Genomic DNA, 115,343 nt, shown 5'->3' on the forward strand with positions numbered 1-115,343 from the left:
CTTTTTCTAAATTACGAGCTGTTTCGCTTAATTCAACGTCTTTTCCATCTTTAAGCGTTCCAAATATGAAATCGAATACTGGATTTGAAACACCAAACCAAAATTTTTCATTTTTATAATGGTGTAATATGTGCTGTTTTTTTAGCCACCTACCAAACTTGGTGACGGGACGAATTGGCTTATGTGCAATATAATGTTTCCATTCATAAACGAGAAGCATAATAATCATTCCGATTCCGAATGAAAGTGTAATGGTAACACTTTTTGTTATCACGTATGATATAAGTAAATATATAGTAAAGCTCGGTATACTAAACCATACAGGTAAAAATAACAGTTTTAAATCATCTGGATAGACGTGATGGTCATAATGTAATCTTCTTAGCATTTTTAATAAAAATACGTTTTTAGGTGGTTTTAAGTGAAATAAAAAACGGTGTGTCATATATTCGTTTAGCGTATAAAAAATAATATCAAACAAACAAGCTAACAAACCGATCCATGTGAAAAATTGCATTTTTAAAATAATGATAAAAACAAATAAAATACTATACATAATAACGATATCATGTTGTAAAAAGAACTCTTTCCCCACCCTCTTCATCTTCCTTCCCCCTTTTCAAAAAAAACAGTCGCAACATATCGTTACGACTATTTCTTTTCTATATCTTATTCTATACGCTTTACAAATTTGCCTGTTGCTCTATTGTCGAGAAAAAATTGTTCGGTCCAAATATATTTTGCTTTGGAATAATATGTTCCACCGCAAACACTGTTACTTCTCCTCTTTGTACCTCTCCAATGATAAGTCCAAATATTTCATGATTTACAGCAAACGTTGGTTGCTTTGTTTGTAGTAATCTTGCTGCATTATGAAATACCGCTTCATATAGTGGATTTCTATCAGTAATTTCTTTTCTGATTTTTGGTGCTAACGTAATAATGATTTCTTTTCCGTCAATAGTGGTTCGATACATAAAAATCTCCCCTTCAATCTTATGTGAACAACTGTAAAGCTTTGTATGCAAAATGGATAGAATATCCTACTAAAATAATACCTGCTCCGGCTGTTATATAGCCAAGTGCTTTTCGCTTTAATAAAGTTCTGCCAAAATGGACAGAAAAAGCAATATTTACATTCCATAAAATAATACCAACGATAATACAAAGACTGTACAAAAAGGCTTCTTGTTTCGTTACCTTCGTAAGCAATGAGCTAAGTGTACTTCCGTATATACCAAACCAAAAAACAAGATTTAATGGATTGGATATCGCAATTAAAAAACCTGCCATAAACGATTGTTTAAGGCCGCCTACCTCTTCTTTTTTATATTCCATATTCGATTGAGAAATTCCTTGTTTTACACTTTGAAATCCTAAATAAAATAATAAGAAAAACCCTGTGCAATACATAAAAGCTTGTACATATGTATACATAAACAGAGAAGATAAACCGAAATAGATGAGAAGCATAAACAAAATATCTGCTGTCATTCCACCAATTCCAACAACCCACGCATGCCAAAAACCTCGTTCAATTCCTCGTTTTAACATTTCAATATTAATCGGACCTACTGGCGCAGCTAATGAAATACCTAATACAATTTGTTGTATAATCGCTCCGAACATCACTCTATCCTTTCTACTTCCTTTACTATTAAGTAATGATGTAATAATTAAAAATAGACTAGCTTCCCTCAAAATATTTACTACTAAAATACCCTTTTTTATCCAAAATATGCAAAAGAGCCATCCAGATGATGACTCTTACTTTTCTATCTTATGAAGAAAAGGACATTTTCCTTTTAACGGTTCTACATCGTCTCCTATAAAGTATTGTTTCCATTCACGATGATCCGGATCACCATAATGACTAATGTTAGGATGTTTCGGCAGCTGATCCCACTTTTCAACTCGCTCACGGACCGTTTGCCTAGAATATGCTCCTTTAGGACGATCCCCTTCTAATCCATCAAATATAGTACGTGGCTGAAATCCAATAACGAGAGAATTTCCTAAATGCCTAGTTTTTCGTTGTTTATAGGCTGGTGCGTTTCCAAATGCGAATATCGGTTCCCCGCCAAATGAAAATTCCCATAAGTAATGGTCTGGGTCTTTAGGAATTTGCTTTGGCCATGTTTCCTTATCGTTTTCATGTAAATATTGTAGTACTTTCCAAAAGTAATCACGGTAATATTCCAGTGATTGCTCCTCACATTCCGGTTCTACAAAAAGAAAAAAGCCTCTTCTTACAATTGGACGCTCTTTCATTAGCTCTAAAAAAGATAACATTGTATGTGGCAAATGACTCCAATCATTATGAGAGAGAAATGAATAACGAAGTTCATTCTTTTTTAAAGCTGTTAAGCCGAAATAGCACGGAAAAGTTGGTTCTAGCACAACACTCGAAAAATTTTGAAATTCCTTTGCAACCCAATTCGGTATGTCGTTTCTCGTTCTCATTCCTTCATTATCTAATAAATAAGACTCATTCATTCTTTCACCTCATTATGTATAGCGTTCAATTAAGACTATTACATACTCGGCCTGTCCTATACCTATTAAAAAATTTGGCTAAAAAATTATTTAAAAATACAAAAAAATAAAATCGCTTACTTGACTAAATTCTCCCAATTCGTGTATATTTAAATTAATCATTTAGCAGAATATTCAAGATTATAGCATTTTTAGTTTATATTATCTTTTCAAATGAATTTCACTAAATGAAAAAACGTAAATGTTTTCTAGGAGGAATTGTAACATGCAAGGAAAAGTAAAATGGTTTAACAACGAAAAAGGTTTTGGATTTATCGAAATTGAAGGCGCTGACGATGTATTCGTACATTTCTCTGCTATTCAAGGCGAAGGCTACAAAGCTTTAGAAGAAGGTCAAGAAGTATCTTTCGATATCACTGAAGGAAACCGTGGACCTCAAGCTGCTAACGTAGTAAAACTTTAATCCAACATATGACAGGAGGTTACCTTACTTGGTAACCTCCTTTGTTATTCCTTTGTATATTTCCGTTTTCCAGAGCAAAAACTATGTGAAATGCGCACTATACAAAGGAGGAATTATTAATGGGATCAGAAGTAAATGATTTTGAAGAAGTGAAATTCCGTGTAGAAACAGCACAAAAAATGGTAGGATCAGCGACAATTTCAATGGATCCAGATACATTAGAGCATGCTACTACTGCTGTAGAAGCAGCTCGCTCTCAGCTTGAAATTATGAAATCTGTTGCAACAGATTTAGACGAGCCATTTTTAATAAATGAGGAAAAGAAATTAAGCGAGTGTGAGCATCAATTAAATGAAGCGAAGCACTAAAAAACATCCAGAGAGTTTTCTCTGGATGTTTTTTCATGACAACTGTTCCCCATATTTTTTCAATGTTTCTCCAACTGTACATTGTCTTATACAAAAGGAATGAGCATAATACTTACTATTTGTCTTTCGATTATGTTCTCGCAAAAAACATCCTTCACAATACGTTTCTAATAAGTCATTTACCTCTGTAATGAGTTGCTTTTTATCCACCTTTGCACCTCTCTATTCGGTTATTTCTTTATGACTATCAATCACTGTTCCTTCTAATGCTTGCGTAGCTAATTGATGTGCTTCTTTATTTTGTTTTCTTGATATAGGTTCACATACAAGTTTTAATTTCATTTGCTTCGCCTTTTGCTCAATTTGGTCTAAATAATGATTTAAATGTTCATCATAACAAGGCCATTCTCCAGCCAATTGCTGCAGTACAACTTGAGAATCTCCGCGAAGCGTGACCGCTTCATACTTAATCCCTAATTCCTCGAGTATATTCATGCTATATAATAGTGATGCATATTCCGCTTCATTATTATCATATATACCTTCTATATATGCATTACGGCGAATTCGGTATTTTGCATTTCCTTTTTTATAGTATACACATATGCCTATACCAGCTTCTTTCGTCTGTACATCATAGCCGCCATCAAAATAAACGAGTATTTCTTGGGGTTCTTCCTCCACTTGTTTGCTCAGCTTCTTCATTTCCTTTAATGACCATTCTGCATCCATTTCATCGTAAAATAATAATTCTTTCACTCTTCCTGTTTTCTCGAAATCCTCCGCAAATTGAAGTGCTTCTTCTATGTTCATATAATCTGTCGTTAATTCCGTCTGAAAACCGCGTTTTGTTTTATACAACCAATGAATTTTATATTTCATACTAGATTCCCCTTATGTAAGACTTCTTATATGTATCCAGCTAATGAAAGCCTCACTTTATTTTATTATATTTTATCAAGAGTCAAAGAATTATATTCAATATTATCACATGCAAAAAGAGCTATCCCTATAGGAATAGCTCTTTCATCTATTACATAAATCTTTCAAATTGTACTCGTTTATTAATCCAGTACATTACAGGCATACCAATCGCCATAACAACAAATTCACCGATTGCACATGTTAACCAAGTCAACATGAATGGTAAATCAAATGCAAGATGAAGTTCAATTGCAATCATAAACATTGTAATTGTAAAAATAACTGTATTAAAAATCATACGAGCCCAAACACCTTTAATAAATCGCATAGAAATAATCGTTGCAACTAATGCAAGAATAGATTGCCCTACTCCAAATACTAAATCGTAAGCGATCATAGGTGAGAAAAAGAGATTCGTTAAAAATACACCTAATACAATTCCGTAAATTGCTTTCTTATTAAATACAACGAGATGATTAAACATCTCTGAAATACGAAACTGTACATTCGTAAAGCCAAATGGCTGAATAAGCATAGAAACAGCAATATATAATGCCGCTAAAATACCATTACCGACTAAAGTTCTAATATTCATGACAAAATCTCCTTAGTTTTTTTACGTGGGATGGTTTCGAACCACGTTATTCGTTTTTTAAGCAACAAGACTATATTTTACGCGGTAGCCCCCCTTTCGTCAATAGATTCCTACCATGAACTACCCTTTTTCTTTTAGACAACGTATAATGAAATATATGAAAGATTTAGGAGGTTTTACTTCATGACTGCAACAATTCAAAATGAAAAAGTGATCGTTACCATCTCTGACAAAGGTGCAGAATTACAAAGCGTTCTCTTAAAAGAAGACAATACAGAATACTTATGGCAAGGTGATGCTACTTATTGGGGACGCCGTGCACCAATTTTATTCCCAATCGTCGGCCGATTAGTAGATAATACATACTACGTAGATGGTAAACCTTATTCTTTAACACAACACGGCTTTGCTCGTGATCTTACATTCTCTGTAGAAGAACAAAGTGAAACGAAAATCACCTACATTGTAACTAGTAATGAAGAAACATTAAAAAAATACCCATACGAATTCGAATTACTCGTTTCTTATGAACTAGACGGACAAACCGTTCATGTAACATACGAAGTGAATAACCCTGCTTCAAAAGAGATGTTCTTCTCAATCGGAGCACATCCTGGTTTCAATTTCCCGTTATTAGAGGGCGAGTCATTTACAGATTACCACCTATCTTTTAATGGTTCAGAGCGTTTAGAAACGAGCGTATTAGAAGGACCTCAGCTTTCAAATAAGAAGCAACTAATTGCTGAAAGTACGAATGAGTTGCCACTTACATACGACCTATTTAAAAACGATGCACTTATTTTTGAAAATATGAATACAGATGAAATCTCCATCCGTTCTCATAAACATAATAAATTCGTAAAAGTAGAATTTGACGGATTCCCATTTGTCGGCGTATGGACACCAGGCGAGAATGCACCTTTCTTATGTATTGAACCTTGGTACGGAATTGCTGATGAAGTAAATCCAGCAAAAGATTTCAAGGAAAAAAAAGGGATTCAATCTCTACAAGCGAATGAAACATTTACATGTCGTTATAGTATTACAATCGGCTAAGTTACTCTATCCCCTACTTCAAAGAAACATATAGGTAGGGGATCATCTTATCATTTGGAGGTTTCTCATTTTGATTGAAGTATATATTGATGGTGCATCAAAAGGAAATCCTGGTCCTTCTGGTGCAGGCGTATTTATTAAAGGGGTTCAACCCGCTGTACAATTATCATTGCCCCTTGGGACAATGTCCAATCATGAAGCAGAATACCACGCTTTACTTGCGGCATTAAAATATTGCACGGAGCATAATTATAACATTGTCTCTTTTCGTACAGATTCGCAACTTGTTGAGCGAGCTGTCGAAAAAGAATACGCAAAAAATAAAATGTTTGCACCACTATTAGAGGAAGCACTGCAGTACATAAAAAGTTTCGATCTCTTTTTTATTAAGTGGATTCCAAGTAGTCAAAATAAAGTTGCTGATGAATTAGCTAGAAAAGCTATCTTACAAAATTAACGGGGGGATGAGTGTGAAAAAAGATTGGATTGCTCCTCTTGCTTTATTATTTGTGTCTTTTATTTGGGGAGCTACATTTGTTGTCGTTCAAAATGCTATGTCTTTCGTTGGTCCATTTACATTTAATGGTATACGTTTTTTATTCGCTGGAATCATTTTATTATTCGTTCAACTGATTTTCTCAAAAAAAACTTCAAAACAACATATAAAACAGAGTAGCCTCGCTGGATTAACCGTTGGATTCTTTTTATGCGTCGGCTATGTATTACAAACATTCGGCTTACTTTATACAACTTCTTCAAAAGCTGGTTTCTTAACAGGGCTTAGTATCGTTATGGTACCAATCTTGTCTTTTATCTTTTTAAAACAAAAAGCTACTATTTTTATCGTAATTGGCATTGCTGTAGCAACAGCGGGTTTATATTTATTAACAGCAGGTGATTCTTTTCAATTAAACATTGGAGATATACTCGTTCTCGGTTGTGCAGTTGCTTTCGCTGCTCATATTCTCGTTAACGGCTTCTTCTCTAAAAAAATATCACCTTTATTGTTAAGCACATCGCAAGTATTAGCTGTCGGTATGTTTTCTTCTATTTGCGCCTTTTTGTTTGAAGATTGGGAAAATTTATTTTCAGTAGCACTATGGACGAATTCTTCCTTTTTATTTGCTCTATTTCTAACTTCCCTGTTCGCGACATCCATTGCTTTTTTCATTCAAACATCAGCACAAAAACATACGTCTCCAACGAGAGTAGCAATTATTTTCGCAATGGAGCCCGTTTTCGCTGCCTTAACAGGCGTTCTCGTTGCAAACGAACAACTTTCTATTTCCGCTATTATCGGATGCCTCTGTATTTTCCTAGGCATGGTTTTTGTTGAATTACCTTCTAAAACAAAAAAAGAAGCGCAGGCTGCGTGAAGTTACGCTTGTAACTTCCGCATAAAAGCCTTAGCGCTTTTTTTATCTGTAATCTCTTCTTCTTTCAATCGTTCTAATAACGCAACAAAATAACTGCCATCAAACTGCAATTGATGCTTAATTGTCGCTTCTATTGCTGCGTTTACAATGCCATCAGATGCACCCGTATATCCTTGTCCGAACATAATAAATCCTTGTGCTTCCTCTGATAATTTAAATCCTTTCGTATGTAAGAATGAAAGATAATCTTCTACTGTTTGCATGTTATTCCCACCTACTCAAAAATTCTCCACTTCCTATCATACATGTTTTTATACGCCATGAGAATGAAATTTCTTTGACAACTTTGTAAATCAATCGTCTACTTCGCTTATAAATAGAGGATTTCTTTACAATATGAAGGAATATGTACAGTGGAACTTATTCCTTATTAAAGGGGAGACATGATGAAACAAGCACTATTAATTATCGATGCGCAGCAAGAATTAATGGATGGAAATGAAAAAGAAAGTGAAGTTTTTCGTAAAACCGAATTATTATCTACACTCAATACAGCCGTGCAGAAAGCAATAGATTCCAATGCCCTTATTGTTTTCGTAAGAGATATCGATGTTGCTTCTGGTAGCGGCGTAGGCTTTGAAGTACATAATGAAATTCAAGTACCTCAGTCTGCAATCCTTATTAATAAAGCAGCCACAAACGCATTCTATGGCACTTCTTTACTTGAACTTTTAAAAGAAGAAAAGATTAACCATATTGTTATAGGTGGATGTAAAACAGAGCATTGTATTGATACCGCTGTGAGGACAGCAACTGTACAAGGCTTTGATGTTACATTAATTAAAAACGGTCATTCCACAACTGATTCTGACGTATTGACTGCAGAACAAATTATCTCTCACCATAATAAAATTCTCCATGGTCATTATAATGTTCATCATTTTTCTATGGTAAGGGATATCGAGGAAGACCTCTTTCAGCCGACTCATGATCAATATCGTGATTAACGAAAAAGAATCCTTCGTTCAGAAGGATTCTTTTTCACCCAAAAATTTGTGCTGCAATACTATATAACTCATTATTCCTTTTTAATAATTGACCGCTATTTTTCATCATAATTGGTGGTGTATTCACCTTTTTAAAACCAGTAATCTCTAATACTTTCATGAAATCTTTCTTTCCTTCTAGTACATCAATTCTTAATTTACCATTATGCCCTTTTGCTAAATCATGTACAATTCTCATTGCCATTTCATCATTTTTAGCAACAACCGGTCCTATTATTTTATTTTCTGGTGTTTGTATGCTTAAACCGTAACCTAATACATTTTGTTCCTTGTCCCTTACAACAGTGCACTGTTCACTTTGCATAATTCTTTTCTTTAAAAACTCTTTTCTATTTGTTCCAAACGCATATTCATCTATTTTTATTATTTTTTCTAACTCACCCTCTTCATAGTTCATCACATAATCTTCATTTCTTACACAATAATCATTCGCATTGTACGAGTTACATATGTATTTAGAAACATAACTTACTGCTCTAAATCCTAATTTTTCATATAAAGGTTTCCCTTCATCCGTAGCAATAAGCATAAATGGAGTTTGAGCTGATACGCTATTCATGCATGAATTTGTAATCATCTTTCCAATTCCTCTTCCCTTATAATCTGGATGTACAATTACCATTCCGATAGATGCCAACGCCTCCCCGTATAATATTATTGCTGCGCTAGCAATAAGTTCCTTTCTCTCATTCCATACGCCGTATACAATACCTGAGTTAAAAATTGTTTCAACTTCTTCCCTGTTATAATCCCAACCAATATAAGATGATAATGCTACAATATCGCCTATTTGTTCTTCCCTAAGACGCTCCACGCTAAATTCCAATTCAATCATACTCCACCCCCTTATCTAGCCATCTTCCCAATTCAACTTGTACATGTTACCCTTTATTTGTCACACACATATCCTATTTTGACCAAGACTATATTGTAAGTGAGGTGACAACATGCCCATTACAAATCGATTTTCTACCACCACTAACGGCGCACTTGCGATTACAGGAAACACACTCGGTTTAAGTAAAATCAGTAATCAAAACCGTGCTGGTACAATCGGGGCAATTGGCGCATTTATAACTACCAATACCGCTTTACAAGTAACTTCTTTTCCTGCTGGTACAACATTAAACTATACACAAAATAGTTCTACCGCTCTTTTAAATATACCTGCTGGTAGTACGATTCTTTACGCAGAACTCGTTTGGGGCGGAAACTATTTATCTCGTGATCAAAACATTACGAGCGTATTAGGCAACCCTGTTTCTTTTACAACACCTGTTTCAACATACTCGATTACTCCATCAGCTGTTACAGCTTCCAATCAAACATTCGTTTCGGGATCTATCACATTTGGATTCTATACACGTTCTGCAGATGTAACATCCCTCATTCAAGCGGGAGGATCTGGCTCTTATACAACCGGCTCTGTCCCTGGACTTGTAGATCCTATAGATGCTTCTAACGGAACAATTAATTCAGCTGGGTGGACGCTTATCGTCGCTTACCAAAATGGAACATTACCTGCAAGAAATTTAACCATTTATGTAGCAGGCAACCGGGTTTCTGCAGAAACTGGTAGTGCCGATGTATCTGTTTCAGGATTTTTAACACCTTCAGGAGGGCCTGTAAGCGGGAGATTGTTTTTAAGTTCTACCGAAGGAGATGCTGATTTAATTGGGGATCAGGCTCTATTCGGGCCAAATTTCAGTTCATTAAATGCCTTATCTGGACCTAACAATGCTGTAAATAATTTCTTCGGTTCTCAAATTAATAATGCCGCTGGAAACTTAGATACAACCGGGACATTTGGAACGCGAAATCAAAGTGCTTCTACAGGTACAAACATCTCCGCTGGAAGACAGGGCTGGGACATTACTTCCATTGATATTTCTCCTTATTTAACAAATTCTCAAGTGTCCGCCGCAATCCGTTTAACAACTAACGGAGACGCATATATGTTGAATACAGTCGGTTTACAAATCAACATAAATTCACCTAACATACAAGCAACAAAAAGCGTGAATAAAAGTGTTGCAGCAATTGGAGACGTTCTCACTTATACAGTTACTATCCCTAATACAGGGCTTCTCCCCGCCAATAACGTTATTTTTACAGACATTCTTCCTAACGGTACTTCCTTTATACCTGGAACTGTAACAGTAGATAATGTCCCGCAAACGAATGCAAATCCGGCCGCTGGTATATCTCTTGGAACCATTAATAACAGCGCTTCTCGTACAGTAACTTTCCAAGCTACTGTCGTTTCTTTTCCAAATCAAAATCCTATCTCCAACACTGCTAATATTACATTTCAATATACACCAATCGCTGGAGGAACGACTTTTAACGGTCTTGCAACAAGCAACTCTGCTGGAACACAAGTTAACCTCGCAGATATTAATGGCACAAAATCAGTTAACAAACTTTTTACCGATATTGGTGAAACGTTAACTTACAGTATCGCCTTAGCTAATATAGGGAATATTGCTGCAACGAACGTTATATATACGGATCCGATTCCTAGCGGGACTACTTTCGTTCCAGGAAGTGTAACTGTTAACGGAATTACGCAAGCTGGAGCGAATCCCGCAAATGGTATATCAATTGGGTCTATTGCTGCTAATTCTACGACTACTATTTCATTCCAAGTATCCGTTCCATCTATCCCCCAAACAAACCCCATATTAAATAGCGGGACTACAACTTATCAATACATTCCTGTACCAAATCAACCGGCATTAAGCGGGACTGATACGACGAATATTGTCTCCACTCAAGTGAATAATGCTATTGTAACAATGAAAAAAGCGGTAGATAAAAATTTTGCCGATATTGGTGATACACTAACGTACACCGTTTCCTTTACAGGTACAGGTAATACAAGTGCAAACAATGTTATTTTTACAGATGCCATTCCTACTGGAACAACTTTTGTTCTCAACAGTTTAACAATAGATGGCACGACACAAGTTGGAGCAACTCCCGCAAACGGTGTAAATATAGGATCCATTCCTACTGGTACGACAAAAAACATTGCATTTCAAGTAGTAGTAAATACAATTCCAGCGTCGAATGTCGTATCTAATAGTTCAAGTGCTTCTTATCAGTACACTATCAATCCTAGCCAATCACCCGTTACAAAAAACATTTCTTCTAATCTCGTTTCCACTCAAATTAATAATGCGAATGTAACAGTAACAAAATCAACAAATAAACAGTTTGCTACAATCGGCGATACAATCAGTTATACAATCCTTATCTCAAACAGTGGAAATACAGCTGCAACGAACGTACAACTAACAGATCCACTTCCAAATGGGACAATATTGACTCCAGGTACTGTAACACTAAACGGTGTTTTGCAAAATGTAAATTCTCTCGTTGCTTTGCCTATTGGCACAATTCCCGGCGGTGCTACTTTTACACTTTCTTTCCAAGTAACTGTCATCAATATTACCGCCCAAAATCCTATCATTAATAATGCTTTCGCTTCTTATTTATACACTGTAAATCCTAGTCTGCCACCAAATTCAAAAACAGCAAATTCTAATTCTGTTACATCAACAATTAGACTAGCAAACCTTCAAGCTACTAAATCTGTAGATAAAACGTTTGCAGAAGTTGGAGATATATTAACCTATACCTTTGCTCTTACAAACAACGGAAATGTTACGGCAAACAATGTATTACTATCCGATTCAATAGCGAACGGTACTTCCTTTGTACCGAACAGTGTTATCGTTAACGGCGTTAATCAGCCGGGCGCAACACCAGCTAGCATCAATATCGGTAACATCAATGCTAATACTACGATTACAGCTTCATTCCAAGTATTAATCGCTAGCATTCCAAACCCAAACCCGATTTCAAATAGCGCCTCCATTTCTTATAATTTTATTGTTGATCCAAATGCTTCACCTGTAAGTAAAAACACAACTTCAACTACTACATTTACGCAAGTAAACGATGCAAATGTCATTTCAGCTAAAACAGTGGATAAAGGTTTCGCTACTGTAGGGGATGTATTAACTTATACCGTCGTTTTAATGAATGCAGGAAGTGTTTCTGCTGATAGTCCTACTTTCGTAGATACAAATCCAGACGGTACTACCTTTATCCAAAACACGTTCCTTATTAATGGTGTACTCCAAAATAACGCCGATCCAAATGTCGGTGTTCCGTTACCTTCCATTCCTGCTAACGGCTCACTTACCGTCTCTTATCAAGTAACTGTCACCTCTTTACCAACACAAAACCCAACAATAAATTCATCTAGTACACAATATAGCTTTATTCTAAATCCGGGCGATCCACCAACTATAGAAACATCTTTAAGTAATACCGTAAGTACACAAATTAATGTAGCAAATGTAGTTATTGTCAAACAGGTAGATTTAACTATTGCTGATGTTGGGCAACCAATCACATATACCATTGCCCTAGCTAACCCAGGAAATACTCCAGCGAATAATGTAGTTGTTACCGATATACTCCCTTCCGGCACAACTCTCGTACCAAATAGTATTTTTATAGGCGGTGCTTTACAGCTAGGTGCAGACCCAAGTACCGGTCTTCAAGTCGGGACAATTCCTGCTGGCGGATTTACAACGATTGTTTTTCAAATAAGCGCAAGTAGTTTGCCTACACAAAATCCAATTCAAAACAGTGCTGCACTGCAATATAACTTTATTGCTGACCCAAATTTACCTGCTGTTGTGAGAATTGCTACTAGTAATATAGTAACGACTCAAATTAATACTGCTAATATTGTTTCTACAAAACTAACAAGTACATCTTTCGCTGATGTTGGCGATGTCATAACTTATGCAACGATTTTAACGAATAACGGCAATATCCCTGCCTCCAATGTAACGTTTACAGATATCATTCCAGCTGGTACCATCTTCCTTCCTAACACTGTAACGATTAACGGTGTCCCTATAGCTAATGCAAACCCTGCTAATGGCATTTTAATCGGTACAATAGGAGCGAATTCATCACGTACTGTCTCATTCCAAGTTTCTGTACCAACTATTCCTAGTCCAAATCCGATTACGAATCAATCGAGCACTACATTCCAATACATGTACGACGCATCCAAACCAATTGTAACGCAGATGGTGGCATCTAACACCGTACAGACGACTATTAATAATGCTACAATTGCCGCTGTAAAATCGGCAGATAAACAGTTTGCTAACGTAAATGATATGATTACGTACACGACTACTTTAACGAATAACGGGAACACACTTGCATCAAATGTAATTTTTACAGATGTAATTCCAAACGGAACATCATTTATCCCTAATAGTGTAACAGTAAATGGAAATACACTCCCTAATACTAATCCAGCAAGTGGGATTGCAATTGATCCAATAAACCCTAATACAAGTGCAACAATCTCATTTCAAGTAATAGTAAATTCCATTCCTAGTCCAAATCCAATCCCGAACCAAAGCAATACAGCGTACCAATATGTCATAGATCCTAACTTACCTCCAGCATCCGCTAATGCGTTAAGTAACGTAATAACAACTCAAATTAATAACGCTACAATCGTCGCTACTAAGTCAGTAAATACACCGACAGCTGCAATTGGGGATATCGTTACTTATACGATTGCCGTTACGAATACAGGAAATATTCCTGCTAGTGCTACAGTTTTAACAGATGGACTCGGCGCAGGCGCTTCATTTGTCCAAAACTCTGTAACTATCAATAATATTCCGCAGCCGGGTTTAGATCCATCACTTGGTATTCACTTAGCAGATATTCCCCCAGGAGATACTGTATTCATTACTTTTCAAGCACAAATTTTAGCGATACCACCTAGTGGCACATTAACAAATAATGCTCTTGTAAATTATGAGTATACCGTGAACCCAAACCAATCACCTGCTGTTGATAGCACAATTACGAATGTCACAGTATCTAATAACCAACTTTAAAACTATAAAGAAAATGTATATTCGATATCGATATACTTATCTTTACTAAGTGTGATTTTCTTTATTAGAGTTTTAAAAACCTCATGCATATCTTTTTCTTCATCGAGCATTGAAAAAGCTTCTTTAATTTTTTTCTCTTCTTTATTTCTCTTATTCTGATCTGTTAATTTAAGTAACGCTAACTCTTGCTCTTTAATTTCATTCTCGAAATTAAGATCCCGCTTCGAAAACATTTCTTTATCGATTAATCCTTCTACATATAAATCAATCAACTTCTCTTTTTTCACTTTTAACAACTTAATTTGCTTCTTAATTTCTGTAGATTTATCATTTCTTTTTTGATGCATTTTTGGATTGAAATGTATCTCTAGTTCTTTTTCTTGCTGCTTCAATCCATAGATAATCGCCTCTCTTATATCATCATAATGAACCGGGTCAAAGTTAACGCAGCGATTGAATCTAATATAATTACTGCATTTCATATATACCCACTCTTTTTTACTTCCTTTTGCGTATCTACCTGAATACTTAGCTGTAATTGGCTCACCACAATGTTTACAAAACATCATTCCTCTAAATTCATTTCTTGTATCTTGTTTTGTTTTCTTTTTACTTGCCCTATCGCTATTTACTACATTCCACAATTCTTTTGATATAATTGCTGGATAATGGTCTTCTATAATTGTTAATCTCTCTTTCGGAGTGTAAACTCTTTTCTTCTTTCCATCTACTTTTACTGTTTTATAACTATTTAAGACCAAATTCCCTTTATACGTTTGGTTCTTTAAAACCTTCCCTACAGTTGTATGCGACCATAACTGGCCAAATTTCGTATATGTGCCTTTATCGTTTAGGATATTTGCTATTTTTTTAAATCCATAGCCTTTATAGGATAAATCAAAAATTTCCCTTACAACTTCGGCTTCCTTTTCATTGATAACGAGTTTCTTGTCAATTACATCGTATCCTAATCCCGGTTTCCCAATAAACTCGCCTCTTCTTGCTTTAGCTTGCATTGCAGCAGAAACAGATACAGATATAGTTTTAGGTAATTGTGCAGCAAACATGGCAAACATTTCGAATTTAATATCATTGCCACCTTCATATAAACTATCGTAATTTTCTTCAATTGTAACCAAGCGTATCCCATGACCTATTAGAATTTCTTTAATTTCTAAGGCGTCCCTTAGATCCCTTGCTAAACGATGTATAGATTTAAATACAACTGTATCCAATTCGTTTCGTCTAGCCTTTTCTAATATCAGTTGCATCGCATGACGTTCTAGCCAAGCTGTACCAGAAATACCATCGTCAAAATATACTGCATTTGGATCCCACTCATATCCGTTTTTTTCTAACCAATAGCGACAAATATCAATCTGATTTTCAACAGATGAAACTTGCTCATCCCTATCCGTTGAAACTCGTACATAAACAGCGTACTTCAAAATTTTCACCCACTTATTTACTAAGAATATGATAATTAAATTATATATAAATTTTTCCCTGTGGGCAATTTTATGTTATTCATTTAACCAATCAAACAATAATCCTCGACATTCTTTCCTTCTCTCGACTACAAATTTACTTTCAATAATTCTATAAAAATAACCTTCAAAAGTATTTTTAACTTTATTTGCTTTTTCTGCGAAAATAGTTTCTTTAAATGCTTGAATCGCTTGGTTTATCACTTGTTCAATAGGCTTGTCTATTTTTGAACGTTTATATGCCATTAACACTCGATGATACAGCTTATAAATTTTATCTGCCGATTTGAAGAATGGAGCTACCACATCTCTGAATTGGCTTGGTACATTTTCTGGTGTAAAAGTTTCATCTAAATCTTCTAATTTAATTTCTTTAGATTCCCTTGCTGACGTTTCTTTTACGTTTAATTCGTTTTTTAATTCTTCTAGAGGGTGTGATTCAAAAAGTTTAGTTTCCTTGTCCGATTTTGCATCGGAAACCTTTGATTCTGTAAGTTTTTCTGCATCTTGCCGCTGTGACATTTTCGGTAGGACATTCGGTGTGACATTATATTTTTTTAAAAGGACATAGACGTTATGTCCATTTCCTCCACGCAATTTTCCTTCTGTTCGAATTGTTTTATGTCTAGATACTATTTCAAAATCCTCTAACACTTTTAATACCCTACGAACAGTTCGATCACTTATACTTAATGCCGTGGCAATAGTCCCTACCTTCAGAAAAGATACACCGGGAATCTTACAAGAATGTCTTGTTAAAAATTTCAATACTTTTATCGCTGACTCGGATAACTCATGTGTATGTTTGTATAAAAAAGAACATATCGCTTCATTCATCTCTTCTACTGATTGGAATGATTGTAATTCTTTGTATTGTGTATAATTTGCTGACCTAAGCATCTCCTTACCTCCCATTTATAAAAGTACAATAATCGTATTAATTACAATTAAAATCGTAGAAATTGTGTAGAAACCATAAAACCATACAAGATCCGATTTGCTTTCTAAACCGAAATAATCATTTAATCTTTGCATGTTCGTTCCTCCTTTTGAGTTCAACTATAAAAGTTCAACTATTTAAGTTGAATTATAACTCTCTAAATATTCAACGTCAATAGTTGAACGAAAAAAGTTTTACTATTTTCGTTTGTTGTTGTAAAATGGGTACAAGATAATCAGTGCTGCGGAGGAGAATAAAATGAAATTCACACTCGGAAATTCTTTAGATGAATTGGGGATCACGAAAAATAAGTTATCTACAGAATCCCAAGTAAGATACAATACAATTAGTGATCTGGTGAATGGTAACGCTAACGCTGTTCGTTTTGATTCGCTTGAAGCTATAATCGATGCTTTAAATTCCATCGCTTCAGAAAAAGGAATCGATAAAATTTACAAAATAGACGACGTAATACAATACATAAAAAAGAGCTAATCATTCGAAAATGATCAGCTCTTTTTTCATCATTAAGTAGTAGCGATTACATATACTTTTACAAACACATTATATTTATTTGCCAGTTCTTCTAATTTCTTTTCTCTATATTTTGTAATTGTAAAGAAATGAATAACTGGCACTTTTCCGTTATGCTTCTGTTTATAAATCTGCGTTAACTCTTCATATTTTTTTAATTTTTCATCGTTTACTATCATTTTCTGAGTACGATCTATTTCTACAGCGTGAAGTATTCTTTCCTCATCACGGAATTTCACATCTGGAATTATTTTTTTCTTTTTATTATCTTTTATATATTTAATTTCAGTTTCTACTTGCCAATCATCTGGACAATATAAATGTAACCAAGCCTCATTACGTAAAAGAGCGTGTGCAACTTTACCATGATGTACAACTTTCCCTTCACCGAACAATTTATGTCCTGACTGGTTTAAATAATATACATGCTCTTTATTGTAAACTACTTTACTTGTATAAATAGATAAATCTTTCAGAATTCGATTTGCATTTCTTATTCCACCCATTTCATGAATACTCATTAAATGTCTTCTCGTTGCAAACTGTAGCTTTCTAATCGTCGCAAGTATCGCCATTTGACGGTTGATTTGCATATGCGTTTGCATCCTCATGTTTCTCCACCTCATATCCTTTTAAATGCTCCCACATCATCTCATTACTAATGTAAGGCACTTGTATTTCTGTAAGTCTATCGGTTTTGAAAATCGCGCGTCCGGGAATGCTTTTTATCGTTTCTAATCCCGCTTCATCTATAACAACACTTGAGGCTGTTTGAGTCGGTAATCTAAAGCCTAATTTCGCATCACTATTTTGTTTTACTTGGCGCGGTAATGTATCCCCTGTCGGGTACTGTGTACAAAAAATCAATCTAAAACCTAAAGCACCACCTATGCGCGCTATATGAGAGAGCATTTGTTGACAAGCTCCTAATAACCTTTGCTGTTCTTTTTTCATACTTTTATCTGGACAAAGTTCTGCACCTTCATCCACAATGATAAAATAACGTTCTTTAATATTTGTTTCTACAACATTCGTATAATGTCTACATTTCATATATTCCATTTTCTCTTCCATCTTCTTGAGAATATTAGTTAATATCATAAAAGCTTCTGCGGGCTTTTCAGCAATAGAAACTACCTGTTTTAAATTCTTATACGGCCCAAACTCCAAGCCACTTTTTAAATCAATAATGTATAAATTAATATGTTCTGGTTGTGCTAAAGTAAGAGAAGTAACTACATTTTTTAAAAATACCGTTTTACCCATCCGTGTCAGACCACCTAGTGTCATATGTGGTGTTTTATCAAAATCATGATAGATAAGTTTTTCTAAACTTTGGCCCATTGGAACACACCAGCTTCCTTCTGCAACCAAACCTTTAGACCATGACCATTTTTTCGGTATATCCCTATGAAACACACGAATATTTAGCTTGTAATTATCATAATCAATTCGGACAGGTTTACCTAGCCCTTCAGAGACAACATCCTCTACCTTCTGAATAATTTTACTCGGCATTCCCACAGGCAACCGATATATATAAGTTGTACTTCGATCATCCTCTTTTTGTTCAAGAAAAACTGGATACTGTAATCTGTTCTCTCTGCGTATTGCAATTCCGCTTACTTCAAAAAAAACTTGTATTTTCTTTCGATCACTCTCTCTTTCTTTGAACCTTTCGCTAAATATAGCGAAAATTAAACCTGCGAATGGTACTGATAACAACTCCAGCATAAAATCACTCCTTATATCCCTCTTATAGAGGGTATATATCCCTGTTCCAAGGAATACGTGCATACAAGCTAAACTCCTTATGGCATAAGGGATAAAAAGTTTCCACATCGTATTCCTTCATAGAAATAAAACGAGAATATAACGTAGAAGGTATAGGAACGAGCCTGTAAGTGTTGTGTACAAGGTGACACGTGGAAGCCAATGTGGAACACTTTTCCCCATTTTTTCTGCTGTCTTCATTGCAACTACTGACAAGCCTGTTGCCGTCCAAATAATTAATGCTTCCCCTGCAAGAGTCATACTTGTTCCTCCTCTTCCTTTTCACGAAATGTAATACCTTTTCTTGTAAGTATGACATCATAACAATCCATTAGAATTTCCCAATTTAACACATCTTCTTCCTCACCAAATAAGTCTTCTTCCAATACCTGCGACAAACTGAAATAACCTTTATATTCTTTTCGATCATAAACTTTGTGATTAATCATGTGATTTCTAATTGATTCTGTTTCTTTTGTAGACCTTGATTCGTTATACATTTGACGTAATTCTTTTGAAGGATGTAAATATGGAGTTGTGTTTAAATGATTATACTGCCAACGCATATAGACCTCTCCCCTTTTGTTGTCTCTTCTTCCTTGTAGCCTTCCAAGTGGAAGTAATATAGGTATATGAACTAGAAAACAAAAACTTGTTTGTCCAACAACAAAAAAATCAAAAGGTTTTTCAAAAAATTGATTGAATGTTTTAAAGGGAGGGATTTTATGGAGTGTAAATTAAAAACGATTTTAGCAGATAGAATGATTAAACAATCTGCATTAGCAAAAAGAGCTGGCATAACAGATCAAACATTAAGTATGATAGTTAGAGGGAAAAGTGAACCAACACTACGAGTCGCTATGCGCATAGCAAAAGCTCTTGATATGAAAATTGAAGATATATGGATTGAAGTAGAGGAGTGATCCCCATGAATAAACCACCATTTAAGGCATTGAACACAATAATCGAAGGTTATTATCACCCCGAAGAGGGACTAGTTGAAGTTGAAGATTTCATCAAAAATTTTGAGGAAGAATCTTTATTTGTACTGGATTACAAGGGAATTATGTATCAAAAAACATCTGCTCAAAAATATAATCAAGACTATGAAATACTATTACTTCCCTATACAGACTTGCATTCAAATTCTAAACAAGATTTATTGCAACTATTAAAACGTAAAACTATTGTTTATTTCACGTATACAGACTATGATCAGCAGCAAGAAGACTTCATTCCAGATATGGGAAGTCAAATTTTTTCATTTATGAGTCATATGTTAAAAGGTGTACAGCAAAATAAAAAAGCAATTCCAGTACGCTTTATTTTGATGGATATTGAAGCAGTTGGCTTTATTCCTAAACTCCCGAAATTTATGGCTGGATGCAGAGGATTTAATGTAGGCACTTGTTTATTCATCGATGATAAAGAAACTCTCCTGTACGGATATAACAAAGAACAAGTAGATAAAATTTATTTAAACAGTACCGTTGTTTCAAAAGAGCTTACATAAGAAATGAAACCTCACTTCTCATATTATTTTAATTAACACAGCTTATTTAATATATGGAGGGGATTTTGTGGAATTAAGAAAGACTACAGATGGAGAAACTTTCATTATAGAATTACAAGAAAAGAAAAGTTCTACAGGTAATCAATTAAAAAGATTTATATACTTCTCAATTGGCATATTAGGTCTGCTTGTTTCAGTAGCATTATTCTTTACTATCATCGGAATTTTACCTGCTATCGGATTAGCGTTTTTCTCAGTTATTTTCATGTATAAAGCAATGGGGAAACAACTTGTGAAATGTCCTAACTGTAGTAAAAAACAACCAGTTGTACATAAAGCTGAAGCTTTTATTTGTCATAGATGTAATAAGCGTACCCTTGTTGAATGGAAAAAATAAAATTAACCACCTAATAAATGGTGGTTTTTTGCTGTAAATTCAAATATTACCGTATTACTGGTTTTATATGTTAGAATTTAATGTGTTTTCATTTTAATTTTATAAGAACTAAAGAGAGAGGGATATCAGGTGTCGTTAACTAGTAAATTAGATGCTAAAAATAAAAAAGATAAAGAGTTTAAAGACATACTTCTACATGTCGAGCCAAAGAAAGAAGCTTACTATACATTAAGTGGAAAGTTACCTTTCTCTGAAGAGTATAACATGCATGTACCATATAATTTATCTAAAATACATAATTCAAGTTTAGTCGGAACAGCTTTTGACTATTTAGCCCGATTTAGAATTGCTCAATTTTTAAAAGACGAAACTGCAATAAGAGATTTGGTGGCTTATAAAGGCTTTGAAAAATTAAACAAATATATTGATATTCCATATGAAATTTTAGAGTCATGGATAGAAAAAGTGTTAGTGTTTATTAATGATGGTTCAATGTTAATTTCCGATTTATACGAAATATCTGTAAAGCTAGCTAAATTAGATCAAGTATTTCGGGCTAGGATTAATAAAGAAAATATCGATCGTAACTATTTTATCATCGAAAATAGCCCAGACGAAGTAATTAACGAATTAGATAATTTGTTAAAATTGTTTGAAGAGAAATTCATGATTCCAGAGATTATTAACGAAAAGAGTAACGTAATATTTAATCCTAGTTTTGGGGTATCTTCACTTTTAGTTAGTGGTGCAGATGCAGACATATACATCGATGGTGTTCTTTATGACTTTAAAACAACAAAAGACAAATCCCTGAAACAAAAAGATAATTTACAAATGATTGGCTACTATTTATTAAATGATTTAGCAAAAGCGACAATATCAAATGATTTGGGTTTTAAATACACAGACATGGAAATAAAAAAATTATCATATTACAAAGCGCGTTTTGGTGAAATAGAGTTTTACGATGTTGAAAAACATTTACCATACGAAGATGTAAAATCCAAGTTAAAACAATTGGCAGGATATTTCACGAAAAATCCCGGAAGGTTAAATTTCGCGCCAATGTTTGCTGATGTTGAAACTGCTAAAGAGATATTGAAAGAAATAAGTACAGATGCACTTTGAATTTATTTACAATAAAAAAAGAGGGATTCCACAGATATAGGAATCCCTCTTTCATCTTACTTCACATACACGTAGGCTTCACTTGCTGTAATATAGTATGTTGTGCCTTTACTATTGTGTACTTTATATTGTGGAGAACCATTTACCATTATCGTCGCATCAATTGTAAAGCCTAATCCCACATCTACAGTACCTGCAACATACTTATCTTCCCACGATGGAGCGCTATAAAATCTGAGATTATTCACTTTCGACACTACACGTTTTCCAGCAACTGAACTTACAGCTTCTTTCTTTTCAAATCGGATATACGATGGATTATATTTTACCCACTGATCCCAACCTAAATTTAGCCATCCGTCCTTTTCTCCCCAAACCTTATAAGCCTCTGGTTTATTTAATTGACGAATAACAGAATAGCTTGCATCTGGGCCTTTGCGTAGATTTACATTATATCCTTCAATATAAGCTACACCTTCTACATTGGTTGTTGGTTTTTCCGCTGGTTTAGAAGGTTGTTCAGGAATAGAAATACCCGTGTTATTATAAGCACGTTTTACATCTGCTCGGAATTGAGCTTCAGATATACCATGTTTTTTTAGATAATCCAGTGGATCCGTGTGAGTTGTTCCACCAAGATATTTCCTTACGTCATCATGTGTCCATAATCCTTTTTCTACTGAAAGTCCACGATCACGTAAAATTTTTGCTAGTAATTTTACATACTTGTCATAGCTTCGCTTAAACTTGCTATAATCTGAAGTCTCACAAAGTTCAACGTGTACAAAACGTGCGTTAGCAGCTGGTCCAGCACCATACGCAATATAACGTGTATCTGCAATTTGAATAACTTCATCCCAGTCAACTGCATAATGTACAAATGCACTTCTCCAAGTACGCGTTTCATAACGTTGGATATTGATTGCTGGAGCTTCTGGAGTCGCTGTACTATGCGCCACTACACCTTCATAAGCTCCTACCCCATTTCTATATCCTTGCTTCGGCAAATCAGGAATAATCAATACTCTGTCAGCAACAGCACTTGTTGTAATGGATAACGCTAAAATAGCTGCAAAGACTACAGAAGAAATGTGTTTTAACGTTTTTTTCATTTTACATCAGCATCCTTTTTTATAATTTTTGTGTGGTCAAATAATCCACTTGCTGACAGTCCAATGATGATCCCTTGAAATACATTTGATTTGATGTTCCCACCCAAAAATAAAACGCCTAGCACAATGCCAAGCGTTAAATTCAATAACGGAACATATTTTGTTTGTAATCCCATTGTTTTTACAATCTGCGATAACCCAACAACAACACCAATTATTACAGCAAAACTAACCATTACATACCACCTCCTTTCAATAAGAGGGTGAGAACAGCTCCAATAATTCCCCCAACAATTAAACGTAAAATCCAAGTTGTATTGGCACTGATTTTGTCTAATTGTTTATTGATATTAATAATGTCTTTTTCGTTACCTGTCGTTCGAATTTCTAAGCTCTTGATTTCCAGACGAATATCCTTGATATCTTGCTTTATTTCTTGGACATCACTTCTTACTTCTTGTAACCCTTCCACCTTAACCACCCCTTTTTAGGCAATAAAAAAAGACCAGCTTATGGCTGCTCTGGTTTCTCATTTATTAATTTTTGTAGTAATAATTCTTCTAATCGGGCTATCCGATCTTCTTGACTAGCTATTTGTGATTTTAGATTTGCTATTTCTTCCTCCTGTTCCTGTACTGTTGCATCAACTTCTTGTAAACCTTTAATTCCAATGGATGCGTATGAGTACAAATGAATTCCTTTCCCACTTTCATCCACAAACATTTCATCACATTCATCTACGATTAAACCGTAGTATGTTTTAATATCTTCTGTTGTCAATGGTGGATCATTGGGACTTTTCTCTTCTCTCATCCGGTATAGTTCGTTTACAGCATTCTTATAATTAAATTGTCTAATTTTAAGACTTCTAATTTTTTCTAAGGCGGAAAAAGGAATATCACGGATATTAGATTTATACTCCCGTAATGAAGGAGTCATAAAATTCCCTTGAACAGCACCCCAGCCATTTTGAGTAACAGGGGATTTCAATTGAATAACTCCTGTATATCCTGCTGCACGGCTATTACGTATAGTTACATTAGGTAATCTTAAATCAGAATCTGTACTATTATCTTCAACGACTAACGAAGTTTGATACAACCCCGGTTTCCCTCTTCTGAAATACCAACTTCCATTTCCAGCATAAAAAACATGGTAATCATTAGCGTTTAGAACACTTAGTCCGTTTCTTTGCAACTCCCAATACACAGACTTTTGGACTGCACCATCAACTATGCCATTGCTAATACCAATGCTCGCATAAGCCCCTGACCATCCTGCACCTGCTTGAGACATAAACAAAGTACCTTCTGGAGCGTTAGTTTTTTCATCTGAACCTAAGATGAAAGTCGGTTGTACTGCACCATCTGATCTTCTGTAATGCCCCAGAAATGCTCTAGCAACTCCTCTTTCATAGAGACGTACAAATTGATCATCTAAACTAACATAGTTATCCGTATTTGATGTTCTAATTTGGCAACCGCTCAGCAATCCAGCTTTAATCCACTCCGCATTAACTTTACCAACTAAATCTATTCGTGCAGCATTTAACTTAATGTTTTCTTTACTCATGTTAATGGCTGCGATTACATCATTTTCTTTTACAGATATGCTAACGCCCTTTTCAGTTAACTGAAGACGGGTTTCCATATCTCTTACATAAGATGATGTGGCAAATTGCCCATTTGCTTGCTCTTTTGTATATACCTCTATCTTTTTAGCAGAAGCATTGATACCCTGTTCATTGATAGAAAAGCGATTATCAATCAAAGTCATTTTTTGATTAAATTGCTCAGTTGCAAGCTTGTTGGCTAATTCATCTAATAAATCTTGTTTATTCTGATTGACTGTTTGCTTCAACTCAGGGATCTTAAACCCAGCAACATAATCCTCTACTTGTTTAAGTTCAACTTTTGCATTGATTGCCGTTGCTTGCTGTTCAAGTTTTGTATTAGCTTCAGTAAGTTTCTTTCCTTGATCTGATACTACATTGTTTAAATCACTCACTGTGGAAGATAATCCATTTGCAGTTTGCTCCACAGTAGACATACGCTTTTCGAATCCAACTTGACTATCCTGCACCTTAGATACAGTAGTTTTTACACCGTCCACACTTTTTTCAATCTCGGTTGTTTTAGATTGAAAAGCCCCTTGCGTTACCCCATCTTCTGGAGCGAGATTCCAAGGTTCAAGTAAGTCACCGAATGTAACCATTATTCCTGTAAACGTTGCATCTACAGTTGTTGTATTAGCGGTTGCTATATTTACACGGACTTCTTTCAAAGTACCTGTATATTTAGTCGTATCAAATTTAACTGAAATCCGTTTCCAACCATTCGTTACCTCTTGTTGTGGAATAATAGCATAATAGTTCTGATCTTTTCCGTTTTGATCATAAGTAAACCGCATGTACAAACGTGGATACTCGGATGTAGAAGTTACCGTTTTTACATCCACATAGCAGGAAGCTACCCCTTTTTTATTTATAAAAGGTTCTGTTTGTAAAATCTGAGTGACAAAAGCGCCATTGCTTGTTAATTGCAGACCTTTCTTGATTTCTGGAACATTTGGTACTGTAACATCGACAATTTTAGTAGTAACCGCATTTGTGATTCCGTTCCATCCATTTTTATCATTCGAAAAATCCGAGTTAATTGCATAGTTTCGAACTTTAACTTCTCTTGTCTCTAAACTAGTAAGCTTTTCGGTGATTTTTCCAGCCTTCTCTTCTATTTCAGTAGTTGTTTTCTTTAGTTCACTTGTTGTTTGCTGCACATCAGAAATAGTCTTTTTTGTACCTTCTACAGTTTGTTCGACTGTATTTAATTTATTAGTAATCTCACCATTTTTTTTCGTTAACGTTTCGATAGAAGTTTTAAACCCACTTGAATCTTGTTCAAACTTAGTTACTTTCTTATCGATTTCACCTTGTTTATTTTCGATATTAGAAATTGTACGGCTGACACCTTGTAAACCTTCCTGTACTTCATTGAATTGTCCTGTAGCTTGATTTTGCGCGTCTTGAACCTTTTGATTTAACTCTGTTTTTGTAGACTCAATATCTTTATGAACCTGCTCAAGTGTTTCTTGTTTAACCGATTCAACATCGGGTACAACCGATTCCCACGCTGTACCTGTCCATATTTTTAAAATACCGGGCTTTCCATTACTAATATCACGCCAAAGCGTTTTAAAAGGTTTCAATCCTGTTGTCGGTGGATTCTTGGATTCTATAATTTCAACGGTATTATTTTTAATATTCTCTTGTACTTTTTCAGCTAGTGCTTTTGCTGCTTCTGACTCCTTCTTTGCATTACTAGCAGTTTCGTTAGCTTCGTTAACTAGTTTATCTAGCTGGTCTATCATTTCTTGTTTATTGCCAAGCGAACTAAGAATACGATTGTAAATTTTTCTTAATTCCTCATTTTGATTAACAATCTCACGATAATCTCCGAATTCATATTTATCTTGTGTTGGGTCTGTAAAAGATTCATCTCCAGCTATTACTCGCGCTTCAAGATATAATTCTGGTGTAAACCCTGTATCTTTAATTTTGATCGTGTCGCCTTCATTAATTAATTCGTGTTCTAGTCCGAAAATACGACCAATCGATTGTGCTTCCACTTCATAAGAGATTGAGGAATTGACACGCTTTTTCAATTCTATTTCCATAAGCGTCAGTAAACGTTTTGGGGTCATGTCTAATTCTTCTGTTTCTGGTGTATAAAAACCGAATTTATGTTGTCCGTGTTCGTTCCATCTTTGAAATGCATCTGCATCTACGATATAGGGTAGACCTTTATTAATGCTTTCAATAGTGATTACCTTGTCACCTTCACCTTTTACAAATCCAACTAAAGCAGTGCAAATATTACGTGTATGTTCAATACGCGTAACACCGACTAAATCTTTTCCTAATTCTATTTCTTTGCCTGTATCATGCCCACGTTTTTGAATCATATCTACATACCAACCGATGATTCTTGAACCTTTAATCTCAACACGATATCGAATTTCCAGTTTAAATAAAGATGCAATCTTCTTTAAAAAAGTGAGTGGGTCCATATATTCATCGATGGTCATTGTATGAAATCCAGCATATTCAGTAACTCCACGCTGCCACTTCATACCTAAGAGTGCTAAATCCATAAATTCGTTGACCGTCTTACTCTCTATCCGTTGTGGTTTTATAATCCCTGATTTAGCAATTTGAATCCAAGCTCCTGAAGCATATGTGGTAATAGATCGTTTATCCGAATTTTTTTCAGTCTCTGTAATAACATATGGTACGATTCTTCCATCGCGAACCTCTTTTAAAACAAGATTCTGTTGTTGTAACGTAACTGCATGGTCTGTTCCATCAAAAGCGGTGAAATCCAACATGTCAACATTATTTTTTAGTTCCCAATGCCGTTTGTCATCCCAATAGTCCTCTGGCTGGATAGCTGCGACGATTTGATCCGTTTTAAAATCCACAACATGTAAAATCCCGCTTGGTGTTCTCATCTATATCTCTCCCTATAACTGATTGTTGCATTTACATCAGGTGGCATTATATCGATACGATTTTCACCACGTATTACGACAGGGAAATTACTAAAGATTTCTTTTATATTGATTGCATTCTTTCCGTTGATTGTGACAAGACTTTTCTCAGTATCAATAACAATTTTATCTCCAGTATCAAAGATATATGGTTGTGCGTTAGATGGAACTTTGTTTACCTTCCAAATCTTTAAATCATCAATTTGTATTTCGTTAATAGGTTGATGATTATCCCACTTACAAATCGCAATCATAACTTGTGCAATTTTACGTTCTGTCATCGGATTTCCTGTTTCATCAATCCAACGTTCTACAAGTGAAGCACCATCTTTTTCTGTACCATCTATAAACTTAGCCACATATACAGACCACACTTTACCCCGCCTAGCAATACGTAAACGTCCTCGGAATTGGTTAAATGTAGTCGAATAGAATCCACTTGTATCAACTAATTTTCGAAAACTATTGGGTGTTCCGCTATTTCCAATTGTCATATGTGCCCTTGTAATTTCAGCAGTCGCATATAGATCATTCATATTGATGCGGGATACCACATTACTCGTCTCATCTAAAAGAAGAACTTCAACACGTCCCATTTCACCTATGTTTTTGGACTTTAAAGTCACCCATGCCTCCATTTCAAAGTCTTGTAATGGGCCGCCCGGAATATTCTTCTTGGCTATGGCACCGTAGAATCCTGTCTCTTTTCCGTAATCTTCACAATATAGCGCATGGCCATTTCTTGATTTAAAACTACCTGTCCCTTTCATTTCCTCGAATTGTCCAGTAACAGGTGTCCATCCTATAGGAGTAGCCATTTCATCCCACATGACTCTTTCTCGTTCTTGTACCGTGGTTTCTTCCACAGTCAGAGGGGAGCCTATTCTGAAATAATCACGATTATGCGGATACTCCCCAAACCATACATCTAAAAAGGTACTTGGTTTTTTCACTGTCATTTCAATTAATGCTGGAGCTTCTACACTTCCTTTATTAGTAAAATAAGAAGTTGTTTCCGTAGACCACTCTTGCGTAAATTTGTGGGTATTGATTTTCCCTAATTTATACGGCATTGGACAAACAAAAGTAATAACACCTCTACCTCTATTGACTATTTCGTCCAAATCGACAGAACCATCAATTAATGCTAAATAAGTCCTGTCTAACTCATCATCAAAAATAAGTTCAGCAGGTTGCTCTGTATATAACCAATCCGCTAAATCTTCTTTTAACTTTTGTAAATCTGCCATATCTTTTTTCGCTTTAATAACAAGAGGAACGTCAATACGACGTTCCTCCGTTTCTGTATTAAGTAAAAGAGCCCCTGCGCGATGAGGGACTCTCACTAATCTTCTTTTTACTGGAGCCCATGAAGGACGTTTTCTTCCAACTAGCATTTGAATATAATCTTTTCTAATATTATTAAAAGTAAAACTACGTTTCCCCAACGTGCTCACCATCCTTAAAATTCCGCTCTTCTTTTTTGTTCACGATCTTGAAGCTTTGTAGTATAGGTGTAACTTCCGTTTGCAAGCTCTTTTCCATCTAAAACATTAGTCATGTTTACGGTTAAATTCAGTTCTTGTTCTCCAGCTGGTCTATTGGGGAATATTGTTTTTGCCATAGATGGATTGTTGTAAGATAATTGCGGTTGCGTATATCTGCTGAAATCGCTAAATGTATTTTGTGGGATACTATATTGATTCGTTTGGAATCCAAAATCAAAAACAGATGGCATATTCCCCATCTGTTTCTTAACGGTTCCGACTACATTTTTTGCTGCATCCACAACAAACCGTTTCCCTTTATCTATACCAACTCCAACACCTTCTGGAACCGCGCTACCAACTGGAATCATCACTTTAGATGGACTGTTAATCTCTAGTGCTCCAGAAATAGTCTTCTTAATATCACTTGCAATTTCCGCAGCCTTACTAAACAGACCTCCTGAAGCGTCATCTATTCCCTTGCCAAGCCCTTCTATGATTGATTTACCGATAGAACGTAAATTTATAGAACTGAAAAACTTTTCGACTGTATTCCACTTATCTTCAATACTACTTTTTATTTCTGACATCTTATCAGTAACAGCTTTTTTCTGCTCTTCAAATTTTCTTGAAACTGTATTTTTTATCTCCTCTACTTTGTTGCTTGCAGAGTTTTTCATATCTTCATATTTGTTGGTAACATCCGACCACATTTCTTTCATTTTTCGAATAACATCATCTTTCATAACTTGATATTTCGATTTTACTTGGCCAGTTTCCCAATCTACCTGATTAGCATGTTCACCAGCTTGTGCTTTTGCCTCACTCACAATTTCTTTATGCTTATCTCTAGCCGTAGAAACTGTACTATCATACTGACGTTTTGCCTCTGCAATGATTGCATTCGCTTCATCAGCAGTAATTGTTTTATTTTCATCACGCTGACGAATTGCCTCTGCAATTTTTTCATCACGGGTCTTTTTCGCATCCTCAATAACTTTGTCTCTTGCTTTTGCGCTATTCTCTACAACTTCTGCTGCCTGTCTAGCTGAAATTTCACTAGCCTGCACACGCATATTTTCAAGAATAACCTTTTGCTCCATTTGATTTTTAGACATATGTTCGACAGCAACTCTATCCATTTCATCCTGTAATGCTTGTAACGAGATCCGCTCGGATGCTGTTAATTCTCTATTTTCCCTAGCGGCTGTCTGTAGAATTTCTTTAATTTTATTTTCTTTTTCTTGTGTTTTTAGCTTTTCTTGTTCATAGTGCTGATTTAACTGTTCGATTCGCTTATTCTCTTCTTCAGCGGTTAATACATATGAATCAGCAAAGAACTTTTTAAGTCCTTCAATTTCTTTTTGCTGTCTTGCGTTGGTTTTTTCAATGATTGTATTAGCTAATTTGTCATATTGACCAATCAACTTCTGCGACTGTTCTTCTGTTATTACTTCATGATTCAATCTAATCTCAGTTAACTTTTGTCTAATACCATCGGACAGCTTGAAATACTCACCAAGAACCTTCTTTGTTGAGGAGCTTACTTTCCCTTCTGTATTTGTAGCAAAACGATCTACTGAAGCGATACTGTCTTCTGTTGCTTTTTGATATGCTTTATATGCAACAACTCCAGTCCCGATAAGAGCGGCTGCTATTAAACCAACAGGCCCAAGAAGCACTCCTAATGCACTTCCTAAAAATCCAACCGCAGCACCAGCAAGACCCGCAGCGCCACCAGCAATTCCTAATGATGTTGCTAGCGCTCCAATCCCTGACATAACCATTCCAACTGCCGCTAAAACTACACCGATTGCAGCGGCTACCGCTGTTAAAGCAAGAACAATACCACCTGTAATTGCTATTGCTTTTTGTACAGGAGCAGGTAAAGAGTTGAATCCATCAACAAGTTTTTGTAAGCCGGCAACAAAAGCGCTTACTACAGGTGCAAGAGCATCACCAATGGTCTTTTTCATTGTAGAAAACGCCGAGTCTAATAATGTAAGTCGTCCCTTTAAAGTGTCAATTTTAGTTGCCGCAACATCAGCTGCCGTAACTTTAGACATGGAATCCCACATCTCATTAACACCTTTTGCTCCTTCTTTAAAGAGAATAGTCGCACCACGTACGGCATCCGAACCAAATAATGTTTCTAAAGCCATGCTTCGTTGCTGATCTGTCAAATCTTTCATTGATTCATGAAGTGTCCCTGAAATATTTTCTAGACTTTGAATATGCCCTTGTTGATCGTAGAATTTTGATGATAAGAAAGCTGAACTTGTTGCTAATTCACGAAATGTTGTATCACATTTATCATTCCATTTCGTTACACCTTCTGTTTTCATTACATATTGTTCTAAAGCTACTTCTATATCCCCTACATTTCTAGAAGCTGGTTGAATACCGTTTTTAACTAAGAAATCAAAACCAGCCTGTGCATTATAAGTAATAAGTCCTAAATCTCTCATTTTGTTATATGCTTCTTTTGTTGAAGGATTTAAACGCATTAGCATTGTTTTTAAAGACGTTCCTGCATCTGATCCCTTTAGACCATTTTGAGCAAACACTGCCAGAGTCGTAGCTGTATCTTTAAACGTCATCCCTGCTCCTGCCGCTACTGCTGAAGAAGCAGCAAGACCATATTTTAATTCACGTACATCTGTTGCCGATGCGTTTGCCGCCCCCGATAGAATATTGGCTGCATCCGCAACTGAAAGATGATCAGCTTTAAATGCATTTAGAGCAGTAGAAGCAATCTCTGCCGCTTCCCCTAACTCTAATTCACCGGCTGTCGCTAAATTAAGAGCTCCCTCTAATCCACCATTAATAATATCCGTTAAACTAACACCAGCTTTAATTAATTCTTCAATCCCTTGACCAGCTTGAACACTGGAGTATTTCGTTGTTTCTCCCATGTGGACAGCTAATTCACTTAATTTCTTCATCTCTTCCCCAGTAGAACCAGATACAGCCTTAACATTTGCCATTTGTTGTTCAAAGTTCATTGATTCTGTAATTGCCGCCTTTAAACCACGCCCTATTGCATACGTCATTCCACCAAAAACAATACCGATTTGACTTCCTGCGTTTTGCAAATGATTACCCAGCGTTTCCATACGATTCCCGAAATTTAGTAATCGATTCCCTTGTTGTTCGAGTGCATGGTTTGACTGACGTAATCCTTGTTCAAATCGATTTAATTCAGCAGTGGCTCTATGAATTTGTTCTGCGTAACGTTGCGCTGACTGACTCGCTTCTCCTTCTTCGGTTTTAGCGCGATTGTAAGCTGACTGAAGCTCCCTAATTTTCTCCTTTTGCTTATCTATCATCCGAGATAGAACATCAATTTTCGCTCGCGTCTGTTCAGTTGCATTGGTGTACCCATGCATCCCTGTTGTAACCGCTTGGAATTCAGCTTGTAAAGATTTCAATGAATTATTTAATTTATCCAGTGCTGTTTGTTGTGCTTGACGATTCACTTGTTTAAGTTCATTCTCGAATCTATTTAAATCTGCAACAGCTTTATTAACTTGTGCAGCGTACCGCTGAGTTGCAGCATCATTTTCTCCTAATTTAGCTTTATTCTGATCATAAGCTTGACGCAATGCCTTAACTTTTTCTTTTTGAGCTTCAATAAGTCTGGTGAGCGTATTTAATTTTGCTTGTGTTTGCTGACTAGCGTTAGCAAAACCGCCCATTCCTGTACTTACAGATTTCAACTCATTCTGTAACGTCCTAACTGCACGACCTGAATTTGAGATGCCTTGTCTGAAATTTACGTTATCAAGGGAAAGTCTAACGACTAGATTATTTATTTCATTCGCCATAGTCTCACCTCCCTCGTTAAATAATGTTTTCCGCTGGCACTTCTATTTCATTTGAATTGGAGCCTTCGTAATTTTCATTTCCGTTTTCATGCATTTTTCGATTAAGTCTCAAATAATGCCAAATATCCATCTCATTATCAATGTGATGGTGTTTGTACCCTTGTCGCAATAAAGAGAGGTAGAGTTCGTCCATAAACTCACTGAACGTTAGCCCTCCTCCCTCTATGCGTTTGGGTTTTTTTCTTCTCCTGATCCAGTACTACCCCCTGCTGCTTCTACTGTTTCATTTATAATTGCGTTAATTACATCTGAAGTTGTCGATAAGAATTTACGGGCATCAACACCATCCCAATACTGATCTAATGTAAACTGACCATCATAAACTTTCACTACGAATTGAACCATTTTATCCATATCTTCTGGACCAGGATTGTTTGGAATTTCAGCAAGTTCAGGAGCCTGACGAATAAGGCGGGCTGGAATAAATTCTGGCATATTAAAAGTTTGTTTTTCTTTATTAATCATTAATGTTAATTTCATAGTTTTTCCCTCCTAAATTTAATAAAAAAGAGAGAGCTTTTGCTCCCTCTTACTTTCCTGCTGGTGGTTGTGTCACTGGTTTTTCATATACTTTATTAAACCAATTATCTCCAACTAATTTTGTGAACGTTGGTTCATCTTCATCTGCTGTAAATTTCGTTCTATCATCAAAATCACGTTCAATAAAGGAACCTTTCAATTTTGTTGTTTGGAAGTTCGGTTTGTCTTTTTTCGTTTCAGCTTCTTCTTCCTCTTGTGAAAGTTTCCCTTTTAATAACCAAACATATCGATACTTATCATTAGCTTTTAAGAATCGGAAACCAATAGCTAAATATGGTTTCTCACCTTCACGTTTCTCATCTAAAACGCCATCCTTTACTTCTGGAAACCCTTCAATGTCAGCCTTTGTAGAAAGTGAAAGTCCTCGAACCTCAATCTCCACTTCAGTTTCGCCATCCGATTCTGCAATCTCTGATTTTCTGTTATCGCTCCACATAACCTCAGATGCTACTTTTTTAGTTAATTTAACCTTTACAGCACCTTCCATTTTCTTTACATCTGTATATTTAATAGCAGATGAATCATCTTGTAAAACTTTCGCATATACAAGGTTGTCTACACCAACCGTTGAACTAATTCTTACAACTTCTCCAGCCATTTATAATTCCACTCCTTTTGCGAATCTCATCGCATAATGAAATATTTTTGTATCCTCTTCATATAAATCAGCAACCGCATAGCGTGAGAAACCAATTCTTTTCATGATTTCATTGACTTTTTGATGGATTGCTGTTGTACTACTCTTTGCCCAAACATCAACTTGAAACAAGATTTCACTTTCACTCTCTTGATTATCTGCAAATCCATCTGGCCTATTGTCTAATTCAAAATACGTAACTCGCGGAAACTCTTCTGCCTTCTTTGCTTTACGGTAATAAATTCGTTTTCCACCCAACAATGAAATAAGCTCTTGATCATTCTCAAGAGCTTGTAAAATATCAGGTCTTAAATTTATCACAAATTCAACCTCATTTCGTTCTTTAAAATATCTGTCATAGCACGTACAGCTTCCGCTTTTGAAGCATTAAAACCCGGCTCTATAAATGGATGTGCTGGCATTTTGGATGTACCCCATTCATGGAACTTTAAATAGAACCACGGGGAACGATCCGCTTTATTAAGACCTATTTTTACTGTTTTTATTCCACCTTCAAGTTTAGCCTTTGTTACTTTTATCTGGTCTGCACCATGTTGCCCTGTACGCCACGGCTCACTTTTAGATCGTTTTTTGGGGCTTGGGCTTCTTGGCGCTCGTTCTGCAATGGCTTTACGAATAGGTTCACCACCAGCTGCAAGAGCTTTATCTTCAATTTTCTCTCCACGTAACCCCATTTGGTCTAATTCAGTAACTAAACGATCAAATCCTAGTAAATCTAAATCTATACCATCAGCCATTCATTTCACCACGTTTCCACATGATTAATAAAGTATGACCTTGAGTCGGAATGACAGAAACAATATCATAAATCACGTTTTTGTACTTAATTTTCATATCTGCACTTACATCATCCCGATTTCTGATTTCTGTTTCTCCTTGAACCTCACTATTAGCAGCTGCTGCCTCAAAGTATTTCCTTCCCTTTAAATAAACAAAAGAGCCCCATACGGTAAAAGCATCTTTATATCCATCTATCGGATCACCGTCAGGCCCTTTTGCATTTTCATCTTTTACTTGAAATGTAAGCCGTTTATCTAATTTTGCAGGATTCATTTTCTTTCCTCCTGAGGCTCTGAAGCATATTGGAGCTGTAATATCATACTCTGAACAATGGTTCTGATTTTTTCACTGGCTTTTTCACCTACAAGTAGTCGATTTTCGTACCAATCAGCCACCAGAAATAAACAAAGCAACTTAGCATCTTCATTTGTTTGAGTAAATGTTTTGCCAGTTGCTTTGTAAATATATAATTCAGCCGCTTTAATTAACATAGTGATAGTTGGGTCATCGTCTCCGTCCACTCGGATCCATTCTTTAGCTTCTTCTAAGGTAACAAGCATTCAAATGCCTCCTTAGTTTACCCTTGAGGTTGTTCAACAGGAGCGCTTAAATCGATTTCTCCGTAAACTGCTGCTTCATTATCCCACATTTGCACATCATCACGTTGAATTGCGCGTAAATCTAATGTATTACGAGTGAATGCTTTACCACCTACATCTGTAGAAGCCAGTTCCATATCTTCACGTTTAAATAAAACAATAGCTTCTTTTAAATCACCAATAATAAGTGGCGCTTTTTTAGCTGTAGTTCCCTTTGATTTTAAGAAACGATTCGAAACGACAACGACTGGATTAGTACCAGCAAATAGTTTTTTGTTTTTTTGCGTTGGGTCTGACTGTAAAATATATTTTCCGTCTTTATCTTTTAATTTGTCTAAATAATTAAATCCATCTTGGTTTGTAAGTAAAATCGCATTTGGGGAAATCGCTGGGTCTAATTTAACATTTAATACATCTTTAATATCATCCAGAGATTTGATTGCTTGTTTTGTTAACTTTTCAATTACGCCCAAGATTAACACATTACGTGTAACTTTAGATTTCTTACCTAGCCATTTAGTCACATACTTTAGGATGTTTTGATCACTATCTTGAAGTAATGAACGAGATAACGGTAAAATACCTGCTCTGTCCTTCACTGCATATTGTACATTTGAGAATTTCGGATTATCGGTTTCTGGAATTTCACCCATTTCAGTGATTTCAGCAAACGGAATCATATCTGAGTTTTTCTCTAATACTCGTGACCCTGAACGTGTACGCACTGGTTCAACAGTTACATATTGCTCAAGTGCATCAAATGAACGAGCTAATTCATTGATTTGTGTTTGAATATCTTGAGGGATGACAAGTCCTCCATCTTCCCCAGTTAATCCTGACATGGCACGTTGTTCTAAATCATCCTCAAGAAATTCACGCTCTTCAGCATTTAATGGTTTATTACGTAATGCTTTCATAAACACATCGCGGTATTCCATTTCACCATCTACATTACGTGTTTCAACTTCTCTTCCATTATTTCGTTCTTCCGTTTCTGCTTCATCTAATGAGCGTTGTAAATCAATTTTTTTCTGAAGTGATCGCACTTCTTCCATCATTTGTTCTGCTTCTGCCACTTTATCTTCTCCCATAAGAGAGCGCACTTCTTCCTTTTTCCCTTCTAACTTAGCTAATAATTCACGTAATTCTTTTGACATTCAAATCACTCCTTAAATTTATCAATAAAAAAAGAGCCTTATATAAGCTCTAGTTCGATTTGTAGTTTTCTTTTCCTAAACTCATCAGCTACTCGCTTTTCTCCAGCTTTAAAATCATCCAATGAACGTACACTTACTTCATTCGTTGGATATGCAGGAAATGCAACCGGTGATATTTCATATAGTTCAGCATTTAAAATTGAACGCTTATAAAGCTTTCCATTTTCACGTTCTTCCGATGACCATTTGTCTTTTGTAACCTTCATCCCAAAAGAAACTCCATCAACATCTCCACGCTTAATTAATTCCCATGCGTCATTCCCAACAGTTGTATTAGGAATATCTAATTCAAATCGTAATTCTTTCTTGTCATTTTCGATTCGTAAAGTTTTACTTTTAGTATTTCCTAATACTTGAGATGTGTCGTGAGACCATAAACCTACAACATCACGAACTTTTAAACTTTCATCAAAAGCTCCCTCAGCAATCTCTTCTACGAAAGTATCGCCCCACCAGTCACGCATTTCGGCACTTTCATTGTTATATTTTATCGATCCCGAAATTGTTCGTTTTCCCTCGTCCTCATTAACTTCACGGACTTCAATAGTCATTGGCAAAGCTCTAATTTCCTTCATTTTCTTCTTTGCTGACTTCTCCATTAGTATCACCTCCCTTCAAATATGCCTGTCCAGCCATATCAATCGGCAACATATTTCCATTAACAAGTAAACGGTCCCCACCAGCTTCTGGTGGTAAATCTTCTTTACTTCTAGCTTCGTTAGGTTTAAGGAAACCGCCTTGAATACCCGTTCTGTAAGCTTCATATCTCGTTTTGATATCCGCTCTTAAAATAGCGTCTACATTGAATTTTGAATAAAACCCCTTATCCAACTCACTGTCTAAAAATAGCTTATACGTCATTTCTTGCTCATACATTGTTAAAGTCGCTTGTAATGTATCGGTATAGAATTGTTGTTGCTGCTGCTCAATATTATTTAAAGTCGCTTTACTCAAATCGTTTAATTGATGCATTTTAATTCCGAATGCAGTAGCGATTTGCCTAATAGTAAGTTCGGTATTTTCGAGAAATTGAGCATCTGACATATTTAATGAAATAGGTTGAAATTGATATCCTACTGGCATTAATGCAATACGATGGCTATTTTGAAGACCGCTAGACATTGATTCGAAATTTTCTCGGAAAACCTTTTTCGCATCTTCATTTAAATCACCGACATATTGAACTAATCCCTTTACCTGTAACCCTTGTTTGTAAAAGTTATTTATGAATTTATCAGCTGAAGCTGAATTTTCTAATGTAGACTTTAAATATTCCATTGTAGGAACACCGACAAGACCATCAAGAGTTATTCCGTTTTTAAAGTGCAGTATCTCTTCTGGCTTTAACACTCTTTGTTGTCCACCCGTATTTACTACATACCACATTTTAGTTTTGGAATTTAATAAACCAACGTCATCAATGTATACTGTCACTTTAGAAGCATCTATCGGCCATAACGCTTGGACTTTACCTTTTCTATCAAACTCTATGTTAGCGTAGCTATTGCCATATAAATTTTTTTGCGCTTCTAATGATCCGAAAAAGTTCATGCTGGACATATACGGGTTAGGCCTTAGTCTCAGTAAATTGTTGAGATAATGCTTTGTACCGCGTTGGATTCCATATTCATCTTCCTGATAAATTTTCAATGGTAACTTTGATACGGATTCAGATAGTATTTTGATACAAGCAAAGACTGTAGCAACTTTTAAAGCATTTTTTCCTTTAACGCTAATAGTACTTGGAGAAATCCCTAGCCATTCTAATAATTTTTCATCGTCTTTATTCAACTCTATTACCTGCGACGTTTGGCGTTTTTCAAAATTAAAGAACTTTTTAACAGAATCCACTATCTTCACATGTTCACCCCCTCCCTAGTTCCATAACTTGCCTAGAAAGTCTTTATTGGCAAATTCAGATACGTCAAACCTAACACTCGCTCCATACATAGCCCTAGCAAACGCATTTAATACCGCTGCTGCTGGATCAATACGATTTTTACTTATTTTTTTCGAAATCATAATGTTTTCCTGATCATCCATTTTAACAACAGCATTATTAAGTGCCCAAAAAAGGACTGGATCTCCATTATGTTTAACTTTCTTTTCGTATACTTTTTCTCGAAAAGTTTTAGTTGGAATGGATAAATTAGCAATCCTTTGAGGGATTTCTACACAAACGAACCCTTTATTCTCTAAATTTTGCGCTAGATGTAACGCATTCCATTTATCGTAATCAAACTCTTGAATTTCTTTGTCTTTTGAAAAGTTTTCTATCCAAGACTCAACAATTGTATAATCAACCATTTCACCGGGCGTTAAAGTCAAATATCCTTGTTCGGCCCATAAATCATAACGCACCTTATCTATAGCCATCTTTTCTTTCAAACGTGCTTCAGGCATAAATGAATGTTGTCCAACAATAAAATCACCTTCATCGTCCATTCCAACCCAACCGACACTGGTTAAATCCGTTGTCATTGATAAGTCGCCACCTATCCAAAGAGTTGCACCTGAAAAATCAAGGTTATCTACTTCACATTTTTGCCATTTTGACATATCCATGTATCCGTTGTCCTTTTTATCGACCCAAATATTCATGTTTTTGGTTAAAAAGGCCCTCATCTTTTCAGGTCTATCAAGAGCAACTTTCAAATCTGAACGTATACCTTCCAAACCTTCTTCATATGTAGCTACGATTGGGTTTGCTTTTATCCAATTCGACTCATCTTTGATATCATCGTTCTTTTCCAATTCACAGATCATAACGAAATAATCATCATTTTCTACATTTTTTGACGGGTCTAAGATGTCACTGACATACTCATACTCTCTATAACAAGGTCTTGATAAGTCGAAACCAGCTGTTGTTATGATAAACATTAACGGCTCTTTCCTTGCCACCATACCAGACGATAAAACGTCATAAATTTCATCAGTTTCATGTGCATGATATTCATCGACAATTCCAAGAGACGGGTTTTTACCATCACCAGTTTTTCTAGCTTCTTTTGAAAGTGGGACTACCACTGAACCATTCTTAAATATTTCAATGGTACTATAAGCTTCTTTCCATTTCCCTTCTAACAATTCACTAGAACTAATCCCTGTTTTTACAGCTTCATAAACTTCAGATGATTGGTCTCTTGTCCATCCGGCAATATAAGCACGTTGTTTTTCATCTCCAAGAAATGTACAAAAAGCTGCTACAATAGCAAGAAACTGAGATTTAGCATTTTTACGCGCTAACTGAATAAAAGCCTTTCTAAATCGCCTAGCTCCATTTATTTTCTTTTTGAATCCGAATATATTAGCCGCTAGAAACAATTGAAAATCAGTTAATTCTACGGATTCACCTGCCAAAATCCCTTCAACATGCTTAAATTCCTTTGCAAACCAGTAAAAATCCTCCGCTATCTCTCCATCAAAATAAAAAGGACTGTCTTCACTTTGACACTCCTCATAATCCCTTATAAATCGTTCGATGGCCCAACGATGTTTTTTACAACTATTTATTTTGCCACTTAAAATATCCTCGCAATATGCAAAAACCCGTTCCATTATCCAGTTCATATACGATCACCAAAACGTTTTTGCGCTTCACTTTGCTTTTGTTGTGAAGTATCTGCTTCTGGAATAACTAATTTTAAGCGGGATGTAATGGTCAAACCCAAATCACTAGCTGAAGAACGGCATTCATTAAATAAAAGATTTTTACTTCTTTGCATTTGAGAATACAATTTAAAGTCATCTGAAGCTTTTGTTTTTCTTAGCAGACGAACCATTTTTATATACTGGTCTTTAGAATCAACGTACCTTGCCAAACTGTCTACATCTAAGTTACTGAAAATTTTCAATCTGACTAATTCAGCAGCTAAAGCATCGAATTCCTTTTTTTGTGCTGCGGTCAAATAAGAAGGAGCTTCAATTTTATCAGTATGCCCTCGTAATGCTTCTTCTTGTTTTTCTCGTCTGTTTTTCTCACTTTTTGTAATGTGATTTGATCTACCTTTTCCCTGTATAACAGAGAGTGGTTGTTTATTTCTTCCAGCCATGATTACACCCCCTTAAAAAAATATGCAAAAACGGATTTTTCTGCGAAGTTGAGGGGGCGGCGGTACGGGAAGACCGCCCTGAATGTTTTTTGACCCGCCCCTATCCGTATTTCTTTTTGTCTTCTGCTGTTTTTCTGTTGTGACATGGATTACAGAGTGATTGTAAATTTTCTAATTTAAGTTTTAAACTTGGATCAACCTTGATTGGAATGATATGGTCAACCATATCTGCAACTTTAATCTTCCTATTGTTCTTACAATGTAGACACAACCCTTGGTCTCTCATCAGTGCCTGCTCTCTTAACCTTTCCCATGCCTTTGATTTATAGAAAGCCGTGCTCTCCTTATCTCGTTTGAATCGGTCATAGTATCTATTCTTATCCTGCTGCGTTTCCTTTTCTTTGTATCTATGTTCCTCACAATATCTTTCGCGCGTGAGATTATAACAATGAAATTCGCAGCATGGTCTAAGCGGCTTCCTCATCTCATCTCTCCTCACCCTTACCTTCTTGCTCCAACTCTCACTTTGTTCTTTCAAACCTCTTCCTTAATCGTTTCATTTCATCTTCGATAGCAAGATTCTTTTTATTAATCCGCTCATGACACTTTGCTATATCTGTTTGATACTTACGAATCTTATCATTCACATACGCAGCCACATGTTCATGATTACAATGAGGACAAATAAAGAAACACTTCTCAATACGATTAGGAAGATGCTTTATTTGTGGTTGCATTTCATAATCTTTATTACAGTTGGAACAATAGACTTGCATTTATTCTCACTCCTTACTCTCTAAAAACTCATCAATCGCTTTTCCTAGTAAACTGATTGTCGCTTCCCTACGTTCTTTAGGAGTTGTATTATCAAAGAGATCGTTATGGAGTGCACTTGCTTGCGCCAACTTCTGGGGATTAATATGCTCATTAACAATCTGCTCACCAAGCGTTGAAATACAATATGTCATTACAGCAGCTAGTTCTTGTTTAGATAGTTTCTTCAATTCTAATCACTCCTGAATCTTTTTCATTGTTTCTTTTGCTACCAATTCCAACACACCATTATCTATTTTCTTCACTAAGTACTCGCCTTGTATCCCTAAATGCGGATACACCACTTTTATTTTATCGCCTTTTTGTATGACATTTCGGCCTAGCACATCTGTCTTCGCGTCTACCACAAGCACTTTATGTTCTAAATTTTCTAATCGTCTCGACAACTCTTGTACATTCATCACCTAATAACCTCCAAAACTAAAAAGAGCAACCGTGCACCAGTTGCCCTTCTGCTAAAATTGTATGCTATCAATATAAATCACTTTTTCAACCGTTTCGATTCATTTTAGGAGTGAACCTAAATGATACCTTCTCGTTCCACAAATTTAATTAACCTAACGAGTTCAGCATGTTTCTTTTTGATATGACTAGAACTATAATTTACTACCTCTGCTATTTCTTCTAACGTCATACCATCCACATATTTCAATTTGAGTATCTGATTTTCTAATCCTCTAAACTTACTAATTAACTTTTCTAATTTATACATATCGTTCATCTTATGTGCTAATTCGTATTCAATCGCTTCAATACGGTTTTCAACTTTTGCACCTTCAGATTCTGCCGTTAAACGTACTTCTCTCAAATCACCACTGACCCAGCGTCTTAATTCAGCTTTTGTCTTATCTAAGTTGTATTCCAGATAGGCTATGTCTTCTTCTAACTTTTGGTAATCTCTCAGCCAGTTAAACAAATGATGATTCACCTACTTTCATATTTCCAGATCAACAACCGTATTTCCAATTGTCGATAGGTGTCAAAATGTCTCGTTGTTTCTTCCTACAACTTGTACATTTGTTTTGCTATAATGGATTTACATTGCCATCTGGAAAAGTGACTTGTCCCCAACGAGTTGCTTTTCCTTTTTTATTTTATGATTCCTGATTTCACAAAAATATTTCTCCAAGCTGCAGCAGTCCGTTCTTTATCAACTTCCTTTTGACGATTCAAAAACGCTCTTTTAACATGTTTTTTCTTCCAAGTCCTCATTTTTATACTTCCTTCCTTAATAAATTCATTCCATTTTCCACACAACGTGTATAACAGGCTTGTACGCTCGAATAAGAGTTTTTTCACTAATAAGGTCTTATGATATTCGGAAAGTTGTTATCGTCTCAAAATGAATAATCTGAGAAGTTTTTTATTCGAACTTTTGTTCTTCATTAATATTTATCTCCCTAACTTCATTTACGATGATCCCTTTATCTACCAAATCATCCTCAGTTCTCTTTATACGTTTAACTGCATCGATAACTTTTTCCATCGACTCTGCTTCAACGACCGCCTCGTATATTTTTAATTCTGTAAAAGTTACATTGAATGTTTTCATACTCCCTACTCCCTTTCTACTCAATTAGCGTTTTTATTACAAGTTAACCTTCACCTTCATCTTCCCTAAGACATCCATACCTTAGAGCTTCATCTTTACTATCCGCTTCATATCGGTATTCGCAATGATATCTGTGAAACACTAAAATCCAATATCTTTCGTTCTTTCCCATTTCTCTCTTCCTCCCCTGAATAAAACTCAATATTTCGTTAATACTATACTTGCATCTAGATTGTCATCTTTGAATTGAGCAGTTAGCTTTTGCTAGCTGCTCTTTTATTGAATAGATCCCTAAAATATGTTAACAATATAGATACACCAAGGTTGAATACGAATGACCATTGTGTTCTTCTTATTCACTGTGCAGTTAGCTTTTGCTAACTGCTTTTTTATATTGAACCAATAATAAAATTTTGGTCTTATTTCTTTTTTACATCATATACTTTTAATCTAACCTTCCAGCTCAGAGTGTTACCTCCTATCTTAAAGAGCACTTATGTATGGTGCTCTTTTCTCATGCTGTATAATTCTTTTACACTTGTATAAACTACAGATAGTTTCATTTTGAGATTCTCACATTCTGTCTTAAGAAGATTCAATGGAACAGTTATTCTTTTTGGGGTAATATTGTAAACTTTTAATTAGGTGCTCATATATTAATATTGAATGACAACTCATAGGACATTGAACTATCTCTCCAAGGGCACTTTTCGCAGTGCTCTTTTTATTTGTTATTCAATGAAGTTTTAACTTTACAATAACCATTTTGTTACATTCCTTGCACTTTTAAATAAGGCAAGCATATATTACAGTGTTATGTTTCATCACATTCCTTTTTTTCAAGAGTACATATCGAATATGTACTCCTTTTGCGTTACTATAAAATGAAATTTTTGTTTTATTTTCCACTTCCCCAGCATATTTTTTACCTAAGGGTGTTTACCTAAAAAGTTACCTCCTTATCGATGAGCACTCACTTATGTAGTGCTCCTTTTCATGTTGTATAATTCTGTTTTACTTGTATAAACTACAGATAGTTTCTTTATTGAAACTCCCACATTCTTTTTTACAAGTTGCAATGGAACAGTTGGTTTTTCTAACTGTTCTTTTGTGAGTTGTCACTTTTTAGGCAAACGTTCATATATTAACTATGAACAATGGCCAATAGAAGATTGACCCTACCTCTCTAAGAGCACTTTTCACGGTGCTCTTTTTAAATAGACAAATGAGATACCAAATAGCGTTTTTGTTAAACATTCTTCTTCACTCTTTATGAGAAAATACATACACTAATTTGAGCGCACATGTATTCAGCTTACAAATTAGGCCTTGTAAGCTGACACTTATTTAAAGGGCACATCTATATATGTGCTCTTTTACTTAAATTTGCTTTCACATTTAAACCGGACAAGCATATATTATTGTATGGAGATCCTTCAGGCATAGAAGTCTATCTTTCAAAGAGCATACTTATTAGTGCTCTTTTTTTATTTACTTTCAAATAACGATTTTGTTTAGTTTTGTACGTTCATTTCTTTTTCTTCTTTAACACGTTTTCGATTACACCAGTAGCAAAGATTCGGACCTTTATGACTCATTGATGGTCTATATAAAGTTTTAACTAACTTGCTGCATTTCGGACATTCTTGTTTATCATATTTCACGATTTCGTTCCCCTCTCAAATAAGGATTTTATTAAAGAATTGAATGAAATTCAATATTCTGTTAATACTAGTCACAATACAATCTGCTTCTTACCCAGGTTGTATCGAATAGAGCAGTTATTACAATAAATAGCTGCTCTTTTTTATTTTGTTTTCTTTTATTTCTGAATAACATTTTTAACCCTGTTCATACTATTTTTGTAACTTAATGTTGCAAATTATTTCTGTAAGCGCAGCGTTTCTTTTGTACAACAAGCAGTTAGTTTTATTAATTAGCTGCTTCGTTGTGCAAAAAAGATTTTTTAAACTGCACATGTATTAGAAACATACATAGAATAATCATGATCATTTCAGAATTAGCCATTGAGCATCTTAAAAGGTGCTCTTTTCTAATTATTTTGATCTACAAAATAAAATTTTTATTAGACTTTTTCTACATAACGTTTTCAATTTTGTTCATACTATATCTGTAACTTCTTAGTTACAAAACATTGTGGTGATGTTTTTGTTGGACAAGGAAGCAGTTAGTTTTTGCTAGCTGCTTTTCTGTGTACATACACCTTTTATTAGTTAACACATATATTTAATTTGAGAGCCTACTTATCCATAACCCGTTGGAAAAATTCGGAATTCATTAATGAACACTCATTAAAACTCTATCGTTTGTTCACTCCTCTAAAGGGCACTTACGAAAGTGCCCTTTTTACGTGGAATAGCATTTTCTTAAAATTCATTTCATAAATTGTTTAGAGCCCTATAGTTCCAAGTGCTTAGGGCACTCCCGTCAAACTCTTAGTGCCAATTGATACTGTTAAACAGTGTCTTTTTTTACATATAACACGCCTATCTTTGGAGTATCGTAAGCGAGCGCTCTTTTTATTTTCTTTTGTTACAAAATAAAATTCAGGCTACTTCTCCCCGCATAACATCCCCAGTTCCGTTTATACTATAGTTATAACTTCAAGTTACATTTCTGTACTTGTAGGGCCTAGTTTCTTTTGTTCAACAAGTGGTTAGCTAGTTAAGCTGACCACTTTGTTGTGTCAAATAACGCTTTGGTTAAAAACGAAGGTTTAATGGATCCATCAGCTGCTAACCTAAGTCAAATACCGAACATTAATACATATTGTTTGCTTCCATCCAGTTTTCACGTTCTGCTTGTGCAATCATTTCTTGTTCCGCTTCAACTTCTAAACGTTCCTGTTCGCTCCATTCAATGGCCATCTTTATCTTCACCTTTCTTAATAAAATTCAAATTGTATTAGTATCCATTACTTTGACGTGCATGGTTAATCTTGTTTTTCTCAATGTATTCATATTCAATTTCTTCTAAAGAAAAGCCCAACAATTCCCCTAAACCAAGATAATGTGCTAAAAGGACATCCGCCCTAAATGCTGTCGGTTCTTCTTTTAATCGTATTGCTAGATGATACAATTCGAAAAATTGCTCTGTAACTGTCTTGCAACGCATAGAAGCAGGGAAGTTGATTTCTGTTTTCAAATCTATGCAGAGTCCAATTGCAAAGTGTAACCCATCAACGTATTCTTCTAAAAGTGGATTTTTATAGACTTCTACTTTACAACCATCATCTAATACTTTGATTTTCCCTGTAGGTATGCTAGTTCTTGGTTTACAATCATTGCTCCAAAACTTAAATACTCTCCATTCCTTCATGCATTCGCCTAATTCATCTAAAAACGCTAGTATCCTAAATTCAAATACTTCTTCTCTAGAAAGATTTTTTGACTCTAAAACTCTTTTATCCAAAACGTTCTGCATTGCAAATAACTTTTTAATATCCATTAAGAACACTCCTTTTTTAATCGATGACTAGGCAAAAAAACTTCACTTTCTTTCGTTAAAAAAATGCAAGTTGTCCATCTGGCCGTTGTAATAACTTAACCTCTTCTTTAGTTTTTTCTTCTATATGATGATTTTGAACTGGTACAAAATCAGTAAACCAATGTAGCGGAAAACAACCACAAAATTTCTTGCGCTCCCGATCATGCCAAAAGCGGCAATGTTTCCCCATCGGCTGTACGATGTAATCTTTAAGTGGTTTATCTTTAAGTGGTTTATCTTTATACCCCTTTTTCCGCCAAATCAACTGTGCTCTATAGAATAAGCTTGTATTTAACTCCGGCAGATTCGGTTGTGGTTCTGGTGTCCATACTTCCTTTTCCGTAATTTGAAATCTTTCAGCTGGATAACAACCAAAATGCGCCCCTTTACGATTAAATCTGCTTACATAATAATGATTTGGTTTAGCCGGAAATAAAAAGTACTCTACTTTCTCCTTTAGCAAATCTGAGTGATCTACAGCAATACAAATACCTTTTGTAACACTCAATCTTGAAGCCCTCCTTCTTTACCGAATTGAGCAGCCCTTTGATTAATCTTTGTTAATATACGGCTAATTTGTACCTGACTGTATCCCATTTGATTTGCAATGTTTTGTTGCGTCATATTTTGTAAACGCATATCTAAAACGATATATTCTTTAGGAGGCAAGGCAGCTTTAAATTCTCTTATTACAGCTCGATTAATGGTTGTTTCTTCAATGCCTTCCGTTTTAGTATCTTCTATCATTCTTTCTAGTGTCAGTTCTTCATTAGCTCCAGATGCATATACAACCTTATTGAGTGAATCTGTGCTTGGTTGATACTCCAAAGCCGTCTTTACTAAAGCTACTGACTCATCCAAAATGTCTGCTATTTCTTCTGGTTCTTTATCTGCTAACTGTTGATTTAAAATCTTTCCTTTTACGCCATATACAGTTCTTTGAACTTTTATTTTTTGGTTATCCCGAATTGCTCTTCCTATTTCCCCCATAATTTTCGGAACAGCATACGTTGAAAACGCACATCCAAATTCAAGGTCAAAATTTTCTCGCGCCTTTATCAAACCGATCATTCCGAATTGTGTTAAATCCTCAATATCTAAACCGGTATCACGCTCTATACTGGTCTTTTTTTTCGCACATCTTTTCCATACACAATGATGCACAAGCCTTCCATATTTCTCTATAAACTCATCATCTGACATTTCACGAACATTAACTACTTCCTTAGCTTGTCCCTTTTCTTTAGTCATTTTTGCTCTCTCCTTTTTCAAAGTTAGGAAAGTGTTTTTCTTTTAACTTATTTAATGCTGTTTTAAAATCAATGTCAGAGTGCAGCTTATTATCACTTAATATTTCAATCAACTCATCCACAAAGTTTTTTACCCTTTCATCTGTTTTATATTTAATTAGTAATTGCCTTAACAATACGTCGAACTTTTCCAACAATTCATTGTTTTGACCCTTTACTTCTTTCATTTCTCTGCACCCCTTTATTAGAATCCAATATCTAAATTTACAATTCGTTTGTCAGTGGTTGTTTTAAAAACAATCGTTTCATCTTTTGATACACCGTTTAACAATCTACTTGCTAGTTTTGGATCGTATTTTTGAAATAATTGAGCGCTTGATAAATTTGAAGTTGTAATTGTTGTTTTATTTGCTCCTTGTCGTCCATTCGTAACACCATAAAGTATTTTATGAACAAAATCGCTTGCTTCTCCGTTTCTATTCATCGAACCACTTTCAGCCCCTAAATCATCGATAACAAGGAAATCCACATCTACCATTAAACTGATACAATAATCCATTGTGTATTTTGACTCTACATTTCTAAATGAGTGCTGTATTAATCGAATTAGCTTTTCGATCTCTACAAATAAACAGCTTTTCATTTTTTTAAAAGCATGTTCGTGATTTAATTTTTCACCGTCTGATATTACCCAATAGTGTTTAACCAATTCATACAGCATCGCATACGCTAAATGGCTTTTTCCTACTCCTTGAATCCCTGCAATGTATACATTTAAAAACTCACCATTTTTTATGCGTTCAAGAATTTTCATAGCTTTTTCTTTGTTTTCTTTCGTTTCTTGACAATCCGTCTTGTATGTAGACAATCTTGATTCTGTAATGGATTGATTTTCTATGATGCTGTGTTGAAAAAGTACATTTTTCTTCCGTTCTCTATTAATCTTTTTATAATGATTATTTGCTTGTTGAAATAAAACCGAATTTTGCTCTTCAACCATGCAGCGGGGACAATATACCGTTCCTGCATCATCAATCATTTTCCTAACTAATTTAACTACTTCTTTCCCCTGTTTATTAAAGGTGTGCTTATCGCAGTGTTCATCTGCAAATTTTAAATTAGTGAGTTTTTCAAAAGAATCTTGTATCCTCTTCACATTTAGTACTCCTTTCTAAAACGGCATTTCCCCCCTAAATCCCGGTATTACAATCTGATCCCCATGTTGTTGATTGGACATGTTGACCGTTTCATTTAGGTAGTTATCAAAATGTTTTTGTGAAAATAACGTGCTTGGTCTTAAAAATTGATCTAGTGGTTTTCCATCAAAGCTTTTCTTACCAAGCCATTGTGAGGTTTTGTTATCAATGACTTTTTTAAAGTCCTCTAGCTTATACCCCTCATTCCATCTAGCGCGAATCAATTTTCTATGTCCTTCTGCTTTAGGATTGAAATTTTTATTTGCTTTTTCATTCAAGTAATCCAATATATCTTTATACGGTATTGGATTGGACTTTGCGTCTGATTTTAAAGACGCTTTGGATTTTATTTTTGTTTTTTCTTCTTCTGATTCTTGTTCTTTTTCTTTTTCTTCTTGTTCTTCTTTTTGTTCTTTTTCTTCTTCTTGGTCACGTATCGCTAACGTATCGTGGGACGTATCGTCAAAACCCGCATAAAGATTGATTTTTCTTTTTAAAGCTGCATGATCTGTATGCTCTAAAATGAATTTTATTAGAGATAAATCTTTCACTTTATCAATTTCTCTTTTAAGACAATCTTCAATTGGTTTTCCACCCCTATTCAGGTTGTATTTGCCCCAATTTTTTATAGCAATTTCTCTTGTCAGTTTGTTATATTTAATTAATTTATGATGGTTTTCAAAACGTTCCAGTAGTGCTCTAGCAGACTCTATTGATAGTCCGATTTCAAAAGCTATCATCTTAGGTGTGATTTCATACACTCCCAATTGAGTTGTATGAGGATTAGTTAAAAGGTACACCATGAACAATTTATCTTCTGGCGTCATATCTTCTGATACTTTTACATCCGTCCAAAATTCTGTGTGTACTTTTCTAAAAAGAGCCATAATAACACCCTTTCCATACATCAAACATGTATGTTATATTTCTAATAAGTATATTTTTATTTTGTAACTTGTTGGCGCAAGTTACTTTTTTGTCTATAAACACTCGTAATATTAATCATTGAACTGGCTTTAAATATCTTGGTCTAGGTTTCTGAACTTCTTGAGTTTTACCGGTACGATTATTAGTTATCTTTTGTTTACCTTGATGGTTAGTATGCATAGTATAGATATCCATACCAGCATCATCAAAGAACTCTTCTGCCAAGGACTTCTTTCCCTCAATTTGTCTGAGCCTACTCATGATATTGATTGAACTCACCGTAAAACATGTTATATCCCAATTTGTATAATCATAGAGAAACTCTAAAATGTTCTCCCCTATAGGCGTATCCATCCCAATTTCTTTAGCAAAATTCATAGTAAAAAAGTAATCTTTCGTTTCGTATTTATTCCCGTCATAGTCTTTGGTAACTGGAAAAATATTTATAAATTCTTTTGGAGTTAACTTTTTCATTAATTCTTGCAAGTAACCAATTAGCAGGAACTTATTTGATAAATAGTCATAGTCTAGGGAATCGCTTTCGGTATAGCGAATAAATCTCACACCAGTAAAAATTATTTTTTTATATAAATCTTCACCCCATATTTCCTGACCTTTTTTCTGTTGCTTTAGCTTACGTACATTTTTTTCTAACATTCTATGATATATATCTACATAATCTGGTTCTGCTTTTTTAATCCCATCAATTACCTGCAAATTTCTCATTATGCTCACCAACCTTTTTTTATTTTCGAAATTACATTCCCTAAACAAATACACTTAAACCATTGGTCTCCATCCTCTAATAAAACTTAATGCTTCCTCATAGTCCTTCTTCAAAATGTCTCGATAACTATTTACATTAAAAGCATCTTTAAGATTCTTGCCGAGTAGTCTAAACAGTTTACTTGTTGAATCATGAATTTCTTTATTAATGCTTCCGTTTTCCCAAAGACCATAAATCCTTTTTGACTTTTCTTTTTGTATTACTCGTTGCTGCCCATAATCAATTGTCCATTGTTCTTGCACCAAATTTTCTAATGATGTAACACGACTATTTAATTCGATTGTTCCAGTAGCAATAAGTTGAATTTGACCAAACGGATCTGTCGGAACTTCTGGTTGCTTTATAATTTGTTTCTCCATTTGATGAAATCTTTCTATGTATGATGCGGAGAATAAAACACCTTTTTGCCCCGTCATTTTATGAGCTATTAATTCACAACCTTTTTTAGTTATTCGATAGCATGGTTGTAATTTGTTTTGCGCATTTTTATAAGTGGATTCTACAAAGAAATCGGACGATGCAATTTTGCTCACTCCTCTTTCTTCCGCTCCTGCAGTTAAATGTGTTATATAGGTTCTAATATCCCTTAATAAATCCGAATGTCGTTTTCCAATCATTTCAGCAACTTCTAAACTTGATAATGTTAACTCTTCATTTATCACAGTTAATTGATCCATCTTATTCCCTCCTAAACTTATAAACTTGGAATTGTTCGTTTTGTATTTGTATAGCGATGGACTAAATGCATTTCTCCATCCGTTTTCTTGAAAACCAACCAATTATCAGGATTTAAGCTGTATGATTTAAGATGCATTTTTTCGCGCTTGGTCAACTTTTTGCCATTTTTCACAAAAACACCACCTTTCAGGCTTGTCCATTTTATAAGCGACTTCATTGAATGTTCTCAATGAAGTTTAAACATTAGCTGGCTGCACTGTTTCGTTTAGTCCCTAATTCCTTTTTAACAACCTTAACTTCAATCCCATAAAATAATTCGTATGCTTCTTTAAACACTTCTTCGATATTTCTTTCGCCATAAGTTTCCTTGATGATAAATCCTTTATAATTAATTTCTGACATGGCCCTCTCACCCCTATGTTCCCTCAGGGAATATTGATATTAAAAAAAATCGACTTGCTCTTCAAACAAATCAACTACACTTGCATTTAATACATGCGCCATTCTGGATGCTAGGTTATACGATATTTTCTTTTTGTAATTATGATTGTTAATTAGCTTGTAACAGTAGCTGCAGGATATTTCTAATTCGTCAGCTAACTCTTGATACTTATACCCGGATTTTTTGAATGCTGCTTTTAATTTTGTCTCGTCTTTAATCACTTTCATGTGGTAACTCCTTTCTATATCTTTGTAAATCACCTTAACATTCCCTTAGGGAAAATTCAAGATATATTTTTAATCATATTTTATATTATTCTTAGAAATAGCTCGGATTGATTTTCCCTTTAGGAAATATTATAATAATCCTAACAAACCACTTATGAGGTGATTATTGTGGAATTTAAAGATCGGTTACGTCAATTAAGAAGAGAACGAAATTTAACGCAACATGAACTTGGACAAGCTATCGGTGTTACTGCAGGTAGCGTTTCTAAGTTTGAAACTGGATTTAAACCTGCATCTAGAGAAACTGTTGAACGTGCAGCTGATTTTCTTGGTGTACCTGTTGATTATCTCTTAGGACGATCGGACTCTCGTGAATTAGATGCGGATATGAACCAAAAGTACTTGAGCATAAAAAACCGTTTAGAACAACTACCTGAGGAACATCAAGAAATTGTCTTACAAAACATGCTAACAATGATGGAAAGTCTAGAAAAGTTAAAAAGTACTTCAAAATAGTGATGCAGTGTTACTCATCGCTATTTTTTTATTTTTTGTTCAATATTAAATACTACTTCAATAAGTTGGTTAAACTCAAATTCACTATTTGAACATGAATTTACACATTTTAAAAATGACCTTAATATACTTTCTTTTTTCATTTCTATTCCCCCTCAACTGCTATAATCCAATTATAACCTTTCCTCTAGGGAAAATTCAGAAAGTAAATTACTTTTATTTTTTTCATTTTAGTTTACCAATAAAAAAAGAGCGGTTTTAATCCGCCCTTTAAAATATCCTTATCCACCAGGTTTAATTTCAACCATTTGCATTTTTTTATCTATTTGTACATTTTCATTATATGACAATCCCACTGTTAGAACCGTTAATAATGTGCAAACTGCTAATACTAATTTCTTCAATATCAACAACCCCTTTTTGTTTTTCGTTCCCCAAATTAACCATCGATTGAGTCAACAAAGATTTATCCCCTCTATTACACAATTCTTTTGCTACTATCGCTGAAAATAGATAGTTAGCTTGGTAGAAGTATTGATAAAACAAATCGTATAAACATTGGCTTTCATCAGAAGAACACGCTATGAAATAATTTAAAAAGTCCTTGTCTCCTCTTTCTCTTATTATATCTTGGAGAGCTTTAATTGACAATTCACATGTTGGGCTTTTTTGGTACAACAATAACCTACTGTCAGCGTCTTCGTCTAGTTTTACTCCTAAATAGATTTTAGCAACATCTAGATTGTATCTTGCCTCTTGTTCAATATCAGCATCTCCAATTTCCTTACTTAATAAGTAACTCTTTTTTAAATTGACCAAACATTGTTCTTTATTTTCTAATACGTTTGACATACCTAATATGTAATATGCATCAGAGACTGTTTTTGTACAAACATTAGCATGAATTAAGAAGTGAGCATACTTCCTAGATAAATCTACATTATTCTTTTGCAGGAAAATCGGCGCGAACAATTCAGCAATACGATAATTGTAACATTCCTTAATAAAGGATTTTCGTTCTCCTTCAATTTGTCTCACCAGTAATTCAATCATTTCTGCAGTTTCCAACATTATATTGAATTTTTTTAGATGATAATATTCATAGCATTCCATGATCTTTGTTAATATTTCTAAAACCTTATCTTTAATAGCACCAATCTTCTTTAATTCCTTTGTTATTTCTGAGCCTTTAATTATATTCTTAATATATTTAAACAAGATTGTATACACTTCAACATATTCTCGGAGTGTTCCAGTTTCTTTGCTATGCTTTTGTATTAATTGTTCCAATAAGATTGTATTACGAGTTAGACACGCATATTCAAAACTTTGTTTTATAGACTCTGTGGTATCTAATTCTAAGCACCACTCGGACATAGTTTGCTTTGCTTTTTTTCCTTCAGCGCTCAAAATAGGTGCTAGCTTCAATAATTGAGAAAATCCAATTGTTCCTTGTCTTTTGAATTTTGACATGTATTGTTTTGAAACTCCAATTTTACACGCTACACTAGTAGCTGTTAAGTCATCCCTATCCTCAATCATCCCCATAATTTTTTCATGAAATTTCAAGTGACTTACCCCCTTCATTACAATAAGCAACACTTTTTCCATTATATTTACAGAATATTTTATCACATTAATGAGAACATGTGTTCTGCAAAGCGCGATTCTCATATTGAGAAAATATTGTTTACTAAAGATGTTCAACTTCTCAGAAATTCGTTGGTTATTGGTTACCGTAACAAATACGACGGTTACTCCAATTATTGATGCTACTTTAGTTTTAAATAAAAATGCGAGTACAACTTTCGCTACAATTGGTGATACGATTACATTCACTTCATCTATTACAAACACAGGAAATACTACTGCGAACAACATTATGTTTACAGATTCCATTCCAAATGGTACTACCTTTGTCCCAAATAGCTTTAAGATAAATGGTGTAACCGTCCCAAATGCAAATCCGCAAAACGGTATCAATATTGGTAACTTGAATGCAAATGCATCGATTACACTCAATTTTCAAGTAAACATTACAACGCTGCCAAACCCGAATCCAATTCCGAACAAATCATCGCTTCAATATAGCTTTATTGTTGATATAAATGAGCCGCCTGTTTCCCGAACAGTTCAATCCAATAAAACCTTTACACAAGTAAATACTGCTTCCGTTATCGCAACAAAAACTGCAAGCAGTGCCTTTGCCGCTGTTGGAGATACAATTACGTATACAACTACCCTCACTAATAGCGGAAATACTACCGCAAACACACCTGTTTTTATCGATATATTACCACCCGAACTTTCATTCGTTCCTGATAGTGTACAAATTAACTCCATCCCACAACTTGGATTTAGACCCGATAGCGGAATCTCTTTAGACTCAATTCCAGTTGGAGGAACGATAACAATTAGCTTTCAAGCTATTGTTGGCTCAATACCAGCTACAAATCCAACTTTGAACCAATCTAGCACAACATACTCTATCATTGTTGATCCTACCCAGCCGTCGGTGACAGAAACAGCTACAAGTAATCCAACTTTAGTTCAAATTAACGAAGCGATTATTCAAGCAACGAAAAGTGTGGATCGACTATTTTCTGACATCGCACCTGGAAATTCATTTTTAACGTATACTGTTTTATTAGAAAATATAGGGAACACAACTGCTACGAATATCATTTTTACAGATCCGATTCCAAATAATACAATATTTATAGAAGATAGCGTTCGAGTAGGTGGGGTTTTATTACCTGGAGTAAGTCCAGCGAACGGGATACCAATTGGAGATATTATTGCAGGAGATTTTATAAATGTTACCTTCCGTGTGCAAGTAGTTAGCATCCCAAATCCTATTTTTACAATCGGACCTGGAGGACCAAACTCACCAGTTGTAAACGGTGCTTCTATTGATTATCAATTTATGACAGGACCTAATTTACCACTTGTTTCACGAAATACGACATCTAATTCTGTTTCGACACAAATAAATTCTGGGGAAATTGTGGCAATCAAATCTGTAGATAAAACTTTCGCAACGATTGGCGATACAATTTCTTATACAATTACATTAAGCAACCCTGGAAATGTCACTTCACAAAATATAATTTTTACGGATACTTTACCTGATGGAACGGCATTCATATCTGGCATTCTTACAAACGATTCTGGTACACAGCAAATCGGAAATCCATCTAACGGGATTCAGATTGGAAATATAAACCCAAATGGAACGGCCGTGATTACTCTTAATGTACTTGTTACAAACATTCCAAGTATAAATCCAATTTCTAATTTTAGTTCTGTACAATTTGCACATGTGGTTGATCCTAGCCAACCTGCCGTAACACAAACGAATGTATCTAATTCTGTTTCGACAACAATTAATAGTGCAATATTAACGACCAAAAAAAGCGTTGATAAATCTATCATTTCTGTTGGAGATACGATTACGTATACAACAACTATTACAAATACAGGAAATACGACTGCAACGAATATAACGTTCACGAGCGCAATTCCAGCTAACACTACCTTTATACCAAACTCAGTCAAAATAAATGGGGTTCAGCAATCTGGTGCGAAACCAGCACTTGGAGTAACTATACCAAATATCGCTCCTGGTGAAACAGTAACCGTTACTTTCCAAGCAAATGTTCTTTCTGTTCCCCCTTCAAGTTCAATTATGGGTAGTGACACAATTTTATATTCTTATACTGTCGATCCAAACGGAACTCCTATTACAACTTCTACTTCAACGAATATCGTTACAAACCCGGTACTAGATGCTATGATAACGATGGTGAAATCTGTAGATCAAACACTTGTAACACTAGGTGATACCATTACCTATACGACACTTTTGACAAATACCGGTAATACAAACGCTACGAATATTACTTTCACTGATCTTATACCAAATGGTACAACGTTTATTACTGATAGCGTTACAATAGGTGGCATTACACAAATCGGGCTCAATCCTAATACTGGCATAACAATTGGATCAATTGCTCCTAACAGCTCAATATCTATAGCATTTCAAGTTACCGCTACTTCTACACCACCCCAAAATCCTATTGCCAATTCCGCTACTGCTTCTTACACATTTATCACTAATCCAAATGCACCAGTTGTTTCAAGAAATATTACTTCAAACACAACATTTACTACAATTAATACAGCTACCATTCTTTCATCTAAACAAGTTGATAAAGCATTTAGCCACATCGGAGATACACTCACTTATACTGTCACTTTAACAAACAATGGAAATTCATCTGCACAAAATGTTATTTTCACAGATACTATGCCGAGCGGAACTACATTTATTGCAAACACATTTTCCATTAATGGAGTTCCTCAAAGTGGTGCGAATCCAGTAAACGGTGTAAATATTGGACCGATAACAGCGGGGGCTACAGTAAATGTTTTCTTCCAAGTAAACGTGACCTCATTACCGACCGAAAACCCAATTGTAAATTTCTCATCAACATCTTATCAATTAGTCTCACCGCCTGATACAGAAACTTCAATTAGCAATCCTGTTTCAACGCAAATTAAAGAAGCCATATTATCTATGACGAAGAATGAAAGTGCATCCTTTGCAGATATCGGGCAAACTGCCTTTTATACTACTTCTATTTCCAATGTAGGCAATACCGATGCAACGAATATTATATTCACAGATGTATTACCAAGTGGACTCACATTTGTTCCTAACACATTAACTGTCGATGGTGTTTTACAACCGAATGCGAATCCAAATACAGGTGTATTACTTGCAGCGCTTCCACCAAATGAAATATATAGTATCGTCTTTCAAGTGACAGTAAATAATATTCCCCTTAGTAACCCAGCACCGAATACAGCATCAACGACATATGAGTTTACTGTTGATCCTGTTAACCCTCCAGTGTCGAGTTCAGCTACTTCCAACACTACGCTTCTTCAAATAAATAACGCAAATATTATAAGTACAAAAACGGCAGATCTTACCTTTGCGGATGTTAGTAATACAATAACATTTACACTTAACCTCCCTAATACCGGGAATGTGGCTGCAACTGATGTTACCGTCATCGATATACTTGATAGCAATTTAAGTTTCGTTCCAAATAGTTTCACAGTTAATGGGCAAACCATTCCAAATGCTGATTTATCTACTGGTGTAAATATCGGTTCCATTAATGGTGGTAATGCGGCAATCGTCACATTCCAAGCAACTGTTACTACACTTCCTACACTTAATCCTATTTCTAATTCTGCTTCTATCACATATCATTATGTCGTTGATCCTAGCCAGCCATCTATTACAACTTCTAATCAATCTAATACAACGACTACACAAATTAATAGCGCTATCCTTACTGCACAAAAAAATTCAAATGTGTCAACAGTAGATATTGGGCAAGATATTATCTACACCGTTACCATTACAAATAGCGGAAATGTTAGTGCAACAAATGTTATTTTCACCGACCTTATTCCAGACGGAACTTCCTTTGAACCGAATAGTTTTACACTTAACGGAACTAGCATCCCAAATGCAGATATCGTTACAGGGGTTCCAATTGGTGATATCGCGCCAAACCAATCTGTCATTGTGGCATTTAATATTATCGCAGATGAAATCCCGCCTATAAATCCAATTACCAATCAAGCTAGCGTTAACTTTCAACATATCGTTAATCCAAAAAATCCTCCAGTTTCAAAAAATATTACTTCTAATAACGTTACAACAAAAATTGAAAGTGCAATTTTAAACACGATTAAAATCGGAGATAAAGCTTTTGCAACGATTGGTGATACGATTACGTATACAACTACGATTATGAATACAGGAAATATTCCAGCTAACAACGTTGTTTTCTCAGACCCTTTACCTTCATGGGCACAATTTGTTGCAGGATCAGTTGTTGTTGACGGTACTTCATTACCATCCGCTTCTATCACCAGCGGTATTGGCATAAATACAGTCAATCCAGATCAAACTGTAACAATCATATTCCTAGTTCAAATTGTAAGCAATCCAACAACATTCACTCCTGAACTCCAAAACTTAGCATTTGTGAACTTCCAATATAACGTAGGCAATGCATTACAAGCTCAGCCTGGCAACGTGGAAACGAACGTCTTTGTTACTTCTATTAATACAGCAATACTTTCAGTTGTAAAAACTGCTAGTACAGCCTTTGCAAATATTGGCGACACGATCACTTATACCGTTTTAATTCAAAATAGCGGCAATACGAACGCTACGAATGTAAATTTCTCAGACCTCATTCCAGCAGGAACTACCTTTATTGAAAATAGTTTTGCTGTAAATGGAAGTACCGTTCCAGATGCAAATCCAAATAACGGAGTTAACATCGGAACCGTTAGTACGAACAGTTCCTTAACTGTTACTTTCCAAGTCATAGTTATATCTACTCCACCTTCCAACCCAATTACAAACGTTGCATCTATTCAATACGAATTCATCGTTGATCCGGCATCTCCTCCTGTTACCGGCACAATAACTTCTAATAGCGCTTCTACACAAATTAATAACGCTACTGTTACAACACTTTTAGAAGCAGATCGAACAATCGTATCTATTGGAGATATAATTACGTACACTGCAACATTAACAAACACTGGAAACTTCCCTGCAAACTCTGTATTACTCATTAACGGAGTTCCTGAAGGAGCATTATTTGTTCCAAATAGTGTTACACTTAACGGAATTTCACTTCCAGATGCAAGTCCAACTCTTGGCATTCCCGTTGGTATTATCGCACCAGGTAATTCTGCTACTATTACGTTCCAATTTCGTGCAAGCTCTATTCCACTGCAAGGAGCAATTATAAATCAAGCACTTACAAGTTACACGTATACTGTCGACCCGAGTCAACCTCCAGTTACAGCAACCGCTTCATCTAATACGGTTAGTACAGCCGTCGTTGATGCATCGTTATCCGTAATTAAAAATACAGATTCTCTCGTACAATCTACTAACGGTACAATCACTTACACTGTAGTCGTTCAAAATAACGGGAATACAACTGCAAATACAGTTACTTTAACAGATTTAGTCCCAGAAGGAACTGCATTTCTTCCGAATAGCGTAACCATTAATGGCGTTGCAGCTCCAGGTGCCGATCCAAGCGTAGGGATACCATTAAACTCCATCGCGCCTTCAGACATTATCACCATAACATTCCAAGTTATCGTTCAATCCATTCCAAGCGTGAATCCAATTTCTAATATAGCTCGTATTGACTATACTTTTATCGCGGATCCAACCGCTCCTACCATCTCTCGAACAATTACGTCTAACCCAGCTTCCACACAAATTTCGGATGCGAATGTTCTTTCTTTAAAAGCAGTCAATGCACAACAAGCAACAACAGGTGATATTTTGACCTACACGATAGCGCTAGAAAATACCGGAAATATTCCAGCTACGAATCTCATATTTTCAGATACTATTTCAGAAGAGACTACATTCGTAGACAATAGTTTTACACTTAACGGAACAGCTATACTTGGTGCAAATCCAAACGCAGGGGTTACTTTACCTAACCTAGCAGCAAACGCTACTCACCTTATTTCGTTCCAAATTCTTATTAACGATCCATTCTCGCAACAATCGATTACAAATCAATCTAATACAACATATACAATTCAACCGGATCCAGGGAAACCGCCTATTACGGAAACATCGACTAGTAATATCGTCATTACAAATTTCGTGCAAGCACAATTGACAATTACAAAAACATCCAATCCAACAACTGTAGATATTGGCGGAACGATCCTTTATATTTCTGAAGTGAAAAATATCGGAAATGTTGACGCAATAAATATTATTTTTACAGATTCGATTCCAGCTGGCACTACATTCGTTCCCGACAGTGTCACAATTAACGGTGTCCTTCAGCCAGGTGTAAATCCTGAAAACGGAATACCGATTGGAACAATTCCAGCAAACAGTTCTAAAACGATACTATTTCAAGTCCAAACAAATAATCCACCTACTGAAACCGAAATTGCAAATCAATCTTCAGCAACGTACCAATATGTAAGCATTCCTACAGCCCCCCCAATGAATCGCTCCGCAACTTCTAATATCGTTACAACATCACTTCAAAATGCAAATATTATTTCTGTTAAACAGGCGGATGTTACTTTCGTATCCATCGGGCAAAATATTACCTACACAAATACACTACAAAATATAGGAACTGTTCCGGCTAACAATACAGTGTTCATTGATAATATTCCAGAAGGTACGATATTCATTGAAGATAGCTTATCAATAAATAATGTCATTCAACCTGGTGCGAATCCTGAAAATGGAATAACTCTTGGCACGATACAACCAGATGAAACAGTCACTATTTCATTCCAAGTACAACTTACAAATATACCTCCTGACAACACAGTCATTAACATTTCAGACACTTCGTATGAATATCAAATTGACTCTAGTTCCCCGGTTATTCAGCGTAGATCGTTATCAAATGCAGTAAATACTGAAGTCCGTACAGCAAATGTTAGTGCAATTAAATCTACTAACAGATCTATTACACGCATCGGTCAAATCATCACATATACAGTCGCAGTTACAAACACTGGTACCGTACCTATTACAAATACTCTCCTAATTGACGCAATTGCTGCTGGCACCACATTCATTCCAAATAGCATTCTTGTAGATGGCATACCAAGACCTAACGAAAATCCAATTACCGGAATCACCCTTAATATTATCCTTCCAAACAATACAATTATCGTTACATTCCAAGTAAATGTAGTCTCTATACCTCCTCAAAATAACATTAATAATATCGCCGTCATCCACTATGAGTATCAGCCAGACCCAAGCTTACCACCAATTTCAGAAACGACATCTTCCAATACTACAAATATACAATTTATTGATGTTATTCTTATCGCTACAAAATCCGCTAATACAGTATTAGCTACTATTGATGAAACTATTGAATATACAGTACTCATTCAAAATAACGGATCCACAACAACTAACTCCATCTTTTTTACAGATACGATAGAGGATGGAACAGTATTTATCCCGGGAGGTGTATTAGTTAACAATACTGCATTTCCTGCAGCAGATCCGAATATCGGCTTTTCCATTCCTAATATTGCATCAGGTCAAATGGCTACAATAACCTTCCAAGTTTCCGTTACGAATTTACCTACTATAAACCCAACTCCTAATACTGCAAACATCATCTACGACTTTGTTTTCAACCCTGATTTTGCACCAATTCAAAAATCGACTACTTCCAACACTACTTTCGTTCAAATTAATGATGCTGATATTGTTTCACTTAAAACTGTTGATTTGACTTCTGTAACAATTGGTGACATTTTAACTTATACAACAACTTTAACGAATACAGGGAATACAGATGCCACTGCTGTTGTATTTACAGACAATATTCCTGGTGGAACTACCTTTATTGACGGTAGCGTTTTAGTAAATAACATTCCGCAGCTTAACGCCAATCCAAGTACCGGTATACTTGTAGGAACGATTGCTCCTAACATTTCTATCCCAGTCACATTTTCTGTTACCGTCATAGCGCTTCCAGCTACCGGCCATGTTCAAAATCAATCAACTTCTCGTTATACGATAAATGGAGAAGAACAAATATCGACTAGTAATATTACCTTCACTGAAGTTATTACTGCTACTATAGTCGCAACAAAAACAACGCCTATCCAATACGCTGACTTACAAACGATTATCCCTTACACAATTTCCATCACAAACAATGGGAATATACAAGTAGAAAACATTATCGTGACAGATATCATCCCAGCAAATACGAGCTTTATAGAGAACAGTGTTATTGTGAATGGCAACGCTCGTCCAAATGACAATCCACTTAGCGGGATACAAATTGATAACATTCCGCCTAATACAACAGCAACTATTCTATTCCAAGTACGAGTTACTTCGATTCCGCAAACAAATCCAATCTCTAACACGAGTACAATTGAATTTCAATACACGTTACCAGATCGACCACCTATTACCGAAACTATTATTTCATCAGCTGCCGTAACAGAAATTCATCACGCGACTTTAAATAGTAATAAAGCTGTTGACCTTGCATTTGCAACTGTCGGTGATACGTTAACGTATACGATTATACTCAATCAAACTGGTAATGTTGCAGCAAATGATGTAGTCATTCAAGATATGATTCCTCAAGGTACCACATTTATAGAAAATAGCGTTATTGTAAACGGAGAACCTCTTCCAGGAGTGAATCCAGTAAGTGGCATACCAATTGGTACTATAATTGTAGACGGAGATGCTATCGCTTCATTCCAAGTAACTGTGACTTCTATTCCAATACAAAACGAACTCACCAACCAAGCAATCACTACTTTTAACTATATAGTCAACCCAAATAACATACCTGTTACAAATACGACTACAACAAATACTGTTACAACAACTGTCCAAAATGATAATGTCATTGCGATAAAAGCTGTTGATTTCACGAGTGCCTTACCTGGTCAAACTTTAACGTACACCATTACGATTATTAATAGTGGTAATATCACTATTGAAGATCTTCTTCTAATAGACACGGCACCAGTAGATACGACATTCGTTATTGGTAGTGTTACAATTAACGGAATCAATCAACCTAATGCGAATCCTGAAAATGGTATTACGCTAGGCAACCTTGCTCCAAACGAATCTGTTATTATTACATTCCAAGTGACAATATCTTCTTCTACTCTTCAATCTACAATCAATAACGATGCTACTATTTCCTATACACCTATTGTCGGTCCAACCGAACCTCCTATTACGATTACAAGGCAAATAAATACCGTTACAAAGCAAACAAATACTGTTACAACAATAATAGTTGATCCAATGGTTAGTATTGAAAAAACAGCCGATAAATCTATCGTGGCGACAGGGGACATCATAACTTTCACATTAGAGGTGATAAATCATTCACCAATTCCTACAATCAGTACTTCCGTCCTAGATATAATTCCAGCCGGTACAACATTTATAGAAAACAGCGTATCAATTAATGGTACTCAAGTTCCAAATATCCGTCCAGACACTGGTATGAATATCGGCTCTTTACCTGCAGATGGAGTAGCAACGATAACATTTAAAGTTCTTGTAACTTCTATTCCTTCAAACAGTACAATTATAAATTCTGCAACAGTTACAGCCGCTTTCCAATTGACACCACAGGATCCGATTATTACTTTCGTTGTTAATTCGAATATTGTTCGTATACCAGTTCAATTTGTAACTGCGACAGTCACGAAAAACGCTTCCGTCAGCTCAGCTTATTTAAATCAATATTTTGATTACACAGTGCGCATTACGAATACTTCCGAGATTTCACTCTTAAATATTTCTTTACAGGATACTATTCCAGTAGGTTTACAGTTTATGAACGGCACTGTCTCCATTAACGGAGAACGCTCTCCACTAGCGAATCCGAATATCGGTTTCCTAGTCGCTACTAATTTGGAGCCAAACGAAACAATTATTGTGTTATTCACAGTACAAGTGATAAGTCCACCTGTTACTAATGAATTTAAAAATACAGCTAATATTTCGTTACAACTTCAAGTCTCGCCTACCGATCCACCAATTACAGTAACTGTTACCAGTAACGAAAACATTGTCACCTTTGTTCCAGAAACTCCGGATGAAACACTTCCAAATTTTAATTGCTTCTTTGACGGTGAACGTTTTATACGCATTCCTCCTCGAAATATACGAAATTACTTTTGGGCTTGGATTTGGTGGCAGTAATAAAAAAGAAAAAGCTTGTAGTTTTGGATAGCATCCAAACTACAAGCTTTTTTCATAAGCAAAATGATAATACTCAATTACTAACAGCTCTATATGCTACATGTCGTTTCTCAATCCGTTCCTCAATTTCTTTCATGTTTTCTTTATTATTTAATAGTGATTGTTTATTTTCTATTAATAATTGTTTAAAGGATTTTCTCACTTTTTTTCTCATTTTCATTGTCCTCCTTGGGGGATGGTTTATATAAAAGATAAGTATTTATCTGTTTGTCTTATAATAATTGATTGTTGTGAATTCCATTTGAACTTTACATGAAAATTACGTTTATTTTCTGACAACTTTGTGAACAAAAAAGGAAGACCGATTCATTTTACTTTTAATCGGTCTTCCTAGTACTTATAGCATATTGATTAATATTTCAGGTCTTCCCCAATTCATTTCTTCACAAACGAATCGTAATTTTTCTTCATCTATTGTGTGTAATCCTTCTTCTAGTGAACATGAAATAGGAACTTCACAATGAATTTGTGCTAATTGTAATGAAATATTTAAATTCTCTAAATCACTTTCGATCTTCGTACGTTGCGCTTTCGTTAATGCTGCCACATTTTCTAGTACAGTTGCTACTGTACCATGTTCTTGAATAAGCTTATACGCTGTTTTTTCACCGATACCTTTTACACCTGGGTAATTATCGCTCGTATCTCCCATGAAAGCTTTCGCATGTACGATTTGCCACGGTTCTACACCTTTTTCTTCCATAATTTTCTCCGGTGTGTAATACTCGTAATTTCCAATTCCTTTGCGCAGAAGCATAACTGTAACGTTCTTATCAACAAGTTGAAGTAAATCCGTATCACCTGTTAAAATATAAACTTCCGCTTCATTGCAGTATTGTTTTGCTAATGTACCGATACAATCATCCGCTTCATACCCTTTCATGCCGATAACTGGAACAGATAATTTTGCAGTCATTTCTTGCACTAGATCAAATTGCGGAATTAATTCTTCAGGTGGCGCTGCACGATTCGCTTTATAATTTGAGAACGACTCTGTTCTAAATGTTGTACTTCCCATATCCCAACATGTTACGATGTGTGTCGGTTCAATTGCTTGCATTGCCGTTAATAAATGTTTCATATAACCATGAATCCCGTTTGTAGGGGTACCATCTTGTCGTTTCATAAACTGCCCGTAGACACTTGTTGCATAAAAAGCACGAAATAATAGTGCCATACCATCAACTAATAATACTTTTTTCATAATTCCTCTCCTACCAAAAAAAATAATAACCCCACGTCATCACGTAAGGTTATATAAATAGATTACCATTCTACGTTTTTCAACTTTGTCTATTATACATTGTTTTTGTATATTTAGCATCATTTACACATTAAGACGTTTTACTACAACAAGTATGAAGAATCCCTGTATACGTATTTTTCCCAGTTGAAACTACTACAGCTTTTGCATTTCCACTAACAATATACGTCCCTTTGAAACATACATTTTCAAGTTCAAGTGGATTATAGTCTTTCATTCTTTTCAAAGGAATAAATCGTTTGCGTTCAAGATGATAGCAACTTTCAAATTTCTCAACACTTGCATCGTTTCCTGTTAGCACAGATTCATTTACTAATAGATCATTTGCATAAATAATACGTACATCTGCTGGTACTGTATCACCTTCTGAAAGGAAAATCATATCTCCTGGAACAAGCTCTTGTACTGGCAAATCCATCATTTTTAATTCACCGTTTAAACCTGTTACACTAGAACATTCTACTCGAGACACAGTAATCTTCTCACATTGTAATCCATCTCTCACATGTTGTTTTGAAAAACCTGGGATCATTCCACCTAGCTTCATCATCACTTCCGCAATACGAGCTCTTTTTGAAGTTAATTCATTTCGGCCGTATACTTGAATACGTTTTTGTGCCTCTTTCATAGACAATCCATCTCTTGTTGTTTTAAAATACGCAAATACAGATTTTACATCTCTCGTTGCGATTTCAATTAATAAGTCTTTATTTTTTTGAAGCATCGTTTGTTCTTTCATTGATTTTTTGCTTAATTTATATGACGTGTTACCCACAGTTTTGTTTGCATATAACATATTATCGTCTCCTCCTTTACAACGTAGGAAGAAACGCTTTGTTTCTCAATTTATCCACTTTACGGTGAAAGTGTCTAGCGCCTAAACATACATATAAACGCTACATGATGATAAATATAGAGGGAGGAACAAGTCGTTTCCTGCCTACATCATATATTTTTGATTTGAAGTATATGGGTAACGGAACCGAGTCAGAATTTGACATGCTCCTCACCTCCTCGTTTTATTTTATAGTTTATACTATGAAATTACTCATAGCTTTGTAACAAAAAGACCCTTACTCCGAAAAGAGTAAAGGCCATGACATACACAAATAAACGATTCCTAATACAATTAGAAATCTACGGACCTCTCCCTCGCCGAGTTTTAGCACTGTATAGCATAGGTACATTACCAGCTACGTTAAGAAAAACCTTAATTCGATCATTCCTGTTGACCCATTGGCGTCTCTCGACATTTTTGGGCAGTAGCATTTCTCTATACAGGAGCCTCACCTAACAGAGACTTATTTTTATTACATAGAAAATGTTACTCTTATTTAAAATAGATGTCAACACCTTGAATGGAATCTTTTCCTTATTACAACAACTCCCTCTCATATACATACTATTTCTCTTTCTACGTATCAAATGAATGAAGCACATATTTTAAAATTAGTAAAAATAAAAACCTTACGTTTAAACGTAAAGTTTTTAATAAGTTATACAACCAGCAATTACAATCCCAATTGAAAGCGATAAAAACATAAGAAAAAGACCGACCGCTTGATTATCTTCTTCAAGACTTTTATTTATATTAAAGCGTGGTGTAAGCCACTCAGCTAAATAAAAGACGATAATTTGAGCCAAAATCCCAACCGCTCCCCACGAAACCATATCAAGAAGTGAAATGGAATTAGCTGCTGTTGAATATAAAACAATAGCTAACCCAAGTAATCGTCCTCCAAGTACATAGCTTACTGCCTTATTCCCTTGGGCCATTAACTTAAATTCTTTTACTTTCGTTGTCACTTCCATCAGGAAAAGACCTATGCATAAAAGACCAAGTGTTACTGCTAAATATAATAAAAAATTAATCATATACTTCCTCCTTTTTTATACCTACTGGTAAATAGTACGATTCATTCCCCGTAATTTTTTCACCAGCACGAATACCGATACTACTTGCTTTTCCTGCAATTAAAAACGAACCAAACACATACGACAGTTTCTCCATCCCTTTCTCTGTTTCCAAAGATATGACTGGAAGTTCTGTATACTTTTGAAATATCGGCAGTGACGCTTTATACGTTTGGTGTGCATTTTGAATCATAATATTTTCGTCCTTATCACGAATGGTAATCGTGTCTCCCTCTCTACCAAATGAAGGTTTTTGAACGAAAGAACCTTTTCCTAAAAATAAATCTGGTTCTAAATATGTAGGTAACATATATTCTTTAATCCACTGCCGTTCCTCATTTGTATAAAAGACCTCTTCTTCTGCTAATCCCCAAATAAGACACTGAACTGATTTAGGCTGAAGTAAAAATGCTGACAAAGGATTTATAATAAAAAGCTTTCCGGCTTTTACGAGTTGTAACAACTCCACACCTACCAAATCTCCTGTTTCAGAATCTTGATCCTCAATTAAATCTTCTATCGGATATGTTTGACGATATAAAACATCAATTTGCACTCCATCCCTATCCACTAAAGAATCTTTTGTAATTCTAAGTTCTGACATTGGCACGACTTTATTTTCAACACGGCATAACTGACTTAAATACATAGTCGTATTCCAATCCTCAATATGCTCATGATGCGCTGTAAAAACAACATTTGGGTTGTCTATTCCCTTTGTCGCTTCCATTACAGCTTTTGTAACACCAGAGGATAGCAATCGCTCTTGGCCTAAGTTTGGATCATCATAACCTAGCTTTTTACAAACTTCCCCATTCATTTGAAAGCATTCCATAATAAAGGTAGGTGTATCACTATTAAACTCAAGCATTTTAATTTGGTTATCGCCTGTTAAAACGAAATCAAATCGTGAAATAACAGATTCAGGATATAATCCTTTCATTCTAATGAACGATAAGCTTGCGGGGGGAAATCCAAGTTCAAGAAGCTGTTCGTCACTTAAATTACGCAAAAGTCTAGCAGTCTTAAAAAATATTTTCCCCATTCGTTCAGTTGCAACTTGTAATTGTTTCATAGTCTCATTTGTTATAGGAAAAACATGAAACAAACTATACTCACATTCATATAAATCCGACCAGAAATCCTGATATTTTGAATAAAACTCTTTTCGATCCCTTATGTATTGCGACATATGTTAGCCCCCAAATCCTCCCTTTGAACCGCTTCCAATTCCACCTTTAAATTCCGCAGACGATTGATAAGATTTAAACGCAGATGAATTTTTGAAAGTGGATTTATTTTGATAGTATCTCCCGCCATAGAAATAATGCCCACGATATCCTGAACTACTATCATCACACTGCCATACCCCAAGTTCATCATCCCAATCCCAATCTGCACAACTTTTATCATTCGGTTTTGGGGGAAGATCTTGTGCGCAGCCAAATAAGGTGCCAGTCATTAAAGACGTTACGACACCACCTACTAACCATTTCGTTTTTGTCACCTTCGCACTCCCCTTTTTAAATTCTATTCCTATTATATAGGATGGCATGATAAAGTAGAAGAAAAAGGAAGAAGAGTGATGAAATGCGCTTAGAATACCGACTTAATGATGAAACGAAAGGGTATCCAGCTTTATGGAACTATGCAAATATTTCTAATTCTGAAATCATTGCACGCATGACTTGTGAATATTTTATAAAAGATAAAAATACATATGTTGTCACTGCAACCTCAGTAGATCCAGACGGAACAGCAGTTATATATATGCAACAAGAAACTTTCTCTAACGATCCTTCAGATCCTACTTACTTCCACATCGGTTTTGAAATTAGAGAGCTAAAGGATACAAGTTCAAACTTGATTGAAAGTAAAGATGTATGGAACTATGAAGAAATCTTGCCATATCTGCATTCAGATATTATATATATTCAACAAGACGGCAAGCATATGGAGTTTGCTTTAGATTCAAGAGAGATTGATGAAGATAGAAAGTGCTATATTTATTATGGAAACTTCACAGGTGAATCAAGATAACATGGATATATGTATACAACAAAAAAACCTTACGTATAAAACGTAAGGTTTTTATATAGCCCCACATATGCCGTTCTCTCTAGATGTCCATAAACCTGCTCTCACAGGTGGATGCTCTCACAAATGTTTGTAACTTCCTTCTTAAAAAGATGGCATGTTAGCTACATTTAAATATTGAACTTCCATATTAAACTTATTGGTTTAAGACATGCATAAGCTACGTACACCGTAGGAATTTTATATAATGTTAGTTGAAATAAGACCCCCGCACGTGCCGCTCCTCGTAAATGTCCAAAAACCCGCTACTCGCAGGTGGATGCCCTCACAGTTACCGTATATCTTCCTCCACAAGGAAGGCTTGATGATGGTCACTAAATATTGAGCTTCCGTATAACTAACATCGGTTTTAGACATAAATAAGTTACGTACACCGCAGGATGCATTATTTACTTGTCGTTATATTATCACATTGTTTCCAATGTGTAAAATACAAAGTTTTTCGAGCAATCTCTTGCTTGTGACCTTATTTTAATACAAATTATTTTTGCATGCAAGTGATTAATCTTCTTCTTTTGCAATTTGATTTTCTGGATAAGAAATCCAATCACTCCAGCTACCTGCATACAATTTAACATTTTGGAATCCAGCTAATTTCAATGCAACGATATTTGGACATGCTGTAACACCAGAACCACAATATACAATTGTTTCCTTATCTTTCGAAAGGTTTTGGAATCGTTCTTGTTGCTGAGCTTCATTCTTAAATTGTCCTGATTGCAGCATTCCATCCTTCCAAAAATAATTTACTGCTGTTGGAATGTGTCCTGCTTTCGGATCAACAAGTTCCTCTACACCAGCATAACGTTTTGGCTCTCTAGAATCAATTAACGTAACATCTGCACCTGCATAGATATTCTCTCTCACCGTTTCCATCATTACAAGCATATGATTTTGTACATTTGCTTTGAATGCTTTTCGTTTAGCAACAGAAATTTCTGTTGTTACCGGTAGTCCATTCTCTTTCCATGCTGGAAATCCACCATCTAATATATATACTTTCTCATGTCCTACATAGTTTAATAACCACCAAAGACGAGAAGCATTTGCACCCGCTTCACTGTCATATGCAATCACTGTCGTATGTTCATCAATACCAGCTCGCGACAGCTTGTCTGCAAACTCCTCAATATTTGGTAACGGGTGGCGACCACCATGTTCTGTTATAGGACTTGATAAATCTACATTCAAATCAAAATATAATGCATGAGGAATATGTTCCTCCTCATACTTTTCTCTACCCCAATTAGGATTCGCTAAATCAAAACGACAATCGATTATACGGACGTTCTCATCTTCTATATGCTCACGTAACCATTCGACTGTAACTAACATCTTTAACGACCTTCTTTCTCTTTCAAACGACTTACATACTCCATAACCATTTCTTTTGTAACATATTTACGCTCTAGTGTAACACCATTTTTTGCAAGAGCATTAATTTGCTTCGTTACAACATTAATGACATCAACCGAAAATTCTTTCCCATTTGACGCAAGAGATACGGCTGCTTCAATAGCTGCTTCACGCTGCGCATCTAATTGTAAACATGCTTTTACACTTTCATTTTGTTTACGAGAATGTGCTGTAATTGCTTTATGTACTTCCATCTTCTCTTCCCCCTAAATAAGTTATACGTTCTGATTTAATTCCATTGCAAGCCGAATCATATCACGGCATACAATCCCATTTTCAATAATCTCTTCTTCATAATGCTTCGAAAAGTAATCAAAATCAATAGAAAAAATACGAAATCCACATTTTTGATAGAAAGCAAGTTGTGAAACACTAGAATTGCCTGTACCAACTTCAAGTTTTGACATACCATATCCTTTAGCAGTTTCTATAGCATGACTTATTAGCTTCTTTCCAATCCCTTTTCCTTGCAAATGCTCTACAACCGCAATATTCATAATTTCCATCGTCTTCGGCCTTGTTTCCAAAATTACATATATACCGATTACATTATCCTCTTGCTTAGCTACGTATGTTAATCCTCTTTGTACATATGCACCAATTTGCTGTTCACTTGGATCAGCAAGTAGTAATAAAGACTTCGGTATAGCTTCTTTTGAAATACGTTCTATTACAACAGTCATAAAAAATTCCCCCTTCTCTATTGTTCTAAACCCTCCTTGTCTACCATAAGTAATAGAAAGGAGGGATTCACCATGGACAACAATGAGAAAAAATGCAACGTCATCTCTATTGATGGAAAGAAGAAGAAGAGCGACACGTATTCCTATCCAAAATTAGTAGTAGAAAATAAAACATATGAATTTTCTTCGTTCGTCTTATGCGGTGAAACACCAGACGGCAGACGACTCGTTCTTACTCATATGATTTCTACCGATGAATTTGCTGGATTTGTCAAATCTTTAGATACGGTACTACAAAAGAAAATCGAACGAATCTTTTTCTCATAACGACTACATCACATACATTTCTTTTTCAATCTCTACTAATTGCTTTTGCAATTGTTCTTTACTTTGTTCATATAGTGATACATCAATCGTTTCAGCCAATGCAAATAATACACTTTCATAATAATTCATCACATCTTGCTGCATCACTTTTTGGAATAAGTTCCATTTCAAATCCCACTCTTGCTTATAATGATGAACAAATAAATCTTTTTCATCAGCTACATAGTTTGATACGAGAGGTTCTAATACAGATTTAGCGTCTTCTTGCATAAAGGCTTTGTCATTCTTTTCAAAAAAGCTTTTCTCGTTTTTAAAGTGTGCCAATGCTTTTTTGAAATCTTTTATTTCAACTGAAGGGAACGGTTCTTTATGTGTAATATCTTTATATTCATATTCCACTGTTCCATTCATAGAAATTGATTCATTTTCTACTTTACAGTTCACCACAATTTCATTCTTTGCACGCTTCATCGCTTCATCTATCCATCTTTCAAGGCGTAATGATGTCGCACGCATTTCTTGTAATAAATCATGCTGAATAAATGCTACTAATTCCATAACACACTGCTGCAACTGCACTTTCACATTTCCATCCGTTCGAAGCGATGCTGGATTAATAAATTCAGTAAACACATCGTTATAGCGTAGGAATAGACGTTGTTGCACGTAATAAAGCAATTCTTTCACTTCATTTTGCATCGCCTGTTCTTCAGCAAGCACACTATATGATGAAATAATATGAAGTAGTTGATCACGCTCTGCTTCATATTTTTTCGTTTGCTTCTCTTTCTCTTCATTCCCCTGCTTTGCACCATTTATCATATTTACTAACAGCTGATCTGCCCCTTGCAATGCACCATATAAAGCATGAACAGATACGAGCATTAAATCTCTCATCATAAAGGATGTAAATGATTCCTCGAACTTAGCAATCCCAGAGTTTTGTAAAATACCGTACTTCTCTTTCTCAATATTTTTTCCTTGTTTCTCTTCAAGCGCACATAAACTTGAAATTGCAAATAAACGTGGATTCCTAATACCGTATTGTAGTAGCTGGTCTGCGATATAACCTTTTACCATTTCAAGCTCTTCTTCAGACTCTGCTAAATCGGCCGCATTAATTAAGAAGAACATTTTATCAAGAGCAAAAGTATCCTTTACACGACCAAGCTGAATTAAAAATTCACGGTCAGCACGAGAGAACACGTGATTATAATACGTTACAAATAAAATAGCATCTGCGTTTTTAATATACTGGAACGCAACGTCTGTATGGCGGGCGTTAATAGAATCCGCTCCAGGTGTGTCTACAAGCGCTACTCCTTGCCTTGTTAATGCACAATCATAATAAAGCTCCATGTACTCAACAAAACAAGATTTTTCTTCATTCGCTACATAATCAGAAAACTCTTCTAATGTAACTTGTACTTGCTCACCTAAATGTGCAGAAACTGTATCATACCCTTTTTGTACTGCTCGTAAAAAGCTAAATGTTGTTTTTTGCTTCCCAGTTGGTGAAGGATATTTCATAACTTTATCAATCTGTGCTAACGCTTCATCTAACGTAGTAATCTCATAATGAAACAGCTTATAAACAGCTTTCATATCTTCTAATAAGGCTTGCTTTGATTTAAATTGAACCATTACTGTTCCATGTGGTTTTTCCTCTGTAACTGGCAAAATTTGATTAATCGTTGCCGTCGTCGGATTTGGTGACACTGGAAGTACTTTCTCACCAAGCAATGCATTGGCAAATGATGATTTCCCAGCACTAAAAGCTCCGAATAATGCCACTGTAAATTGTTTCGTTTCCACACGGCGCCTTTTTTCTATTACCTCTTGCTGTACATGTTTTAGCGCTGGCAATGGTTCTAATATCGTTTCAGCTTTCTTCACTTTCTCTAATATACGCTGAATATTTAAAGCTGCCGTTCCTTTTATCTCTTCTTCACGAGCCGCTACGTTATCATTTACAATTTCCTGCTCTTGTAGTGTGAATTTCTCACTAACAATTTGTTTTTTACTTTGCAATATCTCTTCTATTTGCAACCCTTCTGGTGTAGCAACACGCTCATGCCAAACATTTTGTAAATAACTTTCATATGTCTCCAAATTGTTACTGTATTGCAATTTCGTTTCTTTTGCCGTTTGCAACATCGTATATGTTTCAATCTCTTCTTCAATACGATCAACTGCTTCTTTTACCTTTTGCTTTAAAATGACTGCACTTTTATCAAAAATTTGCTGTGCTTTTGTAAAATAACGTTTCTTTAATTCATTCGCTACATCCGCTGTATAAAGAAGTAAGTAATCACCTGTGAAACCTGCACCTTGTTTAATTACTTCCGCTAACATTTCTGGTCCAAAAGCAATTTCTAAAGCATATATGTCTTTCCCAATCTCTTCTGTAAACAACCCTTCTTCTTTTAAGAAGGCAACAATAAATTCTTTCACATGAAAATCAAGTTGCGTTTCGACAGTCTTTTGCAAAGCAGCATAAAAAGCATCTAAACGTCTCTGTTTTTCTTGCTCAGTCTTTCCTTTCGCAAATAGCAAACCAACTTTAAATTTTGTTAATTTCGTTTCTAAGTACGCATTTGCCAATTCTCTCATTTCAAATGGCATTAAATACGCGTTATCTAATATAGCTTGTAAGCCTTTTATAAATTGATTTCTCATTTGAGACTCTTTATTAGCCTCGCGATGTTTCATTTCCGTTAGCTCTTCTTTCTTTTCAACTATTTCTGAAATGGAAAGCGGTGATGCTAACTCTTCCTCATATTTCAAAAGAGCTTTTTCATTTTCAGAAAGAATAAACGAGAAATGTTCCCTCATTAAATATTCTGTTTCTCGCTCCATTCCATCTCTTACATACTGCTCTTTTTCTTTCATAATAGAAGTAATTAACGTTTCTAGGTTTTCAATTTCATTATGTGGATGGTTCATCATTCGTAATGATGTATAATAAACTCCATCTACTTCAATATCCCAGTTAGAGAATGATTGTTTTACACTATCTCTATAATCCGCAAACGATAATTCATTTTCTTTATGTTTATCTATTTGATTTACAACGAGATAAACCGTTTTATTACGTTGTTTCAATTCTTTAACAAATTGTAAATTCACTTCCGATTGGACGTGATTATAATCCATCATATAAAAAATTACGTCTGCTAGGTGCAGCGTTGATTCTGTCGCTAGTTGATGGGCATCATCTGTTGAATCAATTCCTGGTGTATCAACTAACATAACACCTTCTGGAATTGGCGCATCATTTCGATAAATATGAACACCAATTACCTCATCGCCATCTTTACAAATTTGTTTTAATTCTTCTGCTGAATATGCACCGTCATATTCGTACTGCTCTCCAGATTTAATCGTTACAACAACACGATCAGACCCCTTTTCAATTTTAACGACGTTAGCGCTTGTCGGAATTGGACTTGTCGGTAACAACTGCGCTTTATATAGATGATTCATCATCGTTGATTTCCCTGCTGAGAAGTGACCGCAGAATGCTATCATAAGCTGATCTCGTTTATATTTTTGAATTACTTCAAACAACTTTAAACTATTCTCTGCATCGCCGTGTTTTTGCCACTCTTCATAAAAACAAACAAGCTTTTTCATACCGTTTGTCTGTACTATGTTTGTCATCCCCTTGTTCCCCTTTATCCAAGATGTATATACTTTTCCCCGCTATTTGCGAGCACATAATCAACAGGAGATACATCCCTCATTGATTACCTTTTCACTTTACTATCATACTAAATTTTCAGCATATTCTCATTAAAAATAAAAAATCCCTTTCATTCTTTTTACAAATGAAAGGGATTTTATGTAATATCACTCATTTTGCCGTTCCTACTCCATTTAAAACATACTTTGCAATAACTGCATATACAGCGACTGTACCTGCTACTAATGCATATACCATACTCGTGCACCAACCTTTTTTGATAATGATTATCACTTTTGAATACATTTTATCATTAAAGAGAATCATTATCAACACTTTTCATAAAGAAAGCCCCTTATAAGAAGGAGCTTTACTGCCTGTTTTGAAGAAGATTAAAACTTGTTGTGCACTCTTATTATATCTCATCTTACATAACTTAATAGTTAAAAAAAATGGAAATCCACCCTATACCCTCCATCTTACATTTTGTATAATAAAAGGGAATTACTTAACAAGGAGGAAAATAATGACACAAAATATTTCACAAGGCGAGAGGATACACTCCATCGATATTATTAGAGGAATAGCTGTACTTGGTATTTTTCTTGTTAACTGGCCTGTTATCGCCGGAGTCGACTCCCGTGATATTACAGGAATTTACGAAGGGATAGACAGCTACATTCGCCTATTTTACGATATGTTTATTCAAACGAAATTTTATACCATTTTTTCGTTTTTATTCGGATTAGGTTTTTATATTTTTATGAATCGTGCTGAGGCGAAAACAGATCGACCAAAAACTTTATTTGTTAGTCGCTTACTTATTTTATTATTATTTGGTTTCTTACATTACGTTCTTTTATGGGACGGAGACATTTTACATACTTATGCAATTACCGGGTTTTTCTTATTTTTATTTTACAAAAGAAAGCCACGTACTATTTTAATATGGTCAGTTGTACTATTAAGTTTCATGCAATTGTTCACATTATTAGGTTCTCTTGTCATGTTAATCGTGCCAGTAGAGGAGTTAGGCCTTTCCACAGCAATTATGCCGTTAGAAAACTGGGGCTTACAAATCACAGACCGATTCTATTCTTTCTACTCTGAAGCAATAAGTAACAGTCTTATTATGCTTCCTGAAACACTAGGATTGTTTTTACTCGGATTATATGCCGGTAAAAAAGATATTTTCCGCCGTGCGAAAGAATTAAATCCAAAACTTAAAAAATGGCAAATCATTATGTTCATTTTAACATTACCGATGTGGTTTATTATGGTTTACTTCTTTATGAACAATCAACCATACACACCATTTTCACTTATGGGTATTACGATGATAAGCGGAAAGACATTATTCATATTCTACATTTTCACGCTCATGCGTTTATTACAAAAAGAAAAATGGCAAAAGATATTACGTCCGTTCCAGTACGTTGGTCGAATGGCATTAACAAATTATATCTCGCATACAATTGTTACGTTGCTTGTATTCGGAATATTGTTCAAAAATGATTATCTTGCTCCATTATGGGTAGGACCACTATTTTGCATCGGTTTCTACACGCTGCAAATCTTTATTAGCCGCTGGTGGCTGTCACGTTACCAATACGGACCACTTGAGTATATATGGCGCCTTGGTACGTACGGAAAGATGATGCCACTTAAAAAGAAAAGCAAGGTCTCATAGTAAAATGTACCCTATAGAATAGACACTTAAAAAAAAGTCTATTCTATAGGGTCTTTCTTGTATAATGAGAGAAAAATGAGAATCGGAGAAATTTCAAAATGACGAAAAAACTGTTCACAGAAAAAGAAGTTCAAGCACTATCAAAGAATCGATACGTAAAATCAGTCAGTCAGAAAGGGATTACTTATACAGATGAATTCAAACGTATTTTTATTGAAGAAAATGAAAAAGGAAAACCACCTCGTATTATTTTTGAAGAATGTGGATTTGATATAGATGTCATCGGTCTACAACGTGTTGTATCATCAGGAAATCGATGGCGTACTTCCTATAAGGAAAGGGGGGTATTTGGTTTAAGAGATACACGTAAGGATAACTCCGGAAGAAAGTCAGAGAAAGAACTTACATTAGAAGAGAAATATGCACGTTTAGAAGCGGAACGAAACTTATTAAAAGCTGAAAATGAATTATTAAAAAAGATCAAGCTTATGGAAGGGAGGATGGGAAAGAAATAAGGTTACACCCCAGTCAGAAATACATCTTAATTCGTACTATTATTGAAAGGTATAACCTGAAAAATATGGTGAGATATTTGTGTGAGATCGCTGGTGTTTCGCGCTCTGGATACTATCATTATTTTTCCGCTACTGCTCAAAGTCAGCGAGAGAAAAGAATGCATCAAGATGAAATGGCGAAAGAGCTCATAGTAAAGGCATTTCAATTTAAAAACCGAAAGAAAGGGGCTCGTCAAATTAAAATGACATTGGCGGGTCAATTTCAAGTTGTTTACAATTTAAAACGCATCCGAAGAATCATGAAAAAATATGGAATTGTCTGTCCCATTCGGAAAGCGAATCCCTATAAAAGAATGTTGAAAGCGACGAAAGAACACTTTGTAGTACCTAATCAATTAAAACGAGAATTCAGGCAAGGTATACCTGGAAAGGTACTTCTTACAGATATCACATACCTGTTTTATGGCAAAAATCAGAAAGGATACTTATCTACCATTCTAGACGGGTCTACGAATGAAGTTTTGGCTTATCATGTTTCAGAACGGCTTACTCTAGATATCGCAACGACAACTCTTCGTAAACTAAAGAGGAATAAGAAAGTGGAATTAACACCAGATGCATATATTCATTCAGATCAAGGAGCTCATTACACAAGCCCTACCTATCAAAAGTTGGTCAAAAAATTAAAGCTAGGACAATCCATGTCAAGACGAGGAAACTGTTGGGATAATGCCCCTCAAGAATCCTTTTTTGGGCACTTTAAAGATGAAGCACACATAAAAACTTGTACATCTTTCACTCAGTTAAAACAAGAAATTAAAGACTATATGAAATACTATAATCAACACCGCTATCAGTGGAATTTAAAGAAGATGACCCCTGTTGAATACAGAAATCATCTTCTTGATGCCGCCTAACTTTTTTTAAAATGTCCTTTACAAAGGGTACGGATTATAGTGAGACCTTGCTTTTTTATGCTTCTCTTACCGCACTTTGTATCGGAACTGGTTCATCCTTTACTTTCGCTTTACGCTGCGGCACCATATTAAATACGATATTTAACAATACTGCTGACGCACTTCCAAGTACAATTCCGTTATCCGTTAAAATACGAATACTTTCTGGAAGTTGTGAGAATAATGTTGGAACGACAGTAACCCCTAGTCCAATCCCAACAGAACATGCAACGATTAATAAGTTTTCTTGTCTTCCAAAATCAACACTGCTTAACATTTTAATACCATATGCCATTACCATACCGAACATCGCTAACATCGCACCGCCAAGTACCGATTTCGGAATAATTGTTGTAATGGCTGCGATTTTTGGAATGAACCCAAGAACGATTAACATACCACCACACGTGTAAATAATAACGCGATTTCTTACTCCAGTTAATTGAACAAGCCCTACGTTTTGAGAGTATGTTGTATATGGGAAGGCGTTGAAAATACCACCTAACACCATCGCTAATCCTTCTGCACGATAACCTTTTGTTAATTCTTTTTCACCAATCTTTTTATTGCAAATATCAGATAATGCAAAGTAAACACCTGTTGCTTCTACAATCCCTACGCAAGCAACTAAAATCATCGTAATAATTGGCGTTAATTCAAATGTTGGTGTACCGAAGTAAAATGGCTGAACACCATGGAACCAATCTGCTTCTCCAACCGCTTGCAAGCTTACTTTCCCCATAAATGCTGCAACGATTGTACCAAACAATAGACCTAGTAAAATAGAGATTGAACGAATAAATCCGTCGAAGAAACGATACATAATGATGATAAATAGTAACACACCAAATGCTAATGCTAAATTTTCAAGACTACCGAAATCTTTACTTCCTACTCCACCAGCCATATCATTAATTGCTGCTGGAACAAGTGTAACTCCAATTACAGTAACGACAGATCCTGTTACAACAGGGGGAAACAGCTTTACAAGCTTTCCAAATAATTTCGCAAAAATAACAACGAATAACCCCGCAGCAATAATTGCTCCATAAATAGAAGACACGCCGTATTGTTTTCCGATTGCAATCATCGGCCCAACGGCTGTAAATGTACAACCTAGTACAACTGGGAGCCCAATACCGAAAAAGCGATTTGATAATGCTTGTAAAATTGTCGCAACGCCGCACATTAATAAATCAATTGAGACTAAATACGTTAACTCTTTTTGATTTAAACCTAGGCCGCCGCCCACAATAAGCGGAACGATAATTGCGCCCGCATACATAGCAAGCATATGCTGCATACCAAGCGATGCGATTTTAATTGGATGTTGCTTCATCGTTTATTTCACCTCCGCAGTTTCTTGCTGTACAAATGTAACTGCGTTATTATCAAGTGATGCAATTTCTGCTAGTGATTCAACACGAACGCCTTGTTCACGAAGCTTCTTTCCTCCATCTTGAAATGCTTTTTCAATAACAATACCAAGTCCAGCAATACTTGCTCCTGCTTGCTCAACTAAACTCATTAAACCTAAAGCAGCCTGACCGTTCGCTAAAAAGTCATCAATAATTAAAACGCGATCACTTTCATCGATATGATTTCGAGATAATGAAATTTCATTCGTCTCTTGTTTTGTAAATGAATATACGCTTGCAACATACATATTATCTTGTAACGTTAACGATTTACGCTTTCTAGCAAAGATTACTTTTACACCAAGCTCTAATGCAGCCATAACTGCTGGTGCAATACCTGAAGATTCAATCGTCACGATTTTTGTAATGTTCTCTTCTTTAAAACGTTTAGCAAATTCTTTTCCGATTTCTTGCATAAGTACTGGATCAATTTGATGATTTAAAAATGCATCTACCTTTAATACATCACCAGATAAAACCTTTCCTTCGTTCAAAATCTTTTCTTGTAATACTTTCATGTTTGTTCCCCCTCTTATGCAATAAAAAAACTCCAAAAGCCGCCACCACTCGTTACAAGTGAGAGACGCGCTTTTGGAGTTTCGCAAAAAAGAATGCTAAACAAGCAAATATATTCGTCCTCACTCATAGTCAAAGTATTTACGGTACTTCGGTAGAAACTTGCAGGCCATATCCCCGCGATTATATGAGTGTAGCTAACTATTTATTTTATAGAAGGATTATAACGCACTTTTTATACTTTGAAAAGCTTTTATTCATAAAACACGTACAAATTTTATAAAAACATCATTTTCGTTCGAGTTTTGTAAACTCTTTCATTCCCAATTATAACTTCGTTAAAATGATTGGTCCATCTTCTGTAATCGCAATTGTATGCTCATATTGAGCTGATAATTTCCCGTCCATCGTTCTCGCGGTCCATCCATTTAAATCTACTTTCGAATATCGCATACCTACATTGACAATTGGCTCAATTGTAATTACCATTCCTTCTTGTAACTCAGGCCCTTGTCCTTGCTTCCCAAAATGAAAAATTGCTGGTTCTTCATGAATTTCTTTACCGATTCCATGTCCCGTAAAGTCTCTTGCGACAGAAAAATCTTCAGCAGCTACATAACTTTCAATCGCATAACCAATATCTCCTACATGATTACCGATTATCGCCTGCTCAATGCCTTTATACAAAGCATTCTCAGCTACTAGTAATAACTTTTCTGCTTCATCAGAAACTTTTCCAATTCTATACGTCCAAGCAGAATCTGAAAGACCACCATTTAAGTTTACTACCATGTCAATTGTTACAATATCACCCTCAGTCAAAGGCACATTGGCCGGAAATGCATGACACATTTCATCGTTTACAGATGCACATATCGCATATGGATATCCGTTGTACCCTTTCTGCTCAGACGTTGCACCATGTTTTTCTAAATACGCTTCCACAAACGTATTAATTTCTTTTGTTGTAATACCTGGTTTCATTATCTTCGTAATTTCTCTATGACATGAAGCAAGTAACTTTCCAGATTCATGCATTAAATCTATTTCATTTTTCGTTTTAATTGTAATCATGCTGTCTCTCCTTACTAAACTTGCTATTTACCATTAAACTTCAATCATACACATCCTCTTCCAAAATTACAAAACTTCCAATTACAAATAGTAAGATTTATTTCTGCATAAAAAAACAGAAGGAGATTCTTCTGTTTTTTTAATCATTTTTACATATATAATTCATTTTCAAAAATTCAAAATAACTACCATTCGTCTTCTGTATAAACGTTCCAACTGCTTCAAATCCTGCCCTTTTATACACTTTAATCGCTCTTTTATTAAATGTAGCTACTGATAGTGTTATATAATTACATCCATATTTTTCTTTACTAAAAGCTAGTATAGCATTTATGAACTGTAAACCAAATCCATTCCCAGTTATATTAGGTCTCATTCCAAGACCTATATCAACCGTTCCATCAGTTATTTTACAAACAGTAAAATAACCAATGAGATTGCCATTTTCCTTCACAGAAAATGTATGATTCCCTCTACTCTCATCTTGTAAAAATTCGGCTAAATCTTCTTCATCTGCCTCTATATCGTAAAAGGAATATTTCCCTTCATAATGCCAGTTGTATGCAATTTCTTCTGCTTCTTCTTGCGTCATTACTGTATAAGTATACTCCATTTTTCTATCCCCTTTAAAAAAAGAGCTGCAAGTAAGCAGCCCTTTTTTATAACTCGTAAATCTCTCTATACTTCGCTTCTAAATAATCTGCTAAGTAATTTGCATTCAATCCTTCACCAGTTACATCTTCTAAAATTTCAAGTGGCTTTTTCGTTTTACCGTATTGGTGAATGTTTTCTGTTAACCATTCACGAATTGGCGTTACGTTTCCTTCTTCTAATAATGCATCAAAATTCGGAATGTCTTTTACCATTCTTTGCTTAAATTGCGCTGCATACATATAACCAAGCGCATAAGATGGGAAGTATCCAAATGAACCACCAGCCCAGTGAACATCTTGTAATACGCCTTGTGCATCGTTAGCCGGACGAATTCCTAAATATGCTTCCATTTTATCGTTCCAAGCCGCTGGTAAATCCTTCACTTGTAATGTGCCATCAAATAACTCTTTCTCAAGTTCATAACGAACCATAACGTGAAGCGGATATGTAAGCTCATCTGCTTCTATGCGAATAAATGAAGGCTTCGATTCATTTATTGCATCATAAAACTCATCTACTGATATATCATTGAATTGACCATCGCTATACTCTTTTAATAAATCATAATTTTTCTTCCAGAATGATTTATTACGACCAATAAAGTTCTCAAAGAATAATGATTGTGACTCATGAATACCCATAGATGTTCCACTACATAGCGGTGTACCTTCAAATTTCTCTGCAATATTTTGTTCATATACAGCATGACCACATTCATGAATTGTGCCAAACACAGCCATACGGAAATCTTTTTCGTCATAGCGTGTCGTAATACGAACATCCCCTCTATTTAATGTGATCTCGAATGGATGTACCGTTTCATCAAGACGACCTGCTTCAAAGTCATAATTTAATTGCTTTAATAGCTCTAATGTAAAGTTTTTTTGTTTTTCTTTTGAAAAATGCTCTGATAAAGCACTTGTCTTTAATCTCTTTTGCGAATCCGATATTTCTTTTACGAGCGGTACGATACGCTCACGAAGTTGACCAAATACGTGGTCTAACACTTCTACTGTAATGCCCGGCTCATACATATCTAATAATGTATTATATTTATATGTTTCATAACCCCAATATGTAATAAATTTCTTTTTAAATTCAACGATTTGTTCTAAATACGGACGGAACATTTCGAAATCAGATTTTTCGCGAGCTTCTTCCCACACACTTTCTGCTTTCGCTTCTAATTTCACATACGCTTCATATTCCGCTTGTGGAATTTTCTTATTTCTATCATATTCTTTACGGCACTCTTCCACCATTTTCTTCGTCGTTTCAGAAAGCTTGTCTTCACGTATTAAATCTTCAAGCTCTGTTAAATAATTTCCCATTTCATCTGAAGTCGACATAGCAAACACTTCTGATGAAAGCATGCCAATTACTTCTGAACGCTGGTCTACACCTTTTTTAGGCGCCCCTGTTCTCAAGTCCCAAAACATTAAGCTTAATGCTTCTCCGTAATTTTGTATCTTCTTCACATATGTTAAAAATTGTTTTTCTACTTCATATGTAGCTACTGTCATTATATAAAAACCTCCTTTTTCTACCTCAAACTTAATTCGACATGAAAATATAAATTCCTTTTATAATAGAAAAAAAGCTTGGCAAGCGCCAAGCTTTCTCCTTATAATTCTTTACCTTCTACTGGTAGTACGTTTTTCACTGCTTCTACCACTTTCTCATCTTCTGTATCAGATAAGAAGATTGATATAGCACCTTTATCTTCGCTCGTACGAATTAAACGGCCAATCCCTTGACGAAGACGTAAAATCATATATGGTACATCTACATCCCAGAATGGATCATTTACGTGCTTACGCTTCGCTTCAAACACAGGGTCGTTTGGAGGGAATGGTAATGACCAAATAATAACATGTGATAATGATGAACCAGGAATATCTAAACCTTCCCATAAATGAACGGCACAAAGTACAGTCTCTTCTTCATTTTGGAAACGAGAAACAAGCTGACTAATTTCTTGGTCCCCTTCATATAGGAACGGAACTGACATTTGTTCTTTACTTACATATTCTTTAAACGCTGCAAGTTCTTGCGTTGTACGGAATAATACAAGTGTACGTCCATTTGTTTTTTGTATATTTTCAAGTGTATATTGACACTTTCTTTCCCATTCATTTTCTTTCGTATGAGATAGTAAGTTTACTGCCATTTGCTCTTCGTAATCAAACGGGGAGGCAACTGAGAATGATAAGTAATCTTTTACCCCTAAGCTATTTGCTGTAAATGCGAATGAATCGTTGTTAGATAATGTAGCAGAAGAGAAAATATACGGGATTTTCTTTGAGAATACTTTCTCTTGTAATACTTCTTCAACTGCACGCGGCATAATTACTAACGTGAAAGCTCCATCACCTTCTTCACCCCATGTAATTACATTTTTCTCGTGCATAAACAGACGAAGTGAATGCTCTAATACATCTAAATGTTCATCAACGATATTTAAATCATACGTGTTTACTGTATGCATTTCACTTTCAAATACTAATGCATCACCGACTTCACCAATTTTCGCATAAAGTCGCTTCGCTTCAGCCGTTACTTTTTCTGTCACAGTAATTTCTAAACGATCAGAACCAGCAATTTCTTTTTTATTCTCTTGTAACACATCAAAGAATCGCTCTGTTTGCCAAATTGTTTCTTCTACTAAATGCGCAAACTCCTCGCGAATATCATTTTGTAATAATCTCGTTAAAAGTTGCTCCATCATCGTTTGCTTTAAACGATATGTTAAAGCTTTTTGAGCTGCATATTCTACAAGATGTCCTTCATCAAATACAACACAACTACTTTCTGGTAATAATGGAATTTGTCCTTCACGCTTACGAGCATCGTACGTCCAAATATGATCCATATAAAAATCTTGAGAACAAATAATTAAATCTGCTGCTTTACGATAATGTTCACGTGATAGAGTTTGCCCACAACGATGTCGAGAATCACAAGTGAAGCAATCTTGGAAGTAATCCCAATTTACTTTTGACCATTCCTCGTCATTTAAAAGCGGAAATTCTTTTCGGTCACCATAGTGAGTAAAGTTTTGCATCGTACCATGGTCAAATACAAACTGCGGTAATTCGTAGTACACATCTTCAATTACTTCTGGAGCTCGTCCACTCATAACATCTTCAAGTTTACGTAAACATAAATAATTATCCATTGATTTCGCAAGTCTTACATCTACCGATAAGCCTAATGCCTCAGATAATTTAGCAATGTCCCCTTCTTCTTTCACAAGCTGCTCAATTAACGTTTCATCTGCACAAGCGATAATCGCTGGCTTTCCAGTATAACGTGCATAACAAATTGCATATAGAAGATATACAATTGTTTTCCCGGTTCCTACACCAGCTTCTGCGAACATAACTTTCTTTTCTTGGAAAGCACGCTCTAATTGAAACGCCATAAAAATTTGTTCATCACGCTCTTCAAAGCCTTTTTCCGGAAGGATGTCGTAAAACACATCTCCAATCCACTCATTCAACTTATCATAAAAATTGTCTTGTTTCCCTACTTCAAATGGTAATCTCTTCTCAGTAAACATCCTTAGCCTCCAACCAAAAAGTTTTTCTATAAAAGATATAGCAACTGCTACTCATATGTGCGCAGCCACTTTCCCCTGTTGTAATACATAGAAATACACGAAAAAAAATTTTCCTTTCGAAAAAGGAAAATTTTCTACTATATTAATGACTTTAAATACCGTTTATCTATCGCTGTTTCATGCGAAAGAGCTAACAAATATTCTTCTTGTGCTTTTTGTATTTCATCTACAATCGCACCTTGGTTATCCACTTCTTTTCCGAGCTCATCATACGTACGGTGAATAGCTTTTTGAATCATTGATAATTGGAAACTATCCATATCAGTTCCTCCTTTACGCATTACATAATAGCCAGTATATGCGCGCTGGAGGAGTTTTATACTATGAATTACGAGGTGGACGTTTTCCGAAGTATTGGTAGTAATCTGTACGGATAAATCCGTTAAACAGTTTACGTTTCTTCGATGCATCTTTTCCGTAGCACTTCTCAAATGCTTCGTAACTTGTTAATACATATGCCGACCATGTGTCTAATGGACGGAATACTTGTCCCATTTCTTTATACAGTTGTTCAACAAGTGCTTTTTCACTTAAACGCTCTCCGTATGGAGGATTCGTTACAACATAGCCATAATCCTCTTTTGTTGTGAAATCTTTTACTTGCATTTGTTTAAATGTAATTAAATCACCTAAACCTACTTCTTCTGCGTTATCTTGAGCAACTCGAATCATACGATGATCAATATCTGATCCAATGATTTGCAATGGTTGATCATAGTTCGCTAAATCTTCTGCTTCTTGACGAGCTTCACGCCAGTTTTGTTTACCAACCCAGCCCCACTCATCCGATGCAAAACCACGGTTAAAACCTGGTGCGATATTTTGTCCAATTAATGCTGCTTCAATCGGAATTGTACCTGATCCACAGAAAGGATCCACGAAAGGACGATCTGGCTTCCAATTTGTTAATTTAATTAAAGACGCAGCTAATGTTTCTTTTAAAGGAGCTTCCCCTTGATCCACACGATATCCACGTTTATGAAGTCCAACACCGCTCGCATCGATTGTTAATGTTGCGATATCTTTTAACATTGCAATCTCAATACGGAATAACGGGCCATCTTCTTCAAACCAAGTTGTACGTTTATATGTTGTTTTTAATTTTTCAACGACAGCCTTTTTAACGATACGCTGGCAATCCGAAACACTGAATAACTCAGATTTTAAAGATTTACCGATAACAGGGAACTCACCGTTCTCTGGAATATAATCTCCCCAGTTTAATGCTTTTGTTTTCTCAAACAGCTCATCAAATGTTGTCGCTTTAAATTCGCCAACTTTAATTTTCACACGGTCCGCAGTACGTAACCATAAATTCGTGCGACAAATCGCCTTTTCATCTGCTTCAAATGTTACTTTGCTGTTTTCTACTTGGCATTCATAACCTAGATCACGAACTTCTCGGGCAACTAAAGCTTCAATACCCATTGCCGCTGTTGCGATTAAAGTAACTTTTCCCATTTGCATTCACCTCTTATGTATATTCAAACAATAATTAATAGCTATTTCTCCTATTAATTATTACATTTTACGAAGAATTTTCTCATTAACCATTTTAACTCATCATTTATAACTTCATACAAATAAAAAGCCCTCCTCTAACAAAGGAGAGCTGAGTTATTTCATAGTTGGTTCATAACGTTCTGTAAGCCATGTTCTGTTCCTTTGTACTGCAAACGGCCCACGCCTCGTACTCCGGTGGCAATCATCTATCTACAGGTTATACAACCTGTCCTTTCCCATCGTTCATTTCCTTGGAAAAGATTCCCCTACCATTATTTGGGTTTCTCGCTCGTGGGGTTTACCTCGTTCCACTCCTATCATTTCTTCAAGGACTTCGTCACTGTGGCACTTTAAAGGTAGTCAAACCATATCCGAAAGGACTTAGGTTTTTTCCCTGCCGTTAAACCAGCCTTACAGCCAGAATACCCTAGCTTATGAATTGGCTAGGCACGAACACTACAGCCATCTCAGGCCGTGCGAGCATGGACTTTCCTCTACAACGTTGGCGTTGCAGCGATTACCCAAACGTTATGACATCCATTAGTATAGTGGAAACAAAAAGATTTTGCAATGTTTTTTCTATGTAAAATGCTGTAACCTTTTTATCACCAGAAATTATTCGTATAACTTACTTCCAAATACAGCTTTTTCTAAATTCGATAAACGTTTTAAAATGTCCGTATTCGTGTTGTTATATACTGGTTGTGCAACTGGTGTTTGTACAACTGGTTGTTGTGGAACTTGCGTTGCTGCTAGCTTTTGCTCTTCTAATTCACGCTTTAAACGAGCATTTTGTTGCTTTAATTGTTCAAATTCCTTGTGAAAAGCTTCATAATCTTTAATGATCATATCAAGAAACTTGTCTACTTCTTCTTGTTGATAACCTCTCATACCTGTTTTAAATTCTTTTTCTAAAATATCTTTCGCCGTTAATTTAATTTTATCCGAAATCATTTTCTTCACCTCAAATTTTTGCCAAAACTTTCATTAACTAAATTTTTTCAGAAACAATGCTTTTTGTCAATCATATATACGAGTACTATATTACATATTACTCAGCATTATTCCACTGTTCCTCTTCTATTATATCTTGTAAATCGGAAAAAAGAATGAAATAACTGTGATAATTTTCTATTTCTCCTTTTTTCTTTGCTGCTTCTACAATATATTTAGGACTCCCTGGTTTTTCTTCATCATATACAGCTAAAAGCGCATCACTTTTTTCAATAAAAAATTGATTTTTTAATTTAAATTGCTCTGGGCTTTCGTACTTACGTTTCGTGATACTATCAACATGGTCTGCTTGAGAGAGAATAAATTCGTAATATTCACGGTTATCTTCCTTCCAACCTTCTTCTTGTTCTAAAAATGGAGTAAATACCGCTAATTTTAAATCTGGATATTCTACTTGTATTTCAAAAACAACTTCAGCAGCCCATAATTCTACACCTAACTGGCCACTTATTATAACCCATTCCAAACCTTCTTCTACAAAAGTAGTTAATTTTCGGTGCAATGCCTTTTTTATACATTCTACTCCTGGATGATCATTTTTAAATATTCCAAGTTCAAAGGGCTTATAGCCTGTTACTGCAATGACTTTCATATCAACACTCCAATTACAAAAAAAAGAACTAGCATTTCGCTAGTTCTAACATATCATTTACTTTTTAAATATTCCACCAACGTTTGGTCCAATATTCGGACCTACTGGTGATACATTGTTTGGTAAAAATGGTGATACATTTGGTCCTGGTCCAAACGGCGATACATTCGGTCCTGGTCCGAATGGGGATATTTGATGACCGTGGTGGTGATGATGATGACCATGGCCACATGGTCCACATCCGCCGAATCCTGGATCGATTGGGTCCACAACATTTACATTTGAATTTGTTTGCGGGAAGAAGTTTTGGTTTTTAATTTGTTGATGATGTACATGTGTTGTATGCGTCGGGAAAATGTGTGGCACCACCGTTGTTGAAAAAGAATGTGTTACGCATTGTTTCGTCGGATGAATGACAGGAGCAGTTGTACAAATAGGTCCTGTAGGCTTATGCCCTCCAAAGCAAGGATGACAATGATGCATAGTTTTTCTCTCCTCTCTCATAAAAAAAATCTGATTACACTTTACAGTATGAGAAAAGAGGGTAAGCCGCTTGTTATATATACCCATTTATTCTAAGGAAATTTGTCTAGTCTTTGATTTTCTATCCAATGCTTTTTATAGACAAACCTTCGACATTACTTACCAAAAAACCCTCCAACTTGTTTTACAATACCTGTCACTTGATTCATCGCATTCATCATTTGTCCAGCTGTATTCATCATTTTATTTACATCATAGTTACCATCTGAATTTTTAAATTGGGAAACAAAACTAGAAAATTGACTTGGTTGCTGCTGTTGCTTTTGTTTATTTTGTGTCGGATACGGTTGTTTTGGTGGATAAAACATCGCTTGTTGATTGCCATAGGGAGATGGTGGTGGCATATAGTATTGTGAATTTATATAAGGTTGCGGTTGTTGATTCATATACGGTTGCTGCAGTTGATTCATAAACGATACTTCAAATGGCTGGTAATAATTTTGATTTCCATAATGAGGCTCGAAAGGATACATATTATAACGTAAATATGTATCCGTATTATATTGGTACATATTTTGCTGTGCATATGGATTAGATTGCTGATATACGTTAGATTGTTGAAACATGCATTCTCTCCTCCTTCACATAAGTTTCTACATATATAATATGTACTTGTAAAATAATTTGTGTGACGGAGTATCTGTCTATTTTTGTCGGAAGTTTAAATTTTTAAAAAATTATAAAAGAAAACCCTTCCATGCTATGATAAAAAAGAAGAAGATTCTCATGGGGGAGGAATCAACATGGTATTAGGGGATTTAAAACAAGCGTTTTCTCAAAAAAAGGGGTATTACACAGAGAATGTAAATGAATTGTTAGACTTTGCGAGACATTGGTATCTCGAAGGGAAAATATGTATTTCAGATTACCGAACAGTAATAAAAGAACTAGAAATAAACGGGGCAACAAAACCTACAACAGTGACAGAAGCATAAAAAAACAAGAGGGTTTCCCCTCTTGTTACTTACATTGCTCAATTATATTTTGCAAAGTATACGAAATGGCTTGATGCGTTTCAAGGAATCGCTTACCTTTACCTTTATTTACAAAGCATTGCAACACATTTGTTTGTAAATTATCGTACACTTGATCAATTTGCTGTACATGTATATACTTCGGTTTTTCTTCCTTAATCCATTCATAAGCTAATTCTTTCCACACTTTTAATTCCTCATCTACCATATCTACAAACGGTTTCATATCCTTATAAAAATCGTATTCAATCATTTCTCTTTTTTTCACATTTGCTTCATTATTATGTTGCATAAGTTTTTCCGAAGACTGTATTAATGCTTCATACTTCATTTTATTCCCACCTTATTATGCACTCACTACGACGTTTTGAAATGCCTTCACCCAATTCCCTTTTTCTTCGTGATGCACTAATTTATTTTCCATATGCTCAATATGCATTTCTGTTATTTCTATCTTGTTGCATATTTTTTCACTCTTATCCTTTAATGCATGATTCATTCTAATCCCTATATTCATTTCCAGCAAATCGAGAGAACTTAACATTTGATCCATTGTTTTCATTACATCTTCCTTCTGAACCATCGCCATATACAAAACGCCTCCTTCTTTGCTTTTCCTTTGTCATGTAATTTCGCCGAATGATTCTTCACTCCTGCCCACATGACAAAACTAGTTGTTATTCGTCAAAGAAATCATTTTGTATGTCATTTATAGAAATGGTAACAATACAAAAAGGAGGTGCATGAAAATGACAAAGAACAAAAACGAAAAAAAGAAAAAACAAAATAAACAAAATAAACCCGAAACTGGCAATCCAAAATTAGATGGTCCAAACTTCCCTGCTACATAAAGTGAAACTTCTTTAATCTCTTATATTCATTACGTTTTGAGATTAAATGTTTAGCACGCATAGTAGGGTTACTTCACATTAAGAAGTCCCGTCTTCATTTATGAAGACGGGACTTCTTTTTTATTATATCACGAACTCATCTATCCTTTTAACAAAACGATTTACGGTAGAAGCAATATAGATTTGCTCCCTCTTTCTTTTATACCATTCTGTTATATCAACTTCACCCGTATACTCTTCTGGTAAAAATAGTTCATTTATTTCCGTATCTCTACAAAACCAATCTTTCATACTTATTTCATCATGTGCAACAGCAGGATAAACTTCTCTAAGAGCTGGTGTACAAGATTTTCTAGCTTCACTTACATAACATTCATAATCTGCTCTTGATCCTGTGTGTATCGTTTGCGATGCAAATCTATGGAATAAACTTTTGTAATTCGGATGGAACAGTAACGCTGCTAATTTCTTTCCTAGTTCTATACGCTTCTGTAACGTTTCAAATTGATAAACTGAAAAACCATACACCTTCCCTTCAACGGTTGGGAATATAACGGCACTAATATGAAGCATTTCTTGTAATTTAAAAAGGGCTGTATGGAATACATGTTTTTTAAAGTATGCATTCTCAATAACTGGTTTTTGAATTTTATTTTGTTCATTTATAATAAGCGCTGTCATAAGTCTATTTATATCTTTTTTCTCCCAAAAATATATCCATTCTTTTTCCATAAAAATGGATACGTTAAAATATTGTAACAAATGGAATAGTGGGATCTGCCTCCTCTTACTTTCTTCGTATAACAACAGCTGAGGAAATACATCTAAAAAAATAATCCAATTCGCTTCTTCATAAGTCAAAAACAAATGTTTTTTTACTGTTTGAGGTAAAACAGTAGCATAATACCTCCCTTGTAAATCAGTCATATTCCACCCCGCATTTCTCGAGACCATACTTGCTAAAAAAGCCCACCTAATTTCACTATTTCTTACATAATATTCTTGATAACACTGCGTTCGAGAAATGTTGTCCATATTAGCTATTTCTATTTCCCTCTTCATGTTGTAAACCATTGTTTTTTCTTCCTCTGTACAGACCGTATTTTTACGATATTGTTTAATTTTTTCATAATCATTCCATGTAAACATGAATAAGTCATCATACCTTTCTGCAAAAAGGTCACATCTTTTTTCATTTTTTGTTATAATCACCTTTGTAAGTAATTCTTAGCAAGTTGGGAGTGGACACACTATGACCATTCGTTACCCAAATGGAAAACGGTACAATCAAGCTTCACAACCTCATAAAACACCAATTAAAAAACATACTTATAGTAACAGAGGTATGTCCCTTGAAGAGGAATTGAATGAAACGAATGAATATTACTTAACCCATAATATTGCATGCGTACATAAAAAACCTACCCCTCTTCAAATTGTAAAAGTAGATTACCCCGCTCGAAGTGCTGCAGTGGTAAAAGAAGCGTATTTTAAACAACCTTCTACAACAGATTACAACGGTGTATATAAAGGGAAATACATCGATTTTGAAGCGAAAGAAACAAAAAATAAAACGAGTTTTCCACTTCAAAACTTCCACCTTCATCAAATTGAGCATATGAAGCAAGTAATCGCTCATAATGGAATTGCATTTGTTATTATTAAATTTACACTTTTTGATGAACTTTATTTATTAGATGCAAAACATATTATTGCATTTTGGAATCGTCAAAATACAGGTGGAAGAAAATCGATTACGAAAGAAGAAATAGAAGAGCATGGATCTTTATTATCATGCGGTTATCACCCTCGGATTGATTATATCCGTGTACTAGACACGGTTTATTTTTCGTGATAGAGTCATCACTAAGGCTCTTTTTTCGACTTTTGGGGAGAGAATGAAAGGTAGGAGAAAGTATAATGTCAGATAATTATCGTTCTCGTACAGAACGAAATCATGTAAAAAATCAAAAGCAAGAAACAAATACAGAGAAAAAACCAAAGAAAAAAGGCTCCTTTTTTAAAAAATTCCTTATAGGTTGTCTACTTCTTGGTATCGTTGGTCTTGTAGCTGGCGTTTCCGCTTTCTTTGTTATGGTGAAGGATGCTCCAAAATTAGACAAATCAAAACTCGTCAATCCTTTATCAACAAAGTTTCTTGATAAAGATGGGAACTTTTTCTATGAATACGGTGCTGAAAAACGAACCCACGTTACGTATGATCAAATTCCAAAAGTAGTTGAAAATGCATTCCTTGCAACTGAGGACTCACGTTTCTATGATCATAATGGTATTGATTTTAAACGAACTACAAAAGCAGTTATGGAAAATGTCACTGGAGGTTTCGGATCTCAAGGTGGTAGTACGATTACACAACAAGTAGTCAAAAACTATTTTCTAACGATGGACAAAACTGCAAAGAGAAAAGTACAAGAATGGTACCTATCTTACAAATTAGAGCAACAATACTCTAAACATGAGATTTTAGAAATGTACTTAAATAAGATTAATTTAGGTAACCGTTCATATGGTATTGCGACAGCAGCGCAAAAATATTATGGTAAAGATTTAAAAGACTTACAGTTACATGAAGCTGCTATGCTCGCTGGTTTACCCCAAGGTCCAAACATTTATGATCCAACCAAAAAGGAAAATGTTGAACGAGCAACAAATCGTCGTAATGTCGTATTGTCATTAATGAATCGACATGGTTATATAACAAAAGAAGAAATGAATAATGCAGTTAAGATTCCAGTAACAGAGGGTCTTCAACCGTCTTCAGAAATAACTGAGATGAAGTATCAAGCATTTTTAGATGCGGTTGTAAAAGAAGTTGAAAAAGAATATCCTGATGTAAATATTGGTTCAGATGGTTTAACGATTCATACAACACTTGATCAAAATGCTCAAGATTATGCTGAAAAAATTATGGATGGCAATCTTATTAAGTATCCGAATGATCAATTCCAAGGATCGTTCGTATTTATGGATACACAATCTGGTGAAGTTCGAGCAATTGGAGCTGGGCGTAAAGGAAGTAAGTCTACTTTCAAAGGTCATAATATGGCCACCGATTTAAAACGCCAAGTCGGTTCAACAATGAAACCAATTTTTGACTACGGCCCAGCAATTGAAAATTTACAATGGTCTACATACCATCAATTAAATGACTCAGAGTATACGTATTCCAATGGTAAAAAGATACGAAATGCAACAAATAGTTACAAAGGTGACGTTTCACTACGTGAAGCTTTGAAAAAGTCATTAAACATCCCAGCTTTAAAAACAGCCCAAGCGGTTGGTCTTCCTAAGTCACAAGCGTTTGCTGAAGGTTTAGGTATGACATTTAAAGACGGCAAAACATTTGAATCAACAGCAATTGGTAGTAACGATAGTTCTCCATTACAAGTAGCAGGTGCATATGCAGCCTTTGGTAATGGTGGGAACTACAATAAACCGCACTTCGTAAAAGAAGTTACCTTCCCAGATGGGAAAAAGAAAAGTTTTAAACCGAAAGAACAACGTGCGATGCAAGACTACACAGCTTATATGGTGACTGACGTTCTTCGTGACGTCGTAAAACCTGGTTCTGGCGGTACTGGTCCAACAGCATACGTTTCAGGTGTTGATGTTGCCGGTAAAACAGGAACACAAAACTTTGATGCAGATGTTATAAAAGAATATGGTATTCCAGCTGATGCAAACAGAGATAGCTGGTTCGCTGGATATACACCGCAATATACAATGGCAGTATGGACTGGGTACGAAAAAAATGGCCCAGAAAACTACATTAGTGATCGTTATACTAGAATTGCACAGCAAATGTTCCAAGTAATGATGAGTAAATTCGCTACAGATAAAACTCGTTTCGAACGCCCTTCTTCTGTACAAGAATTAAATGGTGAATTGTACGTAAAAGGCGCTAAAAAGGATGCAGTGAAACAAATTAAAGTAGATGCACCTAGTGGTCTTAATGTCACTTTCGATGGCGCTAGCACAGTTACACTAAACTGGTCTGGACCAGCAGAAGTTGATGCGTATGCCGCAAGCTATAAAGCGACTGACGGTTCAAGTGGTAGTTTATCAATAAAAGGTACGACAGCTACTCTTGGTGGTATTAAACCAGGCGTTACTTACAGCTTCTCTGTAGTAGCGAAAAAAGGCACTGGAACAAGCCCTGCCGTTGGTGCATCCTTCACTGCGCCTGGAGGAACTCCAGACGCGAAGAAAGCTGAAGATGAGGCTGCTAAGAAGAAGGCTGAAGAAGAAGCTAAGAAAAAAGCTGATGAGGAAGCTCAGAAAAAGGCCAATGAAGACAAATTAAAACAAGAAGAAGCTACTAAAAAAGCTGAAGAAGAAGCTCAGAAACAACAAGAACAACAACGTAAACAACAAGAAGAAGCTCAAAAGAAAGCTGAAGAGGAAGCTAGAAAAAAAGCTGAAGAAGAAGCTAAAAAACAACAAGAACAACAACGTAAACAGCAAGAAGAGGCTCAAAAGAAAGCTGAAGAGGAAGCTAGAAAAAAAGCTGAAGAAGAAGCTAAGAAACAACAAGAGCAACAACACAATACCGGCGAAGATACACCTCACGCAGACGGAAATGTTGTTACAACAGAGTCTTAATACAAAAAAAGAAGTCCTTTCTCTTAACGAGAACAGGGCTTCTTTTTTGTTATCATTTTCTTTACATATAGCTTTTCTATTTCAATATACAACTGCGCTAACTGAATATAAGAATGATAATTATTCGGTTTCTTTATAATGAACGAATATCGCTCTATAAAATTAACTGGTTGAACTTCCAATTCACTCGTAAAATCTTCTATTTTATTCAAACTATGAACAGGTTGCTCATTTAGCCAATATACAATTGATAATAAATGTGCTGCAAAAAGAATCATCGGACCTTCAGCTTCTTGTTTCTTTCTGTTTCGAAATAAAGTAGCAATGTCCTCATGCTTATTTTTCCATACATTCAACATTACCGGAATACTGTTTTCAATTTCATTCCACGGCTCATATTGTCTTTCCATATCATATATAAAATAAGTCTTTTGTATTGTTTCTTCAAATGACTGTTCTGTATAATACGCAATCGAATTTATACTTTCTTTAAAAAATGGTAAGCACCGAAATTCTCTCGGTATTTCTATCACTCGCTCCATCCTTTATTTCCCCTTCATTCGCTTCTTTCCTTCTCGGCATACTTCTAGTAAAGGGCACTCTTCACATTGTGGTCGCTGCGCTTTACAGTGATAACGTCCAAAGAAAATCATACGGTGATGTGTAACGCTCCATTCATCCATCGGAATTTTCTTCATTAATGTCTTTTCTACTTCTAACACCGAATCTTTCCATCTACAAATCGCTAACCGTTTACTCACTCTCTCTACATGCGTATCAACAGCAATTGCCGGAATACCAAACGCTACCGAAACAACTACGTTTGCTGTTTTCCGACCTACACCTGGTAACTTCGTAAGCTCATCTCGATCTTTCGGCACTTCCCCATTGTAATCATCTAATAACATTCTGCACAATTTTTGAATGTTTTTTGCTTTATTTCTATACAAACCAATAGAACGTATATCTTGTTGTAATTCTTCTAGCGAAACACTTAAATAATCTTCTGGTGTTTTATATTTTTGAAATAAATTTTTCGTCACTTTATTTACAAGTGCATCTGTACATTGTGCAGATAACGCTACCGCTATTACTAGTTCAAACGGATTATCATGAATTAATTCACAATGTGCTTCTGGATACATATCCGCCATTGTGTCTAAACAATAGCGAATTTGCGTTTTATTTAACATATACTTCCTCCTACATTACTGCTCCAACCAATTATAAAAAGGCACTTTTCCAGTAAATTTCGTCTCTTGTTTTGTCGTTTGCTGCGTTCGTTGTTGATTTGCTCTAAATTTCCGTCCTTGGTTTTGGGCTTGATCTACTGTTTTAATACCATTCTTTTTCCATTCAAATAAAATACGATCAATATATCGGAAATTAAGCTTACCACTCATTACAGCTTCCCTGAGGGCCGCTTGAATTAAATTCGGATGATGTTGATCTTGATCTTCCCACATTCCCAACGTTTCACATTCAAATGGAGAAAGTGGTCTTCCAAATTCTTTTTCAAATACTGTATATAAATTTACTTGCAATTGCTTTATTTCTTTTTGTTCTTCCTCTATCGATTCATTCATTAAGAAATGCAATATTTTTTCCCATAGCGGTTGTAAAGAATAACTTTCACACATCATCGCTTCTGATTTTTGTCCACCTTCTAGTGATAAAAAACCTTTTTGAATCAATGCCTGAATTACTTCCATACATTTCATTTCGGTAATCGTCATCCGTTCTGAAATCTCTGACGGAGTCGGAAACGAATTGCCCGATTCTAAAAATGTATGTACATGAAGTACAACCATAAATTCCGTTTCATTTAACCCTAATTTTTTATAATGCATCATAAGTAATTTTGGAATTGCAATGCTTCCCTGCTCAAACCACTGTAACATCATTTTCTTTTTCATCACCAAACACCTCGCTCTCTAGTATAACACACCTTTCGCTATTTCTTTTTGCCACAATTCGTCAAAAAAACCTCCCTATTATGTAGGAAGGTTTTTGTATTACATTAATAAAATATACAATTAAGCTTGCACTTTACTTTTCATAAACGTATGAATACGTTCTAATGCTTTCTCCACTTGTTCAAGAGATGTCGCATATGATAAACGAACGTTATTTGGAGCACCAAATCCTGTACCTGGTACAAGAGCTACTTTTTCCTCTTCTAATAGAGCTTTTGCCCAATCATCAACAGTTTCGTATCCTGATAAAGCTACTGCTTCTTTTACATTAGGGAATAAGTAAAATGCACCTTGTGGTTTAATGCAAGTAAAGCCAGGGATTTGAATTAATTTATCATAAATAATGTTTAATCTCTCTTCAAATGCTTGACGCATTGTTTCTACAGGTTCTTGTGAGCCTGCATATGCCGCGATTGCGCCGTATTGAGCGATTGAAGTAGGGTTTGACGTACTATGACTCGCTAAGTTCGTCATCGCTTTAATAAGCTGCTTATTTCCTGCTGCATATCCAATACGCCATCCTGTCATAGAATGAGATTTAGATACACCATTAATAATAAGTGTTTGTTCTTTTAATGCATTAGAAAGCTGGGCAACCGAAGTATATTCTGCTCCACCATAAATTAATTTCTCATAAATTTCATCTGAAACGATTAAAATATTGTGTTCTAAACATACTTCTCCAAGCTGTTGTAATTCTTCTTTGCTGTAAATCATTCCTGTTGGATTGCTCGGTGAATTAATAATAACTGCTTTCGTTTTCTCTGTAATTGCCTCACGCAGCTGCTTCGCTGTAATTTTGTATTCATTATCTTCAAGGCCTTCTACATAAACTGGCTTACCACCAGCAAGCTTTACTTGTTCCGGATAACTTACCCAGTATGGCGTAGGGATGATAACTTCATCACCTTCATCAAGTAACACTTGGAATAATGTATATAATGCATGCTTTGCGCCGTTACATACAATAATTTCAGACGGATCATACGCAATTCCTTGATCGCGAGTAAACTTCTTCACAATTTCTTGCTTTAACGCTTGTAACCCACCTGTTGGTGTATACTTCGTATGTCCTTCTAACATCGCTTTATATGCAGCATCCATAATATGTTCTGGCGTATTAAAGTCAGGTTCTCCTGCCCCTAATCCAATTACATCATGACCTTCTGCTTTTAATGCTTGTGCCTTTGCTGTAATTTCTAAAGTTGCAGATGGTGTTAAAGCAGCTACTCGCTTTGCTAATTTCATTTGTAGTTCCCCCTACATCTATTTTTCAATGCTGTATCGTCGTAAAAACTGCCCATCTTTAAATGCAAGATAGTAATAACTATAACGATTTTCATCATCAATATATGTAACTTCCCATAATGGTATATTACTTTCAAAGCCTAATTTTATTTTTAAAATTTCTTTAGGCTTACTTTTGTGCTCTTTACTGTCATCTCCGACTTGTTCAATCGTTCTTTGTAAAGCCTCTTTTTCAGAAATACCTTCACTCTTTTTCCTTACTATAGTTTCCCCTTTTTTCTCAGGCACCCAAACGATAAGTTGTTCTCCTTTTTCATCTGTACCTTGTACGACAGTATATGAAGATTCTCCGTTATAATAATCCACAGATTTTACTTTTATAAGCTTTGCTTTTTCTTTTGCAATTTCTACAGATTTTGCCTCTTTAGGGATTTTCTTTTCCATTGCTTTATTATAAACATACGCCCCATATATTCCGCTAGCAACGATTACGATAACGATTGCAAAGATCCACTTTTTCATTGTATCACTACGTTCTGTAAATCGTAAATACAGCTGTTTCTTTATCTTTTTCGTCTAATGCTAATCCGAACATGAGGTCCTGCTCTTTTAACGTACGATTCAAACTATCAACGATTTTATACAAGTCAGACGAATATTTAATACGCGTCGTTGATAGGACTTCGATTTTCTTATCCATGAAAAAACTCCTCCGTTACACAAAAATTTCTAATTATAGAAGAACGCAATGCGGTTACAATAAGAGTACATTCTTTACAACCCCTGCTTCATCACCCATCTATTATAGCAGGACATGTACAGCAAAAAAAGGTTTCAAGTCGAAAACCAATACATTTTGTATACAAGAAGTAAGAAAAATAAAATTCCTCCTACCCACATTTTTTACGCCTGAAGTTTACATGCACTTCAGGCGTGTTTTTCCTACCAATTTTATTCAATTGGCCGTTCCTTTAATTGTTCTAACAATTCTTCTAGAGGGCCTTCATAAAGCGGAACAGTTGGAATTGATTGTAAAAAACGTTTTCCATAGGAAGCGCTTGTCAAACGACGATCTAATACAAACACCGTTCCGGTATCTGTACTTGTTCTAATAAGACGACCAAATCCTTGTTTGAAACGCAGTATTGCTTGCGGGAGTGCTAACTTAGCGAATACGTCCTCTCCTTGATTTTTTAACCACTCTCCTTTTGCTTCCATCATCGGTTGATGAGGAGGCGTAAAGGGAAGGCGGACAATAACAAGACAACTAAGGGCATCTCCAGGTATATCTATCCCTTCCCAAAAACTACTTGTTCCTAATAAAATTGATTTATCGAACTCTTGAAACTTACGAATGAGACGACTTCTGCTCTTATTATTCACACTTTGCGTTAATAATAAATAGCCTTCTAATTCCTCATCATTTTTCAAATTCGTATACGCTTCTTTCAACATTTCATACGAAGTGAACAAAACAAGCATTCTACCTTCTGTAGCTTTCGCTATTTTTGCAATATGAGCCGACACAGATTCAATATATTCTTCATTACTTGCTTGCTTAATAAAGGGCACATCCGTTGAAACCATTAATTTCATCTGTTCTTCAAAATGGAATGGTGATGGGACCTGTAATGTATTTGGAGCAAAATCATGTAAGCCTAGCTCTTCTTTTATATAGTCAAATGAATCGTTTACTGTTAGCGTTGCTGATGTGAAAATAACACTCTTTTTCTCTGTTAAAAATTCATCAGCAAATCTTTCACCAATATGAACAGGTTGTCCATATAAAACAGTTGAATGAATGGTTCCCTTCGTTTCAGTTTCCATCCATGTCACATATGAATTTTTTTCTAAAATGAGTACTTGTAAAGAATGCGCCATCTTTCTCAACAACTCAATTAAATGCATAAATTCACCTGTAACAACATGCATTTCCCATTCTAATTTACTTTGCAATATATCAACTTGCTTCTCAAGTGTAGAGAGTAATTTTCTTACATCATATACAAAGCGATTTGTTAACTCGGTAATACTATCCCATAACTTACCTTTCTCTACTTCCGTGTTATATCGATAAATGAGTGGCATATTGCTGATCCCTTGTTCCTGCTTTGTTTGTTTAAAGATGAATGCACGTAACATTTGGAATAGCTCATCCGCATCAAATTTCAATTCCTTCAAACTATGACTTACCATGCGGAAAGTAGAACGGGAGGCTTGCTCTGATTTTTTCATCATTTTATATACTTTAGAAAGTACATCATCTGTTTCTAGCGTACCAAGACGAGATAAAACTAGCTGGAAATACATACAGGAGAACTGTTCACCTAATGTTCTACTCGCTGCTTCCTCGATATGATGAGCCTCATCAAAAATAATATGTTCACATGAAGCAAACAGTGGTTCTTCACTTGAAAAATCTTGAAATAATAACGCATGATTTGTAATAACGATATCTGCAAATAATGCTCTATTCTTTGCTCGTTGATAAAAACAACGACTAAACCAGTTGCTTTGCATCCCACCCGGACTATGTACATCACTACAAATCCGGTTCCAAAGTAACTTTCCGCCCTCAGGAATATTTAATTCATCACGATCGCCCGTTTCCGTTTGCAATAACCACACTAAAATTTTTGCCTTCGTGAGCGCCATATCATAATTCTTCTCTTCTTCTTGCAAAGCATATTCAAATTTATGTAGACAAAGATAATGCTTTCTTCCTTTCAGAAGAGCTACTTCAAATGAAAATGGCATTATTTTCTGTAATAATGGAATTTCTTTTTCTAGTATTTGTTGCTGCAGTTGTACAGTTTGGGTACTTATGATGACAGGTTCTTCTTTTTTCTTTGCAAAATAAATACTTGGAAGCAAATATGCAAGAGTCTTTCCTGTTCCTGTTCCTGCTTCAATTAGTGAAAACCTAGAATCTCTTAGCGCTGTATATATTTCCTTCATCATACTCTGTTGGCTTTCTCTTTTTTCAAAATTTGGCATATTCGACTCAAGTTTATCAATTGTCTTATGCAAGAAAGCATCAAATTTAAATGCACATGTTTCACTTAAGTTTAAAGAATAATTCCGTTTTCGAAGGGCAATATTTCGATACACTTCATATCCCTCTGCTCCTTTTTTACCATGCATCATTTTCTTTAAAATATTTTCAGAAAGCACATCCGCTATATCACTTTGAAACACATCACTCAATTCATAAAGCGATTGCAAGGTGACAAGGGGTAACTTCTCAATTTCATTTAAAAATTGTAAAAACAATTCCGCTGTTGCAAGAGCATCACTATCCGCACGATGCGGCTGATCATGCTCTAATTCGTGTTGTTTAGCTAAATCACGTAATTTATAACTATCAGCCGTTGGCAAAAGAATTTGCGCCAACTCAACTGTATCAACTTTTGGACAATGTATTTCTGTATATCCAGCCTGCCTTAATTCTTCCGTTAAAAAATTCCAATCAAAGTGAACGTTATGTGCAACGAAAGCTGCACCTTGTAATAGCTCAACAACCATCGGGGCTACATCTTCAAATAACGGGGCTTGCTTAACCATACTCTCATCAATCCCTGTTAACTCTGTAATAAATGGTGGAATCTCTCTCTTCGGATTAATAAAAGATGAAAAAATCTCTAATATCTCTCCATCTTCCACTACAACAGCTGCAATTTGGGTAATTTTATCTTTCCCATCCTTCCAGGAGTTCCCTGTCGTCTCTAAATCCACAACGACATAACGCTTACTCATATATGTAACACCTCAATTTCTTACCTATCAAACAGAAAATTATATAATGTTACTATACCACGTTTTATCTCATCTTAATGAAAAGATGCACAAAAAAGGCTATCTCCATAATAGAGATAGCCTTCTTACTTATAATATCGTACCCGCTTTTTCAGCACCTAACATTTCAATAATTTGATTATCATCGTCTAATACTGCAATTTTCGGCTCTTGTTTATGAATATTTTCTTCTGCCACTAGACCGTAGCAAATAATAATAACTTTATCTCCTGGCTGTACAAGCCTTGCAGCTGCACCATTCAAACAAACAACACCGCTACCACGTCCCCCTTTAATAACATATGTCTCTAAGCGAGCACCATTATTATTATTTACAATTTGAACTTTTTCATTTTCTACAATATTTACTGCATCCATTAAATCTTCATCAATTGTAATACTACCTACATAATTTAAATTTGCTTCTGTTACTGTTGCGCGATGTAACTTCGCTCTCATCATTGTGCGAAACATAGATGCTCCCCCTTATTTAACCGTTAATGTTATATTGTCAATTAATCGTACATTTTCAAATTTAACTGCAATTGCTAAAATGATTCGCCCTTCAATTTGCTCCAATACTTGTAGTGAAGGGTATGCATATAAATCAACATAATCTACAGTGCCTTTCGTATACGTCTCAATATATTCTTTTACAAGAGTTGTAATAATTTCTGCATTACGTTCTCCTGCCTCAATTCTTTCTTTTGCCATACATAGACTGCGGTATAAATGAGGAGCCTCTTTACGCTCTTCTTGTGATAAATACACGTTACGAGAACTTTTCGCTAATCCATCTTCTTCCCTTACAATATCCACCGGTACGATTGTAACCGGAATATTAAAATCAGCGACAAATCCTTCAATGACAGCAACTTGCTGTGCATCTTTCATACCGAAATACGCGCGTGTTGGCAATGTAATATTAAATAGTTTCATGAGTACAGTCGCAACACCAGCGAAATGACCTGGTCTTTGTTTACCGCATAATACATCGGTACGCTTCACAACTTCTACCGTTGTCGTTTGTTCTACTGGATACATTTCTTCTACGCTCGGATAAAATAAATAATCTACACCGTTTTCTTTTGCTACATTTTCATCTCTATCAATATCACGAGGGTATCGATCTAAATCTTCATTTGGTCCAAACTGTAGCGGATTAACAAACACGCTTAAAACTACAATTCCATTTTCTTCTCTTGCCTTACGTAATAAAGTCGCATGACCTTCATGTAAATAACCCATCGTTGGGACAAAACCAATACTTTTTCCACTTGCACGTAGTTCGTTTGTAATTTGCTGCATCTCTTGCACTGTATTTATGATTTTCATTATTGTTTTCCTCCGTATAACGCTAAACATTCTTCCTCTTTCATTGTGAATGAATGTTTTTCTTCCGGAAATTGACCTGTCTTTACTTCAGTTACGTATTGTGAAATCCCTCGCACAATCTCCTCTTGAACAGACGTATATTGCTTCACAAATTTCGGAACACGATTTACGCCATATGAGATAAGATCATGATAAACGAGTACTTGCCCATCCACTTTTTGTCCTGCTCCAATTCCAATCGTTGGAATTGTTAGTTGCTTCGAAATAAATTCTGCTAGCTGCATTGGCACACATTCTAATACAAGTGCTATCGCACCAGCTTCCTCACATCTCTTCGCATCTTCTATTAATTTTTTTGCACTTTCAGCATCTTTTCCTTGTACTTTATAGCCACCTAACACTCCTACAGATTGAGGAGTTAAGCCTAAGTGCGCCACTACAGGAATTCCCGCACTCGTCAAGTAATGAATAGTTGATATCACTTCTCCTGCACCTTCTACCTTCAGTGCATGAGCACCACTCTCTTGAACGATGCGGCGTGCATTCACCATCGTATCTTGAGGCGACACATGATACGACATAAATGGCATATCAGTTACAATAAACGTCTCTTTCGCTCCTCGGCGTACAGCTTTCGTATGATGAATCATATCCTCTACTGTTACAGGTACTGTTGAATCGTAGCCGAGCACAACCATCCCAAGGGAATCTCCAACTAAAATCATATCAACTTCCGCTTCTTCTGCTAACTTAGCAGATGGATAATCATACGCCGTTAGCATTGTAATCGGCTCACCTTGCTCTTTCATTTTCAAAAAATCTGTTTTTGTTTTCAAAAACTACTCCTCCTTTATACAGGAGAGAGGAGATGGCCGAAATCATATAAAAAACCCCTCTGGCCATAAAAGGGCAGAAGGGTTGTGTGTTAGTCGGCATTATTCATCCCTCTGTCCCAGTCCGTTATTGGATCAAGGCAGAATCCAAGTTATTATTTTTTGTATTGCATCGAATCATGGTGCAGTTCGCTCTGATACTGCCCATATTCGAACTAATTATAGCAAACTCTAAAAAGGAATTACTACATTTTTTTGAAAAAATAATTTTTATTCTTATTACGGTATGTGAAATTTATAAGTAAACGATTCAATCATAGAAAGATAAACTTTTTAAATACATGGTATAACTCATAAAATAATGATGCAGGTTAATTGAGGAGATATACTTACAAAAGGAGAATTGCGAATGTCTATAAACAAATGGTTATTTCGATTCATCGGTTTTCTTGTGATGCTTGTGGTAATAACAACTTTAAATTCCCTCAATGTATTTGCCTCAGTTAACGACTTGGCACAACCTATTGCGTCAGCGAAAGTGATTGAAGTTGAGCTAAACGATGATTACTTTAATCCAAACGTCATCACGATTCCAATTAACGAATCAACAACATTACTGTTGAAAAATAAAGGTAAGAGTGAGCATACCTTTACAATCAAAAAACTCGGTATTGACGTCGTCGTCGAGTCAGGAAAAGAAAAAAACATTACCGTGCAACCTAACAGTGCCGGTACATATGAATTAATATGTCGATACCATCTCCTCAAAGGAATGGAAGGTAAAGTAATCGTCAAATAAGAAGCAAACTCAACTGGACGATCTTTTAAAATAAAACTTAAATATTAAAAGATTTTATTAATATTGAAATAAAAAAGAAGTTCCAAAATAGGAACTTCTTTTACTTAATTTCGATATCCGCAGAATGAATGTGATGTACTTTTCCTTCATGATCTTCTAGAAGCAATACACCATCCTCTGTAATTCCTTTTGCTATCCCTGTAATTGTCTCTCTCATCGTTCGAGCGTTAATTTCTTTCCCGATACTCACAGCGTAACTTTCCCAAAGAATTTTAATGACAGAGAAACCATTTTGTAAATACTCTTCATATAATTTTTCTAGTTGTAAAAAGATTTGTTGCATAAGCTCCGCACGAACAATTGGCTTACCAGATTCAATCGCTAAAGAAGTAGCAATATGCTGAATTTCCTCATCAAAATGTTCTTGCTTTTGATTCGCATTAATACCAATACCCATAATGACAGCATTAATTTTATCAGGATCAGCTTGCATTTCTGTTAATATTCCTACAGCCTTTTTCCCTTGAATTAAAATATCATTCGGCCATTTTATTCCTACGTTTACACCTGTGCATTTTTCAATTGCTTGCGCAACGCTAACAGCGGCTAACAAAGTAAGTTGTGGTGCATGTTGAACCGGGATTGATGGACGTAAAATAATACTCATCCAAATTCCTGTTCCTTTTGGTGAATGCCATTTTCTGCTTAAACGACCTCTACCCGCTGTTTGTTCTTCTGCCACAACAATTGTTCCTTCTTCTGCACCTTCATAAGCAAGCTTTGCTGCAATATGTTGCGTCGATTCAACGGACTCTTCAAAATACACTGTTCTACCAATATGTTTCGTTTGTAACCCTAACTGTATTTCATTCGCAGTCACTTTGTCTGGCTTACTTGCAATTCGATAACCTAATCGACGCACAGCTTCAAGTTCATATCCCTCATTCCGAAGGTCCTCCATATGTTTCCACACAGCAGTTCTTGAGCAACCAAGTTTATCACTAATCGTTTGACCAGATACAAACTCGCCATCCGCTTCCGAAAAAACTTGCAATAACTGCTTTCTTATAGTAGATTGCATTCTTGCAGCCACTCCCTTATACACTCTTTCTCATTTACTACGTTTCCTTGTACAATTGCTTCTTCAATTTTTTGAATCATTTCAGCAACCCACGGACCTGGCTTTTTACTTGCCCAGTTTAACAAATCATTCCCAGTCACATTCATCTCTTGTCGACTCTTAATTGGCAATGCTTGAAACAACGTTTGTACCCGGTTAACAGCTGTATGATCATAGCTTTCAATCATCGCTTCATATACTCTTTCTGCCATTTCAGCTATATGAATTCCCGTTTTATAAAGAAGAACTGTATCCCAATCCTTCTCCTTTCTCTTACGGATTGTTAATAAAACTGCGACGATATCTTTTATTTTTTTATTCGAAAACTTCCATTGACGTAAAAAGACAGCTGGATGTTCTTCCCCGATACAATATAAGAAAAACGCCCACGCCTCAATGTCTGCTTCAAAAGAATCCCATTTATACTGCGTAGCTTTTAACAATTTCTCTTCTGACATCTGTAAATATGGTAGATGAGAAAATAGTTTCGTTTCTACTAATTGTTTGAGAGCCTTCACACAATATGTGCCAGTTAACAGTTTTTCAAACTCCACTGTAATTCTCTCAATTGCTATATGTTCCAGCAAATGTCCATATGTTTCAATTGCTTGCTTCGTTTTCGTCTCTAAAGAAAAACCTAACGTACTTACGAACCGAATACCACGCATCATTCGCAGGGCATCTTCTTGAAACCGATCCGCAGCATTTCCCACAGTCACAATTTCTCTCTTTTGAATCGCTTCCTGTCCAGCAAATAAATCGACCATTTTTCCTTCTTCTGTCATTGCAATTGCATTCATTGTGAAATCACGACGTTTTAAATCCTCTTCTAATGAACGAACAAATTGAACACTACTAGGTCTTCGAAAATCTTCATATTCGCTTTCTGTTCGAAAAGTGGTTACCTCATAAGGTTCACCATTTTCTACAACAATTACAGTTCCATGCTCAAGACCAACAGGCACATGTCTTGGAAATATAGCCATTACTTCTTCTGGTAAAGCAGATGTCGCAATATCAATATCTCCAATCGGCCTATCGATAATAAGATCTCGTACGCTTCCACCGACAAAGTAGGCCTCATGTCCTTTTTGCTTTAAAGTCTCAATAATAGAACTAGCTTTTTTAAATCTTTCCATTTTTGTCATCCCTTAGTACATCATAGTAAATCGTTTCATATTGTGAGACGATTTTTTCAGAGCGGAACTGCTCGTAAACACTTGCTCTTGCTCGCTCTCCCATATTACGGTGAAGTTCTTCATCCTTTAATAGCTGAATGGCTTGATCTGCCACTCCTGTTGTATCGCCAACTTCACATAAATATCCTGTATCACCATGTTGAATGACTTCTGGAATACCTCCAACCCTTGTTCCGATACAAGGTACACCACACGCCATCGCTTCTAATAAAACAAGACCAAAACTCTCCTTCTCTGATAAAAGCAACATTAAATCACTCATCGCAAGTAGTTCTGCAACATTATCTTGCTTCCCTAAGAATAAGACGCGATCTTCAATATGTAAATTTTTCACCAACTGTAAAATCGTGCAAAATTCTGGTCCATCTCCAACAAGAAGTAACTTCGCATCTACTTCTGTAACAATTTTAGCAAATGCCTGCACAACATCTTGCACACGTTTCACTTTACGGAAGTTTGAAATGTGAATGAGTATCTTTTCACTCTCACTTATACCGTATTCTTTTTTTAATTGGGTCATATCACGTTTGAAATATACACGTTCGTCTATAAAGTTATATACCGTTTGAATGTCTTTATTTGGTTTTACAAGCTCATGCGTTTCGTTAATTAATGAATGCGAGACAGCCGTCACAACATCAGATTGCTCAATACCAAAACGAATTAAATTATTTAGCGAAGGGTCGGATCCTAACACAGTAATATCTGTTCCATGCAAGGTTGTAACAATTTTAATACGCTCTCCAATCATTTGTTTTGCTAAATAAGCACAAATGGCATGTGGTATTGCGTAATGCACATGTAAAATGTCTAGATTTTCTCTTTGTGCAACCTCTGCCATTTTACTCGCTAACGCTAAATCGTATGGTGGATATTGAAATACAGAGTATTGATTTACCGTCACTTCATGAAAATAAATGTTTGGATACACTTTATTTAACCGGAATGGTAAACCCGATGTAATAAAATGAATTTCATGCCCGCGTTCCGCTAATTGCTTTCCTAATTCTGTTCCAACAACTCCAGAACCACCTACAGAAGGATAACATGTAATACCTATTTTTAATTTCATTTACATCCCCCTATTAAATCAGCATGTAATAAAACCGGTTTCTTACTCATAAACCCTTCGGCATATAAGACTCCAACTTCTTTTCCAAACATTTTCTCACGAGCGACTACAGTTTCAACGTAACCTTCTGTTAACGGCGTTTTCACACCATCACTCCCTGTTGAAAACTGACTTTCATACGCTTCTAATGCTTCCACTTTTTGCGATACGTATTCACTAATATCTATACAAAAATTCGGTTTATGAAAACCATTAATCATATAATGATAAAAAGACTCCACACGATGTGGTGGGATCTCTGGCATATATTTACGAATTCCCGCTGAAAAAATAGCTTCTTCCACCAGTTTTGCACAATTTGCATGATCTGGATGACGATCTTCATAATACGGCGCAAAAACTAGTTTTGGTTTATATGTACGAATTACCTTTACAATTTCACGTATATACTCTTCTTTCATATACAAACCACGGTCTGGCATCGCTAAATTTAGTCTCGTTTTTACTCCCATTATACGAGCTGCCGCCTTTGCTTCTTCTTTTCTTAACTCTATCGTTCCGTTAGAAGAAAGATCAGCTTCTGTTAAATCACAAATACCTACTTCATACCCTTGCTTCGTATATTTAGCAATGGTACCCGCCATGCCGATTTCAACATCATCGGCATGGGCACCAAACGCTAATATATGTAATCCACTCATAATTGTTCCCCTCATTTTCTTAACTTGCGGTAATCTAAATCTCCTCGCTCTAATGCGTGCATTAACATTTCAGCACTTGCCATATTCGTTGCAAGTGGAATTGCATATACATCACATAAACGAAGCAATGCATTCACATCCGGTTCATGCGGCTGTGCTGTTAATGGATCGCGGAAGAAAATTACCATGTCTAAATCATTTTTCGCAATCATTGCACCAATTTCTTGATCGCCACCAAGAGGACCAGATTGATATCTTGTTACAACTAAACCGGTCGCTTCCATAATACGAAGCCCTGTCGTTCCTGTTGCAAATAATTCATGTTGTTCAAAAATTGGTTTATATGCGTATGCAAACGAAACCATGTCATTTTTCTTTTTGTCATGTGCGATTAAGGCAATTTTCATCCGTTGTCTCCCCTTTAGTCGATAATATTCTCTAAACCGTACACAAGATGATCTAGATTCATTACTGTCTCAATTGATAGTTTTACACCAGACATAAATGATGCACGATTGAATGAATCATGACGAACTGTTAACATTTGTCCGTCTCCACCAAACATTACTTCTTGGTGTGCAATAAGTCCTGGTAAACGTACACTATGAATGTGAATGCCGTCTACGTTTGCACCACGAGCCCCTTCTAGTTGCTCTACTTCATTTGGATGACCTTGCTGCTTTGATTCACGATTTTGACGAATCAATTCTACTGTTTTTACCGCTGTACCAGATGGTGCATCTAGTTTTTGATCATGATGCAATTCAATTACTTCAACATCTTGGAAGTATTTCGCTGCCATTTGTGAGAATTTCATCATAAGAACTGCACCAATTGCAAAGTTTGGAGCGATAATTGTTCCTACTGCTTTTTCTTTTGCAGTCTCGGTTAATTGTTTTAGCTCTTCTTCTGTAAATCCAGTTGTACCAATAACAGAACGAAGTCCACGCTCAACTGCTAGTGTAACGTGTTGTTTCCCAACTTCTGGCGTTGTTAAATCTAACAACACATCTGCTTCTACTTCCTCTAAACAAGTATGTAAATCTGCGTAAATAGGTGTATCTAGCGTTGGCATTCCCGGTAAATCAGAGATTTTCTCTCCACCATGCTTATAATCCACTGCTGCTACTAAATTAAAATGTTCCGTTCTTTCCATAAGAAGAACTGCTTCATGTCCCATACGTCCTCTTGGTCCAGCGATAATTACTTTAATTTCTTTCATTATTCTTTCTCTCCCTCATCAATACGTGTCCAGCGATCTTTATCGCGAGTATTAAATTTATTCATTACAATGTTATGTGCTGTTTCTAAATCAATATTTAAACTATTTGCCATACAAATCATAACAAATAATACATCTCCAAGCTCTTCTTCAATACTACGTTCTGTTTCAGTTGTTTTCTTCGGTTTCTCACCATAATAATGATTCACCTCTCTTGCAAGCTCCCCCATTTCTTCCGTTAAACGAGCCATCATTGCAAGTGGACTGAAATAACCTTCTTTAAACTGACCAATATATGCATCTACCTCTTTCTGCATATCCTTCATCGTTTTCGCTTCCATACAATTCACCTCTAATCCTTCCTCTTTCATGTTAGCCAATTCATCGCGATTTGACAAATATTATTCCCCGCCAAACACCTATTTGCGACCCTTTTTGGGAAAGATTATAATAAAGTGAAACTTCTTTTGCGTTTTTGGCAAAAAATTAGCCCGCACCAATCGGGTTCCTACGGCTGGTTTGCCTTTCTTCAAAGCTTTATCTCCTACCAGCCGTTGGAACGGGGTAAAGTGAAACTTCTTTTGCATTTTTAGCAAAGGATTAGCCTAAACCAATCATTTTTTATAGCCTTCACCATTTTCACTAGCAACTAGAAATTACTTATCATTATGTTTTACCGTTTCAGCGGAGCAATGCCATTTACATAATTAGGGGGATTTCTATATGACATCAAATTTGAAGATTCGAAATATCATTTTTATTTTAATCGGTTCCGCTATTTTTTCTTTCGGTATTGTGAATATCAATATTGAAAATCACCTTGCAGAAGGTGGATTTACCGGTATTACACTATTATTGTATTTTCTATTTAAGTTTGATCCTTCTTATTCAAACTTAATTTTAAATATCCCTATATTTTTCATTGGTTGGAAATTACTTGGAAGAACAACGTTTATCTATACACTAATCGGTACCTTTAGCGTATCTTTATTTCTATGGATTTTTCAGCGTTACGAAGTTCTCAACTTACATGTAAACTTACAAAATGATATGACACTCGCAGCTTTATTTGCTGGGGCATTTATTGGTATCGGTCTCGGGATCATATTTAAATACGGCGGAACTACTGGCGGTGTAGATATTATTGCGAGACTCGCTCATAAATATGTTGGCTGGAGTATGGGGAAAACGATGTTTATGTTTGATGCTATCGTTATTATCGTCTCTATCCTTACCTATTTATCATATCGCGAGGGTATGTATACGTTAGTTGCTGTTTTTATCGGGGCGAAAGTCATTGATTTTATGCAAGAAGGAGCCTATGCAGCAAAAGGAGCAACTATTATCTCCGATAAAAACGATGAAATTGCTGCTAAAATTTCATCTGAGATGGAGCGCGGAGCGACCTTTTTAAAAGCTGTTGGATCGTATACAAAAGTGGAACGGAACGTATTGTATTGCGTTGTTGCTAAAAATGAAATCGTGAAATTAAAAAATATTATTACTTCTGTAGATCCTCATGCATTTGTTGCAGTAAGTGACGTACATGATGTAGTTGGTGAAGGTTTTACGTTGGATGAAAATAAAAACCCATTACATACATAAACACAACTAGAAAAGCTTTTTAGCTTTTCTAGTTTTTTATTACGTATTGCTTAAGTTTCTCTAAATCCTCATAAATAAGCTCCAATAAGCTCCGATTATAAAAAATGGAAGCAGGATGGAAGGTCGGAAAAATATGATATTCTTTCTCTGACCATGTAAATTCTGCACTTTGCATATCCTTTAATTTTTGAATGGGTTGTTTGAATAATTGCCCGTGTACATCTGTGATTTTTTTACCTTTTCCTGTTAAACGCTGAAGACCGATATTGCCAAGCGTGACAATTAGCTTCGGATTTAGTTTCTCTAATTCATAATCTAACAAAGGTGCATGGGCAACTATTTCTCCTTGATTTGGCGTTCTATTATACTTTTTTTGTATAATAGAACCATTTCGTTCTTTTTTCTCTCGCCACTTATAAGGTCTACTCCGAACAGCACTCGTAATATATACTTCTTCCCTTGTAACGTGAATACGTTCTAAAAAACCCATTAATTGTTTTCCCGCTCTCCCGCTAAACGGAATCCCATTATGAATTTCTGTTTCACCAGGCGCTTCTCCTAACAATATAAATTTCGGATTTTCAGGACCTTGTCCACTTAAAAAACCTTCTAATTGATAAGGAGCACTACGCTCTTTCACTTGTTTTACTAAATGGTCTGGATATTTCATTCCCCCACCGCCTTTCCGCATTACTTCTATTATTTCTATTTGCAATACATTATATAATTCAATCCATACAGCAAAAAAGACTATCAAAATGATAGTCTTTAGTCGTCGCTACGCTGCATACCAGTATACATTAATACGAGACGTAATAATTCAAATACCGCTACAGCTGCAGCTGCTACATATGTTAATGCTGCCGCATTTAATACTTTACGAGCTTGCCCATATTCATCTGTTGATACGATACCTAACGCTTCAATTTGTTGCATTGCACGCTTGGATGCATCAAACTCAACTGGTAATGTAACAAGTTGGAACACAACACCTGCTGCCATTAAAATGATACCTAATAACAACAAACCAGACATTTGTGCAAATATACCGATTAGGACGAAAATCCAAGACATATTCGAACCAAAGTTTGCAACTGGTACTAACGAATGACGAATACGCATAAAGTTATAATCTTTTGCATCTTGAATTGCGTGTCCTACTTCGTGTGCTGCAACTGCTGTACCAGCAACTGAATGACCGTAATAGTTATCTGTTGATAATCGAACTGTTTTGGCAGTTGGATCATAATGGTCTGATAAATGACCTGGTGTTTCTTCAACGGCTACGTTGTATAATCCATTCTCATCTAAAATTTTCCGAGCCACTTCTGCTCCTGTCATACCTGATGTTGAGTAAACTTGTGAATACTTGCTATAGGCACTACGTACTTTTGACTGTGCATACAACGGTATGATCATTATGATCGCGAAGTAAATTAAATAAAACATCATGAACCTCCATTGAAGTTTTAATTATAGTACTTCTCATTCTATTTTCTTCTGCCACCATTGTCAATGAATAAACCTTACAATCCGAATCTTTATTTATTACATTATCTATTCTTAGAATGTACATTACTTTTTCTTTTTTCTCTCTCTCCTTTATACTTTCTCCACCCAACATAAGTTAATGTGAATAAAATAAGACCTCCAGTAATTGTCATAAACCAAATGAGAGAAGGTGCAATTTCATCTTTTTTTACTGTATGAAATATTTTTTGCAAATCCCCTTTAATGATTCCTAATTGCATTTGCCCAC

General features: G+C 35.5%; 122 protein-coding genes, 3 other RNA genes, 2 pseudogenes and 3 riboswitches (2 of these 130 only partly in view). Of the genes and pseudogenes, 24 read left to right on the forward strand and 103 right to left on the reverse strand.

The annotated features are described in order from the left end of the window. The 4 genes from QCI73_RS18915 to QCI73_RS18930 all read right to left on the reverse strand — a co-directional run. Positions 1-604 carry the 5' portion of a sterol desaturase family protein gene (locus tag QCI73_RS18915; protein ID WP_353823541.1) on the reverse strand. It extends 26 nt beyond the left edge of the window, so 604 of the gene's 630 nt are visible here — the first part of the coding sequence; the start codon lies at positions 602-604; the stop codon falls past the left edge of the window. A 79-nt stretch (positions 605-683) separates the two neighbouring features. After that, entirely contained in the window at positions 684-977 is a 294-nt protein-coding gene (locus QCI73_RS18920; RefSeq protein WP_000286361.1) for a hypothetical protein, read from the reverse strand. Positions 978-996: 19 nt separating this feature from the next. Next, entirely contained in the window at positions 997-1,629 is a 633-nt protein-coding gene (locus tag QCI73_RS18925; RefSeq protein WP_327923219.1) for a LysE family transporter, read from the reverse strand. A gap of 138 nt (positions 1,630-1,767) precedes the next feature. After that, positions 1,768-2,496, reverse strand: coding sequence for a YqcI/YcgG family protein (locus QCI73_RS18930; RefSeq protein WP_262724874.1), 729 nt, complete (start codon positions 2,494-2,496; stop codon positions 1,768-1,770). Positions 2,497-2,761: 265 nt separating this feature from the next. Between QCI73_RS18930 and cspB the strand changes: the two genes are divergently transcribed. Together cspB and QCI73_RS18940 are read left to right on the forward strand one after the other, a co-directional pair. After that, positions 2,762-2,959: a cold shock-like protein CspB gene (gene cspB / locus QCI73_RS18935; protein ID WP_001161727.1), complete on the forward strand. Its 198-nt coding sequence runs from the start codon at positions 2,762-2,764 to the stop codon at positions 2,957-2,959. A gap of 119 nt (positions 2,960-3,078) precedes the next feature. After that, positions 3,079-3,327: a DUF2564 family protein gene (locus tag QCI73_RS18940; RefSeq protein ID WP_000534391.1), complete on the forward strand. Its 249-nt coding sequence runs from the start codon at positions 3,079-3,081 to the stop codon at positions 3,325-3,327. Between the two features lie 33 nt (positions 3,328-3,360). Here QCI73_RS18940 and QCI73_RS18945 read toward each other — a convergent pair whose 3' ends face one another. From QCI73_RS18945 to QCI73_RS18955, 3 genes are all read right to left on the reverse strand, one after another. Beyond that, a complete protein-coding gene (locus tag QCI73_RS18945; RefSeq protein WP_000358801.1) occupies positions 3,361-3,537 on the reverse strand; it encodes a zinc-finger domain-containing protein in 177 nt (58 codons plus the stop codon). 12 nt (positions 3,538-3,549) lie between these two features. Beyond that, complete coding sequence (locus QCI73_RS18950) at positions 3,550-4,209, reverse strand: ribonuclease H family protein (protein ID WP_076870894.1); 660 nt, start codon at positions 4,207-4,209, stop codon at positions 3,550-3,552. Positions 4,210-4,360: 151 nt separating this feature from the next. Next, complete coding sequence (locus QCI73_RS18955) at positions 4,361-4,846, reverse strand: QueT transporter family protein (RefSeq protein ID WP_001026467.1); 486 nt, start codon at positions 4,844-4,846, stop codon at positions 4,361-4,363. A gap of 6 nt (positions 4,847-4,852) precedes the next feature. Next, a riboswitch (PreQ1 riboswitch) is annotated at positions 4,853-4,897 on the reverse strand. Positions 4,898-5,029: 132 nt separating this feature from the next. On the opposite strand from QCI73_RS18955, the gene QCI73_RS18960 reads away from it, so the two are divergent. The 3 genes from QCI73_RS18960 to QCI73_RS18970 all read left to right on the forward strand — a co-directional run bounded on the left by QCI73_RS18960 (position 5,030) and on the right by QCI73_RS18970 (position 7,278). Next, entirely contained in the window at positions 5,030-5,902 is an 873-nt protein-coding gene (locus tag QCI73_RS18960; RefSeq protein WP_353823542.1) for an aldose 1-epimerase family protein, read from the forward strand. A gap of 70 nt (positions 5,903-5,972) precedes the next feature. Next, positions 5,973-6,359, forward strand: a complete 387-nt coding sequence (locus QCI73_RS18965; protein ID WP_000573873.1) for a reverse transcriptase-like protein — start codon at positions 5,973-5,975, stop codon at positions 6,357-6,359. Between the two features lie 13 nt (positions 6,360-6,372). Further along, complete coding sequence (locus tag QCI73_RS18970; protein WP_353823543.1) at positions 6,373-7,278, forward strand: DMT family transporter; 906 nt, start codon at positions 6,373-6,375, stop codon at positions 7,276-7,278. A gap of 2 nt (positions 7,279-7,280) precedes the next feature. Here the strand turns inward: QCI73_RS18970 and QCI73_RS18975 are convergent, their stop codons facing one another. Further along, the gene (locus tag QCI73_RS18975; RefSeq protein ID WP_001195212.1) at positions 7,281-7,541 is read right to left on the reverse strand and encodes a DUF6123 family protein; all 261 of its coding nucleotides are present in this window, start codon (positions 7,539-7,541) and stop codon (positions 7,281-7,283) included. Positions 7,542-7,724: 183 nt separating this feature from the next. On the opposite strand from QCI73_RS18975, the gene QCI73_RS18980 reads away from it, so the two are divergent. Further along, on the forward strand, positions 7,725-8,285 hold the full coding sequence (locus QCI73_RS18980; protein ID WP_327923076.1) for a cysteine hydrolase family protein: 561 nt from the start codon (positions 7,725-7,727) through the stop codon (positions 8,283-8,285). Positions 8,286-8,319: 34 nt separating this feature from the next. On the opposite strand, the gene QCI73_RS18985 is transcribed toward QCI73_RS18980, so the two are convergent. Next, positions 8,320-9,180, reverse strand: coding sequence for a GNAT family N-acetyltransferase (locus QCI73_RS18985; RefSeq protein ID WP_000570999.1), 861 nt, complete (start codon positions 9,178-9,180; stop codon positions 8,320-8,322). 112 nt (positions 9,181-9,292) lie between these two features. On the opposite strand from QCI73_RS18985, the pseudogene QCI73_RS18990 reads away from it, so the two are divergent. After that, a pseudogene (locus tag QCI73_RS18990) lies at positions 9,293-14,281 on the forward strand (DUF7507 domain-containing protein); the annotation flags it as partial. Positions 14,282-14,298: 17 nt separating this feature from the next. Here the strand turns inward: QCI73_RS18990 and QCI73_RS18995 are convergent. The 3 genes from QCI73_RS18995 to QCI73_RS19005 all read right to left on the reverse strand — a co-directional run bounded on the left by QCI73_RS18995 (position 14,299) and on the right by QCI73_RS19005 (position 16,818). After that, on the reverse strand, positions 14,299-15,753 hold the full coding sequence (locus tag QCI73_RS18995) for a recombinase family protein (RefSeq protein ID WP_353823544.1): 1,455 nt from the start codon (positions 15,751-15,753) through the stop codon (positions 14,299-14,301). A gap of 66 nt (positions 15,754-15,819) precedes the next feature. Continuing rightward, positions 15,820-16,683, reverse strand: coding sequence for a helix-turn-helix domain-containing protein (locus QCI73_RS19000; protein WP_353823545.1), 864 nt, complete (start codon positions 16,681-16,683; stop codon positions 15,820-15,822). A gap of 15 nt (positions 16,684-16,698) precedes the next feature. Beyond that, positions 16,699-16,818: a DUF3961 domain-containing protein gene (locus QCI73_RS19005; protein WP_353823546.1), complete on the reverse strand. Its 120-nt coding sequence runs from the start codon at positions 16,816-16,818 to the stop codon at positions 16,699-16,701. 163 nt (positions 16,819-16,981) lie between these two features. Here QCI73_RS19005 and QCI73_RS19010 point away from each other — a divergent pair, with 163 nt between their 5' ends. Beyond that, positions 16,982-17,218 (forward strand): helix-turn-helix domain-containing protein, encoded by a 237-nt coding sequence (locus QCI73_RS19010; RefSeq protein WP_042512999.1) that lies wholly within the window; start codon positions 16,982-16,984, stop codon positions 17,216-17,218. 32 nt (positions 17,219-17,250) lie between these two features. On the opposite strand, the gene QCI73_RS19015 is transcribed toward QCI73_RS19010, so the two are convergent. The 4 genes from QCI73_RS19015 to QCI73_RS19030 all read right to left on the reverse strand — a co-directional run bounded on the left by QCI73_RS19015 (position 17,251) and on the right by QCI73_RS19030 (position 19,596). Further along, entirely contained in the window at positions 17,251-17,868 is a 618-nt protein-coding gene (locus QCI73_RS19015; RefSeq protein ID WP_042513000.1) for a replication-relaxation family protein, read from the reverse strand. After that, complete coding sequence (locus tag QCI73_RS19020; protein WP_353823548.1) at positions 17,810-18,991, reverse strand: FtsK/SpoIIIE domain-containing protein; 1,182 nt, start codon at positions 18,989-18,991, stop codon at positions 17,810-17,812. The genes QCI73_RS19015 and QCI73_RS19020 overlap by 59 nt, the downstream gene beginning before the upstream one ends. A 117-nt stretch (positions 18,992-19,108) precedes the next feature. Next, positions 19,109-19,291 (reverse strand): hypothetical protein, encoded by a 183-nt coding sequence (locus tag QCI73_RS19025; RefSeq protein ID WP_353823549.1) that lies wholly within the window; start codon positions 19,289-19,291, stop codon positions 19,109-19,111. Beyond that, positions 19,288-19,596 (reverse strand): hypothetical protein, encoded by a 309-nt coding sequence (locus tag QCI73_RS19030; RefSeq protein WP_061684710.1) that lies wholly within the window; start codon positions 19,594-19,596, stop codon positions 19,288-19,290. Before QCI73_RS19030 ends, QCI73_RS19025 begins: the two co-directional genes overlap by 4 nt. A 159-nt stretch (positions 19,597-19,755) precedes the next feature. Between QCI73_RS19030 and QCI73_RS19035 the strand changes: the two genes are divergently transcribed. From QCI73_RS19035 to QCI73_RS19050, 4 genes are all read left to right on the forward strand, one after another. Then, positions 19,756-19,953: a helix-turn-helix transcriptional regulator gene (locus QCI73_RS19035; RefSeq protein ID WP_061684711.1), complete on the forward strand. Its 198-nt coding sequence runs from the start codon at positions 19,756-19,758 to the stop codon at positions 19,951-19,953. Positions 19,954-19,958: 5 nt separating this feature from the next. Beyond that, positions 19,959-20,543 carry a type IV secretory system conjugative DNA transfer family protein gene (locus QCI73_RS19040; protein ID WP_353823550.1) on the forward strand — a complete coding sequence of 195 codons (585 nt, stop codon included), beginning with the start codon at positions 19,959-19,961 and terminating at the stop codon, positions 20,541-20,543. A 67-nt stretch (positions 20,544-20,610) separates the two neighbouring features. Further along, complete coding sequence (locus tag QCI73_RS19045; RefSeq protein WP_353823551.1) at positions 20,611-20,940, forward strand: hypothetical protein; 330 nt, start codon at positions 20,611-20,613, stop codon at positions 20,938-20,940. Positions 20,941-21,069: 129 nt separating this feature from the next. After that, positions 21,070-22,068, forward strand: a complete 999-nt coding sequence (locus QCI73_RS19050; protein WP_353823552.1) for a hypothetical protein — start codon at positions 21,070-21,072, stop codon at positions 22,066-22,068. Positions 22,069-22,124: 56 nt separating this feature from the next. Here QCI73_RS19050 and QCI73_RS19055 read toward each other — a convergent pair whose 3' ends face one another. The 36 genes from QCI73_RS19055 to QCI73_RS19230 all read right to left on the reverse strand — a co-directional run bounded on the left by QCI73_RS19055 (position 22,125) and on the right by QCI73_RS19230 (position 52,348). Further along, positions 22,125-23,180 (reverse strand): N-acetylmuramoyl-L-alanine amidase, encoded by a 1,056-nt coding sequence (locus tag QCI73_RS19055; protein ID WP_353823553.1) that lies wholly within the window; start codon positions 23,178-23,180, stop codon positions 22,125-22,127. Then, positions 23,177-23,416, reverse strand: coding sequence for a holin (locus QCI73_RS19060; protein WP_353823554.1), 240 nt, complete (start codon positions 23,414-23,416; stop codon positions 23,177-23,179). Before QCI73_RS19060 ends, QCI73_RS19055 begins: the two co-directional genes overlap by 4 nt. Next, on the reverse strand, positions 23,416-23,652 hold the full coding sequence (locus tag QCI73_RS19065) for a hemolysin XhlA family protein (protein ID WP_061402506.1): 237 nt from the start codon (positions 23,650-23,652) through the stop codon (positions 23,416-23,418). The genes QCI73_RS19060 and QCI73_RS19065 overlap by 1 nt, the downstream gene beginning before the upstream one ends. A 38-nt stretch (positions 23,653-23,690) precedes the next feature. After that, positions 23,691-27,686, reverse strand: coding sequence for a phage tail spike protein (locus QCI73_RS19070; protein ID WP_353823555.1), 3,996 nt, complete (start codon positions 27,684-27,686; stop codon positions 23,691-23,693). Then, positions 27,683-29,173, reverse strand: coding sequence for a distal tail protein Dit (locus QCI73_RS19075; RefSeq protein ID WP_353823556.1), 1,491 nt, complete (start codon positions 29,171-29,173; stop codon positions 27,683-27,685). The genes QCI73_RS19070 and QCI73_RS19075 overlap by 4 nt, the downstream gene beginning before the upstream one ends. A 14-nt stretch (positions 29,174-29,187) precedes the next feature. Next, on the reverse strand, positions 29,188-33,039 hold the full coding sequence (locus tag QCI73_RS19080) for a phage tail tape measure protein (RefSeq protein WP_353823557.1): 3,852 nt from the start codon (positions 33,037-33,039) through the stop codon (positions 29,188-29,190). A gap of 222 nt (positions 33,040-33,261) precedes the next feature. After that, on the reverse strand, positions 33,262-33,579 hold the full coding sequence (gene gpG / locus QCI73_RS19085) for a phage tail assembly chaperone G (RefSeq protein WP_353823558.1): 318 nt from the start codon (positions 33,577-33,579) through the stop codon (positions 33,262-33,264). Between the two features lie 49 nt (positions 33,580-33,628). Beyond that, positions 33,629-34,237, reverse strand: coding sequence for a major tail protein (locus QCI73_RS19090; protein WP_001982989.1), 609 nt, complete (start codon positions 34,235-34,237; stop codon positions 33,629-33,631). Further along, positions 34,238-34,597 carry a tail completion protein gp17 gene (gene gp17 / locus QCI73_RS19095; RefSeq protein ID WP_353823559.1) on the reverse strand — a complete coding sequence of 120 codons (360 nt, stop codon included), beginning with the start codon at positions 34,595-34,597 and terminating at the stop codon, positions 34,238-34,240. Continuing rightward, positions 34,594-35,034 (reverse strand): HK97-gp10 family putative phage morphogenesis protein, encoded by a 441-nt coding sequence (locus QCI73_RS19100; protein ID WP_044798124.1) that lies wholly within the window; start codon positions 35,032-35,034, stop codon positions 34,594-34,596. Before QCI73_RS19100 ends, gp17 begins: the two co-directional genes overlap by 4 nt. Next, entirely contained in the window at positions 35,027-35,350 is a 324-nt protein-coding gene (locus tag QCI73_RS19105; RefSeq protein ID WP_098639024.1) for a phage head closure protein, read from the reverse strand. Before QCI73_RS19105 ends, QCI73_RS19100 begins: the two co-directional genes overlap by 8 nt. Further along, positions 35,347-35,637, reverse strand: a complete 291-nt coding sequence (locus QCI73_RS19110; protein ID WP_042513011.1) for a head-tail connector protein — start codon at positions 35,635-35,637, stop codon at positions 35,347-35,349. Before QCI73_RS19110 ends, QCI73_RS19105 begins: the two co-directional genes overlap by 4 nt. 17 nt (positions 35,638-35,654) lie before the next feature. Next, positions 35,655-36,833: a phage major capsid protein gene (locus tag QCI73_RS19115; protein WP_001983024.1), complete on the reverse strand. Its 1,179-nt coding sequence runs from the start codon at positions 36,831-36,833 to the stop codon at positions 35,655-35,657. 38 nt (positions 36,834-36,871) lie between these two features. Beyond that, complete coding sequence (locus tag QCI73_RS19120; RefSeq protein ID WP_353823560.1) at positions 36,872-37,492, reverse strand: HK97 family phage prohead protease; 621 nt, start codon at positions 37,490-37,492, stop codon at positions 36,872-36,874. Continuing rightward, the gene (locus tag QCI73_RS19125) at positions 37,455-38,753 is read right to left on the reverse strand and encodes a phage portal protein (RefSeq protein WP_353823561.1); all 1,299 of its coding nucleotides are present in this window, start codon (positions 38,751-38,753) and stop codon (positions 37,455-37,457) included. The genes QCI73_RS19120 and QCI73_RS19125 overlap by 38 nt, the downstream gene beginning before the upstream one ends. A gap of 15 nt (positions 38,754-38,768) precedes the next feature. After that, on the reverse strand, positions 38,769-40,466 hold the full coding sequence (locus tag QCI73_RS19130) for a terminase large subunit (RefSeq protein WP_061129384.1): 1,698 nt from the start codon (positions 40,464-40,466) through the stop codon (positions 38,769-38,771). Continuing rightward, positions 40,463-40,948 (reverse strand): phage terminase small subunit P27 family, encoded by a 486-nt coding sequence (locus QCI73_RS19135; protein ID WP_042513014.1) that lies wholly within the window; start codon positions 40,946-40,948, stop codon positions 40,463-40,465. Before QCI73_RS19135 ends, QCI73_RS19130 begins: the two co-directional genes overlap by 4 nt. A 100-nt stretch (positions 40,949-41,048) precedes the next feature. Next, a complete protein-coding gene (locus QCI73_RS19140; protein ID WP_353824123.1) occupies positions 41,049-41,432 on the reverse strand; it encodes an HNH endonuclease in 384 nt (127 codons plus the stop codon). A gap of 37 nt (positions 41,433-41,469) precedes the next feature. Continuing rightward, positions 41,470-41,724: a hypothetical protein gene (locus QCI73_RS19145; protein WP_353823562.1), complete on the reverse strand. Its 255-nt coding sequence runs from the start codon at positions 41,722-41,724 to the stop codon at positions 41,470-41,472. A gap of 6 nt (positions 41,725-41,730) precedes the next feature. Continuing rightward, complete coding sequence (locus QCI73_RS19150) at positions 41,731-41,952, reverse strand: hypothetical protein (RefSeq protein WP_199694889.1); 222 nt, start codon at positions 41,950-41,952, stop codon at positions 41,731-41,733. A 6-nt stretch (positions 41,953-41,958) separates the two neighbouring features. Further along, complete coding sequence (locus QCI73_RS19155; protein ID WP_353824124.1) at positions 41,959-42,183, reverse strand: hypothetical protein; 225 nt, start codon at positions 42,181-42,183, stop codon at positions 41,959-41,961. Positions 42,184-42,302: 119 nt separating this feature from the next. After that, on the reverse strand, positions 42,303-42,698 hold the full coding sequence (locus tag QCI73_RS19160) for a sigma factor-like helix-turn-helix DNA-binding protein (protein WP_322371958.1): 396 nt from the start codon (positions 42,696-42,698) through the stop codon (positions 42,303-42,305). Between the two features lie 173 nt (positions 42,699-42,871). Further along, a complete protein-coding gene (locus tag QCI73_RS19165; protein ID WP_144402435.1) occupies positions 42,872-42,994 on the reverse strand; it encodes a DUF3983 domain-containing protein in 123 nt (40 codons plus the stop codon). A gap of 151 nt (positions 42,995-43,145) precedes the next feature. Beyond that, complete coding sequence (locus QCI73_RS19170) at positions 43,146-43,334, reverse strand: hypothetical protein (protein ID WP_353823563.1); 189 nt, start codon at positions 43,332-43,334, stop codon at positions 43,146-43,148. A 1,514-nt stretch (positions 43,335-44,848) separates the two neighbouring features. Then, entirely contained in the window at positions 44,849-44,998 is a 150-nt protein-coding gene (locus tag QCI73_RS19175) for a hypothetical protein (protein ID WP_353823564.1), read from the reverse strand. A gap of 1,261 nt (positions 44,999-46,259) precedes the next feature. Next, positions 46,260-46,802 (reverse strand): dUTP diphosphatase, encoded by a 543-nt coding sequence (locus QCI73_RS19180; protein ID WP_353823565.1) that lies wholly within the window; start codon positions 46,800-46,802, stop codon positions 46,260-46,262. A gap of 55 nt (positions 46,803-46,857) precedes the next feature. Then, on the reverse strand, positions 46,858-47,349 hold the full coding sequence (locus QCI73_RS19185; protein ID WP_353823566.1) for a hypothetical protein: 492 nt from the start codon (positions 47,347-47,349) through the stop codon (positions 46,858-46,860). Next, positions 47,346-48,092 (reverse strand): sigma-70 family RNA polymerase sigma factor, encoded by a 747-nt coding sequence (locus QCI73_RS19190; RefSeq protein WP_353823567.1) that lies wholly within the window; start codon positions 48,090-48,092, stop codon positions 47,346-47,348. The genes QCI73_RS19185 and QCI73_RS19190 overlap by 4 nt, the downstream gene beginning before the upstream one ends. Then, positions 48,085-48,318, reverse strand: a complete 234-nt coding sequence (locus tag QCI73_RS19195) for a hypothetical protein (protein WP_353823568.1) — start codon at positions 48,316-48,318, stop codon at positions 48,085-48,087. Before QCI73_RS19195 ends, QCI73_RS19190 begins: the two co-directional genes overlap by 8 nt. Before the next feature lie 17 nt (positions 48,319-48,335). Beyond that, the gene (locus QCI73_RS19200; RefSeq protein WP_353823569.1) at positions 48,336-49,247 is read right to left on the reverse strand and encodes a P-loop NTPase family protein; all 912 of its coding nucleotides are present in this window, start codon (positions 49,245-49,247) and stop codon (positions 48,336-48,338) included. A 15-nt stretch (positions 49,248-49,262) separates the two neighbouring features. Then, on the reverse strand, positions 49,263-50,174 hold the full coding sequence (locus QCI73_RS19205) for a conserved phage C-terminal domain-containing protein (protein ID WP_353823570.1): 912 nt from the start codon (positions 50,172-50,174) through the stop codon (positions 49,263-49,265). A 115-nt stretch (positions 50,175-50,289) separates the two neighbouring features. Then, entirely contained in the window at positions 50,290-50,940 is a 651-nt protein-coding gene (locus QCI73_RS19210) for a hypothetical protein (protein ID WP_353823571.1), read from the reverse strand. Positions 50,941-50,994: 54 nt separating this feature from the next. Beyond that, positions 50,995-51,678 (reverse strand): Rha family transcriptional regulator, encoded by a 684-nt coding sequence (locus tag QCI73_RS19215; protein ID WP_353823572.1) that lies wholly within the window; start codon positions 51,676-51,678, stop codon positions 50,995-50,997. Between the two features lie 17 nt (positions 51,679-51,695). Next, positions 51,696-51,851: a DUF6906 family protein gene (locus QCI73_RS19220; RefSeq protein WP_353823573.1), complete on the reverse strand. Its 156-nt coding sequence runs from the start codon at positions 51,849-51,851 to the stop codon at positions 51,696-51,698. A gap of 71 nt (positions 51,852-51,922) precedes the next feature. Continuing rightward, positions 51,923-52,081 carry a hypothetical protein gene (locus QCI73_RS19225; protein WP_353823574.1) on the reverse strand — a complete coding sequence of 53 codons (159 nt, stop codon included), beginning with the start codon at positions 52,079-52,081 and terminating at the stop codon, positions 51,923-51,925. Positions 52,082-52,120: 39 nt separating this feature from the next. Continuing rightward, positions 52,121-52,348: a helix-turn-helix domain-containing protein gene (locus tag QCI73_RS19230; protein ID WP_001983125.1), complete on the reverse strand. Its 228-nt coding sequence runs from the start codon at positions 52,346-52,348 to the stop codon at positions 52,121-52,123. Positions 52,349-52,516: 168 nt separating this feature from the next. Here QCI73_RS19230 and QCI73_RS19235 point away from each other — a divergent pair, with 168 nt between their 5' ends. Beyond that, the gene (locus QCI73_RS19235; protein ID WP_240519769.1) at positions 52,517-52,864 is read left to right on the forward strand and encodes a helix-turn-helix domain-containing protein; all 348 of its coding nucleotides are present in this window, start codon (positions 52,517-52,519) and stop codon (positions 52,862-52,864) included. A gap of 20 nt (positions 52,865-52,884) precedes the next feature. Here the strand turns inward: QCI73_RS19235 and QCI73_RS19240 are convergent, their stop codons facing one another. Together QCI73_RS19240 and QCI73_RS19245 are read right to left on the reverse strand one after the other, a co-directional pair. Continuing rightward, positions 52,885-53,007, reverse strand: a complete 123-nt coding sequence (locus QCI73_RS19240; RefSeq protein WP_332299101.1) for a hypothetical protein — start codon at positions 53,005-53,007, stop codon at positions 52,885-52,887. 196 nt (positions 53,008-53,203) lie between these two features. Next, positions 53,204-54,433, reverse strand: a complete 1,230-nt coding sequence (locus tag QCI73_RS19245; protein ID WP_353823575.1) for an AimR family lysis-lysogeny pheromone receptor — start codon at positions 54,431-54,433, stop codon at positions 53,204-53,206. 166 nt (positions 54,434-54,599) lie between these two features. On the opposite strand from QCI73_RS19245, the pseudogene QCI73_RS19250 reads away from it, so the two are divergent. Then, positions 54,600-64,688: pseudogene (locus tag QCI73_RS19250) on the forward strand (beta strand repeat-containing protein); the annotation flags it as partial. A 73-nt stretch (positions 64,689-64,761) separates the two neighbouring features. Here the strand turns inward: QCI73_RS19250 and QCI73_RS19255 are convergent. The 6 genes from QCI73_RS19255 to QCI73_RS19280 form a co-directional block, all read right to left on the reverse strand. Next, complete coding sequence (locus QCI73_RS19255; protein ID WP_001228044.1) at positions 64,762-64,902, reverse strand: FbpB family small basic protein; 141 nt, start codon at positions 64,900-64,902, stop codon at positions 64,762-64,764. A gap of 183 nt (positions 64,903-65,085) precedes the next feature. After that, entirely contained in the window at positions 65,086-65,952 is an 867-nt protein-coding gene (locus QCI73_RS19260) for a 5'-3' exonuclease (protein ID WP_000757050.1), read from the reverse strand. Positions 65,953-66,082: 130 nt separating this feature from the next. Beyond that, complete coding sequence (locus QCI73_RS19265) at positions 66,083-66,808, reverse strand: P-type ATPase actuator domain-containing protein (protein ID WP_000964970.1); 726 nt, start codon at positions 66,806-66,808, stop codon at positions 66,083-66,085. 343 nt (positions 66,809-67,151) lie between these two features. Beyond that, positions 67,152-67,317, reverse strand: a riboswitch (M-box (ykoK) riboswitch). Between the two features lie 183 nt (positions 67,318-67,500). Further along, positions 67,501-67,887: a DUF350 domain-containing protein gene (locus QCI73_RS19270; RefSeq protein WP_000606860.1), complete on the reverse strand. Its 387-nt coding sequence runs from the start codon at positions 67,885-67,887 to the stop codon at positions 67,501-67,503. Continuing rightward, positions 67,880-69,118, reverse strand: coding sequence for a glutathionylspermidine synthase family protein (locus QCI73_RS19275; protein ID WP_327922227.1), 1,239 nt, complete (start codon positions 69,116-69,118; stop codon positions 67,880-67,882). The genes QCI73_RS19270 and QCI73_RS19275 overlap by 8 nt, the downstream gene beginning before the upstream one ends. 3 nt (positions 69,119-69,121) lie before the next feature. Further along, positions 69,122-69,433, reverse strand: a complete 312-nt coding sequence (locus QCI73_RS19280; protein WP_000169020.1) for a hypothetical protein — start codon at positions 69,431-69,433, stop codon at positions 69,122-69,124. Between the two features lie 83 nt (positions 69,434-69,516). On the opposite strand from QCI73_RS19280, the gene QCI73_RS19285 reads away from it, so the two are divergent. Continuing rightward, positions 69,517-69,966 carry a hypothetical protein gene (locus QCI73_RS19285; RefSeq protein WP_262724869.1) on the forward strand — a complete coding sequence of 150 codons (450 nt, stop codon included), beginning with the start codon at positions 69,517-69,519 and terminating at the stop codon, positions 69,964-69,966. Between the two features lie 54 nt (positions 69,967-70,020). Here the strand turns inward: QCI73_RS19285 and ssrS (QCI73_RS19290) are convergent. The 5 genes from ssrS (QCI73_RS19290) to QCI73_RS19310 all read right to left on the reverse strand — a co-directional run bounded on the left by ssrS (QCI73_RS19290) (position 70,021) and on the right by QCI73_RS19310 (position 72,122). Beyond that, positions 70,021-70,204: non-coding RNA, 6S RNA (gene ssrS / locus QCI73_RS19290), on the reverse strand. Positions 70,205-70,224: 20 nt separating this feature from the next. After that, positions 70,225-70,408, reverse strand: a non-coding RNA gene (gene ssrS / locus QCI73_RS19295) — 6S RNA. A gap of 116 nt (positions 70,409-70,524) precedes the next feature. Further along, positions 70,525-71,358, reverse strand: a complete 834-nt coding sequence (locus QCI73_RS19300) for a sulfurtransferase (protein WP_353823576.1) — start codon at positions 71,356-71,358, stop codon at positions 70,525-70,527. Between the two features lie 2 nt (positions 71,359-71,360). Continuing rightward, the gene (locus QCI73_RS19305) at positions 71,361-71,633 is read right to left on the reverse strand and encodes a YpbS family protein (RefSeq protein ID WP_000451811.1); all 273 of its coding nucleotides are present in this window, start codon (positions 71,631-71,633) and stop codon (positions 71,361-71,363) included. Between the two features lie 21 nt (positions 71,634-71,654). Beyond that, the gene (locus tag QCI73_RS19310) at positions 71,655-72,122 is read right to left on the reverse strand and encodes a GNAT family N-acetyltransferase (RefSeq protein ID WP_044790378.1); all 468 of its coding nucleotides are present in this window, start codon (positions 72,120-72,122) and stop codon (positions 71,655-71,657) included. Between the two features lie 72 nt (positions 72,123-72,194). Here QCI73_RS19310 and QCI73_RS19315 point away from each other — a divergent pair, with 72 nt between their 5' ends. Then, positions 72,195-72,449: a DUF3931 domain-containing protein gene (locus QCI73_RS19315; RefSeq protein ID WP_000369740.1), complete on the forward strand. Its 255-nt coding sequence runs from the start codon at positions 72,195-72,197 to the stop codon at positions 72,447-72,449. A 3-nt stretch (positions 72,450-72,452) separates the two neighbouring features. Here the strand turns inward: QCI73_RS19315 and QCI73_RS19320 are convergent, their stop codons facing one another. Both QCI73_RS19320 and QCI73_RS19325 read right to left on the reverse strand, forming a co-directional pair. Next, positions 72,453-76,112, reverse strand: coding sequence for a dynamin family protein (locus QCI73_RS19320; protein WP_353823577.1), 3,660 nt, complete (start codon positions 76,110-76,112; stop codon positions 72,453-72,455). Between the two features lie 193 nt (positions 76,113-76,305). Next, complete coding sequence (locus QCI73_RS19325; protein WP_154214584.1) at positions 76,306-76,470, reverse strand: hypothetical protein; 165 nt, start codon at positions 76,468-76,470, stop codon at positions 76,306-76,308. 190 nt (positions 76,471-76,660) lie between these two features. Here QCI73_RS19325 and QCI73_RS19330 point away from each other — a divergent pair, with 190 nt between their 5' ends. Then, positions 76,661-77,824, forward strand: coding sequence for a DUF418 domain-containing protein (locus tag QCI73_RS19330; RefSeq protein WP_353823578.1), 1,164 nt, complete (start codon positions 76,661-76,663; stop codon positions 77,822-77,824). 98 nt (positions 77,825-77,922) lie between these two features. After that, a protein-coding gene (locus QCI73_RS19335; RefSeq protein WP_416274065.1) for an IS3 family transposase occupies positions 77,923-79,256 on the forward strand; the annotation gives its coding sequence in 2 pieces (ribosomal slippage) (positions 77,923-78,307 and positions 78,307-79,256; 1,335 coding nt in all). Positions 79,257-79,311: 55 nt separating this feature from the next. Here QCI73_RS19335 and pbuX read toward each other — a convergent pair. The 13 genes from pbuX to QCI73_RS19400 all read right to left on the reverse strand — a co-directional run bounded on the left by pbuX (position 79,312) and on the right by QCI73_RS19400 (position 90,797). Continuing rightward, positions 79,312-80,634 carry a xanthine permease PbuX gene (pbuX, locus tag QCI73_RS19340; RefSeq protein WP_327922231.1) on the reverse strand — a complete coding sequence of 441 codons (1,323 nt, stop codon included), beginning with the start codon at positions 80,632-80,634 and terminating at the stop codon, positions 79,312-79,314. 3 nt (positions 80,635-80,637) lie between these two features. Beyond that, the gene (locus QCI73_RS19345; RefSeq protein WP_000866495.1) at positions 80,638-81,231 is read right to left on the reverse strand and encodes a xanthine phosphoribosyltransferase; all 594 of its coding nucleotides are present in this window, start codon (positions 81,229-81,231) and stop codon (positions 80,638-80,640) included. A 107-nt stretch (positions 81,232-81,338) separates the two neighbouring features. Next, positions 81,339-81,440: riboswitch (purine riboswitch) on the reverse strand. 116 nt (positions 81,441-81,556) lie between these two features. Next, positions 81,557-82,303 (reverse strand): type I methionyl aminopeptidase, encoded by a 747-nt coding sequence (locus tag QCI73_RS19350; RefSeq protein ID WP_353823579.1) that lies wholly within the window; start codon positions 82,301-82,303, stop codon positions 81,557-81,559. Between the two features lie 139 nt (positions 82,304-82,442). Then, positions 82,443-82,916, reverse strand: a complete 474-nt coding sequence (locus QCI73_RS19355) for a GNAT family N-acetyltransferase (RefSeq protein WP_327922233.1) — start codon at positions 82,914-82,916, stop codon at positions 82,443-82,445. A gap of 46 nt (positions 82,917-82,962) precedes the next feature. After that, positions 82,963-84,480 (reverse strand): carboxypeptidase, encoded by a 1,518-nt coding sequence (gene ypwA / locus QCI73_RS19360; RefSeq protein WP_000215095.1) that lies wholly within the window; start codon positions 84,478-84,480, stop codon positions 82,963-82,965. Positions 84,481-84,581: 101 nt separating this feature from the next. Next, entirely contained in the window at positions 84,582-86,519 is a 1,938-nt protein-coding gene (locus tag QCI73_RS19365; protein WP_000493701.1) for an ATP-dependent DNA helicase, read from the reverse strand. A gap of 137 nt (positions 86,520-86,656) precedes the next feature. Further along, complete coding sequence (locus tag QCI73_RS19370; RefSeq protein ID WP_000376892.1) at positions 86,657-86,839, reverse strand: DUF3921 family protein; 183 nt, start codon at positions 86,837-86,839, stop codon at positions 86,657-86,659. A gap of 61 nt (positions 86,840-86,900) precedes the next feature. Beyond that, positions 86,901-88,040, reverse strand: a complete 1,140-nt coding sequence (locus QCI73_RS19375) for a THUMP domain-containing class I SAM-dependent RNA methyltransferase (protein WP_000521234.1) — start codon at positions 88,038-88,040, stop codon at positions 86,901-86,903. A gap of 180 nt (positions 88,041-88,220) precedes the next feature. Continuing rightward, positions 88,221-88,611: RNase P RNA component class B (gene rnpB, locus QCI73_RS19380), an RNA gene on the reverse strand. A gap of 86 nt (positions 88,612-88,697) precedes the next feature. Beyond that, positions 88,698-89,036 carry a cell division regulator GpsB gene (gpsB, locus tag QCI73_RS19385; protein ID WP_000622430.1) on the reverse strand — a complete coding sequence of 113 codons (339 nt, stop codon included), beginning with the start codon at positions 89,034-89,036 and terminating at the stop codon, positions 88,698-88,700. 97 nt (positions 89,037-89,133) lie between these two features. Continuing rightward, positions 89,134-89,688 (reverse strand): SLOG family protein, encoded by a 555-nt coding sequence (locus tag QCI73_RS19390; RefSeq protein ID WP_327922235.1) that lies wholly within the window; start codon positions 89,686-89,688, stop codon positions 89,134-89,136. A gap of 57 nt (positions 89,689-89,745) precedes the next feature. Further along, positions 89,746-90,171 (reverse strand): CotD family spore coat protein, encoded by a 426-nt coding sequence (locus QCI73_RS19395; protein ID WP_000546265.1) that lies wholly within the window; start codon positions 90,169-90,171, stop codon positions 89,746-89,748. Positions 90,172-90,326: 155 nt separating this feature from the next. Next, positions 90,327-90,797 (reverse strand): YppG family protein, encoded by a 471-nt coding sequence (locus tag QCI73_RS19400; protein WP_353823580.1) that lies wholly within the window; start codon positions 90,795-90,797, stop codon positions 90,327-90,329. 177 nt (positions 90,798-90,974) lie between these two features. Here QCI73_RS19400 and QCI73_RS19405 point away from each other — a divergent pair, with 177 nt between their 5' ends. Beyond that, positions 90,975-91,166, forward strand: a complete 192-nt coding sequence (locus QCI73_RS19405; protein WP_000242664.1) for a YppF family protein — start codon at positions 90,975-90,977, stop codon at positions 91,164-91,166. Positions 91,167-91,191: 25 nt separating this feature from the next. Here QCI73_RS19405 and QCI73_RS19410 read toward each other — a convergent pair whose 3' ends face one another. Together QCI73_RS19410 and QCI73_RS19415 are read right to left on the reverse strand one after the other, a co-directional pair. Beyond that, a complete protein-coding gene (locus tag QCI73_RS19410) occupies positions 91,192-91,536 on the reverse strand; it encodes a YppE family protein (RefSeq protein ID WP_353823581.1) in 345 nt (114 codons plus the stop codon). 15 nt (positions 91,537-91,551) lie between these two features. Further along, the gene (locus tag QCI73_RS19415; RefSeq protein WP_001252039.1) at positions 91,552-91,794 is read right to left on the reverse strand and encodes a hypothetical protein; all 243 of its coding nucleotides are present in this window, start codon (positions 91,792-91,794) and stop codon (positions 91,552-91,554) included. A gap of 85 nt (positions 91,795-91,879) precedes the next feature. On the opposite strand from QCI73_RS19415, the gene QCI73_RS19420 reads away from it, so the two are divergent. Next, positions 91,880-92,056, forward strand: coding sequence for a hypothetical protein (locus QCI73_RS19420; protein WP_002020884.1), 177 nt, complete (start codon positions 91,880-91,882; stop codon positions 92,054-92,056). Between the two features lie 123 nt (positions 92,057-92,179). On the opposite strand, the gene QCI73_RS19425 is transcribed toward QCI73_RS19420, so the two are convergent. Then, positions 92,180-93,205: a DUF2515 domain-containing protein gene (locus QCI73_RS19425; protein WP_353823582.1), complete on the reverse strand. Its 1,026-nt coding sequence runs from the start codon at positions 93,203-93,205 to the stop codon at positions 92,180-92,182. A gap of 103 nt (positions 93,206-93,308) precedes the next feature. Here QCI73_RS19425 and recU point away from each other — a divergent pair, with 103 nt between their 5' ends. Both recU and QCI73_RS19435 read left to right on the forward strand, forming a co-directional pair. Further along, the gene (gene recU, locus QCI73_RS19430) at positions 93,309-93,911 is read left to right on the forward strand and encodes a Holliday junction resolvase RecU (protein ID WP_000155592.1); all 603 of its coding nucleotides are present in this window, start codon (positions 93,309-93,311) and stop codon (positions 93,909-93,911) included. A 65-nt stretch (positions 93,912-93,976) separates the two neighbouring features. Then, positions 93,977-96,679, forward strand: a complete 2,703-nt coding sequence (locus tag QCI73_RS19435; RefSeq protein ID WP_327922236.1) for a PBP1A family penicillin-binding protein — start codon at positions 93,977-93,979, stop codon at positions 96,677-96,679. A 23-nt stretch (positions 96,680-96,702) separates the two neighbouring features. Here QCI73_RS19435 and QCI73_RS19440 read toward each other — a convergent pair whose 3' ends face one another. From QCI73_RS19440 to panB, 10 genes are all read right to left on the reverse strand, one after another. Further along, positions 96,703-97,221: a YpoC family protein gene (locus QCI73_RS19440; protein ID WP_353823583.1), complete on the reverse strand. Its 519-nt coding sequence runs from the start codon at positions 97,219-97,221 to the stop codon at positions 96,703-96,705. Between the two features lie 3 nt (positions 97,222-97,224). Continuing rightward, a complete protein-coding gene (nth, locus tag QCI73_RS19445; protein WP_000933025.1) occupies positions 97,225-97,872 on the reverse strand; it encodes an endonuclease III in 648 nt (215 codons plus the stop codon). 15 nt (positions 97,873-97,887) lie between these two features. Continuing rightward, positions 97,888-98,595, reverse strand: a complete 708-nt coding sequence (gene dnaD, locus QCI73_RS19450) for a DNA replication protein DnaD (RefSeq protein ID WP_000728540.1) — start codon at positions 98,593-98,595, stop codon at positions 97,888-97,890. 120 nt (positions 98,596-98,715) lie between these two features. Beyond that, a complete protein-coding gene (aspB, locus tag QCI73_RS19455) occupies positions 98,716-99,903 on the reverse strand; it encodes an aspartate transaminase AspB (RefSeq protein WP_353823585.1) in 1,188 nt (395 codons plus the stop codon). 18 nt (positions 99,904-99,921) lie between these two features. Further along, positions 99,922-100,425: a cell wall elongation regulator TseB-like domain-containing protein gene (locus tag QCI73_RS19460; RefSeq protein WP_070805629.1), complete on the reverse strand. Its 504-nt coding sequence runs from the start codon at positions 100,423-100,425 to the stop codon at positions 99,922-99,924. Between the two features lie 7 nt (positions 100,426-100,432). Beyond that, positions 100,433-100,603, reverse strand: coding sequence for a YpmA family protein (locus QCI73_RS19465; protein WP_000358352.1), 171 nt, complete (start codon positions 100,601-100,603; stop codon positions 100,433-100,435). A 251-nt stretch (positions 100,604-100,854) separates the two neighbouring features. Beyond that, entirely contained in the window at positions 100,855-103,659 is a 2,805-nt protein-coding gene (dinG, locus tag QCI73_RS19470; RefSeq protein ID WP_327922237.1) for an ATP-dependent DNA helicase DinG, read from the reverse strand. Positions 103,660-103,788: 129 nt separating this feature from the next. Then, entirely contained in the window at positions 103,789-104,172 is a 384-nt protein-coding gene (panD, locus tag QCI73_RS19475; protein WP_262725580.1) for an aspartate 1-decarboxylase, read from the reverse strand. 12 nt (positions 104,173-104,184) lie between these two features. Continuing rightward, positions 104,185-105,033 carry a pantoate--beta-alanine ligase gene (gene panC / locus QCI73_RS19480; protein WP_353823586.1) on the reverse strand — a complete coding sequence of 283 codons (849 nt, stop codon included), beginning with the start codon at positions 105,031-105,033 and terminating at the stop codon, positions 104,185-104,187. After that, positions 105,033-105,869, reverse strand: a complete 837-nt coding sequence (gene panB / locus QCI73_RS19485; protein WP_000853114.1) for a 3-methyl-2-oxobutanoate hydroxymethyltransferase — start codon at positions 105,867-105,869, stop codon at positions 105,033-105,035. Before panB ends, panC begins: the two co-directional genes overlap by 1 nt. Before the next feature lie 406 nt (positions 105,870-106,275). Here panB and QCI73_RS19490 point away from each other — a divergent pair, with 406 nt between their 5' ends. Next, positions 106,276-106,665, forward strand: a complete 390-nt coding sequence (locus tag QCI73_RS19490; protein ID WP_262725577.1) for a cupredoxin domain-containing protein — start codon at positions 106,276-106,278, stop codon at positions 106,663-106,665. 100 nt (positions 106,666-106,765) lie between these two features. Here QCI73_RS19490 and QCI73_RS19495 read toward each other — a convergent pair whose 3' ends face one another. Genes QCI73_RS19495 through QCI73_RS19525 form a run of 7 tightly spaced genes read right to left on the reverse strand, consistent with a single transcriptional unit; the run spans position 106,766 to position 112,320 of the window. After that, positions 106,766-107,746, reverse strand: coding sequence for a biotin--[acetyl-CoA-carboxylase] ligase (locus tag QCI73_RS19495; RefSeq protein WP_001192048.1), 981 nt, complete (start codon positions 107,744-107,746; stop codon positions 106,766-106,768). Next, positions 107,731-108,924 carry a CCA tRNA nucleotidyltransferase gene (locus QCI73_RS19500; RefSeq protein ID WP_327922238.1) on the reverse strand — a complete coding sequence of 398 codons (1,194 nt, stop codon included), beginning with the start codon at positions 108,922-108,924 and terminating at the stop codon, positions 107,731-107,733. Before QCI73_RS19500 ends, QCI73_RS19495 begins: the two co-directional genes overlap by 16 nt. Beyond that, positions 108,911-110,056 (reverse strand): N-acetyl-alpha-D-glucosaminyl L-malate synthase BshA, encoded by a 1,146-nt coding sequence (gene bshA / locus QCI73_RS19505; RefSeq protein ID WP_262725575.1) that lies wholly within the window; start codon positions 110,054-110,056, stop codon positions 108,911-108,913. The genes QCI73_RS19500 and bshA overlap by 14 nt, the downstream gene beginning before the upstream one ends. Next, positions 110,053-110,757 carry a bacillithiol biosynthesis deacetylase BshB1 gene (gene bshB1 / locus QCI73_RS19510; RefSeq protein ID WP_070805624.1) on the reverse strand — a complete coding sequence of 235 codons (705 nt, stop codon included), beginning with the start codon at positions 110,755-110,757 and terminating at the stop codon, positions 110,053-110,055. The genes bshA and bshB1 overlap by 4 nt, the downstream gene beginning before the upstream one ends. 11 nt (positions 110,758-110,768) lie before the next feature. Then, positions 110,769-111,164, reverse strand: a complete 396-nt coding sequence (mgsA, locus tag QCI73_RS19515) for a methylglyoxal synthase (protein ID WP_000684765.1) — start codon at positions 111,162-111,164, stop codon at positions 110,769-110,771. Between the two features lie 14 nt (positions 111,165-111,178). After that, positions 111,179-111,979: a dihydrodipicolinate reductase gene (dapB, locus tag QCI73_RS19520; protein ID WP_327922239.1), complete on the reverse strand. Its 801-nt coding sequence runs from the start codon at positions 111,977-111,979 to the stop codon at positions 111,179-111,181. Continuing rightward, positions 111,979-112,320 (reverse strand): nucleotide pyrophosphohydrolase, encoded by a 342-nt coding sequence (locus QCI73_RS19525; protein ID WP_001992677.1) that lies wholly within the window; start codon positions 112,318-112,320, stop codon positions 111,979-111,981. The genes dapB and QCI73_RS19525 overlap by 1 nt, the downstream gene beginning before the upstream one ends. A 382-nt stretch (positions 112,321-112,702) precedes the next feature. On the opposite strand from QCI73_RS19525, the gene QCI73_RS19530 reads away from it, so the two are divergent. Then, positions 112,703-113,584, forward strand: coding sequence for a YitT family protein (locus QCI73_RS19530; RefSeq protein WP_353823587.1), 882 nt, complete (start codon positions 112,703-112,705; stop codon positions 113,582-113,584). A gap of 28 nt (positions 113,585-113,612) precedes the next feature. Here QCI73_RS19530 and QCI73_RS19535 read toward each other — a convergent pair whose 3' ends face one another. From QCI73_RS19535 to ypjB, 3 genes are all read right to left on the reverse strand, one after another. Next, positions 113,613-114,254, reverse strand: coding sequence for a uracil-DNA glycosylase (locus QCI73_RS19535; protein ID WP_353823588.1), 642 nt, complete (start codon positions 114,252-114,254; stop codon positions 113,613-113,615). A gap of 98 nt (positions 114,255-114,352) precedes the next feature. Next, positions 114,353-115,033 (reverse strand): zinc metallopeptidase, encoded by a 681-nt coding sequence (locus QCI73_RS19540; RefSeq protein ID WP_157827822.1) that lies wholly within the window; start codon positions 115,031-115,033, stop codon positions 114,353-114,355. Between the two features lie 104 nt (positions 115,034-115,137). Next, positions 115,138-115,343, reverse strand: partial view of a sporulation protein YpjB gene (gene ypjB, locus QCI73_RS19545; protein ID WP_353823589.1) — the end only. 583 nt of this gene lie beyond the right edge of the window; the window shows 206 of its 789 coding nt (coding positions 584-789); its start codon lies beyond the right edge, outside the window — the gene reads right to left on this strand; the stop codon is at positions 115,138-115,140.

Origin of the sequence: Bacillus cereus group sp. MG16 (assembly GCF_040459875.1) — a bacterium.
GTDB lineage: Bacteria > Bacillota > Bacilli > Bacillales > Bacillaceae_G > Bacillus_A > Bacillus_A paranthracis.

What these genes read in the sequence shown, in the direction of transcription:
- QCI73_RS18920 (WP_000286361.1), bottom strand. Translation starts at nt 977, where the DNA reads ATGTATCGAACCACTATTGACGGAAAAGAAATCATTATTACGTTAGCA.
- QCI73_RS18925 (WP_327923219.1), bottom strand. Translation starts at nt 1,629, where the DNA reads ATGTTCGGAGCGATTATACAACAAATTGTATTAGGTATTTCATTAGCT.
- QCI73_RS18930 (WP_262724874.1), bottom strand. Translation starts at nt 2,496, where the DNA reads ATGAATGAGTCTTATTTATTAGATAATGAAGGAATGAGAACGAGAAAC.
- cspB (WP_001161727.1), top strand. Translation starts at nt 2,762, where the DNA reads ATGCAAGGAAAAGTAAAATGGTTTAACAACGAAAAAGGTTTTGGATTT.
- QCI73_RS18940 (WP_000534391.1), top strand. Translation starts at nt 3,079, where the DNA reads ATGGGATCAGAAGTAAATGATTTTGAAGAAGTGAAATTCCGTGTAGAA.
- QCI73_RS18950 (WP_076870894.1), bottom strand. Translation starts at nt 4,209, where the DNA reads ATGAAATATAAAATTCATTGGTTGTATAAAACAAAACGCGGTTTTCAG.
- QCI73_RS18955 (WP_001026467.1), bottom strand. Translation starts at nt 4,846, where the DNA reads ATGAATATTAGAACTTTAGTCGGTAATGGTATTTTAGCGGCATTATAT.
- QCI73_RS18960 (WP_353823542.1), top strand. Translation starts at nt 5,030, where the DNA reads ATGACTGCAACAATTCAAAATGAAAAAGTGATCGTTACCATCTCTGAC.
- QCI73_RS18975 (WP_001195212.1), bottom strand. Translation starts at nt 7,541, where the DNA reads ATGCAAACAGTAGAAGATTATCTTTCATTCTTACATACGAAAGGATTT.
- QCI73_RS18980 (WP_327923076.1), top strand. Translation starts at nt 7,725, where the DNA reads ATGAAACAAGCACTATTAATTATCGATGCGCAGCAAGAATTAATGGAT.
- QCI73_RS18985 (WP_000570999.1), bottom strand. Translation starts at nt 9,180, where the DNA reads ATGATTGAATTGGAATTTAGCGTGGAGCGTCTTAGGGAAGAACAAATA.
- QCI73_RS19000 (WP_353823545.1), bottom strand. Translation starts at nt 16,683, where the DNA reads ATGCTTAGGTCAGCAAATTATACACAATACAAAGAATTACAATCATTC.
- QCI73_RS19005 (WP_353823546.1), bottom strand. Translation starts at nt 16,818, where the DNA reads ATGCAAAGATTAAATGATTATTTCGGTTTAGAAAGCAAATCGGATCTT.
- QCI73_RS19010 (WP_042512999.1), top strand. Translation starts at nt 16,982, where the DNA reads ATGAAATTCACACTCGGAAATTCTTTAGATGAATTGGGGATCACGAAA.
- QCI73_RS19015 (WP_042513000.1), bottom strand. Translation starts at nt 17,868, where the DNA reads ATGAGGATGCAAACGCATATGCAAATCAACCGTCAAATGGCGATACTT.
- QCI73_RS19020 (WP_353823548.1), bottom strand. Translation starts at nt 18,991, where the DNA reads ATGCTGGAGTTGTTATCAGTACCATTCGCAGGTTTAATTTTCGCTATA.
- QCI73_RS19025 (WP_353823549.1), bottom strand. Translation starts at nt 19,291, where the DNA reads ATGACTCTTGCAGGGGAAGCATTAATTATTTGGACGGCAACAGGCTTG.
- QCI73_RS19030 (WP_061684710.1), bottom strand. Translation starts at nt 19,596, where the DNA reads ATGCGTTGGCAGTATAATCATTTAAACACAACTCCATATTTACATCCT.
- QCI73_RS19035 (WP_061684711.1), top strand. Translation starts at nt 19,756, where the DNA reads ATGGAGTGTAAATTAAAAACGATTTTAGCAGATAGAATGATTAAACAA.
- QCI73_RS19040 (WP_353823550.1), top strand. Translation starts at nt 19,959, where the DNA reads ATGAATAAACCACCATTTAAGGCATTGAACACAATAATCGAAGGTTAT.
- QCI73_RS19055 (WP_353823553.1), bottom strand. Translation starts at nt 23,180, where the DNA reads ATGAAAAAAACGTTAAAACACATTTCTTCTGTAGTCTTTGCAGCTATT.
- QCI73_RS19060 (WP_353823554.1), bottom strand. Translation starts at nt 23,416, where the DNA reads ATGGTTAGTTTTGCTGTAATAATTGGTGTTGTTGTTGGGTTATCGCAG.
- QCI73_RS19070 (WP_353823555.1), bottom strand. Translation starts at nt 27,686, where the DNA reads ATGAGAACACCAAGCGGGATTTTACATGTTGTGGATTTTAAAACGGAT.
- QCI73_RS19080 (WP_353823557.1), bottom strand. Translation starts at nt 33,039, where the DNA reads ATGGCGAATGAAATAAATAATCTAGTCGTTAGACTTTCCCTTGATAAC.
- gpG (WP_353823558.1), bottom strand. Translation starts at nt 33,579, where the DNA reads ATGAAATTAACATTAATGATTAATAAAGAAAAACAAACTTTTAATATG.
- QCI73_RS19090 (WP_001982989.1), bottom strand. Translation starts at nt 34,237, where the DNA reads ATGGCTGGAGAAGTTGTAAGAATTAGTTCAACGGTTGGTGTAGACAAC.
- QCI73_RS19100 (WP_044798124.1), bottom strand. Translation starts at nt 35,034, where the DNA reads ATGGCTGATGGTATAGATTTAGATTTACTAGGATTTGATCGTTTAGTT.
- QCI73_RS19105 (WP_098639024.1), bottom strand. Translation starts at nt 35,350, where the DNA reads ATGAATCCTGCAAAATTAGATAAACGGCTTACATTTCAAGTAAAAGAT.
- QCI73_RS19110 (WP_042513011.1), bottom strand. Translation starts at nt 35,637, where the DNA reads ATGCTTGTTACCTTAGAAGAAGCTAAAGAATGGATCCGAGTGGACGGA.
- QCI73_RS19115 (WP_001983024.1), bottom strand. Translation starts at nt 36,833, where the DNA reads ATGTCAAAAGAATTACGTGAATTATTAGCTAAGTTAGAAGGGAAAAAG.
- QCI73_RS19120 (WP_353823560.1), bottom strand. Translation starts at nt 37,492, where the DNA reads ATGGAGAAGTCAGCAAAGAAGAAAATGAAGGAAATTAGAGCTTTGCCA.
- QCI73_RS19130 (WP_061129384.1), bottom strand. Translation starts at nt 40,466, where the DNA reads ATGAACTGGATAATGGAACGGGTTTTTGCATATTGCGAGGATATTTTA.
- QCI73_RS19135 (WP_042513014.1), bottom strand. Translation starts at nt 40,948, where the DNA reads ATGGCTGGAAGAAATAAACAACCACTCTCTGTTATACAGGGAAAAGGT.
- QCI73_RS19140 (WP_353824123.1), bottom strand. Translation starts at nt 41,432, where the DNA reads ATGAGGAAGCCGCTTAGACCATGCTGCGAATTTCATTGTTATAATCTC.
- QCI73_RS19145 (WP_353823562.1), bottom strand. Translation starts at nt 41,724, where the DNA reads ATGCAAGTCTATTGTTCCAACTGTAATAAAGATTATGAAATGCAACCA.
- QCI73_RS19155 (WP_353824124.1), bottom strand. Translation starts at nt 42,183, where the DNA reads ATGAATGTACAAGAGTTGTCGAGACGATTAGAAAATTTAGAACATAAA.
- QCI73_RS19165 (WP_144402435.1), bottom strand. Translation starts at nt 42,994, where the DNA reads ATGAGGACTTGGAAGAAAAAACATGTTAAAAGAGCGTTTTTGAATCGT.
- QCI73_RS19170 (WP_353823563.1), bottom strand. Translation starts at nt 43,334, where the DNA reads ATGAAAACATTCAATGTAACTTTTACAGAATTAAAAATATACGAGGCG.
- QCI73_RS19180 (WP_353823565.1), bottom strand. Translation starts at nt 46,802, where the DNA reads ATGGATATTAAAAAGTTATTTGCAATGCAGAACGTTTTGGATAAAAGA.
- QCI73_RS19190 (WP_353823567.1), bottom strand. Translation starts at nt 48,092, where the DNA reads ATGACTAAAGAAAAGGGACAAGCTAAGGAAGTAGTTAATGTTCGTGAA.
- QCI73_RS19195 (WP_353823568.1), bottom strand. Translation starts at nt 48,318, where the DNA reads ATGAAAGAAGTAAAGGGTCAAAACAATGAATTGTTGGAAAAGTTCGAC.
- QCI73_RS19205 (WP_353823570.1), bottom strand. Translation starts at nt 50,174, where the DNA reads ATGGCTCTTTTTAGAAAAGTACACACAGAATTTTGGACGGATGTAAAA.
- QCI73_RS19210 (WP_353823571.1), bottom strand. Translation starts at nt 50,940, where the DNA reads ATGAGAAATTTGCAGGTAATTGATGGGATTAAAAAAGCAGAACCAGAT.
- QCI73_RS19215 (WP_353823572.1), bottom strand. Translation starts at nt 51,678, where the DNA reads ATGGATCAATTAACTGTGATAAATGAAGAGTTAACATTATCAAGTTTA.
- QCI73_RS19225 (WP_353823574.1), bottom strand. Translation starts at nt 52,081, where the DNA reads ATGTCAGAAATTAATTATAAAGGATTTATCATCAAGGAAACTTATGGC.
- QCI73_RS19230 (WP_001983125.1), bottom strand. Translation starts at nt 52,348, where the DNA reads ATGAAAGTGATTAAAGACGAGACAAAATTAAAAGCAGCATTCAAAAAA.
- QCI73_RS19240 (WP_332299101.1), bottom strand. Translation starts at nt 53,007, where the DNA reads ATGAAAAAAGAAAGTATATTAAGGTCATTTTTAAAATGTGTAAATTCA.
- QCI73_RS19255 (WP_001228044.1), bottom strand. Translation starts at nt 64,902, where the DNA reads ATGAGAAAAAAAGTGAGAAAATCCTTTAAACAATTATTAATAGAAAAT.
- QCI73_RS19260 (WP_000757050.1), bottom strand. Translation starts at nt 65,952, where the DNA reads ATGAAAAAAGTATTATTAGTTGATGGTATGGCACTATTATTTCGTGCT.
- QCI73_RS19265 (WP_000964970.1), bottom strand. Translation starts at nt 66,808, where the DNA reads ATGTTATATGCAAACAAAACTGTGGGTAACACGTCATATAAATTAAGC.
- QCI73_RS19270 (WP_000606860.1), bottom strand. Translation starts at nt 67,887, where the DNA reads ATGATTAATTTTTTATTATATTTAGCAGTAACACTTGGTCTTTTATGC.
- QCI73_RS19275 (WP_327922227.1), bottom strand. Translation starts at nt 69,118, where the DNA reads ATGTCGCAATACATAAGGGATCGAAAAGAGTTTTATTCAAAATATCAG.
- QCI73_RS19285 (WP_262724869.1), top strand. Translation starts at nt 69,517, where the DNA reads ATGCGCTTAGAATACCGACTTAATGATGAAACGAAAGGGTATCCAGCT.
- QCI73_RS19300 (WP_353823576.1), bottom strand. Translation starts at nt 71,358, where the DNA reads ATGTTAGTTACAGTCGAATGGTTACGTGAGCATATAGAAGATGAGAAC.
- QCI73_RS19305 (WP_000451811.1), bottom strand. Translation starts at nt 71,633, where the DNA reads ATGGAAGTACATAAAGCAATTACAGCACATTCTCGTAAACAAAATGAA.
- QCI73_RS19310 (WP_044790378.1), bottom strand. Translation starts at nt 72,122, where the DNA reads ATGACTGTTGTAATAGAACGTATTTCAAAAGAAGCTATACCGAAGTCT.
- QCI73_RS19315 (WP_000369740.1), top strand. Translation starts at nt 72,195, where the DNA reads ATGGACAACAATGAGAAAAAATGCAACGTCATCTCTATTGATGGAAAG.
- QCI73_RS19320 (WP_353823577.1), bottom strand. Translation starts at nt 76,112, where the DNA reads ATGACAAACATAGTACAGACAAACGGTATGAAAAAGCTTGTTTGTTTT.
- QCI73_RS19330 (WP_353823578.1), top strand. Translation starts at nt 76,661, where the DNA reads ATGACACAAAATATTTCACAAGGCGAGAGGATACACTCCATCGATATT.
- pbuX (WP_327922231.1), bottom strand. Translation starts at nt 80,634, where the DNA reads ATGAAGCAACATCCAATTAAAATCGCATCGCTTGGTATGCAGCATATG.
- QCI73_RS19345 (WP_000866495.1), bottom strand. Translation starts at nt 81,231, where the DNA reads ATGAAAGTATTACAAGAAAAGATTTTGAACGAAGGAAAGGTTTTATCT.
- QCI73_RS19350 (WP_353823579.1), bottom strand. Translation starts at nt 82,303, where the DNA reads ATGATTACAATTAAAACGAAAAATGAAATAGATTTAATGCATGAATCT.
- QCI73_RS19355 (WP_327922233.1), bottom strand. Translation starts at nt 82,916, where the DNA reads ATGGAGTATACTTATACAGTAATGACGCAAGAAGAAGCAGAAGAAATT.
- ypwA (WP_000215095.1), bottom strand. Translation starts at nt 84,480, where the DNA reads ATGACAGTAGCTACATATGAAGTAGAAAAACAATTTTTAACATATGTG.
- QCI73_RS19365 (WP_000493701.1), bottom strand. Translation starts at nt 86,519, where the DNA reads ATGTTTACTGAGAAGAGATTACCATTTGAAGTAGGGAAACAAGACAAT.
- QCI73_RS19370 (WP_000376892.1), bottom strand. Translation starts at nt 86,839, where the DNA reads ATGGATAGTTTCCAATTATCAATGATTCAAAAAGCTATTCACCGTACG.
- QCI73_RS19375 (WP_000521234.1), bottom strand. Translation starts at nt 88,040, where the DNA reads ATGGGAAAAGTTACTTTAATCGCAACAGCGGCAATGGGTATTGAAGCT.
- gpsB (WP_000622430.1), bottom strand. Translation starts at nt 89,036, where the DNA reads ATGATTTCGGATAAAATTAAATTAACGGCGAAAGATATTTTAGAAAAA.
- QCI73_RS19390 (WP_327922235.1), bottom strand. Translation starts at nt 89,688, where the DNA reads ATGAAAGTCATTGCAGTAACAGGCTATAAGCCCTTTGAACTTGGAATA.
- QCI73_RS19395 (WP_000546265.1), bottom strand. Translation starts at nt 90,171, where the DNA reads ATGCATCATTGTCATCCTTGCTTTGGAGGGCATAAGCCTACAGGACCT.
- QCI73_RS19400 (WP_353823580.1), bottom strand. Translation starts at nt 90,797, where the DNA reads ATGTTTCAACAATCTAACGTATATCAGCAATCTAATCCATATGCACAG.
- QCI73_RS19405 (WP_000242664.1), top strand. Translation starts at nt 90,975, where the DNA reads ATGGTATTAGGGGATTTAAAACAAGCGTTTTCTCAAAAAAAGGGGTAT.
- QCI73_RS19410 (WP_353823581.1), bottom strand. Translation starts at nt 91,536, where the DNA reads ATGAAGTATGAAGCATTAATACAGTCTTCGGAAAAACTTATGCAACAT.
- QCI73_RS19415 (WP_001252039.1), bottom strand. Translation starts at nt 91,794, where the DNA reads ATGGCGATGGTTCAGAAGGAAGATGTAATGAAAACAATGGATCAAATG.
- QCI73_RS19425 (WP_353823582.1), bottom strand. Translation starts at nt 93,205, where the DNA reads ATGTTTACATGGAATGATTATGAAAAAATTAAACAATATCGTAAAAAT.
- recU (WP_000155592.1), top strand. Translation starts at nt 93,309, where the DNA reads ATGACCATTCGTTACCCAAATGGAAAACGGTACAATCAAGCTTCACAA.
- QCI73_RS19435 (WP_327922236.1), top strand. Translation starts at nt 93,977, where the DNA reads ATGTCAGATAATTATCGTTCTCGTACAGAACGAAATCATGTAAAAAAT.
- QCI73_RS19440 (WP_353823583.1), bottom strand. Translation starts at nt 97,221, where the DNA reads ATGGAGCGAGTGATAGAAATACCGAGAGAATTTCGGTGCTTACCATTT.
- nth (WP_000933025.1), bottom strand. Translation starts at nt 97,872, where the DNA reads ATGTTAAATAAAACGCAAATTCGCTATTGTTTAGACACAATGGCGGAT.
- dnaD (WP_000728540.1), bottom strand. Translation starts at nt 98,595, where the DNA reads ATGAAAAAGAAAATGATGTTACAGTGGTTTGAGCAGGGAAGCATTGCA.
- aspB (WP_353823585.1), bottom strand. Translation starts at nt 99,903, where the DNA reads ATGAAATTAGCAAAGCGAGTAGCTGCTTTAACACCATCTGCAACTTTA.
- QCI73_RS19460 (WP_070805629.1), bottom strand. Translation starts at nt 100,425, where the DNA reads ATGAAAAAGTGGATCTTTGCAATCGTTATCGTAATCGTTGCTAGCGGA.
- QCI73_RS19465 (WP_000358352.1), bottom strand. Translation starts at nt 100,603, where the DNA reads ATGGATAAGAAAATCGAAGTCCTATCAACGACGCGTATTAAATATTCG.
- dinG (WP_327922237.1), bottom strand. Translation starts at nt 103,659, where the DNA reads ATGAGTAAGCGTTATGTCGTTGTGGATTTAGAGACGACAGGGAACTCC.
- panD (WP_262725580.1), bottom strand. Translation starts at nt 104,172, where the DNA reads ATGTTTCGCACAATGATGAGAGCGAAGTTACATCGCGCAACAGTAACA.
- panC (WP_353823586.1), bottom strand. Translation starts at nt 105,033, where the DNA reads ATGAAAATCATAAATACAGTGCAAGAGATGCAGCAAATTACAAACGAA.
- QCI73_RS19490 (WP_262725577.1), top strand. Translation starts at nt 106,276, where the DNA reads ATGTCTATAAACAAATGGTTATTTCGATTCATCGGTTTTCTTGTGATG.
- QCI73_RS19495 (WP_001192048.1), bottom strand. Translation starts at nt 107,746, where the DNA reads ATGCAATCTACTATAAGAAAGCAGTTATTGCAAGTTTTTTCGGAAGCG.
- QCI73_RS19500 (WP_327922238.1), bottom strand. Translation starts at nt 108,924, where the DNA reads ATGGAAAGATTTAAAAAAGCTAGTTCTATTATTGAGACTTTAAAGCAA.
- bshA (WP_262725575.1), bottom strand. Translation starts at nt 110,056, where the DNA reads ATGAAATTAAAAATAGGTATTACATGTTATCCTTCTGTAGGTGGTTCT.
- bshB1 (WP_070805624.1), bottom strand. Translation starts at nt 110,757, where the DNA reads ATGAGTGGATTACATATATTAGCGTTTGGTGCCCATGCCGATGATGTT.
- mgsA (WP_000684765.1), bottom strand. Translation starts at nt 111,164, where the DNA reads ATGAAAATTGCCTTAATCGCACATGACAAAAAGAAAAATGACATGGTT.
- dapB (WP_327922239.1), bottom strand. Translation starts at nt 111,979, where the DNA reads ATGAAAGAAATTAAAGTAATTATCGCTGGACCAAGAGGACGTATGGGA.
- QCI73_RS19525 (WP_001992677.1), bottom strand. Translation starts at nt 112,320, where the DNA reads ATGGAAGCGAAAACGATGAAGGATATGCAGAAAGAGGTAGATGCATAT.
- QCI73_RS19530 (WP_353823587.1), top strand. Translation starts at nt 112,703, where the DNA reads ATGACATCAAATTTGAAGATTCGAAATATCATTTTTATTTTAATCGGT.
- QCI73_RS19535 (WP_353823588.1), bottom strand. Translation starts at nt 114,254, where the DNA reads ATGAAATATCCAGACCATTTAGTAAAACAAGTGAAAGAGCGTAGTGCT.
- QCI73_RS19540 (WP_157827822.1), bottom strand. Translation starts at nt 115,033, where the DNA reads ATGTTTTATTTAATTTACTTCGCGATCATAATGATCATACCGTTGTAT.